Origin of the sequence: Chlorobium sp. (assembly GCF_036528655.1) — a bacterium.
Lineage (GTDB): Bacteria > Bacteroidota > Chlorobiia > Chlorobiales > Chlorobiaceae > Chlorobium.
The window spans coordinates 1-112,959 of sequence record NZ_JAIGND010000003.1; the positions used below are offsets into that span (position 1 = coordinate 1).

Below are 112,959 nucleotides of genomic sequence, written 5' to 3' on the forward strand. Positions count from 1 at the left end.
TTTTCATGATAGCAGAAGATGAATGAAGAAATCTGCTGAAATATACGAATTTCCGGCCTTTTTATGAACGCTAAGTCATTTTATTTATGAAAGATATGTCGCTTTCGAATAAATAGAGATGCCCTTAATACTCTCCCCAAAACAACCCCACCAACAACCATCACCACCGCAACACAAAATGCTGCAAGCGAAACATACCTCCCCTTGTCGAAATCGGAGCGGTCGTAGGTGAAGGTGAGTTGGTGCTCTCCTGCGGGAATGCGGACGCCGCGGATGAGGCCGTTCACTTCGAGGGTGAATGCAGGTCGGCCGTCGAGGATCGCCTGCCAGCGGAGAGGGTAGAAGATTTCGCTTGTGACGAGGAACGCTTCGGAGGGAGCGCTGACTTTCAGGGTCATGCTTTCGGCCGTGCGCTGCATGGCGGTGATGGTGCCTTCGGCGAAGCGTCTGGGGCCCTGCCACTCCGCGCCGTCAACGTACACCGAACGGCAGTTACTGCCGTCCTGAAGCACCTGCGTGAACAGATCGTCGCGGCTGGATAGGCCGGTTACCGTGGTGGCGAACCAGGCTCTCGGGCAGTTTGCTTTCAGGAGGTAGACCCATGCGGGCACGTCGCCGGATACGAGGCGGAGGGTGCCCTGCTTCACCGGTTCGAGGTCCGGATGCTGCACCTCGGCAGGCGAGAGCACGTAGCGGACGTTGAGCATTCTGAGTGCAGCAAGCGAGGAGAGGTTCTCCGTGCGCTGCAGGAACTCCTGGTAATTCCTGAGTTTTGCCGGGTGGTAGCCGCCGACCGACTCGATGCCGGAGAGGGCGAACTTGTTTTCGCCGAAAAGAGGGCCGACGGGGTAAATGCGGAACGGGCCTTTCTGTGAAGCAAGAAAGCTCGTGACGTCGTCAGGCGCAAGTGCGGTTTCAACCTGATGGCGCTGCACGAGTACGGGAGAGCGGAGCGAGGCTTCCGGGGGGCTGATGATCTTCGCGTTGAGAAGCAGCAGGTCGCCGATGGTGAGCACAACGATCACCGAGGCCAGCTTCGAGCCGGAGAGAAACTTCCTCATGCCGGGCCATGCGAGGCCCGCAACGAGCGCCGCAAACAGGCCGGACATCACCACACTGTCCCGGATGCTCTCCCACCGAACCTTGTTTACCATGAAGGCCAGATCGAAGTTTTCCACCGGCGGAGGGGGAAAGATCGAGCGGAAAAAGCCCTCGAACCCTTCGCCGCCGAGCAGGATGAGCACTATCGAAAGGGCGGACACAACGGCAAGCACCTTCAGCGGAATCCGGAGCGACTTTTCGGGCGCGTCGAGCAGCCAGTGCAGGCCGAAACCGGCGAGCAGCGAGAGGTTGAGTTCTGCGACGATGAGCACCATGGAGGGCACCCTGAACCGGCTGAAGAGCGGAGCGAAGTTGTAGAAGAGGTCGAACACCGGGCTGAAGAAACTGCCGAAGGAGATGAGCAGCGCAAGCAGCGTGCTACCGCCGAGAAAGAGCACGAAGGGATCGCGGCGCCGGGCGACGAATCCCGCGAAAGCAAGCAGGAGCACCACGATACCCGCATAGTGCGGGAAGTCGGTGAAGGGCATGAAACCCCAGTAGGTGACGCCCCCGAAACCGTAGAGGCCGGGCACGAAAAAGGTGAGCAGCTCCATCGGGTGCATCGACCACATGGTGGCGTACTCCATTGCGGCTCCGCCTCCTCTGGCCGCTCCCCTGACCGAATATGCGGCATACTCTGATGCGGGCAGATACACTGCAGCCGATATGGCAATGCCTACCACGCAGGCTACTGCGAAAAAACCGGCTTTCTTCAGACTATCTTTCACCGTTTTGTGAGCGGAGACAAGCAGCACCAGGGCAAGCAGCCCTATGAGCAGCCAGGTGTACCAGGCGATCTGCACGTGCGCGCGCTGAAGCTGAAATCCGAGCAGGATCGCAAGCATCCCCGCGTCCAAAAGCTTCGCATGATGAAAAACTCTGAGCGTGCCCCAGAGCACCCACGGCATGTAGGCCGCGGTCATGAGCTGGCTGCCGTGGCCGTGCACGAGCATGGCGGTCATGTAGGGGTTCAGCATGAAGGCCGCGCCGCCGAGAAAGGCCGCGGCATGGTGCAGCCGAAAGGTGCGCAGGAGCGCGTAGCCGCCGAGACCGGCGAAACAGAGGTGCAGGATCTGCGAACCGATATCGCCGAGCGGCAGACGCGAAATGATGAGGTTCGGATAGTAGAGCCCTCCGAGGTAGCTGAACGCTTCGACGGTGGGCATGCCGGCAAAGGTCCATGGCTGCCAGAGCGGATAGTGACCCGATGCGTCGCGCAGACGGTCGAGCGCGATTGAGGAGGCCATCGGCACCAGCGAATCGGGCGCGGAGAGCGTCATCGGCAGGAAGACGAGCTGGTAGTAGAGCGCGAGTGCAAGCAGCAGGTACGCCGCAGCGGCTGCGGCGTAAGGCAGAACCCCGTTCTTCGCGGAGATCCCGCCCAGTGGCGACGCAACCGGCTTTTCCGGCGTTACTCTTTTTGGCTGCTTGGGTTGCTTGGCTGACTTTTCTGGCATTATGATTTGGAACGACGTTAGTACCTATCAATCTACAGGGAACCACTAAAAAGTGTGATGAGCGATCAAAGAATCAAGCTCCATAAAGGAGCGAGAGTATTGAGACGCGGACGGAGTCCCGATAGATCGGGATAAACTACGAAACCGAAGTCCCGAAAGCTTTCGGGATGAGGATTTCGAGCACCGACCAACGCAGCAATTTGTTTGCGCAATAGCTTTTTAGTGCTTCCCTAAAATAAGCTCCCTATCCTCTGCTTCCAACCTGAACAGCAGCGTAAGGGCAAGATAACCGGCAGAAGCGATTACGACGCCGGTGAGCGCCGAAGCCGCCGGACCTAACCCGAGCAGCCACGGCCTGCAAAGCCAGAGCAATATGGCGGTGCCTGCCCCTGCCGCCGCCGGTTTCCAGAGCGCGGCGGAGAAGGAGCTGACGCCGAGCACCCTTGAGACCTGCAGAAGCCTGAGCGCGGAGAGCAACAGCATGGCGCCGAGCGAGGCCGCGGCCGCGCCGGCGGTGCCGTAGAGCGGAATGAGCAGCACGGAGAGCGCTACCTGCACGGCAAGCGCAACGAGCGCGTTCAGAAAGGTGACGCGCCCGTGGCCCGCCATGGAGAGCACGGTTCCGGCGATGCCGCCGAACGACTGAACGAACGCGGCTGCGGCAAGCAGCGCGAGCGCCGGAGCGGAAGCGGAAAATCGGGGCCCGAAAAGCAGCAGCACCGGTTCGGGCAGCACCATCAGAAAGAGCGTGGCGGGAGTGACCAGGAGCACCATCCATCGGGTGACGAGGCGGTAGAGCCGTCCGGTTTCGGCGCTCTCGTCCCCGGCCTGCAGGGCGGCGACGAGCGGGGCGGCGATGCCGGAAAATGCCGGAAGCACGGCCCTGAGCAGCCCCGCGGTGCGCGCGGCGGGCTGGTAGAGGCCGGAGAGCACCGGACCGCCGAGCATGCCGAGCAGAAGAATGTCTAGCCAGTAGGCGATCATGCTCACGAGCGAGACCCCGAGCAGCGGAAAGGCGAAGGCCTTCATCCGGCGATCGGCCGGCGCGCCGAGCACCTCTCTTATGCCGATGCCGGTTTTCAGGCGGAGCTGCCGCCAGATCCAGAGGCAGGAGAGCACGGAGGCCGCCGTATAGGGCACGAGCAGCGCCGGGCCGGGAGCGTCGGCAAATGCGAGCAGCAGCGTGAGGGCGAGCATGGCGACGGGTGCGATGAGCTGCGTGGCCACGATTTTCGGCACGAGGTCGCGGTGCCCCTGCAGCGCATGACCCGCAACCATGGCAACCACGTTGAAGGGTACAGCCACGGCGTAGGAGAGCAGCGCAAAGTGCAGCAGCGTGCCGCCGCCCCCGAGCGGAGCGCTAACGTCAAGCGGAGCGCTGCCAAGCGAAGCGCTACCACCATTAAGCAGCCGGGCGAGCGGTGCGGAGAAGAACATGACGAGCAGAGCCGGAACGAGGCTCATGAAGAGCGCGCTGCGAATGGCGAGCCCCGCTGCGTCCGATGCCTTGCGACCTTCCGCCTGGTAGATGTTGACGTAGCGCACCGCGGCGGCGTCGTAACCCGCCACGCCGAAGGTTTCGACGATCTGCATGACGGCGAGCGCGAGGGCATAGACGCCGAGCGACTCCTCTCCGAGCATGCGGGCGACCGCCAGGTTGAAGGCGAAGCGCACAGCCTGGCCGAAAAGGAATCCGCCGTAGGAGATGCCTGCCTGTCCGGCGATGAGCATGTTCCGGCTTGGGGAGCTGTTCCTGTTCATCCTGCCTCCCTTTCCGATGCGCGAAGCAGCTCGGACTGCATGCGGGCGGCAAGCGCGTCCCAGCTGTGCTCCCTGGCGAAAGCCTGCCGTTCGGCCCTGCGGACGTCGCGGAGCGCTTCGGGCACCATGGCCACGAACTCGCCGGGCGTGCCTGCGATATGGATCACCCCGCGGGCCGCAGCAAGCGCGCTGCAGTAGTCGATGGCCAGCACAGGCACGCCTGCCGCGGCATATTCGTAGAGCTTGTTGGGGTGCGATGCCCTTTTGAGCGGATCGCGGAGCAGCGGCATGAGCGCGAGATCGAACCGCTGCACCCATGCAGGCAGTTCGCGGTAATCAATCCTGCCGAACCAGTGCACGTTCGGCAGTTCAAGAAGCGCCCGGTTCCGATCCTGCCAGGTGCGGTCGTAGGCGGGACCGAGCAGCGCGATCCGGCTGTGCGGGTACGCTGCGGCGGTCTCCTGGAGCAGCTCCGTATCGACCCAGTCCACCGCGCCGGCATAGCCGAGCAGCGGGCCGCCTTCCGCAGCGAACGCGGCAAGCTCGGGCGGCGCATCCGGAAGAGGCGTGGCGAAGTGGTCGTACTCGACGCCGTTGCCGAGTTCGACGCAACGGACGGTTGACGGAATCGGAAGCCTTGCGGTGAGTTCCGGACTGACCGAAAAGACGAGCCCGCACCGTTCAAGGTATCGGGAGAGGTAGTCCGGCAGCCACGAAGGAGAGCCGGGAAAGGCGAGATGGTCGTCGTTGGCGTCGTAGAAGCGAAGAGCGCACGGCATCCGTGCCGCAACCCTTCCCCAGTACACGTTGCTGAGCCCGACGATGCGGTCGCGCGAAGCGAAACCGAGCCTCCGCAGCCAGAAGCGCAGGATGAGCTCCCCCGCTGCGGCAACCGCGTTGCGGAAAAGCGCGACGTCGAGCAGCCGGCCGATGCGGTAGGGAACGGTTTTCAGGAAGGGCACGGTAAGCACGGTGACGTTGCCCCGCGTCACGGGCAGCCAGTGCTCGGGCCTCCCCAGGGCGTACGGTTCGACGAAGAGGATGCGCCAGCGCGACGAAAAACGCTGCAGCAGCCGCTGCTTTCTGGTGGAGAGAAAATCCCACTGGACTTCCGAGAACCAGACGAGGTCTATCTGGTCACGCCTGCCGGAGCTCATGGATCAGCACTTTTTCGTAGAATGCCCGAAGGAACGGTTTAAAACCGGTAAGGTAAAATGGCCACCGGCGAATGCGGAAGATATCGGAACGGATGCTCCTGAACCCGGCCCTCTCGAAGAGAGAATCGAGCTCGGAAGGGCTCATCTCGTGGAAATGGTCAGGGCTTTTAAGCAAGGCGGGTTTGGCCGCCGGCACCGAAACGAAGAGCCGGGCATGGGGCCCTGCAAGCACCCTGCGCACTTCGAGCAGTGCGTGCAGGGGGTTGAAGAGGTGTTCGAGCACCTCGAAGGCGGTCACCACGTCGTAGCTGCCCGAGAGCGGATCGATATCGAGATCGCAACCGGTGCTGGCAAATGGGCAGCCAAAATGCCGTTCGAGGTCGTCGCAGAGCGGGGTGCGGTCGCCGAGATCGAGACCTGACGACACCGCAGTGCTCGCGGGCCGCGAACCTTCGACGAAGCGCAAGGTTTTCTGCCAGCGGATCATGTTCGCTTCGTCGGTGCAGTAGCGCCGGTCGATGATGTTCCTGTACTCTGCCTTCATGATCTGCCGGACGGTTTTCGTGCAAGCGTGTGCAGCAGCGCGCCTGCTGCCTGGGCGACCAGGGCGAACGGGTAGAAAATGAATCCGCTCCACGCCCGGTGCTTTCTCATAAGGTACAGCATTGCCGCGCTTTTCCGCAGAATCTTGCGCGGATGCATGCCGCTGCCGTAGGATGCGGAAACCCGGTGCCACACCCGCGCCGCCGGTTCGCAGACGACAGTGAGGCCGGCTTTCCGAACGCGAAGCGAGAGATCGACATCCTCGGCGTACATGCCGAACCGTTCGTCGAAACCGCCGATCCGCTCAAAATCGAGGCTCCGCATGGCGATGCAGCAGCCGGTGGCGTAGCCGGTCTCTTTGCGGCGGGCGTAAGCCAGGCCGTGCAACTTGCGGATGCCCTCGTGACGCACCAGGCCGAGGCCGAGCCGCACCACTCCGCCTGCGTACCATATCCGGTCGGGATCATCCATATACAATATTTCAGGCACGGCAATGCCTGCTTCGGGATCGTCCCGCAGTACCGCCGTCAGCCTGGCAACGGCGTCCGGCGCGACGACGGTATCGTTGTTGAGGAACACCACGTATTCCGGCCGCCGCTTCATGGCGTGACGGAATCCGGCGTTGTTGCCTCCCGCATAGCCGAAATTGCGGTCGAGCGCGAGCAGCTCCACGCCGGGAAAGCGATCCCTGACCGCGGCGGACGAACCGTCGCTCGAACCGTTATCGACAACAAGCACCCGCAGTTGCTCCGAAAGCAGGGGGTCGAGCGATCCGAGGCAGCGAAGCAGATCGTCCTTGCCGTTCCAGTTCAGGACGATGACCGTGACGAAGAACCGCGCGTTCATGGCTTTGCGACCGACCGGATGAAGTTCGCGGCTTCGCCGGCAAACCGTTCCCACGAGTGGCCTGCTGCGTACTCCCTGACCGATTGCGGCATTGCCGGTCGTCGCGGGTCGCCGAGAAACCCGATCACGGCGGCGGCAAGGGCTTCCGAGGAGATTTCCCCGGCAATCCACCCCGTTCTGCCCTGCTCCACTTCGGCGGCAAGCCCTCCTGCAGATGTGACGATGACCGGCAGGCCGTATCCACAGGCAAGCTGCGCCACCCCGGACTGCGAGGCCTGACGGTAGGGAAGTACCGCGGCGTCGGCTGCGGCGAAGTATCGGGCGGCATCGGCATCGGCAGCATAACCGGGTCTGAAGTCAACGCTCGCGGCTATGCCGAGCTGCCCGATCAGCTCCCTGTAGCCGGATTCGGGTTCGTAGAACTGCCCGGCAACGAGCAGACGGGTATCGGGCCATGCGTCAAGAATGGCTGGCATGGCGCGCAGCAGGAGGTCGAGCCCCTTGTAGCGGCGCACGTAGCCGAAAAAGAGGAGCAGGGGGGCGTCCTGGTCATAACCGAGAAAACGGCGGGCTTCACTTTTTTCAGGCTGTTCAATACCGGAAAACGGAGGATAAACCGGATGGAAGAGCCGGGCGACCGGTTTGGCGTTGCCCGCAGCCGCAAGCGCGCCGGACACTTCGCCGGAAAGCGTGATGTAGCCGTCAGCCGATGCGAAGAGCAGCTTCTGCAGGAATGGCTCGAGCGCGAAGCGTTCATGCGTGGAGAGGTTGTGCAGCAGCACGACAGTCGGAATACCGGAGAGCTTGCGGATGGCGAAAAGCAGCGGGGCGAGCAGGCCGGTCCAGTAGGCGACAAGCAGCACATCGGGGCGTTCGCGCTTGAGGTTGCGAAGCAGGGCGAGCCATGTCAGCGGATTATATAAAACAATAACAGCATCCCCTCCATTTGCAGCACTCCGGTGTTCGGGTACTTCGGGGGAGTGGCCTCGAACGAGAAAGGATGGATAGAGCTTTTTGAAACCGAGAGGTCGTACAGCGTGCCCTTTCGCCTGCAGCTCCCCGGCAAGGAGGCCGCTGAAGCAGGATATCCCACCCTTGAGGGGGAAAAAAGGAGAGATGAAGGCTATACGCAAAATGGAAACGGGATAGAGAAAACCTTACGTGTCCTACTGCTCGCCGAACCCCTGCTCAAAAAAATCCGCAAGCTGGCGCGCTGCCTCTTCGGCATCCTCGCCGTCAAGCTTCAGGGTAAGCTTCGTGCCCTTCGGTGCGGCAAGGCTCATAACGCCGATGATGGACTTCGCGTTGATTTCCACCCCCTGCATTTCAATGAAAAAATCGGACTTGAAACGCGAGGCAAGCTTGACGACGGCTGCCGCCGGCCTGGTATGCAGGCCTGCATTGTTTCTTACGATAACCTCCTGAACGATCACGAATCTCAGCTGTTGAATGGATTATACAATTCCTGTTCTGACCGGCAGTCAGAGTTTTTTGACCATGGCAATCTCATCGCATGCCATGAGTTTCGGACAATGGGTACAGTCGCGCCAGATTTTCTGTGGAAAATACTCTTTTTTAATTTCTGTATATCCAAGACTTCCGAAAAAACCCGGATTCAGCGTCAGAACGAAAACCTCGGCAACTCCTTCCTCCCTGAGGATCTCCTCGGCTTTCTTCACCAGCAGCCGGCCCGTACCTTTACGTTTATGGCGTGCCAGTACCGCCACAGAGCGGATCTCGGCCAACCTTGTATTATAAAAGGCTACAGCGCAGCACCCGATTATTCTGCCCTCGTGTTCGGCGACAAAGAAGTTTCGGATGTTTTCGATCACGTTTTCGGCCGACCGTTCGAGCATGATTCCCTCCCGGGCGTACTCCGCGGTGATCGCCGCAATAGCTCCCGCGTCGGCAAGACGCGCATATCGTACAATAACGGTTTCAGCCTGCGCCACAATCACTCTTCCTCCTCCGCTCTCCTTTCAATATACTTTTTATCGGACTCGTGGGTCGATACCCTCTGCCACAATTCATCCTTCAGCTCTTTGAGACCGCTGCCGGTCACGCTTGATATGGCAAGCACTCTTACGCCCTCTTCGAGCGAAGGCATTGCGAAATCTTCAGGCGCAATGTCCATTTTCGTAATAATGACGATTCGCTGTTTCAGAAGCAGCGCTTCTTCGAACCGTTTCATTTCGCCAAGCAGCGTTTCATATACCGCAACGATATCTTCCGAGTCGGATGCGATCAGGAGCGCGAGCACTTTGGTGCGCTCGATATGGCGGAGGAACTGCAATCCGAGACCCCTCCCTTCGGCGGCGCCCTCGATAATTCCGGGAATATCTGCCATCACGAACGACTTGTAATCCTCGTACCGCACGATGCCGAGGTTCGGCACCAGCGTGGTGAAGGGATAATCGGCGATTTTCGGTTTTGCCGCGCTGAGTACCGATATGAGCGTGGATTTTCCCGCGTTGGGAAACCCGACAAGACCCACGTCGGCCATCAGCTTCAGCTCCATTTCAAGTTCGAGTTCCTCTCCGGTTCCGGGAGGCAGTGCGAACCTCGGCGCCTGGCGCGTGGCCGTAGCGAAATGCTGGTTGCCGCGTCCTCCCCTTCCGCCAGATGCCACAAGCACTTTCTCGTCGTCGACTGTCAGGTCGGCAATGACCTCGCCGGTTGCGGCATTGCGAACAACCGTGCCGCACGGCACGTCGATTACGATATCTTCTCCGTCCTTTCCTGTTTTACGAGCCCCCTGGCCGTGCGCTCCACGGCCTGCCATGTAGTTGCGCTTGTATTTGAAATCAAGCAATGTGGTCAGGTGACTGTTGGTTCTCAGCCATACATGGCCCCCCCTGCCGCCGTCTCCGCCGTCCGGCCCGCCCTTGGGCACAAATTTTTCTCTTCTGAAACTCACGCATCCTTTCCCGCCGTCTCCGGCTTTCACTGAAATGAGCGCGCTGTCAACAAATTTCACTCAATCACCTGCCTTTTTGTAATAATCACAGTCATTCTGTATCGTTACTATGCCCTGATTCGTAACCCAACCATTTCAATCAATGGCAAAAACCGCTGCCGCAGATAAAAACCGGGACAACCTCTCCATCGAAGAGCTGATGTCGCGCCTCGAAGAGATCACCCGGAACATCGAGAATCCGGATACCGGCATCGAACGTTCAATAGCGCTCTATGAGGAGGGACTCGCCATTGCCGGAAAGTGCAGGGATCGGCTGCAGGAAGCCCGGAAGAAAATCGAGGTCATCAACCCCGATATTGCAAAAACCTGGCCGGATAACGCCCGGACAAAGGATCTTTTCGACTCCTGATCTCCTCTCAGGCGTCAAGACGGCTTTTCAGCACATCGTTGACGACCTGCGGATTGGCCTTCCCTTTCATGCGGGCCATGCACTGACCCACAAAAAAGCCGAACAGCTTGGTTTTACCCTCGCGGTAATCGGCGAGCTGCTTCGGGTTTGCTGCAAGGATTTCTTCTACCGTTGCCTCGATGGCCCCGGTATCGGATACCTGGGCAAGTCCTTCCTTCGAAACAATCTCCTCGGCGCTTGCGGCATCGGCCTGCATAAGCTCGAACACCTGCTTGGCAATGGTATTGCTGATAGTCCCCTTTGCGATAAGCGCAATCAGTCCGCCGAGACGCTCCGGGGAAATCGCGAACTCCGAAATATCGAGATACTTTTCCTTGAGGGTTCGCATCACTTCGCCCATCACCCAGTTCGACGCCGTTTTTCCGTCGCCGCATGCGGCAACAGTCCCTTCGAAATAATCGGCCACTTCGCGCTCGACGGTCAGCACTCCGGCATCGTATGCGGGAATGCCATACTCGCTGACAAAGCGCTCCGCACGCACTTCCGGAAACTCCGGCAGTTCCTGACGCATTCTTTCGAGCATCTCCTGATCTACCAGCACCGGCACCAGATCGGGGTCGGGGAAGTATCGGTAGTCGTGCGCGAACTCCTTGCCGCGCATTGACCGGGTCTCGCCCTTGTCGGCATCCCAGAGCCTCGTCTCCTGCACAATCTGTCCTCCGGCTTCGATGACATCGATATGGCGCTGCATTTCGTACTCGATCGCCTTTTCGACGTTCTTGAAGGAGTTCATGTTCTTGATTTCCGTTCGGGTGCCGTACTCCTCGTCTCCGAACAGCCGGACCGAAACGTTGGCGTCGCAGCGAAGGCTGCCTTCCTCCATGTTGCCATCGGAAACGCCGAGATATTTCACGATCTGGCGCAGCTTCTGCAGGTAAGCCGAGGCCTCCTTCGAGGTACGGATATCGGGATAGCTGACGATCTCGAGCAGCGGCACGCCGCAGCGATTGACGTCGATGTAGGTGTCGTCGCCGATGTCGTGGATCGACTTGCCGGCATCCTCTTCGATATGAATGCGGATCAGCCGGATATCGCGGCGCCCTTCGCCGGCATCGATATGCAGCATGCCTTCGGTGCAGATCGGTTCCTCGAACTGCGAAATCTGGTACCCCTTCGGAAGATCGGGGTAGAAATAATTCTTGCGGGCAAGAATCGAGTGCGGCGCAACAGAACAACCCGTTGCAAGGCCAAGTTTTACGGCATCCTCCACCACCCGGCGGTTCAGCACCGGCAAGGCTCCCGGCAGCGCCAGGCAGACCGGGCAGACGTTGCTGTTGGCGGGATTGCCGAAACGAGTCGAACAGCCGCAGAATGCCTTGCTGTTGGTATTGAGCTGACAATGGACCTCCAAGCCCACTACTAATTCGTACTTCATTGCGTCCTGTTCGTCTTTATTTGATAAACCCCGACCTTGCCCGCTTCACGCTGCAATAACGCTGCTCAAAGCGGCTTGTAGCTGAACTTCTGTCCTCCGACGGTGGCTTCCGCCATAACGCCGGCTTTGGGAATGACAAAAATCGCCACGCCGTTTGAGTAATCGGTATTGGTAGCCATACCTGATGTCACCAGTACGGCTGTCGCCTGCGCGTTGAGTTCGTAATTGCCTTTTTTGAAATTGTCAAGGTCGCCCTTGCTCTTGAAAAACACGATCTCCGCAAACGACTGGCCTCCAAGCTGCGGCCCGACGTTCAGCTGGGTTATTTTCGACGTGCCGATGAGCGTATTCAATTCATAGACATATCCGCTGCCGTGAGCTCCCCCGAGCAGGATAAGCCCGCCCTTGTAGACATCGGAAAACACCGCATACCCATATGCGTGCTGGAAAAACCGCTCGAGCTGCGGCGCGTTTCTCCTGAAAAATTCCACAGATTCCCTTGCGTTGTCCTCGATCCTCGGATCCCATCCGGCAAAAGCGCTCTGCATAGCCATTCCGGCAAGCATAAACACAAGCACAACAACCCTCATCATCTTCATAGCGCCACTCCGTTTTTTGTTGCGTTAATAAAATCAAACAATAGAAAACATGCAATGTCATGCAACCTATAATGTATGAATTTCTGCGGAGAAAAGAGAATGGCGGGAGTTGGAGAGAAGAAGAAGAGTTTTGCCCACGGATTGGCACGGATTAACTCGGATTTGCGCCTGCTTTGGTCAGCTTTGCTGCTCAATGCAGGCGCGGTTTTTTGTTGGAAGTGGAAAAGCGCGGTTCCCGCTGATTGAAGCGTGGATTTTCACCGATGGATGACGGGAGTATAGCTCTCTTCAATTTCCTCCGTTTTCGAGCTCGCGCTTCAGGGCTTCGCGCTCGATTTCTAGCCGGCGGATTTCGCGGTTGAGGCGGTCGAGCTCTTCGGGGCTGCTGTCGATTTCGAGCCGAAGACGTGAGGATGCCTCGTCGATCAGGTCGATCGCCTTGTCGGGCAGGAAGCGGTCGGAAATGTAGCGGTTCGAGAGCTCCGCAGCGGCAACCAGGGCGGCGTCCTTGATGCGCACGCCGTGATGGATTTCGTATTTCTCCTTGAGTCCGCGCAGAATGGAAACCGTGTCTTCCACGCTCGGCTGATCGACCAGCACGGTCTGAAAGCGCCGTTCGAGGGCCGCGTCCTTTTCGATATGCTTGCGGTACTCGTCGAGCGTGGTGGCGCCGATACAGCGCAGTTCGCCGCGGGCGAGCGCCGGCTTGAGAATGTTGGCCGCATCCATGGCTCCTTCGGCGGAACCCGCGCCGACAAGCAGATGGATCTCGTCGATGAAAAGAATCACTTCGCCGGCCGCCGACTGCACCTCCTTCACCACGGCCTTGAGGCGCTCCTCGAACTCGCCGCGGAACTTGGCTCCGGCAACGAGCTGGGCAATGTCGAGCGCGGCTATCTGCTTGGTCTTGAGGTTCTCGGGTACATCTCCGGCAACGATCCGCTGTGCGATACCCTCCACCAGCGCGGTTTTGCCGACGCCGGGGTCGCCGATCAGCACCGGATTGTTCTTGGTGCGGCGGCTGAGAATCTGCAGCACCCGCCGGATTTCGTCGTCGCGTCCGATAACCGGATCGAGTTTGCCGCGACGGGCTTCGTCGTTGAGGTTGCGCGAATACTTTTTCAGCGAGTTGTAGGTCTCTTCGGCGGTCTGGCTGGTCACCCTCTGGGAGCCCCTGATGGTGGCAAGCACTTTAAGAATAGCGTCGCGGTTGACGCCTGCGTCCTGCAGCATGCGTGAGACCTTCACGCCGGCTTCGCTCATGGCGATGAAGAGGTGCTCCGAACTGATGTATTCGTCCTTCAGCTTCTCGGCTTCCTTGAGCGCGACGTCGAACACCTTGCCGAGATTCTGCGAAATGTACTGACCCGAAGCCGATGCTCCGGTCACTTTCGGGAGTCGTTCGATTTCCCGGTCGACCGCTGCCGCAAGGTTTTCGAGCGAAGCTTCGAGTTTCTGGGCAATCTGGGCCGCAATGCTGGTACGGTCGCCAAGCATGACGGAGAGAAGATGCTCGGGCTCGATCTGCTGGTGCTGACGGCTTCCTGCAAGGGTTGACGCCGCCTGAAGGGCTTCCTGCGCCTTGACGGTAAATTTATTGGGGTCGAATTGCATGGTTCGTTCCGTTTTTTCTGTTCATCTGCTCAGCTGTTCATTCAGTAAGCTTCGCAGAGCATTTGATTCAATCAGGTAACATCTTTTCTGATAACCGCCTTAAACGGAAAAAAGTTAACGGTTCAGAGCAATCCGGAGAACAAAAGCGTAAAAAAAAACCGCAGGAGTATATGCTACCTGCGGCATAAATTGAGATGTGATTCGCCGTTCATGCCGACGGGGCAGCGCCTGAAGGCGGTTTCGGCAGGTTTTTGATGAAAGCGTTGGCTACAAGCCGCATGATCTCTCCTCCAGTGGCAAGCAGTTCGGCGCTTTTTTCCTGGATATAGCGCTGCGTTGCAACCTGATCCTTGAAATACGCGACGCCGTCGGCATCATAATTCCTGCCGCTCACGTACTCGTCTATCACTTTTTCGGCTTCCGAAAACGGCATATTGAACACCTTGACTCCGAGTTTGGCCCGTTCGATCGGATCAAGGATTTTCTGACCGGTATGCTGCTGCTCCATGGCAATGAGGTTTAGTTATAAACAGATCAAGGCTGCTGTCTGATTCATGAAATGTAAGAAGTTTTTCCAGAAGATACCACATCAGCGAACCATCCTCCTTCCGACCCCGTCCGCCAGCCTCTCTGCGAGAAGCAGAAGCAGGCCGGCGCCGAGCAGATACCGATAGAGAGGAAACCCCTCCACTTGCACCGCTACAGGACGGGATGCTGCAACGATGCTGCTGATTCGTCGGGCAACGTCGTCGCCCTTTGCGTTGCCTTCCGCGATATCGATATAGGTTCCGCCAGAGGTTTCTGCAAGACCCCTGAGGGTTTCGGGGTTAAAGCGGCTTTTCACCACTCCGCCTCCTGCGTCGCGTTTCGCTTCGCCGGGACGACGGAAATCGGGAACAACCGCTTCTCCGGCTCTTCCGACGCCAAGCACAAACAGCCTGATGCCCGAGCGGCCAAGCTGCCGGGCGGCTTCCTCAGCTCCGCCTTCGTGATCCTCGCCGTCGCTCAGGAGCACGATAATCCTCTCTCCGGCGGTTTCCGGCGATCCGGCGCTTCGCTGCGCTCCGGCAAAAAGCTTCGCCGCCTGATCGAAAGCCTTGCCGAACGCGGTACCCTGCTCGTCAACAAGTGCCGGAGAGGCCATATCGACGAGGGCTTCGAAGATTTCGCGATCTGTGGTCAGCGGGCACTGCACCAGAGGCCTGGCGGCAAACAGCAGCAGAGCCTGCCTGCTTTCCGGCAAACGTCCTGAAATTTCAAGCGCGGCCTGTTTTGACCGTTCGAGACGGCTGGGAAAAACGTCTCCGGCCAGCATGCTGTTTGAAACATCGAGCATGAACACCACATCGGCGCTTTTTCGCAATGCCATACGGGTACCGTGGCAGAACCTGGGCCCGGTAAGGGCAAAGAGCAGCAAAGCAATTCCGGCGAACTGCAGTACAAGTCGAGCAAGCTGTCTGCGCCGGTGGCGGCCGCCGTCCGTACGCCCCACGGATAACAGTTCCTGCGCTGCGACACGTCGCATGAACCCGTAACCGAACAGTACGACAAGCGGGATAAGCAGGAGCAGGTAACCGAAATTATCAGGCCAGGCGAAGCACATGGTACGCTGGTGTCAATGTTAAAGCATCTGCAGTCAGGGAATCCTGAGCAGTCTGGTGTTTGCGAGAACTGCCTCTCCGAGCAGCAGCAGGAGTGCAGGAACCAGCAGATACAAAAAAAGCTCCGACTTCCGTTTCGCGATAGGGCTTGAAATCCGGCTTTTTTCCAGCCGGTCTATCTCCCGGAAACTTTCGGACAGCGATGAAAGGCCTCCGGCAAGAAAGTAACGCCCGCCTGATGCACCTGCAACCTGACGAAGCTCCTCCTCGTGAAGTCCTGAAAAGCCCCCTTTCCGGGAACCGGCCCCGACAGTATGAATCGTTATGGCCTGACTTGCGGCAATACCCGCCGCGGTCAGCGGATCGATCGAGCCGGCATTCGATGCTCCGTCGGTCAGCAGGATGATGACCTTCCCGGAGGATTGCGATGCCTTGAGTCTGTTGACGGCAATGAGGATCGCGGTACCTACAGCCGTGCCTTCATCGCGAATGGCTTCGGGCGTAATGGCGTCGAGCAGCATGCCGGCCACCCGGTGGTCGAGCGTCAGGGGACAGAGCGTATAGCCATTTCCTCTGAACACCACAATGCCGATGCGGTCGTTGTTGCGACGAGCTATGAACTCCCTTGCCACCTCTTTCACCGCGTCGAGACGGCTTCTGCCGCCGGCATCCTCCTGCAGCATGGATTCGGATATATCGAGCGCGAGCACCATGTCGATGCCGCTCGATTCGGCAACGCGCTCTTCCACGACAAGGTACGGACCGGTCATGGCGAGTACCCCAAGCAGAAGTGCCCCCCAGCGGAGCCGACTGGTTGCCCGACGCAAAAACAGAGGAATCTCGAAGCCCGCTTCGCGCAGCCGGTCGACGTCGGGAAACAGCAGGGCCGGACTCTTCCCTTTCCGCTCCCGCATGCTGAGCCACCAGGCCGAAAGGGCAAGCGGAGGCAGCAGAAGCAGCCAGAAAAGATCTTCCATCCAGATCCGGGGTATATGCGAAAACCATTCGGACATGTGCGCTGTCTTGCTATATCATATTTGCTGCGTCATTCGGCATCAGGTAAAATGCAAAAAGAATCATTCACACTCCGCCGTTTCCGGGAGAGCGTACGATCTCCCCTGCCTGGCGGATTGAGTTGCGCGACTCTTCCGCCGTGGGGCGGCTGTCGGCGAACTTGACGAGGTCGGCCTGGCGAAGAATACTCATAACGGCCTCGAAGGAAGAGATGCCGAGTTTGCGGAGGTCGCGTTCGATCTCCGGCGTCACGGCTTCGAGGGCCGGGATATGGAAGTGACGTTCGAGGTACTCCCGCATGATGGTGCTGAGTTCTGCATAGCACTCCGAAGGGGGCATGCCGGAGGATAGACGGGCATCAAGCTTGCGGAGCTTCCGGTTGGCGACCTGCGCAGGATCGACCGCTTCGGCGAAGAGACGCACCTTTCGCTTGACGAGAAAGAGCACAAGCAGCACCGCGGCGGCAAAGCCAGGAATGCCGATCAGAACAGAAAGAATAAGCGTAAACGGAAATCCGGGTGCTGTCGGCGGCTTGAGCGGCCGAAGTTCGAGCATATCCTGCGGGGTGAGGGTTTTAACAAAGACTGCGGCCGGACGGAACTCCTGCCGGTCTGAGATCCGGCCCCGGGCGTCAAAAAACACGAGCGTCAATGGGGGAAGCCGCTGCGATCCCGAACCGAAAACAGCAAATTCCAGCTCGATACGCTCTTCGTTTGCCGATGCAGAGAGCGGCTTCGAGCTTTGCTTTCTGCCGATGAGCATGAATGGGCTGAGCGCTGCGGAATCCGGAAGTTCGACGGAAACCGCCGTGCCTGTAAGGTGCTGAACATCTGCGATGCATACAATGCGTTCTCCGGCATAGAGGCTGTCGGCAGAGACCCTCACCGTCACGGTCGGCTGCGCCGCGCGAAGATGCGGCGTAACGACGATCGACAGGAACGCAAGGACGAGCGGAACAATACAGAGCGCAGTGTTCCTCAACCGTTCAATAACGCCTCTCACGGTAGCGGAAAAAGGTGTTGAGTTCGCCGATGAACGAGCGTCCGGTCTCAAGATTGACTGTATCGATTTTCATGCGCATGAGTTTCTGGCGGAGATCGCCTGCCTGGGCGAGCTGCCCGTTGCGAAAGCGCTCAAGCGCATTCGGGCTCCCTGCGTCTATAGTGATGCGGCTGCCGGTTTCGGGGTCTTCGATATCGAGCAGGCCCGTCCGGGGCAGTTCCCGTTCAAGCGGATCGGTGATATGGATAAGAACGAAATCATGGCGCGCGTTGAGCAGTTTCATGCCCCGTTCGTAACCGCTGCCCTGCAGGTCGCTGAGCAGAAAAACGATCGACTGCCGTTTGCGGGTATGAATCACGAAAGAAAGCGCCGCATCGATATCTGTTTTCCGGTGTTGCGGCTGCATCCTGAAAAGAGCTTCGAGTATCTGCAGTACCTGCTGTCGTCCTTTTCCGGGGGGAATGCAGGATTCAACGCGATCGGTGAAGATAACGAGCCCGACCTTGTCGTTGTTCTGGATTGCGCTGAAAGCAAGCACGGCGCCGACCTCGGCAGCCAGGCGCCTTTTGCTTCGGTCTCCGCTGCCGAAAAACATCGAGGCCGAAGCGTCGACGAGAAGCAGCATGCTGCGCTCGCGCTCTTCTGTGAACTGCTTGACGTAGAGGTCGTGCTTCCGGGCAGAGGTATTCCAGTCGATGGTTCGAACATCGTCGCCGTACTGGTATTCGCGAACGCTCTGGAATTCGATGCCCCTGCCTTTGAAAGACGAGTGGTATTCGCCGCTGAAAAGCTCGGAAGCAAGACGCCTCGAGCGGATTTCTACCCGGCGGATGGTTTCCGGAGGTTCGGAATAATCAGGTCGGGTGCGCTGTTTTACCTGCATATCGGCTTATCTGTTTTGGCCGGCGGTTTCTGCCGGAAACCGTACCGGATTGTAACGCGCTCACGGAACCTGCACATGCTGCAGGATATCGCGGATGAAGTCATCGGTACTGATATTATCGGCTTCTGCTTCGTAGCCCGGAATGATCCTGTGACGCAGGGTATCGAAGGCAAGCGATTTGACGTCTTCGGGAGTGATGTAGGCCCGGTGCTGCAGGAACGCATGCGCTTTAGCGGCCAGCAGAAGGAAAATCGACGCCCTTGGCGAAGCTCCGTATTCGATCATGGTCTCAAGTTTCTGAAGCCCGTAAGCGGCGGGGTTTCTCGTGGCGACCACGAGATCGACGATGTAGCGCTGTACCCTCGGATCCACATAGATTCGGTCGATCAGGTTGCGGGCCCTTGCGATGTCGCCGGGCTCCACTACCGGACGGATTTCGGTCAGGGGCAGCGATGACGATGCGAGCTGCATGATTTCGAGCTCCTCTTCGTAACTGGGGTAATCGACAATGACTTTCATCATGAACCGGTCAACCTGCGCTTCGGGAAGGAGATAGGTCCCCTCGTGCTCGATCGGGTTCTGGGTGGCAAGCACCATGAACGGCGAAGGAAGGGGAAATGTAGCGCTGCCGATGGTGACCTGTTTTTCCTGCATGGCTTCAAGCAGCGCCGACTGGACTTTCGCAGGAGAGCGGTTGATCTCGTCGGCAAGAATGACGTTGGCGAACACCGGACCCTGGCGCGGATGGAACTCCATGTCCCCTGGATTGTAAACCATGGTGCCGACGAGGTCTGCCGGAAGCATGTCGGGGGTGAACTGTATGCGGCGGAACTGCAGATTCATGGACGCGGCGAACGATCGGACGATAAGTGTCTTTGCCAGCCCGGGCACGCCTTCGAGCAGAATATGCCCGCCTGCAAGCAACGCGATGAATACCCTGCGGACGACCTCTTTCTGGCCGATGATGCATGAGGATATCTGTTCGGCGGCGCGATCGAGAAATACCGATGACTCCGCTATCTCGCGACCGAGTTCCTCAAGAACTGCTGCATGCTGCATATTCGATCCCCCCTCCCTTTATGATATTGCGGAGCGCCTCTCCCGGTACGGAACCGCTCAGGGCTTTCTGTAAAGCCTCCTGAAACCCAGCACAAGCAGCGCAATGCCCGCAATCAGCGACGGCCATGTGTAGATATCCGGAATGTAGAAACCGCTGTTGAGAATGCCGAATTCGGGCGCCAGAAGAAGAATGAGATCGGCGCCGACGAGGATCATGAGTACACCGGTAAAGCTCACTTTGACCCTCGGTTTGCTATTGTTTGCCGGTTTGTTAGCTTTTGCCATACGTCCAGAGAAAATGGTGCCATGAATATATTAGGTATAGAAACAAGCTGCGATGAAACTTCCGCGGCCGTTCTGCTCGACGGCAGAGTCGGCTCGAATGTCATCAGTTCGCAACGCTGCCACACCGGTTTCGGCGGAGTCGTACCGGAACTCGCCTCAAGGGAGCACGAGCGGATGATCGTCCCCATTGTCGAGAGTGCCGTAACACAAGCCAATATAACGAAAAATGAGCTCGATTGCATAGCGGCGACCGCGGGCCCCGGCCTTATCGGCGCCGTCATGGTTGGCCTGTGTTTCGCCGAAGGAATGGCATTCGCCCTCGGTATTCCGTTCGTGCCGGTCAATCATATCGAGGCCCACATGTTTTCGGCCTTCATACCGGAATCGCCGGTCCATCGCGTACCTGAAGGTCCGTTCATTTCGCTCGTGGTGTCGGGCGGCCATACGCTGCTGTCGCTCGTCCGCGAGGATCTCGGCTACGAGGTGATCGGCAGGACTCTCGACGACGCCGCCGGGGAGGCTTTCGATAAAACCGGCAAGATGCTCGGCCTGGCTTATCCTGCAGGACCGGTTATCGATCGGCTCGCATCAACCGGCGACCCGCACTTTCATGCGTTTCCCAAAGCACTGACATCACAATCACAGACCAGCAAAAGCTACCGGGGCAACTTCGATTTCAGCTTTTCCGGCCTGAAAACATCAGTGCTGACCTGGTTGCAGAAACACCCTGAAGAGTTTGTCGCGGCTCATCTGAACGATGTCGCGGCATCGATCCAGCATGCTATCGTGAGCGTGCTCGTCGAAAAGGCAATCGCCGCCGCACGGCACTTCCAGGTAAGGGCGATTTCCGTGGCCGGCGGCGTAAGCGCAAACTCGGCGCTGAGGCAGGCAATGAAGGAAGCATGCATGCGCCACGGTTTCGATCTCCATATTCCGGGAACCGTCTATTCGACCGACAATGCAGCAATGATCGCTTCGCTTGCCGGACTGATGCTTTCGAAAGGCAAGGTCGGCAATAACCGCTACGATGTCGCGCCTTTTGCAAGCTTTGGCGCCACGACCCGCAAGCCGCATTGAAATAGTCAGCTTAATACCTTACATTACTGTTCGTATATCCATTTTTACACCTTTGACCATCCATTCATGCACGAACTTATTTCAACACTGCTGCTTTTCGCTCCGCCCGCCGGAGGCCAGAATCCAAATCCCTTTATCCAGCTCGTTCCTCTCGTCCTTATTTTCGTCGTTTTCTACTTTTTCATGATCCGTCCACAGCAGAAAAAGCAGAAGGAACGGGAAAAGGTGCTCGACAGTTTAAAAAGAGGCGACCGAATCGTTACCATCGGCGGCATTCATGGTACAGTTGCCGGTATCGATACGGAAAAGAAAACCGTACTCGTGCAGGTAGGCGATAACGTAAAACTGAAGTTCGACCGCACGGCGGTCGCCAATGTAGACAGACAGGAATCGGGAGAGAAACTTACTACTACGAAGGAATAACAAACAAGCATGCAAGAGACAAAGGCTCTACTGGTTTTGGAAAACGGATCCGTCTACAGGGGGACGGCATTCGGCCACATCGGCGAAGCGGCAGGCGAAGTTGTCTTCAATACCTCTCATACAGGCTATCAGGAGATTCTTACCGATCCGTCCTATGCCGGACAGATGGTGGTAATGACCTATCCGCTTATCGGCAATTACGGCATCACCCCCGATGACAACGAATCGTCAAAAGTATGGGCGTCAGCTTTCATCGTGCGCGAAGCCTCGAATATTCACAGCAATTTCGAATCGTCGGGAAGCCTCGACGCTTACCTGAAGCAGGCGAAAGTGATGGGACTCGCCGGTATCGACACCAGAAAGCTGGTTCGGGAAATCCGCGAGAAGGGCGCGATGCGCGGCGTGATCTCGGCGGTTGACCTCAACGAGGAAAACCTGAAAGCGAGAGCTCTTTCCATACCGGAAATGACGGGACAGGATCTGGTGAAAACCGTCACTTCAACTGAAAATTACGTGCTCGACAAACCGGAGGCACGCTATCATGTCGCAGCATTCGACTACGGCATCAAAACCAACATTCTTCGCATCCTTCAAGCCTGCGGGTGCAAGGTTACGGTACTCAATGCCGCGACCCCTGTCGAAGAGGTGCTGAAACTCAATCCGGACGGCGTATTCCTTTCCAACGGTCCCGGCGACCCTTCGGCTGTTGGTTATGCCATCGACACCATCAGGGCGATCGCCGACTATAACCGCACGACAAGGGCGCTTCCGGTCTTCGGCATCTGCCTCGGCCATCAGCTTCTGTCGCTGGCTTTCGGCGCCGAAACCTACAAACTGAAGTTCGGCCACCACGGCAGCAACCACCCTGTCAAGAACATGAAGAGTAAAAGGATAGAAATCACTTCACAGAATCACGGTTTCGCGGTAAAAATGGATTCGCTGCCCGAAGATCTCGAAATGACCCATCTCAACCTTTACGATCATACGGTCGAGGGTGTACGGCACCGTTCGCTGCCCTGCTTCTCGGTGCAGTACCATCCCGAGGCCGCGCCCGGTCCGCACGATTCCCATTACCTCTTCGACCAGTTCACCGAAATGATGGACAAGGCGAAAAACTGAACACAGGAAGTCTTTATAACCAAACAACCTTTCCGAAGAGATGAAAAAAAGACTGTTCACCCCGGGGCCAACCCCTGTGCCTGAAAACGTGATGCTCCGTATGGCTGCGCCCATCATTCATCACAGGAACCCCGAGTTCATGGAAATCCTTACTCGCGTCCATGAGGATCTCAAGTATCTCTTCAGAACGACCCAACCTGTCGTGGTGCTCAGCTGTTCGGGCACCGGGGGCATGGAAGCTGCGGTTTCGAGCGTTTTCAAGCAGGGCGAGAAGGTCATTACCGTCAATGCGGGTAAATTCGGAGAACGCTGGGGACAGCTCGTACGGATTTTTACCGGCAACTGCATCGAGGAAAAGGTGCAGTGGGGCACGGCCATTCAGCCCGAGCGCATGGCCGAGCTTCTGGTGCAGCACCCCGATGCGAGGGGTATCTGTCTTACCCATTCGGAAACATCCACAGGCACGGCCGCAGACATCAGGGCACTTTGCGCGCTTATCCGCGAAAAATCGGATGCGCTGATCCTCGTTGACGGCATCACCGCTATCGGCGCCCATGAGTTCCATTTCGACGACTGGGGCGCGGATATCTGTATCACCGGCTCGCAGAAAGGTCTCATGATGCCTCCGGGCCTCGCGCTTGTCGCCATGTCGGAAAGGGCGCAGGATGTCATCAATGCGCACACCCACAGCCAGCAGTTCTATCTGAGCCTGAAAAAAGCCCTGAAAGCCCATGCCGCCGAAGACACCCCGTTTACTCCTGCGGTATCGCTCGTCATTGGTCTCGACGAGGCACTGCAGATGATCAAGGCTGAAGGCATCGAAAATATCTGGAAACGCCACGAACGCCTTGCTTCGGCATGCCGCCAGGGATGCAGCGCGCTAGGCATGGAACTCTTCAGCAACTCACCATCTTTTGCCGTCACCCCGGTCTGGCTGCCGGAAGGCGTCGACTGGTCGGCGTTCAACAAAGCGCTGAAACAGAAGAACGGCATCACGGTAGCTGCCGGGCAGGACGAGTACAAAGGCAGAATTTTCCGGATATCCCACCTCGGGTTCTACGACGAACTCGACATGCTGACCGTCATCGGTGGTCTGGAACGCGCTCTGAAAGATATCAGCTACCCCTTCGAAACCGGAGCGGGAGTAAGCGCCGTCCAGAAAGCCTTCCTCGGCTGAGAAGGCAAAGCCCTTCTCCCGAAAAAGCCGCCCGAGAGAATGACGGGCGGCTTTTTTATTGCTGCAACTTTTTCCGACTTCGGAATTCCCTCTCTATCTTTCGGTAACGAACCGCCCGGATCATGATGCTACTGTTCCTGCACGTCATCCTGCTTGCATCCGCATGGAACCTGCCCCGTGAGTTCCGGGAGTACCGGACGCTGCAGGAGGCTTACATGCTCTATCGTAACGGCGACTTCTCCGGCGCCGAACAACGCTGCAGGCAAATGCTTGCAGAAACTTCCGGACAAAACGGCAGAAAAAGCTTCGCCATTCGCTTCAATCTTGCAGGAACGCTTGCCATGCAGAAAAAGTATCTTCCTGCCCGCACTATCTACCGGAACCTTGCAATGAACCATCATGCGACCGGAGAGATCCGGAATGCGTCGGTTTACAACGAGGGCAATTGCCTCGCCCAGGAGGCGATCGAAGCTGGAAAGAGCGAACGGAAAAGAGACTTTTTCGAACAGGCCCTTCAGCGATATATCGCCGTACTCCGCGATAAGCCCGGCGATATGGACGCACGCATCAATTATGAAATCGTGCTCAGGATGCTTGAAAAACTGAAAACCGGTTCCGGTAGCGAACAGGAGAACAGTCGAGACCGGACAGAAACAGCTTCAACGGCAAACGGAAGGATGAACACTGCGGAGCGTCTGCTCCGGCAGGCGCAGATGCAGGAGAACCGGACGATGCGCCTGGTTCCTTATGCATCGTCCGGAGGCAAGGAAGAACGGTCAGGCGGTAAAGACTGGTAGAGACTCCCATGAATCAGACGAAAAAAGTCCTGCTGGTCTTTCTCCCATCCGAAAGTGGCGTCGACGGCGCGCGGTCCCTTTACGACGAACCTGAAGCCGGCTCCATCCGACAACGGTTCAACCGCACCGTCAGAAGCCTCATCAAGCAGAGCCAGTTCGCCATTCCGCCCCTTGCACTGATGATCCTCGGCTCGGTCGAAGTTCCGGGAGTCGAACAGCAGCTCTGCGATATGCGGTTCGAAGAGTTCCCTTCCCGAAACGAGTGGGATCTCGTGGGTATAAGTGTACAGACCGGCATGGCGCGCAAGGCGTTCGAACTTGCCGACAAACTCAGAAGTCAAGGCATACCGGTAGCGCTCGGAGGCGCCCATGTCACGCTCTTTCCGGATTCGTGCCGTCCCCACGCCGATCTGCTGGTGCACGGTGAAGCCGACGATCTCTGGAAAACGGTGCTTGAGGATCTCAGGGAGGGATCTCTGAAAACCGATTATCGCGCTGACGGATTTCCGGATCTGTCGCTGCCCCGTCCGGTCAGCAAGCGTATGCTTCAGAGAAATCGATACTTTACGACAAACCTCATCCAGACAGGACGGGGGTGCCCTTACAACTGCGATTTCTGCAATGTCCACGTGCTGAACGGTCGATCGCTGAGAAGACGCGCCATCAGCGACATCGTCGCCGAAGTCGGGCGGTTTCTGCAGGACGACAGACGAATATTCTTTTTCGTCGACGACTCCGTCAATGCAGACCCGTCTTACGCCGAAGAGCTTTTCCGGCGGCTGATCCCTTACCGTATCAGCTGGTTTGGTCAGGCGACCACGACACTCGGCCAGCAGCCACGCCTGCTTGAGGTATTCGCAAAATCGGGGTGCCGCGCGCTGCTCGTCGGCATAGAAAGCGTGGAACCGGCAAGCCGGAACGCCCACCGCAAGACCCAGAACAAGGCCGCGGAACTTGCCGCGGCGATCCGGAACATCCGGAACGCAGGAATCAGTCTCTACGGCAGCTTCATTTACGGCCTCGACGGCGACACGCTCGATACGCCTGCGGCCATTCTCGACTTCGTCTCGCGAACAAAGCTCGATGTGCCAGGCATAAACATCCTCCGCCCTACTCCCGGTACCGGAGTGTTCGATCGGCTCAGAGAAGAAGGCCGCCTGCTTTTCGATCCGGAGGACCCTACGGCATTCCGTTACACGTTCGGCCAGGAGATGCTCTACCGGCCGAAAAGAATTCCACTCGACGCATTCGTCGAGAGCTACTCGATGCTGACCCGGCAGCTTTTCTCGCCCGCGCAATCCATCCGGAGAGGCATCGGCGCGCCAAGCGCAAAAGCGGCCGTTCTCTTTTTCAATCTCTTCTACACCCATCTCTACGAACTATCGAGAAACGATCTGAAAAAACAGCTTGCCTCCCGGTTCGGCTGAAAAAACCATTTTGTCGTACGGCAAATTATTCATAAAATTATAGCCAACGATTTTCAGTACCTGACACAACCACACAATCCATAATAACGGAGAACGCCATGAAACGCTTTTTGCCAGTTTTCGCCGCCGGTATGCTCTGCCTTGGCGCATGCGGCCTCGAAAAACCGCCTGCCAAGCTCGAATTTCCGGAATCCAAGGAAGAAGCAGCAGCTCCGGCTGAAGCCGCAGCGCCCGCCGAAGCTCCCGCAGCTGAAACGCCTGCCGATCCCAAACTTGCCGCCGGTAAAACCATATATGAAACAAAAGGATGCAACGGCTGTCACGATGCCGGCATGATGGGCGCTCCGAAACCGGGCGATAAAGCCGCATGGAAAGACCGCATCGCTCAGGGTGTGGATGTGATGACAAAAAAATCGATTGAAGGATATACCGGATCTGCCGGCATGATGCCCGCCAGAGGCGGCAACCCCGACCTGAGCGACGAAGAGGTAGGCAGTGCCGTAGCATACATGGCCGAAATCTCGAAATAAGCCGCTTAAGGCACCGTTTCGGATCTTAACAGAAAACGGAGCGCGTCTCATCGGCGATGCTCCGTTTTTTTATCCACCGGATAACTCATATATGCATAAAAAATCCACGAACGTTTGGAAGGCTGGTTTTTTAATGCTAAAATATCCAGCTTGAGGTTTTTTTGCACAACCGGCACACGACCAAACATCAAAAATCTTTAATTCTTGCAAGGGAGAATTCTATGTCTCGTTTCGTATCTGCTGCTTTCTGCGCGCTGTTTATGATCTCTTTCAGCCTGACCGATGCCAACGCCGCTACCGGCAAAGCTGTTTATGACGCCAACTGCGCCTCATGCCACAAGGACGGCATCATGGGCGCCCCGAAAACCGGCAACAAGCCGGCCTGGACCGCCCGCATCGCCCAGGGAATGAACGTATTGGTCGATAAATCCATCAAGGGTTACCAGGGCAAAAAAGGCATGATGCCACCTAAAGGCGGCAACACGAAACTCTCCAACGCTGACGTGAAACTCGCCGTCGAGTACATGGTCAACCTGAGCAAATAAGCTCTTATCGCTCGCATTGCAGCAAAAGGCGGGAGCACTATCTCCCGCCTTTTGCGTTTAGTCCGCTGCACTCAATACTTTTTATACCGGTATTTCGGAAGGGACTCTTCGCTTCGTATATTCGCCTTCGCACCTCAAGCCAATCATGGAGAACGGATGAACTATTACTCAAGCGAGATGCTCGGTTTCGCTGCCGGCATCATCACCACGCTCGCGCTCCTGCCTCAGGCATTGAAGATCGTCGCAACCCGCCAGACTCGGGACATAAGCCTCGTATGGGCCCTCAGCATGAATATCGGAATCGTGCTCTGGCTCCTCTACGGCCTGTCGAAAAATGACCTGCCGATGATCGCCGCCAACAGCGTTTCGCTCGCCCTGCTCTTCGTCATTCTCCTCTTCAAACTTCGCTACCGGTAGAAGAAACCGCTGCCTCCTGCTGGAAATAGCTGCGAAAAAACGTACATATCGTTACAACCAGTCACCAACAATTCCAGATTTAACGATGAACAGACTCCACACCGGCTTTATCGGCACCGGCAGAATCGCCCGGGCGCTGATCGCAGGACTTGCTGCAAAAGAGAACATGCGGTTATATGGTTTCGATACACTGCCGGCGGCTATCGAAAGCATAACGGCAGCGTACCCCGTCGAAGCCTGTTCTTCCGTCGAAACGCTTGCCGGCAAAGCCGGAGTGATCGTTCTTTCGGTGAAGCCTTACCAGATAGAGGGCGTGCTTGCCGGACTGAAACCGTTTCTTACCGACCGACATCTGCTTCTGAGCGTTGCTGCGGGCATTTCGTCGGAATTCATCAGCCGCCACACCGGCAACAAGGTGAAGGTCATCCGGGTTATGCCCAACACGCCTGCGTTCGCGGGCGAAGGGATGACCGCCCTCTGCAGGGGAACTGCCGCGACTGACGGGGATATAGTTCTTGCCGAAGAGCTGTTCCGGGCTATCGGGAGAACCGTGGTGCTCGATGACGAACGTCTCATGGATGCGGCTACAGCTGTCTCGGGCAGCGGTCCGGCCTACATGTTCCATATCATCTCTTCGCTCGCGGAAGGGGGAGTGCAATGGGGCCTTTCGCGCGAAGATGCCTTGCTCCTCAGTGCGCAGACCATGCTCGGCGCGGCAAAAATGGTACTCTCGGGCAGCAAAAGCCCTGAAGAGCTGATCAGCGATGTCACAACACCCGGCGGCACGACCGAAGCCGGGCTGAAGGTGATGCAGGAGCGGAATATCCGGGAAATCCTTGTCGATACGGTAGCCGCAGCGGCAACCCGCTCGCGGGAACTGATGAAATAGCAATCTGTCGAACCCATGCGGAACCTCCTCCGGCCATTTCCGAGTGTCCTGCTCTTCGTCGCAGCGACGCTCCTGCCTGCCGCAATCCTGGCGGAGACCGTTCGGGAGCCATTTATCCGCGCTGAGGCGACGGCACACAACCCTTTTGCCGGTGAGGAGATCCTGCTTACCTATACCCTCTTTTTCACCGGCGAGGGACCGCAGGTTTCTGATGCGTCGAATCCTTCCCTGAAAGGGTTGTGGTCAGAGGAACTCGACCCGGGGCGATTCGTCAGAAGCCGGAAGGTTACCGTTTCAGGAGCAGTCTGGCGCAGCGCGATCATCAGGCAGTTCAAGCTTTCCGCCATCCGACCCGGACGCTATGTGATCGACGGCTATCGACTGAACTGCCTGATGCCGGCAACTCCGTCGGTTCAGGGAGGCAGAACCCTTACGCTTTCCGCTCCTGCCGTTGTCCTGCAGGCGAGAAAACTGCCGGAACCGGTTCCGGACGGGTTCAGCGGAGCTGTGGGAACCTTTTCCTTTACCCTCAGCGCCGAACCGGCAATCATTAGAGAAGGAGAACCGGTAACGCTGACGGCAAGCGTAAACGGCACAGGAAACCTCCCCTCCCTCATGGCACCCTTGCCGGAAATTTCCCCATCCGTGAGCCGGAGCGTGACATCGACATATCTGTCTCTCGACACTCAGAGAGCCCTCTCTTCCGGCACCCACAAAACGACACTCACCCTCTATCCTGAAGAGGCGGGCACGCTCGACATTGCGTCGGCGCGATTCATCTACTTCGATCCCGCAGCTTGCCGGTACCGGACGGCAGCGTCCGGCCCGATAAAAGTAAGGGTGCTTCCTGTAAGGCGAAAGGAATATTCCGTCTCCGAAACGGAACAGCAATCCGGAATAACGAAAAGTCCGGCAGAAGAGGGTACGCGTATTTTACCATTCGCCGTTTCGCTTGCCGCACTCATGCTCGCTCTGGGAGCGCTCTACACCGCAGGCAGAAAGCGCTCTGAAAACAGACGATCGAAAACCGTAAGCGGCCGGGGAAACCCTGCAACCGGCAGCGAAAGTCCCGACCTGCTCAGGAGCCGCATCTATGCCGCAGTATCCGAACGGGGGGTTGCCAGACCTGAAAGCCTTACGAAAACACAGCTTGCCGACGCTCTCTACAGAACGGGAATCTCAGCAAATACCGCCGAAAGAGTAAAACGGTTGCTCGATCTGATCGACAGGTCGCTGTACAGTCCTTTGAGGCTGAGCGAAGACGAGCTGGTCGGGCTGCAGCGGGAAACCGCCGCAGTCACAAACGAGCTGCGGCAGCCGAAAAGTCCTGCCGGGGAAGAAGGGTACAGGTAACCGGCGTTCCGGGCAGGAGCGGCTCCGTAGAGGGCGGGGAGCCGATAATGGCATTCGCTCCGGTAAGCGAGGTGATCATGTGCGACTCCACTTTTCCGCTCACCCTGCACAGAAGTTTTCCTCCCTCCTCCCGCACCGTTCCGGGAAGAAACCGGTGGCGCTTCCTGTCCGCAGGAAAGGGCTCTTCGAGCTCGGCAGTGACTGCTGCCGGAACCTTCCGACCCTGCATGAGGCAGAGCGCCGGGACCACATATTCGATAAAGCAGGTGATCGCCGAAACCGGATTGCCCGGAAGCGCGAACACCGGACGGCCATCGCCTGTCAGGCCGAAGTAGAGCGGTTTTCCCGGTTTCTGCGCTACCGTCCAGAATCGGGGGGTCACTCCTGCTTCGCGAAGCAGTTCCTGCACATAGTCGTATTCGCCCGTCGATATTCCCCCCGCGGTAACGAGCATATCGCTGCCGGCAAGGGCACGAAAGAGTGTGCCCCGCAGCGCGTCACGATCATCGGGAGCATGCAGCGTCATCGCAGGCTCGATTCCCCATGCGCGAGAGAGCGCTTCCATCATGCTGCGGTTGCAGTTATAGATTTCGGCATCTCCTTCGAGGAGTTCTCCGGGAAGCCTGAGTTCGCTGCCTACCGTGACCAGGGAGATTTTCGGCAGATCGTACGCCATTGTCCCGCCGATACCGAATGCTGCGAGCACGGCAATCGCTCCCGGCGTCAGCACGGTGCCTCTCGGCAGCAGGGATGCCCCCCGGGCAATCTCTTCTCCTGCATACCGAATATTTGCGCCTTTTTTCGGCATGGAAAAGATCGAGACCTCGCTGGTGCCGAATCCGCTGGTCTGTTCGAACGGAATGACCGTATCGGCCCCATCCGGCATAGGCGCTCCGGTCATGATCTGCGCGCAGGTGCCCTGACGCACCCGTTCAACAGGTACTGCCCCGGCGGCAACTTCGGCTATTACCTGCAGGATTACCGGCGTTTCGGACGAGGCCGCTGCAATATCGGCATGACGCAGCGCGAATCCGTCCATTGCGGCATTGGTGAAACGCGGCATCGGAAATGGTGCGGTCAGTTCCTCTGCAAGCACCCTGCCCTGAAGAAGGGAAAGTGGCTGGTAGTGAGCCGGCAGCACGGAAACCGATTCCCTGATGATCATGCGGGCATCTGCTACGGAAATCATCATGCGTGGCCCTCCCCTTTCAGCATGGAAAATGCATGGAACACCGCCGGAACCAGCACTTCGAGCGCATCCGCAGCAGCCCCCGGACTTCCGGGAAGACAAACGAGCAGCGAGTCGCCGATCGTACCTGCGGCAAGCCGCGAAAGCATGGCCGTTTTCGTTTTCCCCTGACCCCAGTTGAAAAGTGCCTGTTCGATCCCGGGAAGCTTTCGGGTGAATTTAGGCTGCAGAGCTTCGACAGTCACATCGCGAGGCCCGAGACCGGTTCCTCCTGACGTTACGATCAGTTCCACGCCTCCGGCGACCCACTCGTCAATGACCGCCTCGATCTCCTCCCTGCAATCAGGAACGATCCGCAGTTCTTCGACCGGGCATCCTGCAGCTTCGAACCCTTCGCGCAGCAGCATCCCCGAACGGTCAAGCCCTTTACCTGCAGCAATGGAGTCGGAAAGCACGAGAATCGAGGTTCTCGGCCTGTACTCCGCGGCATGCTGCTTTTTTCCGCCGGTCTTGGCATCGAGCCTTATGGCGCCAATCTCCATGGTGGTATCGACGGCTTTGCACATATCGTAGATCGTCAGCGCAGCAACGGAAACCGCCGTTAGCGCCTCCATCTCGACTCCGGTGGCCTCCCTCGTTTTCACTGCGGCCATTATGGCAATCCGATCGTCGTGCATGGTAAAGGATATCTCCACCCAGGAAAGGTTGAGCTGGTGACAGAGCGGAATGAGATGCGCGGTCTGCTTTGCCGCCTGGATGCCGGCGAGCTTCGCGGCCGTAAGCACATTGCCTTTGGGAAGGGAGTCCTCACGAAGAAGGCTCAGCGTTTCAGGCCGCATGGAGATGCATCCCGACGCAGATGCGGTGCGCATGGTGCCGGGTTTACGGGAAACGTCGACCATGGCGATATTGCCTCGCTCGTCGAGATGGCTGAATTCCATATTATTGTTCTTTTCGGGTGGCCAGAGTTTATGCGTTCAGCCCGGGAAGCCTCAGCGCCAGTTCGGGATGATCGGTGATGATACCGTCAGCCCCCATACACTTCATGGCGAGCATATCTTCGACGCGGTTGACCGTCCAGGGAATCACGAGCGATCCCTTTGCGTGCAGGGCATCGACCAGTTCAGGGCTCAGAAGTTGAAAATACGGATTCACATAGGCCGGAACAAAACCGGGCTCCCATGGGAAGGGATCGAAATGCGAAAAATCTTCTGCAAGAAGTCCGAAAACGAGATCGTTAGAGCGCCTCCAGACCTCTGTAAGCAGCCTCCTGTCAAAAGACTGTACCCGAACTCTCGATGCCGCCGCACAGTGAGCGATCAGCTCCGAGAAGATATCCGCATAGGGCCCGGGAGCGGGATGCAGCCGTCCGTCGCCTTCAGACCATGATTTGAGTTCGATATTGAATATAACCGGCTGGAATTCGTCAGCATGCCTGCCGGCATCGATTTGCTGCAGGACGTCGGAGAGCAGCGGCCTGACGGCAGGAACCGTCCTCTGTAACGGAAACGACGGATCCGCCATGCCACATTCGAACTGCGCGATCTCGTCATAGTCCATCCGGTAGATCAGGCGCCGCTCTTTTTCAGAGCACCCGAGCGGTTTGCCGTCGGAACCCGCGCACAATGGCCCGCCTATCCAGGGATCATGAGAAACGACAAGACGATGATCCCGGGAAACGACAACATCGAGTTCGATAACCCTGATGCCGAGATCGACCGCTCCCCGGAAAGCAGGAATGGTGTTTTCCGGAAAAAAAGCCCGCGCTCCCCTGTGAGCCTGTATTTCAAACTGCATTGGGTATTTAATAGTGTTTCAGGCCTGGAGAGCAAAAGCCGGCCGGAAGACCGTAATGATCGAGCCTCAGGAACCGCGTTTGCCGGGAGTAAATCTTGCGGGCTTGGACGGCGGCTTTCCTGTCGATTTTCTTTTCTGGACTTTGTTGCCTCGCGAAGCTTTTGGCGTGACAGGCGATTGAAGACTGTTGTAGCCGGGAGAATCGGATGTTTTCTTGCTGCGGTTCTTGTTGAACCTGTTTTTACGATACTTTTTTTCCAGGTCTGCGTAAGGACTTGGCGGATCGGGTGAGGTATTGGGGTTATTAAAATTCGGCTCGTCGATCACCTCATCAACATCATCCAAAACCACGTCGGGATGAACTGTTTTATGCAAAATAATTCAATTTATGTTCAGAAAACCGGGAGTAAGCAATTGTTACCACCCAGGAACGCTTCGAAGGGGACTCTAATTTAAAACTTTATCGATAAAAAACAACAGACTCCTTAAAGAAGCCGACCTTGGCGGTTTTCGTTGGTTGTTGTCGGGAGAAGTCGTAAATTTCAAAGAGTTTACCATTGAATACAAATTCAGGGAACCTCGATTGACCGGCCACGCAAAGCCTTCATGAAAGAAACCCTCTCAAATCGGAGCCCGTTATGGACATTCGTCGCTGGATTCTTGCATTCATCCTTCCCCCCGCAGCCGTCATGAACAAAGAGGCCGGAACCATCATGCTTACCGGTATTCTTACCCTTCTGGGATGGGTACCGGGCGTTGCCGCGGCCGTAATCATGCTCGTACAGGAAAAGATGCAGGCAAGAGTCTGAGATCGGAACCGGTTAAGATAATCCGAATCCGGATAACCCTGCAAAACGTTCCCCGGTGTCTCAAAAGAGATCAGCAGTTCGGCTTTAATACCAGCTCATGCTTTTTCATCCATATGAAATAGCGTTTTCCGGCTTTTCCGGAACCGGAAAAACGACGCTGGCCGCAGCTGTCGTAAAACATCTTTCTGAACGTTTTGCCGTAGGCTGCTACAAGCACGGATGTCACCGTTTCGATTTGGATCGGGAAGGCAAGGACTCGTTCATATTCCGGGATGCCGGCGCTGAAACCGTCATGATTTCCGATCCGGTAAAAAAAGCCGTCATTTCCGGATCGGCGTGGGACGAAATTTCGGAGAGCCGGATATTCCGCTCATGCGACCTGCTCATCGTAGAAGGTCTCAAGGAGCTGCCGCTTCCGAAACTGCTTATGGTAGACAGGGAAAGAAAAATCCTTGACCTGCTCGAAACGGGCGGCATATCCGGGGTCGTCGCACTCGTGGAAACCGGAGATGAACCGAAGGAACTCGAAAAGCGGTTTGACCTGCCGGTTTTTCAGCGCGACGACGTTGCAACCATTACCGCATTCATCGAATCCCGCTTCGGAGCAGAAGTTGCGGCGACTCCTCTCTCAGGACTTATTCTTGCCGGCGGCAGAAGTGCGAGAATGGGTACCGACAAGGCGCTTCTCTGCTACCACGACGAAAATCAGCTCATGCATACCGCAACCCTGCTTCGGCGCCGATGTAAAGAGGTCTTCATATCCTGCCGTCCCGATCAGGAGTCCCGGTATGCCGATCTCGGATTGCCGGTAATCACCGACCGGTATCTCGAAACAGGCCCTCTCGGCGGCCTGCTCTCGGCGCAGCGCCTGTATCCGGAGCGGGCATGGCTGATCGCTGCATGCGACATGCCGTTTATCGATACCGGTCTGCTCGACACCCTCGTCGATAACCGGATGCCTCTGCGCTTCGCAACAGCCTTCCGTCATGCTGAAACCCTGCGTTACGAACCGCTCCTGGCCTGCTACGAGCCGAAATCGCGACAGGAACTTCTCGCGCGACATGCTGAAGGAAACGACTCTCTGAACTCCTTTCTTGCCGGATCGCGAACAGGCGATATTATGCTGCCGGACATCAGCTCGCTCAGAAATATCAACGATCCCGCGGCAGCAGGGGAAGCTCGCAACGCTTGCCGTATTTCCACGAAAGAACCGACATGAACATTCTTGCCGCAATTGATTTTTCCGGCGTCACGGACGATGTCGTCCAGAAGACGCTTACGCTTGCCTCCGCGCTTCAGGCAAAAGTGTTTCTGCTTCACGCCATAGCTCCGGCGACACCGATTTTCGATATTGAAGCGAACATCGATGCCTGGACGCCGGTAGCGAAAATTGCGGAATCCGACCGTCCCGAACTTCCCGCATATGAGCGCCTGCTTGAAATCGCCAGAGCGCTGCAGAACGCCAACCTTGACGTATCGGTAAGCATAGCCCATAACAATGAGGTCGATGCGATTATCGAGGCAGCAGAAACATCCTGCGCCGGCCTCATCGTACTCGGTTCTCACGGCCATGGCGCGTTGTATCACCTGCTTGTCGGCAGCGTCTCCGAAGGAGTGGTACGAAAAGCCTCATGCCCTGTCGTCATCGTCCCCGCACGGAAGCAATGACGAATCTCGCCGTATGGACAAGCAGAAAGGCTGACCCGGCAAGCACGATAATTGCAGCGCCCGAAGCAAGATCGAGCTGGTAGGAAACCCAGAGGCCTGCAAGACTGAAAAGCGCCGAAAGCATCGTGGCAAGCAGCATCATTGCGCCGAGGCTTCGGCAGAATAACCTTGCTATAGCAGCAGGAATGGTCAGCAGCGCGATAACGAGCACAATCCCGACAACCCTCATCAGAATAACGACCGTCAGCGCGATAAGGCAGAGCAGGAGAAGATAGAACAGAGTGGTTTTCACTCCCGAAACCTCTGCATATTCCTCATCGAAGGAAATAGCAAGAAACTCCTTGCTGAAGAGCCAGGTCAAAGCGGCAATGCAAAAATCGAGGATAACGATCATCCAGAGATCATCCGCCGGCACCGTCAGGATATTGCCGAACAGGTAGCTGAAAAGATTAGGAGCATAACCCGGCGTAAGGCCGATAAGAATGACGCCTGCTGCCATGCCGACAGCCCAGAATGCTCCGATCGCGGTATCTTCGGCTACCCTTGCTTTTCGGCTGAGCAGGCCGATGGCGACCGCCGCGAACAGGCTGAAGGGAATCACGCCGAAAAGAGGATTGATGCCGAGATAGTAGCCGAGCCCTATGCCGCCGAAGGCCGTATGGGCGATGCCTCCGCTGATGAATCCGATTTTTTTTACCACCACGTAGCTGCCGATGATGCCGCAGGCTATGCTGGCGAGCAGCGACGCGAACACCGCATTGCGCAAAAACTCGTAAGCGAAGAGGTCTGCGGTCATGGCATCATGGTTTTGAGGTTGGCTGCAGGCCCCTGTCGGCATGGTGCACGAGCAGATCGACCGGATAGGGATAAACCTGTTCGACAGCTCGGCCGCCAGGGAATGAGGATGGAGCCTCTCGCTGGACCATGCTGCAGTTAAGGCAGAGTACACGGCTGACGAAACGGCTGACCGTCCCGGTATCGTGCGTTACCAACAGGATGGTCATGCTTTTGCGCAGACGATCGAGCAGGTCGTAGATGGTGGTTTTCATCTCCGGATCGACGCTTGCCGTCGGTTCATCGAGCAGCAGCAGTTCGGGCTCTCCGGCAAGCGCCCGGGCAATAAGGGTTCTCTGCAACTCGCCTCCCGACAGAGCGCCTATCCTTCGGTTCGCAAGCGAAGAGAGTCCGACGGTACGCAGCGCTTCTGCTGCGGCTTCCCGATCGGCCTTGCTGTAACGCTGAAACGGCGTTTTCAGCGCAATACGCCCCATCAGCACGGCATCCATCACGCTGAGAGGAAAATCGCGGTCGAAAAACAGCCGCTGCGGCACATATCCTGTTCTGCCAGGAGTATTCCCCGGTTCGGCACCAAATACGCTGACGCTGCCGGATGAAGGCTTCTGCAAACCAAGCAGCACCCTCAGCAGGGTGGTTTTTCCCCCGCCGTTCGGGCCGACAACAGCAAGAAAATCACCTTCATCTACCGAAAAGGAGAGATCTCTCAGCACGGCGACCCCACCAAGCTCGACACAAAGACCTTCGCAGCGGATTACTTCATGGTTCATCGCAAAGCCCCGGAAAAAGCATCGGTCGCCTTACGCAGATTGTCCATATAGTCATGGGCGAGCGGATCGACCATCCCTGTCGTACCGCCGATATCCCTTGCGATCGCCTCTGCCTGAACGGTACTGAACTGTGGAGAAACGAAAACCACCCGGATATCGGCTGCTCTGGCTTGTTCGATGACCTGCTGCAGCTGACGCGGGGTAAGCGTTTTACCCTCCTCTTCGGCGGCAATCTGTTTCAGTCCGAATTCGGCAGCATAGTACCCCCAGGCAGGATGAAAGACAAGAAAGCTGCGGTTCCTGACAGAAGCGAGCCGGTTGCGAATCTCGATACGCAGTGCTTCGAGGTCGGAAACAAGTTCATCTGCGTTGGCTGCATATTGTTCCCTGTTGTCAGGATCGGCCTGAATCAGGGCTTTTTCGATATTGCGTGCGATAAGAATGCCGTTTTCAGGAGAAAGCCAGTAGTGAGGATCGAAACGGCCGTGGTGATGATGATCGGCATCTTTACGGAGATCTTCCGCATGGGTGCGTTTTTCATGCGCATGATCTTCATGGTTCACGGCAATAAGCCTCACCCCTTCCGATGCATCGCAGATCTGAAGTTCCGGATTGAGCGAAAGAATGCGAGGTACCCAGTCAAGTTCGAATTCCACCCCGGAACCGGCTTTGACGAACATTGAAGCCCCGGACAATGCCGACATCTGCCTCGGGGTCGGTTCATAGCTGTGCGGATTGCCTCCCGGAGGCACCATGGCCATTACTGCTACCCGGTCGCCGCCGATTCTTTCGACGAAATATGCAAAAGGTACAATGGAGGTGACGACCTGCAGCTGCCGGTTTTCCGGAGTGGTGACGCAGCCGTTCTGGAGCAACAGAAGAATCAGCATAGCCAGAAGGGCAACCGTTCGGTGGATCATGATCGGGTATGGTTCGTTTGCGAAAGACAGGATCCGCAGATCCCTTCGAACTGCATGGCATGGGAAAGCAGCCGATATCCGCCGACCATCATACCATCATGATAGCGGCACTCCTCGATCTCGGAGATACGGCCGCAGGAGATGCAGATGATATGGTGCTGGTGAGGGTTATCAGGATTCGGACAAAGGGCGTAACGGCGCTCCCGTCCGAATCCGGGGATACGGAAAAGAATCCCGCTTTCGGCCAGAGCTTCGAGATTCCGATAAACTCCCGGAAGACCGTTTCTGCCGAACTTCTCCATGAGATGGTCATGTACATCCCTGGGAGAGAGCGGTCTGACGCTGTCTGAAAGAAGCCTCAGAATGGCCAGACGGACCGGCGTTACTTTCAATCCGGCTTTCCTGATTATTTCCGGAGCGTTCCGCATATTTTAAATGGAAATCATTTCCATTTAAAATACAAAAAACATGGAGAAAAAAGCAGACCGGAGGGTGACGACGCTCCGGCCTGCGGAACCGCTTACGGAAGGCGGTTCAGCGAACTGACAATCGCCTTGATGGACGCAAGGCTGATATTCGAATCGATCCCGGCGCCAAAAGAAACCCTGCCATCTGGACACCCTATTCGAATGTATGCCACAGCAAGCGCGCCGGCGCTGTGACCGATCGCATGTTCCGCATAATTCTCGATGGTGAATTCCAGACCGCTGACCTCGACAAACCCTTTCACAAAGGCATCGACCGGACCATTGCCCCTGGCATCCACATGAAACTCCCGGTCTTTCATCTGCACCGTGCATGTGATAATGGTCGCCTCTTCATCGTTACGGTCGGGGTCCTCGTCATCCCAGCTTATATGGCATTTCTTCAGCACGAACGGCTCCTTGAGTTTCACGTACTCCTGGTGAAAGAGATCGTGTATGCGTTCCGGGGAAAGTTCCTCTCCCGTACGGTCGGCAACCGCCTGTACCGCCTCCGCAAAGTCGGGCTGCATCCATTTGGGAATCTGAATACCGTAGTCCTGCTCAAGCACATAAGCCACTCCGCCCTTGCCGGACTGACTGTTGATGCGAACGATCGCCTCATAGTTGCATCCGACGTCCTGCGGATCTATCGGCAGGTAGGGTACGTCCCACGTGCCGTCAGAAGATCCCTTGTGCGCTTTCATCCCCTTGCTGATGGCATCCTGATGTGAACCTGAAAATGCCGTATAGACAAGATCTCCCGCATAGGGATGTCGAGGGTGAACGTCCATGCGGGTGCATTTGTGATAAATTTCGCGAATCTTCGGAAGGTCGGAAAAGTCCAGCTCGGGATCAACGCCTTGAGTAAACAGGTTAAGCGCCATGGTGACGATATCCATGTTGCCGCAACGCTCGCCGTTGCCGAACAGCGCGCCTTCGACACGATCCGCTCCGGCCATAACGGCAAATTCGGCCGTAGCCACGGCGGTACCGCGATCGTTATGAGCATGAACACTGATCAGTACAGCGTCGCGATCCTTTATATGCCGGCAGAACCATTCGATCCGGTCGGCATAGATGTTCGGCCTGGACATTTCGACGGTCGATGGCAGATTGAGTATAATCCTGTTGTCGGCAGATGCCCCCCAGGCATCCATTACGGCATGGCAGACATCGAGAGCATAGTCGAGTTCCGTACCGGTAAAGCTTTCAGGACTGTACTCGAAACGGATACCCGGATTGCCGCTCTCCTCTTTCAGCTTCCTAACGAGTCTGGTGCCCTCCACGGCAATGGCCCTGATCTCATCCTTGTTCTTGCGGAACACGACATCCCGCTGCTGTCTCGATGTCGAATTGTAGAGGTGCACGATCACGCGGCCCGCTCCCTTTACCGATTCGAAAGTCCTGCGGATCAGGTGCTCCCGCGCCTGGGTCAGCACCTGTATGGTCACATCCTCGGGAATGAGATTCTGCTCGACAAGCCGTCGTACGAATGCGAACTCGGTAGCCGATGCCGACGGAAAACCTATCTCTATCTCCTTGAACCCGATGGAAACCAGCAACTGAAACATGGCCACCTTTTCATCGACGCTCATCGGCACCGGAAGAGCCTGATTGCCGTCTCTCAGATCTACGCTGCACCATACCGGCGCTTTGGTGATGGTGTTATCCGGCCACGTTCTGCCGGCAATCTCCACTGCGGGATACGCAGTGTATTTCCGGTAATTCATCCCGTTCTTTTTCATTGGTGCTTTTCCTCTTATTGTGATTATGGTCATATAAACAAAAAAAGCCACCGTCCCCTGAAGGGCGGCGGCTTAAAATCTGTTCCTTTCCAGCGGAAAACGAACTAAAACGCACCTCCTCCAAGAGCCCCCGAGCTCTGAAGTAGCAGGCATAGGCCTATTGTAAGGCTGTTCATGTTCGCTGTAAACATTTTTTCCGATGAAAACGGTTTTCGACGCGATTATTTAATGGACGTAATATAAAAAAATCAACCTGTCAACGCAATTATCAGTATAGAGAACCTGCCATGTTGCTCCACGGTTCCCCGGCAGTTCTCTCAAGCATCCACGCTGACGATTCAGCGATCACCTCGCTGCAACAAGCTCCATGACCGTTCTTCCCCGGTTATCGAACAGGATGAGGCGCCGTCCGGATATATCATAGGATGCTGTAATGCGAAGGGCATCGAGAAAACGCCGCTCCTGTTCCATGATACGCGGCGAACAGGCCATGCGCGTCGTCCCGATCGAACCGAAAGAGAGTCTGCCTCTAAGGCTCGTATAGCTTCCGTTAAGATTGTTGCAGCCGGTCGAACCGCTCACTCGGCCATAGCTGTTAAGAATGATATGAGCATCCATTTTCTGGCCGGGATAGAATGATGCCTTTCTGCCCATAATCTCGACCGCACGCCATGTGGTATTGAATAGACGCGGGCTTTCATCAGGGCGAACTCCGCCCGGCCTGTCGGGCCTTGCGTATTGCACCGTGCATCCCGTCACGGCGAAAAGAAGAATAAGCAACGTTGAATAGAGCGGAAGAATGGCGGCCCTTACGGAAACGTTACGGTTCATGGTCTTTACTGTTCTGGTTTCGGAAATACTCTCTTCTATGGCAAGCGGCACGATTCTATTACCGCCTCACGTCCCATAAAGTTCATCCGGCATTATCCGATCCAGTGTCTGCTGATGCTGCGAAGGCTGACCGCAAAAAGGAGGACACAGAAACCTGCGAGAACGGCGAGGTCGATCTGTACCGGCAGAAGCTGTTCTCCGCCCATGGCATGGCGCAGGATATCGACTCCGTAGGTCAGCGGAAGAAGATACGAAAGGAATTGAAGCGGATCCGGCAGGGAGCTGACCGAAAAAAAAAGGCCGCAGAGAAAAATCATGGGAAATCGTACGAAGTTGGACAGCGTCTGCACCTCGAACACTTCCGTTGCCAATATGGCAAGCAACAGGCTCAGGTAGGTCGAAACGAGCGCCGTCAAGAGGACTGCCGCAGCAACCAGACTCCATGAAACTCCCGAAAGGGAGGAAAAGATTGAACCGAGAGCAACAGGCACCAGCGCATTGAACAAGCCGAAAACAACAGCCCCTGAGGTTTTTGCAAGCATGAGCATCCAGAGCGGTATCGGTGCAAGCAGCAGCCTCTCGAAAGCTTTTGCCTTTTTTTCGAAAGTAACCGCAACGGCAAGCATGGAACTGGTTCCGAAGAGCACGGACAGGGCAATCATACCGGGCAATACCGAAACAAGTGAATGAACGCCCTGACCCGAACGGACGAGGAACATGCCGGTCCAGGCGAACGGGAAAAGCAGTCCCCAGCTCACATTGGGCGGCTTGAGATAGTATGCCTTCATATCTTTGAGTACGATGTTCCAGCAGGCTATCCATCGCTTCATCGGCGTGCCCTCCCCTCTTTTTCCCCCGTCATGGAGCCGGATCCGATACCGGTAACCTCGACAAAAACATCCTCGAGCGACAGTTGCCGTTTCCTGGCTTCGAGTACCTCGACTCCCCGGTCTTCGAGATAGCGCACCACCGATCCGGCTTTAAGCGGTTCGTATGACTCTATCCTGAGTTCGTTTTCTCCCGTCTCGTGAAAATCGAGTCCGGAAAATGCAGCCCGCAGGTCGGCATATGGGACGACAGCGTTGCCGGACACGGTAACCGTCATCGCATGACGGCCCTGCACAGGCTGCAGCAGCCGTTCGAGCCTGTCGGTGCGAACAATTCGTCCGTTGACGATAAATGCGATCCGATCGCACAACCGTTCGGCTTCATCGATGTAATGGGTCGTCAGGAATATCGTGGTTCCTTTACGATTGAGCGCCGCAAGCAAGGAACGGATCATTCGCGAGCTTTCCACATCGATGCCCGAGGTAGGCTCGTCGAGAAAAAGCAGGAGAGGTTCGTGCATGATGGCTGCTGCGATGACAAGACGCCGTTTCATGCCTTTTGAATAACCGGAAAATTTCCGTTCCGCCGATCCGTCGAGTCCGAAAAGATCAAGCAGTTCGTATGCCCTTCTCTGGCGGACATGCTTGCGAAGACCGTAGAGAGCTCCCGAAAAACAGAGATTTTCGAAACCTGTCAGTTCGGGATAGAGGTTGCTCTCATCCGGCACAACGCCGATCAGATGCTGTGCGGCTTTAGGATTCCGGCTGCAGTCGATGCCACCGATCCGGATAGATCCGGCATCCGGACGGGAAAGCCCGGTGAGCATGGAGATGGTGGTTGTCTTTCCTGCGCCGTTCGGACCCAGAAAGCCGAAAAAACCTCCTTCAGCAACATCGACGTCAATGCAGTCAACCGCCCGGACATTCCCGAACAGCTTTACCAGACCATGAGCCCGGATAGCCGATTGAGCCGAAAATTCCATCTCCAGTTACGATTCATCCTTTCTTCGGAACCGTACCCGTTGCCATTGCTCCCGCTTTTTCCCTGATCGTGCGGAACTGCTCGCTGACTGCTTCGATTCTCGACTCCCATACCGGATCGGGTGCGGTCCGTTCGGCTTCGTCGAGAAATGTCAGCAGGGTCGATGTGCAGGCAACAGGATCGAACAGTATCCACTTGGCCGCAATACCGAGAAACAGTGCAAGTATGAAGAGCGCGAACTTGCCGAATGCCCATGACTGAGGCAGAAACAGCGCTACAGCGCCGAAAGGCACCATAAAAAGAACGGTAGTGAGGATGACAAAAATATAGCTTAGGAGGGTCAGGGCGACAGCATTCTTCAACAGGGGTTTCCAGGATTGACAGTAGATGATGATGCCGGATTTTGCCGCATCAAAAACGTTCGGGTTTTTCGTACGGAAGGTCCAGGCAATCACGGACTCGTCGATATAGGTGAGACTGAAGGTCACGATCCGCTGCACGACCGATGCGAGTCCTTCAAGCGCCGGAATGGGCAAAGCCTGCATGATGTTGAACAGGGTGCGGTTGAGCGATACAAGCACTCCTTTTACCAGCTGATCGACAAGTGCGAGCACGCTGACCTCCTTGAAATAACCCATGACCCGTTCTTTGGCCCATGCCGTCTGGGAGATGCCCTGCGGCAACGCGCCATTTTCAACAATTTCCGTAATCAGGGCGATATGCCCTGCCTGCAGCAGATAGAGTACATACTCACGTATGAACCTGAAACCGAATCCACCGGCAAAGAGAGCAAGAAAAAAAAGAACTGCAGCCGCTCCGCCGCCGAAAACGCTGCCGATAAGCGCAAGAATCCCAAGAAAAACGGCAACCGCGCCAACAAGCGCGCCGTAGACCATCGCCCGGTAGAAAAGATACGCGCTGGTACGCATGACGATACCCGCTGCTTTGCCAAGCTGAAGAGCCATAATTGATATCCGCTTTAAGGGTTTGAAGTTCCGGAACCCGCATCATCGTCTGCGCCTTCGGGGTTACCGACGACAGGCTGGCCATTTTCTTCTGGAGGAGGATTCTGTTCGGCCGCTCCGGACGCTGTGCTGTCAGACGATGCAGCCTGTCTGATAAGATAATCGGGCACCCCTGTTACGACCGAATCCACCGCTGTGGTATCGGGAGAGATGGTCATTACCTCTTTGTAGTCGGGGAGCACGACGCCCCTTCTTATCATGATGGCATAGATCCGCCTTGCCCGGTTCCGGACATATCGCGATGGGTTGACCGGAGAATATTTGAGGGGATTGGGGAGAACGGCAGCAAGACGGGCTGCCTGCTGCGGGGAAATACCGGCAGCGCTCACGCCGTAATAGGTACGCGCAGCCTGCTCGATACCGAAAATACCGTCGCCCCATTCCGCCACGTTCACGTAGAGTTCGAGGATCCTGCGTTTCGAAAGCGTTTTCTCGATTCTCCAGGTAAGAATAGCCTCCTTGATCTTGCGGACGGGATTCCTGGAGGGAGAAAGATAAAGATTCTTGGCAAGCTGCTGGCTGATGGTGCTGGCTCCCGACTTGAACTCCCTTGCTTCGATGTTTTTTTCGATGGCCATTTCGATAGCTTCATAATCAAATCCCCGATGCTGCCAGAACTTGTTGTCCTCGGCAATGAGCACCGCCTTGACGAGGTTCGACGAGACCCTGTCGAGCGGTACCCAGCGCTGGCGTACCCGTTTGTCGTCAAGCCCCTCCTGCTTCCACTGTGCCTCGCGATACTCCATAAACGCCGTCATGGAAGGATTTTCGACCGACAGGCGTCCGATATCCGGGTAAAAAAAGTACCGTCCGACATCGACGGCAAAGAACAGCAGGACAATTGCGATAATGTTTCTCAGAAGCTTCATCGCCTGGCGATTAAAAAGGTTAAGCGTACTCTGCCAAACAAGATACCAAATATCCGAAAGATGACACGAGAGAGAGGAAAAATTGTACCGCCTCGAAAAAAAACTTTACCTTTGAACCACTGACAAATTGGTGATGGACTCTGCAAACTTAACGACCCGACCGCAATGAAACGTATTACGATCATAATCATCGCTGTACTTCTCGCTCCTGCGTCAGCTGAAAGCGCATCAACGATTCCGGATGGAAAAGCCGTATTCGAAAGAAACTGCAGCGTCTGCCACTCGGTCAACCCTCCACCCAAAAGCGCTCCGCCCATCGTGCCGATTGCGTCGAGCTATCACCGGCAGTTCGCCTCGAAAACTGCGGGCATCAACCATATGGTGGCGTTCATGAGGTCGCCCACGAAAACCGCTTCGAAAGTTGACCCGGAAGCCATCGCGCGGTTCGGGCTCATGCCAGCGATGAGCCTCGACGAAGGGGAACTCCATGCCGTCGCAGGATGGGTATGGGATCAGTACAGCCCGAATATAAACAAAGGAAAAGGCATGGGAGCGGGCTCCGGAAATGGCAGCGGCAACTGCAAGTAAAAAAACAGCGATACCGAACGCAAAACAAAAAAACAGGGAAGCTTCCCTGTTTTTTTGTTTTGCGGAGAGTCTGACCGGAATTTACCCTGTACCCTTGGGCAGACTCGAACTGCCGACCCACAGTTTAGGAAACTGTTGCTCTATCCACTGAGCTACAAGGGTATGAGCCGTCAATGTAATTTTTTTCGGACAAACATGCAACAAGATGACGTCATGTACGCCCGAACATCCGGTCGAGCTGGTCGAGCATGAGCTTGACGATAACCGGCCTGCCATGTGGGCAGGAGTAAGGTACCCGAGTAGCGAAAAGATTGTCTATGAGAGATCGCATCTCCTCCAGACTGAGTTTCTGGCCTGCCATGATTGCGTTACGGCACGAATAGGATTTGGCAAGATTGTCCCTCTTTTCAAGCCTGAGCTTCGAAGCGTTCTCCTGATAACCGGCGATCATGTCCTGCAGGATGGTAACCTCTGTCCCTGATCGTACGTCCTGCGGAATCCCTTCGATCATGACGGTTCTCGATCCGAAATCGCGAAGATTGAACCCGAGCCGGTAGAGGTCGTCACGGATCTCCTCGAACACCTCGTACTCCCACTGGCGAAGCTCCACCTTCTGAGGAAAAAGCAGCTGCTGCGAATTCGGCACGTTCTGCTCCATGACGTCGAGCGCGCGTTCATAGAGTACCCGTTCATGGGCCACATGCTGATCGATGATCATCATGCCGTTCTTGATCTGGCAGATGATATACTTGTTATGAAGCTGCCAGATTTTCGGCTCGGCAGTAACCGGTTCCGCGGAGCCCTCGTCATCATGAAAACGCGACTGAAGCATTGTGGGCGGCACATCGTCGCCCTGAATCGCCTCCGGCGCTCTGCTCCATTTTTCTTCCGGCTCCCGAAGCGGAAACATTTCAGCCTGGCGCGGTTCCATAGGGTCGCTTCTGCGGTTATCTGAGGGAAGGGAGTTTTCACGGAACCCGCTGTAAAGATCTTGCGTGGTGCCCGCACGGCCTGCCGGTTCATGGTACATGAGCCTCCTGTATAATGCCTCATCGTCCGCACCGGAACTCTCCCCCTGCCGGACCGTCGGGGAAACGAACGCTGCGTCAGGAGAAAAATCGTGGAGCTGGATAGCCCGCCTGATGACCGGATAGAACATGTTTCGCACGTTGCGCTCATCCTCGAACTTCACTTCGAGTTTTGCCGGATGCACATTAACATCGACACGGGAAGGCTCGATGCCGAGAAAGAGCATGGCAAATGGGGCCTGACGTTCCTCGAGCAACTCGCCATAAGCTTGCTGCAATGCCTGAATGAGCATCCTGTTCTGTATGATCCGCCGGTTGATATAAAACAGCTGGTCGAATTTCTGGCGCTTCATCATGCCCGGCTTTCCGATGAATCCGTTGATGGAGAGATAGTCGTTCTCTTCGGTAATGGGTATAAGCCCCTCGGAAAAGCCTTTTCCGAAAAAGTAGTCCAGACGTTCGAAAATATCGGGGCTCCTGAAATGGAACAGTTCTTCGTCGTCGCTGAACATGCGCCACTCGATCTCAGCATAGGCAAGCGACAGTGCCCTGACGGTTTCGAAAATATGACGGAATTCCGTAGCGTTGGATTTCAGGAACTTACGACGGGCCGGAACATTGCAGAAAAGATTCCTTACACTGACTGATGTGCCCACTTCCCCTGCTGTTTCGTTTTCCTCTACGAGAAGACCGCCTTCGTAACGAAATCTGATGGCAAGCGGGTCGGACTCCTGACGTGTCCTGAGTTCGAAATGCGACACCGAGGAAATGCTTGCAAGCGCCTCGCCCCTGAAACCCAGACTCATGAGCGTTTCGAGATCCCGAACATCCGAGAGTTTGCTGGTGGCAAACCTCTCGACGCAAAGCAGCGCGTCCTGGCGGTTCATCCCCGAACCGTTATCGATAATCCTGATCAGTTCCTTTCCGGCGTCCCTGATCATGACGGTTATTTTCGATGCTCCTGCATCTATTGAATTTTCCAGGAGCTCCTTGACAACCGAAGCCGGACGCTGCACGACTTCGCCTGCCGATATTTTATTGGCAACAGAGTCAGGTAATCGTGAAATTTTTGCCATTGAAACTACATTGTAAGAACGTTCTTCTATCGTAAAGGGCCCGGGCCATACCAACCCGGCGCCATTATGCCTGCGGTTCAATCACCGTCGCCGGTCAGGCTCTTCCAGATTTCCCGCAAAGCAGCTTCTGCGAATCGCTGCTTGCACTGCAATCTTGTCCCGTACAAACGAAAAGTGTGCGTTCGCGCAACCACCCCGCCATCCGGCATTTTTCTTGCCAGACCTATACAGAGCGTTCCCGCTGGTTTTTCCGCAGAACCTCCTGAAGGTCCGGCTATACCAGTGGTGGAAACCGCCACATCGGCCCCGCTTCCCCGGAGAGCGCCGAGAACCATCGCTTCGGCTACGGGTTCGCTGACCGCACCGTGCGCTTCGATTATTGAACGGGAAACGCCGAGCAAAGAGATTTTTGCCTCATTGCTGTAGGCCACCATACCTTGAAGGAAATAGGCTGAAGATCCCGGAATATCGGTCAGGCGGCTTGCGATGAGCCCGCCTGTACAGGATTCTGCGGTTGCGATGGTCAGACCTTTTGCGGCAAGCAGACCGCCTATCGTCTCTTCGAGCGATGTTTCGCCGATCGCATAGATATAGCGCCCTGCACGGGCGGCAATGGCTTCGATAACCATTCGGTTATCCTGCTCGACGGCATCCTGCATCGCGCCGGTCGTGCTGACCATGAGATCAACGCCGGCAACATGCGGAAGATAGGCAAGAGTCGTGCCTTCGGGCAGACGGTCTTCGACCGCGGCAAGCAGTTCCGCAAGCAGCGACTCACCTATTCCGACGGTTTTTACCGGAGTATGCAGCATGAAGGAAGTACTACCGGCAGAAAAAAAAGGAAGCACCGTTTCACGCATCATGGCCTGCATCTCCAGAGGCACACCCGGCATCAGCACCAGATATCGGTTGCCGAAACGCTCTCCGCAGGAAAGAATCATGCCTGCTGCAGTCCCGACTGGATTTGGCACAAGAATCGATCCCTCGACCACCGCGGCCTGGTCGCGCAGGTTATCCGGTAACGACCGTCCTCGCGAAGCAAACCATGAAACGAGCATTTCGTATGCCTGCGGATTCTCTTCAATGCCTCTGTTGAGCAGCCTCGCGGCGGCTTTTTTTGTACGGTCGTCTCGGGTCGGCCCAAGCCCACCGGTGGCAAGCACGATATCGGCTCTTGAAAGAGATTCGGAAAACGCTGCGGTGATGGCATCCTCATCGTCGGCGCAAGCGACTATCCTCCGGACAGGAACACCTATTCCTCCAAGTCCGGCGGCTATGTATGCGGCATTCGTATTGACCTTGCCGCCTTTGAGCAGTTCGTCTCCGATGGATACGATTTCAGCAGTCATCATAGGGTTATACAAGATAACTTGCGACCCTCAGTATATCGGCAAAAACGCCGCCTGCCGTAACCTCTGCTCCGGCACCCGGACCACGCACGACGAGCGGCGTATCGAAATACCTGTCGGTAGTGAACACCACCATATTCTCGGAACCGCTAAGACCCGCAAGCGGACTGGCAAGTGGCACATGCTTCACGCCGATGCTGGCCTTGCCGTTTCGGATCTCGCCGGCATAGGAAATGGTCATGCCGTTTTCGCCCGCTTCGCCAATACGTTCGGCATAGAGGTCGTCAACCATCCCGAGACGATCGAGAAACTCACCGACCGGCATATCGCCCCGAAGCTCTTCGGGCACGAGGCTCTCGCATTGTACATCGGTGTACTCCATTGAGTAGCCGAGCTCACGGCCCAATATCAGCACTTTTCGAGCAAAATCCGCACCGGAAAGATCGTCCCTCGGATCGGGTTCCGTATACCCTGCTTCTTTGGCCTTTCTGACGATATCGCTGAAACGTCCTCCCTTGCGAAGTTCGTTGAAAATGTAACTCAGGGTTCCGGACAGCACCCCCTGGATACTGATGATGTTGTCTCCGCTGTTTTTCAGGTCGTTGAGCGTGTTGATGATCGGAAGGCCGGCCCCAACGTTGGTTTCATAGAGAAACCGTGCATTGCTGCCCTTCTGGGCCATCCTGATGCTTTCATAAAGTTCCGCAGGACCAGCCATGCCGAGTTTGTTGGCTGTCACGACGGAAATGTTTGCCTGAAGCAGTTGCGGATAGCACTCGGCAACGGCTCCGCTCGCCGTACAGTCAACGAACACCGTGTTATGCAGGTTTCGCTCCATGAGAAGCCTGATATATCCCTCGATTCCCGCAGATGCGGGAGTACGGGCTTCGAGCGAGATTTCCCAGTGTTCAAGATCGATTCCTCCGTCACACACGGCAATCATCCCGGTGTTGGCAAGCCCGCAGACCAATACGTCAAGATCTTTTTCCTGCCTGAGGTTTAATCGATGCTTTTCTATCTGCCGTATCAGGCTTTTTGCTATCGTTCCGGTACCGGCTATAAAAACATGAATCTTGCGCTGAGAGAGAAAGAACGACTCATGAATGCAGTTAAGCGCCTTGTCTTCGTCCCGGTTGTCGATCACCACGGAAATATTCATTTCGTTGGCACCCTGCGCTACAGCTATCACATTGATGCCGTTTTTGCCGAGCGTCTCGAACAACTGGGCCGATACTCCCGGATGACCCGTCATGTTGTTGCCGACAACGGCGACCATGGCAAGATTGCGTCTGAGCACAAGCGGATCGATCAAACGAGCTGCAGTCTCGGAGGCGAACTCTTCTTCCAGAGCTTTCTTCGCTTTAGCGGCCTGCTGCGGATCGATGGCAAGACTGATCGACTGCTCGGACGAAGCCTGGGATATAAAGATCACGTTGACGGAGCTCCTGGCAAGACAGCTGAAAAGACGCGAGGCGATACCCGGCACTCCTACCATACCGCTCCCGGACAGATTGAGCAATACAACCCTGTTAATTGAACTGAGACCGGTAACCGGATGTTGTTGCGCCTGCTGCCGCTGAACCTCGCGCTCGATTCTGGTGCCCGGAGCATCGGGATTGAACGAATTTTTTATCAGTACAGGAATGGACGCCTTCATTGCCGGTTGAATGGCGTACGGATGAAGTATCTTGGCTCCCGCATGCGACAACTCCATGGCTTCGGCGTAACTGATGAACGGAAGAACCCTCGCATCCCTGACCCGTCTTGGATCTGCGCTGAAAAACCCGTCGACATCGGTCCAGATCAGTATCTCTTCGGCGCCGAGAGCCGCGCCGATCAGCGAAGCCGTATAATCTGATCCGCCCCGGCCCAGCGTTGTTGTCGTGCCGTCAGGCGCCGCGGCAATATAGCCCGTGACAACGGGAATCGCTCCGTCTGCTCCCATCCGCTCCCTTACCTTCAGGGATGTTTCCCCAGTATTGACTTTCGCGTTGCAATAGTTCGTATCGGTTACGATCAACTCGCGTGCGTCGATATAAACGGCAGGCATACCCTGCGTATTCAGGTAACCTGCAACAATACGGGCAGAGAGCCGCTCCCCGAAACTGAGCAGGAGGGCTGTGCTTTTTTCAGACAGCTCCCTCAAAAGAAAAACTCCGTGCACGAGGTCGTACAGTTCTATAAGATCCTTGCCAGTAAGAGTCGAAATACCTCCGTCGTTGCCGCCCGGAAACAGGTCCATGAAAACACGTTCATGCATCTGACGGATGTCGTCGAGAATCTGACGGTAGTTCTCGCGCCCGGCACTTGCAGCTGCTGCGGCTTCAAGCAAAAGGTCAGTTACCCGGTAGATAGCCGATACGACGACTACCGGCGGACGATCCTCTGCCGATGCGTCAGCAATGATTCCGGCAACTTTTCTGATCCTTGCGGCGGAGCCCAGAGAGCTGCCCCCGAACTTGTATATCTTCATGCTGGAGTTAACGCATTAATAAAAGACTTTCTGCTTCACGATGGACTTATGAAATAAACATCATTTCCCTGTAGAGGTCAACACCCCCTGCGCGAAAAACCATCCGCCTGTAAAAAAAAAGCGCCCGTTCGGGCGCTTTGAATCGACATATGCTGAAAACCGTCAAGGGAATCAGCTCTTGAGAGCGTCGGCGCCGGCGACGATTTCACTCAACTCTTTGGTAATCGCGGCCTGACGGGCACGATTATAACTGATATTGAGTGTGCGCAACAACTCTTTGGCGTTCTCTGTCGCAGAATCCATCGCAGACATCCGGGCTGCCTGCTCGGCGGCATTGGATTCGAGCATCACCCGCCAAACCTGAGTGTTGAGGTGCTTCGGCACAAGTTCGTCAATGATTGCCGATGGAGAAGGTTCATAAATGTAATCGCTGCTGCTCTCCTTGCCAGCGCCCGTTGCGGCGGCGATGGGAAGCAGTTCTTCTGCCTTGAGCACAGGAGCGAGCACGCTCTTGAACTCGTTGTACACCACAACCACCCGATCAACCTCGCCTTTCAGGTACATGGCCGACGCCGTCTCGGCGATTTCCTTTGCAATGCTGAAATCGAGATTCTGGAAAATGCCGGGGTAACCTTTGACGATGTTGAATCCTCTTTTCCGGAAGTAATCGAAACCCCGCGTCCCTGCACAGATCATGCAGACTCCGCCGTTCCTGTACTGAGCCGCATAATCCTCGGTTGCGATCTTCTGCGCAAGTTTGATGATGTTGGTGTTGAACGCGCCGCATAGCCCCCTGTCGGCCGTAATGAGCACCACCAGCACTTTTTTCACCTCCGGACGGCCCGACAGCAGGGGATTGAGCGATGTATCAACCTTGGCCGAAAGCGATGCAAGCATCTCCTTAAGCTTGCCGGCGTAAGGCCTGGCCATGATAGCCCTGTCCTGAGCCCTGCGAAGCTTGGCGGCCGCAACCATTTTCATGGCCTTGGTTACCTGCTGCGTGGATTTCACCCCCTTGATTCGTACACGTATATCCTTTAATGTAGGCATGTATTAGGGTCTGTTAATAAATTAAGCCTTGACTTTCTGATTGAAAGAGCTGACGAACTTCTCGGCGGCGTCTTTCAGCTTTTTGGCCGTATCGGCTTCGAGCGTACCGGTTTCGGCGATGGTTTTCAGGATTTCGGGCTGTTTGATCTCGAGCATGCTGAGGAACTCCTCCTCGAAACGGCGGATGTTCGAAACCTCGACGGCATCGAGCAGACCCTGGGTACCAAGGAAGATAATGGCAACCTGTTTCTCGACCTGCATCGGCACATACTGGCCCTGCTTGAGAATCTCAACGAGACGGGCGCCTCTGTCGAGCTGCGCTTTTGTGGTCTTGTCAAGATCGGAACCGAACTTCGAGAAAGCCTCGAGTTCGCGGAACTGGGCAAGGTCGAGCCGAAGGGTCCCGGCTACTTTTTTCATGGCCTTGATCTGTGCGGCGCCGCCAACGCGGGAAACAGAAATACCGACGTTGATTGCAGGCCTCTGACCCGAGTTGAAGAGGTTCGACTCAAGAAAGATCTGACCGTCGGTGATGGAAATGACATTGGTCGGAATGTATGCCGAAACGTCACCGGCCTGGGTCTCGATAACCGGCAGTGCGGTAAGGCTGCCTCCGCCTTTGACCATCGATCTGAGTGCATCGGGAAGATCGTTCATCTTCCTGGCGACTTCTATATCGTCGGTGATTTTTGCGGCTCTTTCAAGCAGACGGGAGTGCAGATAGAATACGTCTCCAGGATATGCCTCGCGTCCAGGGGGACGGCGGAGCAGCAGGGAAAGCTGACGGTAAGCGACAGCCTGTTTTGAAAGGTCATCGTAGACGACCAGCGCATGGCGTCCGGTATCGCGGAAATATTCGCCGAGAGCGGCACCTGCGAACGGAGCGATGAACTGAAGCGGCGCAGGATCGGAAGCTGTTGCGGAGATGACTGTCGTATACTCCATTGCGCCGTATTTCTCAAGCGTATTGACGACCTGGGCCACCGTGGAGCCTTTCAGGCCGACGGCCACGTAAATGCAGTAGACACCTTTGCCTTTCTGGTTGATGATGGTATCGAGCGCAACGGCGGTCTTGCCAGTCTGGCGGTCGCCGATGATCAGCTCGCGCTGGCCGCGGCCGATCGGAATCATGGAATCGATAGCTTTAAGACCTGTCTGCAGCGGTTCATGAACCGATTTCCGGAAAATGACGCCAGGCGCCCTGCGTTCGAGGGGAAGACGGATATCCGTATCGATCGACCCTTTCCCGTCAATCGGCTCGCCGAGCGGATTGATGACCCTTCCGAGCATAGCTTCACCGACAGGAATCGAAGCGAGAATTCCCGTTCTTTTGACCGTATCGCCTTCCTTCACCGTGTTGGACTCACCGAACAATACACAGCCGACGTTGTCTTCCTCAAGGTTGAGCGCCATGCCCGTCACCTTGTTTGGAAAATCGAGAAGTTCACCTGCTGCAACCTGCGATAAACCGTACACGCGAGCAATACCGTCACCAACCTGCAGCACTGTTCCCACATCATAGACTTCCGCCTCGGACTCAAAACCGGCAAGCTGCTTGCGAAGTATGGATGAAACCTCATCAGGCCTGACTGTTGTAGACATATCTTATTCGCTTGGTTATTTGTTTTTTAAGAAAAGAGAAAGATTCTGCTTACCTTCTTTAGAAATCAGACTTGGCCGTTTACCTTTCAAAAAATAAAAGCCAAATTTAACGAAAAGCTTTTAGTTATTCAAATTCTCTATATAATTTGATGGTACTGCTTGCAGAGGCATATGCGATTCTGCCGGGTACGGCCGCGCTACGCAGGGATCAACAAGACAAAGAGAAAGCACAGCACACGGTATGAAAACGGTCAGGGGATTCGCTTCGGCAACAGTCGGCAACGTTGCCTGCGGTTTTGATGTACTTGGATTTGCCATAACCGAACCCGGCGACGAGGTTACACTTACCCTTTCAGACGAAAAGCGGTCTCACTGCCCCGTTTCGATCACCGGCATTTCGGGAGACGGCGGCGCGCTGCCTCTCGATCCGAGAAAGAACACGTCGAGTTTCGTGGTGCTGAAGTTTCTCGAACATATCCGCGCACACAAAGGTATCGACTTTTCAGGCCATATCGAGCTCGAGCTTAAAAAGAACCTTCCCCTCAGCAGCGGCATGGGCAGCAGCGCGGCAAGCGGTGCGGCCGCGCTTGTTGCGGCAAACGAACTTCTGGGCCACCCCTGCTCGAAAATGGAGCTTGTGCATTTCGCAATCGAGGGCGAACGGGTCGCATGCGGATCCGCACATGCTGACAATGCCGCCCCGTCAATCCTCGGCAATTTTGTCCTGATCCGCAGCTATACGCCACTCGACCTCATTACCATTCCGCCGCCGAAAGATCTCTACTGCACGCTTGTGCATCCTCACACCGAGCTTCGCACATCATTTGCACGCTCGGTTCTGCCTCAGGCTATCCCTCTGAAAACTGCCATACAGCAATGGGGAAACGTAGGGGCCCTGGTCGCAGGCCTGCTCACCTCGGACTACGACCTCATCGGAAGATCCCTCGTCGATGTTGTTGCTGAACCGAAACGCGCACCGCTCATTCCCGGATTTTTCGAGGTCAAGCGTGCGGCTATCGACGCAGGCGCTCTCGGGTGCAGCATCGCGGGTTCCGGTCCGTCCCTGTTTGCATTCTCGTCTTCGGAAAAAACCGCAAGGGAAGCAGGCAACGCCATGCGGCACGCATTCCTCTCGTCGCCGGCCAAACTCGCATCCGATATGTGGGTATCCCCTATCTGCAGCGAAGGCGCGAAGATTCTGTCATAACTTCATCCTCCACACCGTTCTTATGATCTATTTCAGCACCAATAAATCCTCAACACCGGTTACCATAAAAAAAGCCACGCTCGAAGGCCTTGCCCCTGACGGAGGGCTTTACGTGCCATCGGAAATCCCCCGATTCTCCGCGCCGGAAATGCAGCTGCTCGAAGAGGGAGATTTCAGCGATATCGCTTTCGCCATCGCAAAAAAATTCATAGGCGCGGAAATGCCTCTCGACTGTCTTGGCGACATGATCGACAGTTGCTATCCGTTCGACACCCCTCTGGTGAGGCTTTCGGAGAATACCTTCATCGAAGAGCTGTTTTCGGGACCGACCCTTGCGTTCAAGGACTACGGGGCGAGATTTCTTGCCCGCCTGACCGGATACTTCGCCTCGGAGGATAACAGACTCATCACGGTACTTGTTGCCACATCCGGAGATACGGGCAGCGCGGTAGCCTGCGGTTTCCAGGGCATCCCCAATACGAGAGTGGTGCTGCTCTACCCTTCCGGAAAGGTAAGCCGCCTTCAGGAACAGCAGCTCACCACCGCCGGCGGCAATGTACATGCCCTCGAGGTTCGGGGCGATTTCGACGACTGCCAGAGGCTTGTCAAGCAGGCTTTCGTCGATCCGGACCTGAAAGAGCGGCTCACGCTGACCTCGGCCAACTCGATCAATATCTCGCGACTGATTCCGCAGTCTTTCTATTACGCCTGGGCATCTTTACGCCTGAAATCGGCATACGGCATAGAAAACCCTGTATTCTCGGTGCCGAGCGGCAACTACGGTAACCTGACGGCAGGCATCCTCGCCCGGCTTATGGGGTTCCCGATCGGCCACTTTATAGCCGCCTCGAACGCCAACGACAGCGTCACGCGGTACCTCGAGGAAGGTCGTTACGAACCCAGACCGACCGTGACGACGCTGTCTACAGCCATGGATGTCGGCAACCCGAGCAATTTTGCGCGACTTCGCCACCTTTACAACAACGACTGCCATGCCATGGCCGGCGACATCACCGGCATCTCCGTCTCCGACGAAGCCACGAAGGAGACGATCCGGAACGTGTTCAGGCAGTACGGTTATGTTCTCGACCCGCATACGGCCGTCGGCTTCAGGGCGCTTGAAACCTATCGCGCCGCAGGCGGAAACAAGGCCGCAGGCATCGTGCTGTCCACCGCCCATCCCGCAAAGTTCCTCGAGGTCATCGAAGATGTTCTCGACATGAAGGTCGATATACCCGAACGGCTTTCCGCCGTGCTTGAAAAAGAGAAGCGGGCTACCCTGATCGGCGCCGAATACGATGATCTTGCGGATTTCCTGAAACATATCGACCGGTAACGAAAAGAATCTCTCAATGAGCCCGCGTACGCTGCTTTTTTTTCTGGTTATCATACCCGTCATGCTCGTCGGTATGTCGATTGCGCTCGTAGTGAGTTTTTTCGAGCATTCAGGCGATTTTTTCTCACGGATGGCATCATGGTGGGGACGTTTCTCGGCAAGGATCTTCGGCATCGACATCGAAGTGACCGGCGAGGACAACTACCGTGCCGGCGATAGCTATCTGGTGGTCAGCAACCATGCAGGCATGGCTGACATTCCGCTGCTTCTGGGCGCCATGAAGCTGAACCTCCGGTTCGTAGCAAAAGAGGAACTCGGCAGGATACCGGTATTCGGATGGACGCTGAAACGCTCCGGTTACGTCATGATCAAGCGCGGCCAGAACCGCGAAGCGCTGAAAAGCCTGCTTGCCGCGGCCGATGTGCTTAAAAGCGGCCGGTCGGTGCACATTTTCCCCGAAGGAACCCGGTCGGAAACCGGAAAACTGCTCCCCTTCAAGCGAGGAGCCTTCCTGGTGGCAATGAAAGGGGGGGTCCCGCTGCTGCCGGTCACCATTATCGGCAGCAACCGCATAACGCCGAAAAAAAGTCTCCGGATACAGAGGGGAGCCGTACGCATAGTCATCGGCAAGCCACTCGAACCATCCCGGTTCCCGAATGCCGAAACGCTTCTGGAGGCATCGTACCGCGAGATTGCCTCTAATCTCGAACGATACGGCGGAACTCAGAACTGACGATAGAGATTTACCATTTCCATAGCCGTCATTGCCGCATCGAATCCTTTGTTGCCGGCTTTCGTACCTGCCCTTTCGATCGCCTGCTCAAGATTTTCCGTTGTCAGTACGCCGAACGATACGGGAACCATGGTATCGAGCGATACCTGGGCGATGCCTTTTGTTGCTTCGGCCGCAATCACATCGAAATGAGGAGTGGAACCCCTGATGATAACGCCGAGAGCAATAACCGCATCGGCGGTGCCGCTGATCGCTACTTTTTTCGACACCATAGGCAGTTCGAATGCGCCGGGGCAGCGGTAAATCGTGATATCCTCCTGACGTCCTCCATGACGCAGAATACAGTCCACCGCTCCATCAACGAGCTTCTGGCCGATGAAATCGTTAAAACGCGAAACGACCAGCGCGAAGCGGATTCCTGCAGCGCTGAGGGCACCTTCAATCTGTTTTATCTGCATAATTACGTTATAAATAAGTTAAAGCGTCATTTGTTGGGCGTGCGATACCCGAGCAGCCGTTCTACAAGATCGATAATAACATGGCCTATGGTGATGTGGCACTCCTGTACCCTGTCAGCCGATCCGGAATGTTGAACGATAATCGAAAGATCGGCCGCATCCTTCATTATTCCTCCGTCTCCTCCAAGCAGGGCGAGGGTTTTCATTCCGTTTTCCCTGGCAAACTGCAACGCATGAAGCACGCTGCGACTATTGCCGCTCGTCGAAAGGCCGAGAATCGCATCGCCATCATTGCCGTAGGCCTCGACGAGCCGACGAAACACCTCGTCATAACCGAGATCGTTAGCCCCGGCAGTCAGGGCCGTGGTGTCGGCATTGAGCGCGATGGCCGGCAGTGCCGGGCGTTCGACGCCGCTCATGTAGCGGATGGTCAGCTCGGTAGCCAGATGCTGCGCATCGGCGGCGCTGCCGCCGTTGCCGCACAGCAACAGCTTTCCGCCCTCTTCGAAGGTCGTTGCGATCAGGCGGGCCATAGCCACGATAACGGCACTGTTCTGCCTGGCCACATTCTCTTTGAGCCTTGCGCTGTAAAGCATGGTATCGAGCACGACCTCCTCATACGGAGTGCGGTCGGCGAGTCCGGACGAGCATCTGCATTTGCGTATCATAGCAGACAGTTTAACAAATCAGTGAGTTCAAAAGCAAACAATAAAGCGAAAAAACGAAGCCCGGAAACTGTGCCGCGGATGCAACCCGGCCGGATTAACGGAACTTTTTCCGTCTTGAACCTTTTTAAAAGATCAGGGGAAAAGTTCCTTCAATCGATCGCCACCGTACCGGCATGCTCTGATTCATGCGGAAATCCGGCAGGCAAGAGAAGCACATGAAGCATCTGCGAGTGAACATGAAAAAGATTCTTGTATCTACAGACTTTTCGCCCCATGCTCTCGCGGCTTTCGATGCCGCAGTCTCATTATCGCGAAGAACAGGGGCATCCGTTCATCTCTGTCATGTCGTAGAGGTTCCGGATTCCGCCGGCATGCAGAACAGCCTCTCACGCCATAAGACTTACGGCTCCGAAACCCTGGTTTCAGCAGACGAAAGGCTGAGAAACCTCGTAAAAAGCGAATCCTACAGTGATACCGGCGCTACCTGCTCCATCGATTTCGGCATTCCCTTCAAATGCGTCTGCGAAAAAGCCGAAAAGGAATCGTACGATCTTATCGTAACGGGAAGTCGCGGCATGGGCCGACTTGAAACGATCGTATTCGGCTCGACAGTGCAGAAGATTGTCAGCCATGCCCACTGTCCGGTACTGATCATTCATGAAAACACCACCAGTTTCGCACCATCGCATATCGTATTCGGAACATGCGCTCCGGCCCTGCAGGTATGCGGCGAAGAGACGCTTCGACTGTTCGCTTCAGTATATAACGCAATGGTACACTTCGTCCGGGTTTCAACGAAAACTCATTTCGAAACGTCACGACAATCGAAGGCCCTGATGGCTGCCCTGGCCGAAACCATCGGATTGCAGCAATACACCGTCAGTTGCTACAACGACGAAAGCATAGAGGAGGGCTTGCTGCATTTCGCAGAAGACTCCGGCGCAGAGCTGATCTTCATGCCCACGCATGGCAGAACCGGGCTTCGGCATCTCCTGAGAAAAAACGTAGCCGGAACGGTAGCGAAGAGATCGGACATTCCGGTACTGACCTGCAGGATAGCGGACGGGTGAGTGTTGCCCGCCTAACGAGGGCTGCTGACAAGCAGTCCGCCGCAGTACCGGCAATAGATCGAATCGTCGTCATGCCGGGCAATAGGGCAGTTCGGGCAGAATTTTTTCTGACCCCGCTTTTTCTGCATTGAGGTCATTTCAGCTGAAACGATTCCGGTAGGAACGGCGATAATGCTGTAACCAACGATCATCAGGATCGCTGCAAGGAATCGACCCAAAACCGTCTGCGGCGAGATATCGCCGTAACCTACGGTAGTCACGGTCACGATTGCCCAGTAAATGCCCTCGGGAATGCTGCGGAAGCCGTTTTCCGGACCTTCTATCATGTACATGAGGGAACCCACGATACATACCATCACCAGCACAAAGAACAGGAACACCATGATTTTCCGGCCCGAAGCCCGTATGGAAGCCGTCACGAAATCGGCTTCCTTCACAAAGGTCACAAGCTTGAGGAGCCTGAAAATCCTCAACACCCGGAAAAACCGCATGACCAGGAAGTACTGGGCGCCCGGCATGAACACACTGAAATAGGTCGGCAGTATGGACAGCAGGTCGATGATCCCGAAAAAGCTTCGGGCATAACGCAATCGGGACGAGGCAACGTAAAGGCGGAGCAGATACTCGACGGTAAAAATCAGCGTGAATCCCCATTCAAGCATGAGGAGTTCTCTCCCGTAAGCTCGATGAAGCGGCTCGACGCTGTCGAGCATGACAACCAGCACACTCAGCGTAATCGCTCCTATCAATCCAAGATCGAAGAGTTTTGACGGGACGGTATTGCTGTCGAAAATGATATGCCGGGCGATATCTCTGAACGTTCTTTTTTCCGCCATAATCCTCGCATCCGTTATGATTTGGCAAACCGGCGCTGACTGGCAGCCTTTGTTTCCTGAACATAAACAAAAAACTCCGCCTGACGAGCAGCATCAGACGGAGTTCAGTAAAGATGAAAACAGAAGCGGTACTTAGTGATATTTTGCGCTCTCTTCCTTGACGAATTCTACAAGCAGCTTCAGGTTCGCCGGATCGACGTCAGGAAGGATGCCGTGTCCAAGATTGAAGACGTGGCCCGAGGTCGCGGTATGCTGACCGAACTGCTTCAGGATTTTTGCAGCTTCGGATCTTATTTTTTCCGGGGTTCCGTAGAGCACCGTAGGATCCATATTGCCCTGCAGGGCAACGCGGTCGTTCAGCTCCTTGCGAGCCTTTGCGATATCGATGCCCCAGCCGAGCCCCATGGCGTCGCAGCCGGTATCGGCAATATCGGAGAGCATGGTATTGCAGTCCTTGGAGAAAACGATGACCGGAATATCCGGATACTTGGCCTTGACTGCCTGCACATTCTCCTTGATGTACGGCAGCGCGAACTCACGGTAATCGTCCTCGGAAAGCGCGCTTGCCCATGAATCGAAAATCTGGATCGCATCCGCACCTGCTTCGACCTGCTTCAGAAGATAGGCACTGATCGTTTCAGTGATCTTTCTGAGAAGCTGATGGGCCATCTGAGGCTCGCGATACATCATTTTTTTGGCAAAAGCGTAGTTCTTTGAACCCCCGCCTTCCACGGCATAGGTGAAAAGCGTCCATGCGGCACCGGAAAAACCGATGAGCGGCACGCGGTTGTCGAGCTCCTTCTTGGTGAGACGCAGCGCATCCATGACATAACCGAGCTTTTCGTCGATATCGGGAACGATAAGCTTGTCGATATCTGCCTGACTGCGGATAACCGGTGAAAGTTTGATGCCTTTCGTCTCGATTATCTCGACGTTCATGCCCATGGCTTCGTTGATCACAAGAATGTCGGAAAAGATGATCGCAGCATCGACACCCATCAGGTCAACGGGCTGAATGGTTACTTCGGCAGCCAGCTCAGGAGTTTTGCACAGTGTGAGAAAGTCGGTTTTTTCCCTGACAGCCCGGTACTCCGGCAGATAGCGACCTGCCTGTCTCATCACCCAGATTGGCGTACGCGAACATGGCTGACGCTTCAATGCCCGAAGAAAAAGATCATTTTTGAGCATGCAATGCAATAGTTGAAAGGTTATAAAAACAGATGTATCCGCTCAAGCAACCGGAACTGCCTGCCTCGGTCGTTTTTTTCAAAGTGCAAAGCTACATTTTTTTAGCCTTATTTGAAAACGGTAGTGATAAACCGCATAGCCGGCACGGATCAAAAACACCACCGCTCCGCTCAGCTCACAATGTGTCTCTTGATGCCAAGCTGTTTTTCTGAATAGCCGAGGGCCAGTCCCACCATTTCCGACAGATGAAAAACAGGAATCGAGCTGCGGACGCTGGCCTGCCGGAGGGCTTTGGCCTGATAACCGTCAAGCACGGTATGGCAGAGCGGGCATGGTGTGACGATGAAATCCGCCTTGATATCGATAGCCTCTTTAAGCGCTTCGGCGGCCACATTGAGCGACTCTTCTTCGGCAACCAGCAGCGTATGGAATCCGCAGCAGCGGTTTTTATGTTCATATGGCATGGCTGTACCTCCGAGCGCTTCGATCAGCATGTCAAGCGTACTTGGTTCAAGCGGATCGTCTTTTCCGAGCACGGTCGATGGACGGAGAATATGGCAACCGTAGAACGGTGCTATCCGGTAATTTTTCAGCGGCACCCTGACTTTCTCCCTGATGGCTTCGAATCCCACGTCATCGGCAAGCACCCAGAGCAGATGGCGCACATTCGACGTACCCTTGTACTCGAGACCATCCTTCTTCAGAATATCGTTGACTTCGCTGCGCAACTCCGGAGATTCGTCGAGTTTTTTCTTCGCAGTGCGAATGGTCATCAGGCAGGTGTTGCAGGATACGATCAGGTCGAGACCGAGCTTTTCGGCCAGAGCGATATTGCGTGCATTGACCAGCGCAAAATGCTTCGGACTGACATAATCAAGGTTGCTGCCGCCGCAACAGGTGCTTTCATGGAGCTTCACCATCTCGATGTCGAGATCCTTCTGCCAGAGATCGATGGAACGGTCCACCTCTTTGGTCATGGACTCGTTGATACAGCTCAGGTAATAGGCATACCTCTTCATACTGCGATTCTCCACGGTTATTTTTTATGAGACTTCTGTTCCGCCCTGACATGCTCCGTCATCTCCCTGAACATCTCCCTGAATTTTTTAATGCCTTTTGCCGGCTTGACAAGAGGGGGGGGAGGCGGCGTCCTGCGCTTCATGATCATCTTCATAGCCATGGGCAGCAGATTCTGCAATGTCCAGGCCATACCGTTCGTACGGATGGGCAACGTTGCCTCGACAAGCTTGCCTTTCTTCTCGATATCCGCCATGAATGCCTCAGCATGCTTGGCTCCGCTGGAGTCCTTGACGCCCCGGACTTCGAGAGCGTCCTCCCTGATGCCGTGAATGGCGTCCATGATGGGAATATGCTTCACGCAGGTCTCCTGACAGCGGTAGCAGTGCGTGCAGTCCCATACGCCATGATCTTTCACCAGCTCGCCAAGTCGGGTATCATGAATGGAGTCGCGGCTGTCGACGTTCATCCGATAGGATTTGAGCAGTATGGCCGGAGATACGTACTCCTTGTGGGCACGAAGGATCGTACATTCCGAAACGCAGGAAGCGCAGAGAATACAGTCCGTAGCCTTGTCGTATTTCTGGAACTCCTCTTCCGAAACCAGGAACTCCTTGATGCCCATCCGGGATTCGGGCATGCTTGAAACGACCCAGTTCGAGTAATGTTTCATTTTGTCTACCAGAGGATCCATATCGACTATGAGATCCTTGATGAGCGGCATATTGCGCAGCGGCTCGATCCTGATTACGCCCGACTCCTTGCACCTGTCAAGCTCATCCCATACCTGGGTTGTGCAGGCCAGTTTCGAAATTCCGTTGATGCGCATTCCGCATGAACCGCAGATGCCTGCCTGGCAGAATGCCCTGAAACTCACCGAAGCATCGACATGCTCCTTGATGTAGTTGAGAGCACGCAGTACCGTGATACCTTTTTCAACCTGTATGGTATAGTCGTCAAAGTACGGTTTGCCGTCCACCTGCGGATTGAAACGGTGCACCCTGAGGGTAATATCTCTTTTCTGTTCAGTATGCGTTTCTTTATCTCCTGTCATATCGGGTAGTTGTTAATAGGTTCTTTCCTGCAGTTCATACCTGCCCATGGTCACCGGCTTCTCACCCAGCTTCACGCGATCGCCGTCTATGGTAGCTACGGTATGCTTGTGCCACTTCTCATCGTCCCTCTGCGGAAAATCGGTGCGCGTATGCGATCCGCGACTCTCCTCCCGCGCAAGAGCTCCCGCCGCGACCGTTTCGGCAAGATCGAGCATATTTTTAAGTTCGAGCACCTGCATGAGATTGGTATTGAACACGTCGCTCATATCGTTTACGCGAACATGCCTGAAACGCTCCTGAAGCTCCCGGAGATCGGCGACGCCTTTTCTGATCTTCGACGCTTCGCGGTAGATGCCGACATTCTGCCCAAGCGTCTGTCCAAGCTCCTCGCGCAGAATTCCGTAGCGTTCGAAATGGCCGGAAGGCTGCATGTAGCTGCGCAACCGCGCTTCAGTATCAGCTATCTCGTCGGCAGTAATCGGCGACGGTTCGAATTTTCCCGCCTCTTCCGCAGCCGTATGTCCGGCAATGCGGCCGAACACGAGAATATCGAGCAGCGAATTGCCGCCGAGCCTGTTGGCTCCGTGCACGGACACGCAGGCACATTCGCCTGCCGCATAGACACCATCCATGACGGTTCTGCCATAGTTGTCGGTATCGATGCCACCCATCGAATAGTGTGCGGTGGGCCTGACGGGAATGGGCTCATCGATCGGATCGACGCCTTCGAAGTACATCGACATCTCACGGATCTGCGGAAGCCTCGACCTGATGAGGTCTGCGCCGAGATGGGTAAGATCGAGATGCACATATTTGCCTGCCGGACTGTCGAATCCGCGCCCCTGAAGAATCTCCGTCTCTATGGAACGTGATACGAGGTCCCGGGGCCCAAGCTCCATCTTTTCAGGCGCATACCTCGACATGAACCGTTCACCGAGCGCATTGATGAGATAGCCCCCCTCTCCGCGCGCGCCTTCGGTAACGAGAAGCCCGCTCTTGCGCAGCCCTGTAGGGTGAAACTGCACGAACTCCATATCTTTCAGAGGAATTCCGGCCCGGTACGCGATTGCCTGACCGTCGCCGGTGTTTCCGGCGGCATTACTTGACCGGTTCCAGTACATCTTGGCGTATCCACCAGTTGCGAAAAGCACCGTCCGTGCAGGAAAAGCCTCTATCTTGCCGGTTTTCATGTTCATGGCGATCAGACCCTTCATGCGGCTGTCATGAAGAGAGAGCTGGAGCGCAAAATATTCGTTGAAGAAAAAAACGCCTTTTTTGAGGCACTGTTCGTAGAGCGTCTGGAGGATGGTATGGCCGGTCTTGTCGGCACAGTAACAGCAGCGGGGACGTCCCGCGCCGCCGAAAGGCCGCTGGGCGATCGTATTGTCCTCGAGCCTCGACCACGGCGTACCGATATTGTCAAGTTCCCGGATGATCTTCGGGGCTTCGGAACAGAGTATATCCACTGCATCCTGATCGGCAAGGTAGTCGCTGCCCTTGATCGTATCGAATATGTGCAGTTCAACCGTGTCGTCCTTGGCCTTATTTGCAAGAGCGGCATTGGCTCCCCCCTGGGCTGCCGATGTATGCGATCGGTTCGGGTAGACTTTCGATAGCACGGCAATATTGAGCGCCGGATTGGTTTTCATGGCCTCCATCGCCGCATACAATCCGGCGCCTCCGCCTCCGACGATAACAATATCAAATGGTTTCATACGTTCTTATCGCGTTATGAAGCTGTAAAACAGATTCAGTGAATGTAAGAAGGGCAGCAAACGGCAGTACCCTGCAGATTGAATGGGTGTCTCTTGAATAAAAGAGGAGAGACTGATCGATGAACGGGCGCTTACAACGCTATATGGTCGTCGTGGACGGGAAGTTCTTCGACTGCCTGAAGCACATCGGTCATGTTCAGTACGCCGATAACCTTGTTGTTTTCCATAACGGTAAGACGCCGGACATTGGTACGCTTCATAAGCCGGAGAGCGTACTTGACCCGGAGAGCGGGATTTATGCTGATGATAGGCTTGCTCATAATATGGAACACCGGAGTATTCCAGGGGTCGCGGTGCACGTCTTCGCCCGGATCGATCACTTTTTCGAGAATATCCTTCTCGGTGACGATACCGTAACAGTCGTCTTCGTTACGGGGCTCGACAACCAGGCCGCTTTGCTGGGTACGCTTCATGATCTGCAAGGCTTCGGCAACCGTACAGCTGCCCTTGATCGTCTGAAAATCCTTCTGCATCAAGGATGATACCGGTAGAGTCCGAAGTGTTATAAGCTGATCCATAGCAAATTCCTCTGATTTGAAAAAAGGACAAAGCGCCCACTGTTATTGGAAAAAAGGCAACTCACGATGAGTGCCCCTACTATATCTGAAAAGTCTGAAAAAGGAAGGATGGCCCTGCGCAATCGAAAGCGCAAAAAAAGCAACTTATGAATATAAAAATCGTCCGGAATGAACCAAAAATTATTTTATGCCGTGCGCTTTTTTGTAGTCCGCCCAGTTGCGTTTGAGCGAGAGGAACGAAATGAAGTCCGGCTGAAGCAGAAAGGGATTCGAAGAAGCTTCTGCGGCAAGCGTCGAAAACTGCTTCAACCCGTAGTCGTGCCCGGGATAAACAATGGTATCCGGCGGAAGTTCGCGCAGAAGACGATGCAGGGCATCATATTCCAGACGGGCTGCGTCATCGGAAACCGTACCTCCTACCTTGCCAATGAAAAGCGTGTCGCCGGTGAACAGCGCATTCCCGGAAAAAAGACAGATGGAGTCGGGCGTATGGCCGGGAGTATGGATGATATGAAGAGAGGATGCGCCAACAGGAAAAACCGCGCCGTCCTCGACCCTGATGCCCGTGACCGGGCAGATATCTCCGAAAAGCAGAGGTCTGATGCCTGTCAGGCGGCTGATTTCCGCGTTGCCGTTTATATGATCCTCATGGCCATGCGTGCAGAATATGTAGCGGATGACCCCACCTTCGGCCTCGGCATGACGGACGATCGAGGCGGGATCATAGGATGGATCGACGACGAACGCATCCCTTGTCGCTGCATCAACGGCAAGGTAGCAGAAATTTCGGTCGCCTCCTGTACGGAACTGTGTAACCTGCATGGATCCCTCAGATGATTTTTTCCACGTTCATGACAAAGGCCCTTGCCGGAAAACCGGGTTCAATGGCAATGGGATTGGTTTCAAGCTCCCGGATGATAGCATCAGCCTTGCCGTCATCGAGTATGGCAAAACAAAGCGAAGAATATGAGCCGACCCCCTTGTCGGAAGGCCACCACGACTGAGGAGTCACCCCCTTGTCGCAATAGCATCCCTTTATGGACATATTGCTGAACATCAGCACCTCGAATTTCCTGAAAAGCTCCCTTACCTGCGGACGAGTCTCTTCATGCCCCATTATCGCCAGAAACTTCATGGTTACCCTCCGGATTACTGTTGCTTGATGGTCTTTTTTTCGTAACTCTTTCTTTCTATCATATAATAGGTCAGAGGAACGACGCCAAGCGTAAGAATCGTCGACAGTAACGCTCCCCACATCAGCGATATGGCAAGTCCCTGGAAAATCGGATCGAAAAGAATGACGATCGCCCCTATCACAACGGTGCCTGCCGTAAGAATAATGGGCCTGGTTCGTACCGCAACGGATTCGACCACCGCCTGCTTGAGTTCCACCCCTTCCTGAATCCTCAGCTGGATGAAATCAATGAGCAGCACCGAGTTTCGCACCATGATGCCGGCAAGGGCGATCATGCCGATCATACTGGTGGCCGTGAAGAATGCCCCGTGAATGAAATGGCCGGGAACGATACCGACAAGACTCAGAGGTATGGCTATCATCATGACGATGGGAGTCCTGAACGACTGGAACCATCCCACAATCAGAAGATAGATGATAACAAGTACTATGGCAAACGCCGTACCGAGATCCCTGAACACTTCGAAGGTTATCTGCCATTCGCCGTCCCACTTGAGGGCAAGTTGATCCTCCGAGTCAGGAATTGACGTATAGAGCGGCGTGATCGAATAGCCGCCGGGCGTCTTCAGTTGCATGATCTTCTTGTCGAGTTCGAGCATGGCATAAACCGGGCTTTCGGTAATGCCCGCAACGTCAGCCGTTACATAGACGACCCTATGGAGGTCCTTTCGGTAGACGCTCTTGTCCTGAACCTTTTCCTTTATGGTCACAAGTTCGGAAAGAGGAATCATCTGTCCGGCACGAAGCCTCGATGTCAGACTGCCCATGCCCTGCGACTGGACGAATATTCCTGAAAGATCCTTCAGTGAAGTTCTGTCGGCGCGCGGCAGACGCAATTGTATCGAAACAGGTTCGCGGGCTTCTTCGTCATGCAGAAGGCCGACCTCAACCCCATCGAGCGACATGCGCAGTGTCTGAACGATCTGTTCGGTGGTAACACCTCTGAATGCCGCCCGCTGTTTATCGACAACGAGGTCGTAAACCTGCTGGTCTTCCTCTACGAGCCAGTCCACATCAACAACTCCGGGTGTTTCGCCGAAAATTTTCTTCACTTCTTCAGCCAGAGCGATCTGCTCTTTCAGCGAAGGGCCATAAATTTCGGCCACGAGAGTCGACAGAACCGGAGGTCCCGGAGGAATTTCGACAACTTTGGCGTTGGCCCCGTGCCGGGCGGCAATCTTCTGCACTTCGGGCCGAACTCGCTTGGCGATATCATGGCTCTGCAGCTTGCGCTGCTCTTTGGGGACGAGGTTCACCTGGATATCCGCCATATTCGGGCTCTGGCGCAGGTAGTAGTGCCTGACAAGGCCGTTGAAATTGATCGGAGCGTTCGTGCCGGCATAGTACTGGTAGTTCTCCACTTCAGGAACGGTACTGAGGTATGCGCTTATCTCCTTGGCAACCATTGCCGTCTTCTCGAGCGCACTGCCCTCTGGCATATCGATGATCACCTGGAACTCGCTCTTGTTGTCGAACGGAAGCATTTTCAGCTGAACCATTTTGAGCGGAATCATCAGTATGGAACCGGCAAGCAGAAGACCGACAAACAGAAAGGCACCCCACGCCATCAGCCTGTTGTTGAGAAACGGCATCAGAATTTTTTCATAGAACCGGAAATACAGGGACTTCCTGATATCGTACTCCTCCCCTGCGTGCCCGTCTTCGGCTTTAAGCAGACGGTAAGACAGCCAGGGCGTTGCTATGAGCGCGACGAAAAGCGAAAAAATCATGGCCAGCGAGGCCCCGATAGGCATCGGACTCATATACGGCCCCATCAGGCCCGACACAAAAACCATGGGCAGCACCGAAGCGATAACGGTCAGCGTCGCGAGGATGGTCGGATTGCCGACCTCGCTGATAGCAGCAAGCGAAGCCTGGAGTTTCGGCATCCTGCGCATCGAAAGATGACGGTGAATATTCTCGGCTATGATGATGGAGTCGTCGACAACGATACCTGTAACGAAAATAAGAGCGAACAAAGTCACCCTGTTCAGGGTATAGTCGAAAAGATAATAGACCAGAAGAGTGAGGGCAAAGGTTATCGGCACCGAGGCGAAGACAACCAGACCGCCTCTCCATCCGAGGAAAAGGGCGACAACAACCGTAACGGCAACCACTGCACCTATGAGATGTTCGAGCAGGGTGAAGACTTTCTCCGAAGCCGTCTCTCCGTAATTTCTGGTTTCGGTAACGGTCACTGTGGCAGGAATCACCGAGCCCTTCATTCCCTCCAGGCGAGCAATGACCTTTTCGGCAAGTGCAGTTGCATCAGTGCCTTTCCGTTTTGCAACGGTCAGGGTAACGGCAGGATACTCGCCGGACTCGTTCTCTGCAGATGCAGCCCCCCAGCCGAAAAACGTATAGTTGCCGACCTCTTCAGGCCCATCGGTAATGGAGGCTACATCCCGAAGGTAGACCGGCGAAGCTCCGTAAACGCCGACAACGATGCTGCCGACATCTTCGGCGCTATCGAGGAAGCGTCCCGACCTGACGATGATCTCCTCATTCATCTGCCTGAAATCTCCTGCGGTCAGCTGGACGTTAGCCGCCTGTACCTGCCTGGCGATCTGGAGAGGAGTGACATTGTACCGGGAAAGCCTCTCTTTGTCGAGCAGCACGCGTATCTGCCTTTTCTGGCCTCCCTTTATCTCGACATCGCCGATATTTTCGACTTTTTTGATCTGTTCTGCAGCATGCAGAGCAATACGCCTGAGCTCGTACGGATCTTTGCTCCTGCTCCAGAAGGTGAGGTTCAGCACAGGAACGTCATCGATCGCCACCTTTTTCATCAACGGCATCTGAACGCCCTGCGGCATCCTGTCCATATTTTTCATAAGTGCGGTCCAGAGCTTGACCATACTCTCTTCCGTATCGGCGCCGACGTCGTAACGAACCGTAACGAGCGACATATCAGTCATCGAGGTGGAATAAACATAATCCACGCCGGGTATTTCCGTAAGCGAACGCTCGAACGTCTTGGACACCCGCTCTTCCACCTCCCCGGGCTGCGCTCCCGGGTAAGGGATAAAGATATCGACCATAGGAACCACGATCTGCGGCTCCTCCTCCCTTGGCGTCATGAAAGTCGCGATGATGCCGACCATAAGTGCCGCCACCATCAGAAGCGGCGTAATCTTCGAATTGATGAACTGCCTGGCGAGCCTGCCTGCTATACCTTCATTCATTGGTCTGAACCTTCTTTGTTTCTTGAAACTGCTATTCTACGATCATACCTTCCCGAAGCTCCGGGCGGTAGCGCCCGACAACCTTTTCGCCTTCATCAAGACCGCTGATAACAACCAGCGATCCGTTACTTGCATGACCCGTGGCGATCCATCGTTCAGAAATCCTGCCGCTGGCGTCGACTACATAGACGCCGGTGAGCGGCCCTTTGCTGAAAACAGCCTCCTTCGGCACAATCAGCACAGCGCCTGAAGCATCCGAACCTTTCTCGATGCTTACGATGCTCTGAACCGCAACCGGAGTCGGCGATGGTGCGCTGCCGGCAGCAGGCTTCGGATCCTCTCTGCCGCACCCGGTGAGCAGGCCTGGAACCAGGGCTATAATAAAAAGAATGGTCGGTCTGATGCCCATACTGGAAAATCTCCATCTGGTAAGTTGACTGGATGCCTGACAGGCGGTTACCTGCCCGAGAAATAATCGAGTTCACTCCTTGCTATGCAGTAATCGTGCCTGGCCTGGTTGAGGCGAAGCTTTGCATAGGTATAGGCGCCCTCGCGCATCAGCAGTTCGAAGGTCATGGCCATACCGGTTTTGAACTGCTCATTGATATAATCGAGACTGACTCTGGCCTCGGTGAGCGCCTGCTGCGCAACGGCGATTCTCGCTTTGGCAGTTTTCATTTCGCGAGCGGCTTTCCTGATTTCCGCAAGGCTTCCGTTTTTAGCCGCTTCGTAAGAGTACCTCGCTTCAAGTTCCATAGCTTTGGCTTCCCGGATCTTTCCTTCAGAAGCCATACCATCGAATATATCCCACTGCACGTTTACTCCCATTGCCCAGCTTGAACCTCCACTGAAAATATTGTCGCTGTGCAGATCGGTACGGAAAAACCCGTTCACCCGCGGAAGCCGCGATGCGCGCGCCATATCCTCCTGCTGCTCTGCGACTTCCCGGAAAGCCTGCATGGCCATGAGGTCTCCCCGGCTCTCGGGAACACGCGCTTCATCGACATCGGGAGCACCCTTGCCGATCACGAAATCCCCGGTCGGAATGACCGCAACATCCTGTTCAAGGTTAAGCATCGCCCGCAACGCATCTGTAGCATTCCGCGCCGCATCATGCAGCATAAGCTTCTGCTCGTTGAGTTCCGCAAGCCTGACCTCGGTCGAGAGCTTGTCGGATTTCGGCAGAAGACCAACATTGTATGCCTTGCCAGCCTCCCGGCTGTGCGCCTGCATGGCAACGATCGACTGCTCTATGGACTCGATATTCTTCCTTGCAAGGATAAGCCCGTAATAAACCTTGCTGACCTGCAGCGCAATCGACTCTTCAGTCCTCGAAGCCATGAACTCCTGCGCCTTTTTCGCCGTCGAGGCAACCTTGCGCCCTATTGCCGCATCTGCATTGTAGATCGGCTGCATCACCTGAAGCGAGGTATTGAAATCGTTTATCGTTGACGCGTCATTGAGTTTTGCAGCGTCGAAATCGGTATTCAGTATGCTGTTCTGCTGCAGCTTGAACACCAGCGCCGCGCCGGGATCGTTCGTCACCACTGCGGTTTCCGAAAGCGTCACTTTCGGCAGGTACGACTGGCGGGTCTGCATGATCTTCGCATCAGCCTGATCTACCCTGCTGCGGGCAGCCTTGATGGTATAATTATTCTCTCGGGCCATGTGCAAAGCCTCGTCGAGCGAAAGCCTGACGGTCCTGTTGCCGGCAACCGCGCCGGCCGGAGCGGAGAGCGCTCCGAAAAGGCAGATACCGGCCAATGCCTGGTATAGCTTCATGGTATTCTACTGTTTTGAAATGAGTTTGAGAATCTTCCCCACGTTTTCCGACTCGTTATGACTCATGCACTCCTTGAGGCTTCTTTCGAGCACAAGCGAATAGGTCTTGTCAAGCGCGGCTTTCGCTGCCTGGAACTGAATAATGACCTTATCGCAACCCTCCCCTCCGTCGATCATCCTGACAAGTGCCTCGACCTGTCCGGCAACCTTCTTGAGTCTCAGAATCACATCATCCATATGCATCCGGGATTTAGAAATAATAACGATTTCGCCCCGACCTTTCTGATACCTATACGGGGTTGGGGTATAGAAGGTATACAAAAAAAGGAAAAAAGCAAAATCCGGAATCGTTCAGCGCTTTCCGCCCTGTACGGCAAGTTCGGCATCCGAGCAGCAGAGATCGGCCTGTACCTGGCAGAGCATGCTTTCGGTAGCCTGCTGCATGATCTGCGACATGATGGCTTCGCTCATGAATTTCAGGATGCCCTCGGGCATCATGTTGAGCGGGAAGGTGAGAGTAAAATCGAGAGCTATATCGGTTTCAAAATGCACTTCGGTTTTCCCTTCTTCAAGATGGTAGAGACAGATCCGGGTATTGGCCTTTCCGACGAAGGTATGATTGTTATCTATATCGAGCTGCGGAACCTCTTTCGCATTGACCCATCTGATGCATCTGGCCGCTGCGGCAGAATAGCCTTGTGCGCCATGAAGCGCAGGTGAAGGAGAGTGATGATCGAGCGGCTCTTCATGCTGTTCGACAAAAAATATGGCGGTAATAGGATTGTTTCTCGGGTCCTTCACCTGAAAAACCCACTGGAACAGACCAAGCTCCTTAAGATGAAGAACATTGGTGCAATACGGATTGCACCTGATGATTTTGGTATGATCTCCGAAATATAACGTGGACTCATGCAGACATGACTCCAGAATCACCTTTGCCTTGCTTTTTCCAACAACCTCCATAACTGATCAATCGGATAAAATGACGGATAAGAATTTCCTGTTTTGAAACAGTAACGCTATTTCAAGAGTTCCCAACGAAATGCCGAAAACATGGGGACGGTATCGGTCGATGCGTCATGCCCTTTCGATTTACAGGATTTTTGTTATAATTCACTCAATTCCAGCAGCCGCAGGCCGCCTTCATCCGAATCACGCAACTAATTATCATGCAGGAATCATTCAACTACACAACAATCGTGGCTCCCGTTGCATTTTTCATCAGCGGCATTTTTTTAGTGCTGCTCCTGAACAGGTTCATCGGAAAAAATTCGGGCCCGAAAAATGCGGGATAGGCCGCATCAAACGCCGCGACCTGATCATCCGCAAAGCCACGCCGTTTACCGACGTTCTAACCCATTGATCTTTCAAGGTTTCCTGCCTTTTTTTTATTTGCTCATCATTGGAAAATTAATTAGTTTCAGGGAAACGTAACAGGGCGATGTCGTTTACGGATATTTTCCCTTAAAACATTTTCCAAAACACAAACCATACAACATCATGTCAAACGGATCAAACATCGATGTGCAGGGCGCCGTCAACAACCTTGTTGAAACCGCCGGCAAGCTTTTTCAGCTGCAGCTCGACCTCATGAACAACAGCCTGAAAGTGATCACCAACGTTGCAGAGCCTCTCGCTAAAACCGCAACCGACCTGATCGGCAACCTTGCCAACACTGCCACACAGGTGCTGCAGAGCGTTTCCTCGGCTATCGCACCGAAGAAATAAGCAAGCGCTTAACACTTGAAGCACCTTATTCCATATCGGGATAAGGTGCTTTTTTTTTGTCATGAATGGCCGCCCGGATTGAGGCGATACTGCTGATCGGTCACGGCTTGACGCTTTATTGACAATGTTCATTATGGACGTCACTATAGAAGAGAACATCCGCAGCTTTTTCAAACCCGAAGAACGGCTGCAGCTCGCGATAACACCGGTACAGGGTGACGCATCAACGCGCCGCTACTACCGAATCCTCCGGCAGGAAGGCAGCATGATCGCCTGTCATGATCCGCTGCTTAAGGAATGCGCCGGCATTTCAGAGTACCCGTTTCTTGTTATGCACGATCTCCTTGCCGCGCATAACCTGCCCGTTCCGGCAGTGCTTGCCGTCGATGCACGAAAAAGCCTGCTCCTGCTCGAAGATTGCGGAACGATCCAGCTTCAGGATCTGGCAGACGTTTCGGGCCGAGAAGCTGTTGCCGATCTCTATCGCGATATTATCGACGCTCTCGTCCGCATCCAGTCGATTACGGGAGAGGCTGGAAAAGTACCGTTCAATCTTGCTTTCGACAGGGAAAAGCTGATGCTGGAATTCGATTTTTTCATCGAGCACGCCCTGCTGAATTATTTTTCCGGGTCATTCGACCGCAACGATGCGAGCCTGCTTCGCATCGAGTTCGAATCGATTACGGACATACTTGTCAAACCGGAACAGTTCGTGCTCAATCATCGCGATTTTCACAGCCGTAACATCATGATCCGGGACGGCAGACCGGTCATCATAGATTTTCAGGATGCCAGGATGGGTCTGGCGCAATACGATGCGGTTTCCCTTATCCGCGATTCATACGTCACCCTGGACAGGGTGCTTTCCGAAGAGTTGAAAACTCTCCACTACCGCGCACTTGCGGACAGGAATTGCATTACAACGAGCTTCGACGAGTATCTCTACCTGTTCGACCTTATGGCCTTCCAGAGAAACATCAAAGCCATCGGCACCTTCTGCTACCAGACCGCCGTATTGAATAAAACGCAGTACGAACACTCTATTGCTCCGACACTGGCCTATCTTCCCGATTATATCGCACAAAGAGCTGAACTGAAAAAAGCAGGCAAGCTCCTCATGCCGCTTATAGACGCACGACAGATCCGATGAAAGCATTCGTCCTTGCCGCCGGCTTCGGTACCAGGCTCAGCCCCTTCACTCTCCATCTGCCCAAACCGCTGATGCCGTTGCTGAACGTACCGGCCATTCTGTACACATTCGCGCTGCTCAAAGAAGCCGGCATTACCGAGATCATCTGTAACATCCACCATCATGCCTCGGAAATCCGCAGCAGCATGGAATCGTTCGCACTCGAAGGGCTCGCCGTATCATTTTCGGAAGAAAAAACCATACTCGGCACAGGCGGAGGCCTAAAAAAATGCGAACGACTGCTCGATGAGGGAGATTTTCTCCTTATAAACAGCGATATCGTCACCAATATCGACTTTGCATCGTTCATAAACCGCCACCGGGAATCTGGTCTGTCAGGCACTCTCGCTCTCTATGAAACGCCCGAGGCCGCGACTATAGGCAACGTGGGGGTCAAAAACGGCCAGGTCATGGATTTTCGGAACATGCGCAACACCGGTCTCGACTCTTCCCTTATCTACACCGGAACGGCCATCCTGAGTCCGGAAATATTCCGTCACCTGAAAGAAGAGTTTTCAAGCATCGTCGATACGGGATTTACCGGACTGATCGAGCACGGCGGACTCGGCGCCTTCAGACATACCGGTTCGTGGATTGACATCGGAACACCCTGGAACTATCTCAATGCCAACACCGGCCTGAATATGCTTCCGGAAAGGCTTTCTCCAGGAATACGCGACATCATCGGTATCGAACCACATCGCATTTCCGCGGATGCGTCGATCTCGCCTTCTGCAACTGTCGTCAGATCGGTAGCAGGACCCGGCTGCATTATCGGCAAGGGCGCTGTCGTTGTAAACACGGTTCTGCTTCCCGGTGCGCTGGTCGAGGAAGGAGAACTCCTCAGCAACTGCATCCGGGACCGGCATCACAGCGTCTTTCTCCCGCAATAACAGGAAAACCGGCTTTCACCATGGTAGCAACAGGCCTCGATATACTCCTCGATAACATCGATCGTTTCCGGAATCGGGCTGTCGGCATGATCGTCAACCAGACATCGGTCACCCCGGACCTCCGGTACTCATGGGACGTGCTCCGCAAAAAAGGGTTGAACATAAGGAAAATCTTCTCTCCCGAACACGGTCTCTTCGCAACTGAACAGGACCAGATCGCCGTCGGGCATCAGCCGATACCGGATATCGAACTGGTAAGCCTCTACGGCAATTCCTCCGATACCCTCATCCCCGACAGCACTGCACTCGACGATCTCGACCTGATACTTTTCGATATCCAGGACGTCGGTTCCCGATATTATACCTATGTCAATACGCTTGCCCTTTTCATGGAAGCGGCAGTCGGCAGGGATCTTGAAATCATGGTGCTCGACCGCCCGAACCCGCTTGGAGGCTCGACCGTGGAGGGGCCGATGCTCGATATGGAGTATCGCTCCTTCGTCGGGATCTTTCCCGTTCCGGTGCGACACGGCATGACTCCCGGCGAACTTGCGCTGCTTTACCGCGACTGGAAAAAGCTCGATATCAGACTCACCGTCCTTTCGATGCAGGGATGGAACCGCTCCATGCTTTTTCCTGAAACCGGACTTCCCTGGGTGCTGCCATCGCCGAACATGCCGACTGTTGAAACTGCCGCAGTCTATCCCGGCATGTGCCTCTTCGAAGGACTGAACGTATCGGAGGGACGGGGATCAACCACGCCGTTCCAGCTCTTCGGAGCACCGTTCATCAACCCGTACCATCTGCTTGAAGCGTGCATGGCGACGGAATTCAAAGGACTTTATCTACGGCCAACATGGTTCAAACCCACATTCCATAAATTTCGGGGAGAGACGATCGGAGGCCTCTGGCTGCATATAGCCGACCATGGACAATTCCGTCCGTTTGCAGCCGCAGTCGCACTGACCGTTGCGCTCCGTCATCTCTATCCCGGCGATCTGCAGTTTCTCGGAGGGGTCTACGAATTCAACGACACCATACCGGCATTCGACCTGCTTGCCGGAAACGGCGCTATCCGCCAGGCGATAGTCGACGGTCAAGAAGCATCCTCAATCATCGCTTCCTGGCAGCAGGACGAAACGGCGTTCCTGACCTCCAAAGAACAGTATCATCTCTACCGCTAACGGCATCAACCGAGATTATCCATGCAGGCACCCGACATTGCGATCATCGTCTTATTCCTGGCCGCCAACATTATTTTTGGGCTCTGGCAGGCCAGAAGCAACAGAAACACCGGGGACTACTTCCTCGGCGGCCAAAAGCTGCCATGGATCGTAGCCATGCTCTCGATCGTCGCCACGGAAACCTCGGTACTTACCTTCGTCAGCGTGCCTGGCCTTGCCTACCGGGGAGACTGGACGTTCCTGCAGCTCCCGCTCGGCTACATTTTCGGAAGATTGCTTGTGAGCATCCTGCTCCTGCCGGTTTATTTCAAACAGGGCGTCACCTCTATCTATGAAGTGATCGGCACCAGGTTCGGCACCGGTATGCAGAAACTCGCATCGGTTATTTTTCTCGTCACAAGAATCCTTGGCGACGGAGTACGCTTCCTCGCCACAGGGGTTGTCGTTCAGGTCGTTACAGGATGGTCATTGCCTCTCTCGGTCATGATCATCGGCATCGTCACGCTGGTCTACACCATCTCCGGAGGACTGAAAACCGTAGTCTGGCTCGACAGCATCCAGTTCGGACTCTATCTTCTTGGCGGATTCGTCACCATTATCTTTATTCTTCTGCACCTCGAGTCCGGCATGCCGGAAATCCTTGCTGCGCTTGCCGAATCCGGAAAGCTCACCATGCTCGACACCGGGGGAAACATCTTCTTCAACCCCATGAGCTTCGGCAGCGCATTCATCGGCGGCATATTCCTGTCGTTTGCCTCTCACGGCATCGACTACATGATGGTGCAACGGGCGCTTGGCTGCGGCGATCTCTGTTCAGCGCGAAAGGCTCTGATCGGCAGCGGATTATTCGTTTTTTTTCAGTTCATGATTTTTCTGCTTGCAGGTTCGCTGATCTACCTGTTCATGCAGGAAGTTCCGCAGGAAAAAGACCGCGAATTCGCGAACTTCATCGTCAATTACCTGCCTTCCGGACTTAAGGGTATCCTGCTTGCCGGCATACTCTCTGCAGCCATGTCGACGATCTCCTCATCGATCAACTCACTTGCGGCATCTACAGTCACCGACCTGCTTGGAGGCAAGGCGTCGCTCGGTATGTCGAAAATCATCAGCGCAGGCTGGGCGGTTGTGCTCATCTGCATCGCACTCATGTTCGACGAAAGCGACAACGCCATCATCATGATGGGACTGGAAATCGCATCGTTCACTTACGGCGGGCTGCTGGGACTTTTCCTGCTTTCCAGAACAAAACGAAACTATCATCCGGCGAGCCTTGCCTTCGGACTGCTTGCAAGCATGGCCATCGTATTCGTGCTCAAGCTCTACGGCATTGCATGGACATGGTATATTCTCATAGCAGTCTTGATCAACATCCTTGCGACGCTTGCTGCCGATCTTCTGACTATCAGAATAAAGAGCGGCAAGGCATGACGAAAAAACCCTTTGACCTGGCTGATTATTTTCATACCTTCCTTTAAATGCACAGAAACGCCTTACCAAATCATTTGAAAGAAAGAAACCATGGCTAACTATTCAGGAGCATTTGTTCAGGGCGCAGAAGCATATGGAAGATTTCTGGAAGTATTCATCGACGGACACTGGTGGGTGGTTGGCGACGCCCTTGAAAATATCGGAAAAACAACCAAACGTCTCGGCGCCAATGCCTATCCACATCTCTATGGGGGAGGAACATCCGCGGGTCTTCGCGGATCGTCTCCCGATGTATCCGGATACGCGGTGCCTCAAAAGGAAATAACGAGCCGCTTCGACGACTGAAAATCTCACTGTATGTGAGTTCCTTGCCATCATCTTAACAAAGCCCTCCTGAAAACAGGAGGGCTTTTCTTATTTTCTTCAGCCTGCAAGTTTCTCATAATAACCTTCAAGGCTTTCCTGAGGCTCTTCCTCCTCATTGATCACCTCGAAGGTCTTGTTTTTCGCTTTCCGGTTCCAGAGAGAAAGCACAAGCAACTCCGCTACATCGGCGCGGTTTGTCGACCCGTTCCACAGCCTGTCGCCCTGCTCGACATGAAGCCTGAACTTCAGAGGATCGCCATCTTTCAATCCTCCTGGACGTACGATGGTGTAACTCCTTCCCTCTTTCGCAAAAACCTCCCTTACATGCTCTTCGCCGGCATACTTCATTGAAAGCACTCCCGCAAAAAGATTGAGCGGGTGATACCACTTCGTTACGGCAATGGAACTGACAAGTCCGAAATGCCTGACACCTGCTTTTGCCGCCTCGTCCGCAAGACGTATCACGCCGTCTCTATCGACTTCCGAAGGAGAGGCCTCTCCTGAAACAGAGCTTGAACCAAGAGCGGATATAACCGCATCACATCCGTTTACGGCAGCCGCCACTTCTTCAGTGTTCTGCACATGGCCGGTAACAACCTCAACCGAATCGCCGAACCGGGCCGCCTTTTCTGCCGATCTTACGAGAACCCGAACCGGAATACCGTAATGCTGAAGACGCTTTACCACCCATTGCCCTGTTTTTCCTGTCGCACCGGCAACAAGGACTTTTCCTGTATATAACGACTCTTTTTTCATGATCAGCAACTCCGGATATACTTTCACATTCTTTTATTTTAAATATGTATAAATAATGAACCTGCTCATGACGAAGAAAGTTTCCCTTATTAAAGGCATTTTCATTACTTTTCACATAAAGCTCGCTCTTATGTCTGCGGTTTATCCTTTTCATCACCTCGCAGCCTGCCCTTGAGTGCCCGGCACACGGAACGGCCTGCAACAATCGCATGTCCCGGAATGAACAAGTACCGATCGGTTTTAAGCATCTTCCTGCTCGCAGCAAGCTGCGGCAGCGCATCAACAGGCTACGCGGCCGACCCCGAGGCGCTACGGATGCTCATGAACAAGCGCGGCGAATGGGTAGCGCTTCGGCAGTCGAATCCATCGCTTTTCGTTGACCTGAAAAAAGCGAAACTTGACGACGCGAACCTCAAGGGAGCGAACCTGAGCAATGTATCGCTCGTACGAGCGGAACTGAGCGGAGCAAACCTCGACAAGGCGAATCTGCAACGCTCTGATCTGTCCATGGCATTCATAAAAAAAGCCGACCTGAAAGAAACTGATCTCGACGAATCGACGCTCGTCAAGGCCAATCTGAAAAACTCCTTCATGAAAGGAGCATCCTTACGGAAAGCAAATCTTCAGGGCGCGAACCTGCGATGGGCCATTCTGGAAAATGCCGACCTCTCCCAGGCAAATCTTTCGGGCACAGTACTGTTCGAAACCAGTCTGCAGAACGCCAATCTGAAAGGCTCGAACTTCAAGGGGGCCACCTTTCTCGATAAGGCCGACCTGAACGGAGCCCTTGTATCGAACAATACCATAACTCCGTCCGGAGAAAAAGCCTCCGGAAGCTGGGCATCGATTCGCAATGCACGCTTCGTACGCGAACCCGAATCGGCGCCTCCCGTCTATGCCGTGCATCCCGAACCTGTTTTTCTGACGGCGCCTGCACCTCAAAACCCCGAACAAACTGTAAAGCCCGCAAGTCAGAATCGGGCAAAACAGCAGGAACTGCTGGTAGCAGATGTGGAATCCTGGAACGACATGCGGCAACAGAACCCGGAAATGCCTGTTGTCCTTAAAGCAGAGAAGCTTGAAGATGCTGAACTCAAAGGGGTAAATCTCAAAAAGGCCGCAATGGCAGGATCTGACTTCGAGGATGCCAACCTTGACGATGCGGTTATGGAGGATGGCGACTTCAGCGGATCGAATTTCCAGAAAGCCGATATGAAGGGGGCGAAACTGCACGGCGCAAAGCTGCATAAAGCGAACTTCGACCGGGCCTTTCTGAAAGGAGCTGATCTCAGCGGCACGGATCTGACAGGGGCAAACCTTTATGGCGCAATGCTCTCAGAGGCAAATCTGCGGGGAGCGAACCTTACCGGAGCGTCGCTTTTCGATGCGGACCTTGAAGAAGCCGACCTCTCGGGCGCGGTGCTCAAAGATACCTCCATGATGGACGCCAATCTGAACAATGCCGTGATCACCCCGGAAACCGTTCTGCCGTCCGGAAAAACGGCTACTGCCGACTGGGCGGTTCAGAGAGGAGCGATTTTCAGAAAACCCTGATACACGCAAAGCGGCTCGAAAGAGAACCTGGTATCGATATCCGGAACTCTCATGCCGCCTACCGAAACAGGCAAACACGGTACAGTATGGCAAACATCCTCGTTTCGAGTTACTACAGCAGATGGGACCTGGCCGAACACGAAGGCCGCATAGCCTTCTACGACTCCGATAACCAGTTGATCGACAACCGGGTATTCAGGGAGCCGGCGGAATTTCAGGTTGTTATCAGCATGCTTCGCCACGACACCCCTCTCTGGTATGACACGCAGGCCTGCCATCTTCGAGCGGGAACAGAACCCGCAGGAGAGAGTGACGAGAACTGATGACGGGTTCAGTTAACGTTGTCTTTCCGTATCCGGAAGCTGCGGAAACCGCTTGCGATATACAAAATGCTGGAATATATCAGCTTTCCGGATATTGGGGTCGGAAGCCTCGAGAAGATGTTTTTTTCCTGTACGCGTCGTAACTTCGATCTTTCCGTCGCTATGCACCCGTATCACTTTCCAGAACTTATCAACCACGTAATGGTACTCCTCGCCATGCGCAAGAGGATATACCTGCTTCGCCCTCGGTCCAGGGCAAAAAGAACTTTTCGGTTTATGGTAAACGATGGCATCGCCGACCCTGAACTGCAGCATCTCGACCTCCTTCCGGTGTAATAACCGGGTTCTGAAATTGAACGGCTAAACGCTCAATTTACAATTAACAATTGCAAATTGAAAAACTTTTTTTTCTCGGAATAAGACCGAAAATGAATCCTGCCTCGCACAGAACGTCACTGCCGCTCCTCAAATCGTATCAACAGCCTGTCGCCATCGATTTCCGCCCCGGCGGTCTGAAGGGTTGCAAGCACCTGCGGAAGCACCAGATTTCTTCGGTGATTGCCTATCCGGATACTGAGCTCATCACCGCTTTTGCTCAGATGTATCTGCTCTCCGGGAATTCCCGGCAGGTAGAGTTCAAGTGAGAATCCTTTCGGAACAGGCTTGACCTCGAAGGTTGCGTGCCTGTAGTACACCTGCGCAGGGTCTTCGTCATTGTAGAGATATTTTTTCAGTTTTTCGAGTGTTTCAAGACCGCATATTTCGCGGGAGTAAAGGGGAACCTCCTTAACCGGCAACGGGCTGAAATTATCGATGATTTCCCGGCGGTAGATCTGCTGACTCTCTTTCCAGAAGGTGAAATACGGATCGGTGACCTCAGGCGGAATGATTCTGTTTGCGATCACGAGATCGACGGAAATATTATACAGGCTCAGGTAGGCATAAGCACGAAGAGATTCCTTGATCACCATTTTTTCCGGATTGGTTACCAGCCTCACCGATGTCACCGTATTGTCGGTAAGTATCCTGCCAAGGGCCTCAATTTTTTCGTAGAACTCGTATGGCACATTCATAAGCTCCCTGTCGGGTAGAGAAAAACCTGCAAGCGGTCTGAAGAGCGGCTCGACCAGGGGACGAAGAAAGAGCGCAACTTTTTCCATAGGCTTGTACAACCTGCGCATATACCAGCCACTCACCTCCGGAATGCTTAAAAGCCGCAATGCGGTTCCCGTAGGAGCGGAATCGATGATGAGTACATCGTAATTTCCTTCACGGTGATGGCGAAAAACCCGTACCAGCCCGAAAATCTCATCCATACCCGGCAGGATTGCAAGTTCTTCTGCCTGAACGGCATCGAGCCCCCTTGCCTGAAGCACTTCGGTAATATACCGCTTTACAGTCCCCCAGTTCTGTTCGAGCTCCTGCAACACATCGAGTTCGGCGCCATACAGTTTATCGCAAACCGGTTTTGCTTCATGCCCGAGAGGCATATCGAAACTGTCTGCGAGGGAATGGGCGGGATCGGTGCTCAGCACAAGCGTTTTATAACCGAGCTCGGCACAACGAAGGCCGGTTGCCGCAGCCATCGAAGTCTTTCCGACCCCTCCTTTGCCGGTCATGAGAATAAGCCTCATAAATACCCCTGAAACCATTTAAGTTCATGCAGGATGCCTTGTGGAGTTATAACCGGAGGGCTCGTTTACGTCCGCCCCCGCTCCTCCTTGCCGCTCATAGGACATAACATCGAAAGCTATGGCCGCTATGGAGCCGTCTCCTGAAGAATTTTCACGGAAAGAGAATCGCCGAGATCTGCTGCCCTCTTAAAATCCTCTTTTGCTCCGGCACCGTCTCCCAGTTTTTTTTTGGCTATGCCCCGATTGTAATATGCTTCTGCATTATCCGGCAGAACGGAAATAACGCTGGTCATATCCGCGACGGCACCACTGAAATCCCCAAGAGCTGCCCTGGCGTAGGCCCGGTTGTTATATGCCTCAACCAGTCCTGCATTCAGAATCAATGCTTTATCGTAATCTGCTATTGCTCCCCTGAAATCGCCGGAGACAACCAGAGCATTGCCCCGATTGTACCATGCCGCATCATATCGCTGGTCACGCTCGAGCGCAAGCGAATAATCCCTGATTGCACCTTGCAGGTCGCCGGCCATACTTCTGGCAAGCCCCCTGTTGTTGTAGGCGCCGGCAAGTCGGGGATTGAGTTCGATTGCCCGGGTATAATCGGCAATAGCTCCGTTGTAATCACCAAGCCCTGATCTGGCTGTCCCTCGATTGTTATAGAATTCGGGAACCGTCGGATCAAGCGATATGGCCAACGAAATATCCTCGACCGCACCCTTGAAATCCCCAAGCGCCGCACGCGCGAATCCCCTGTTGTTGTAAGCGCCCAGCAGGGAAGGATCGATTTTGATAGCCCTTGAGTAATCGTTTATCGCACCCGCGATATCGCCTCCGAGAGACTTTGCCAATCCCCTGTTATAATACGCCCCGGCATTACCCGGATCAAGCATTAGAGCCTTGCTGAAATCATCGATCGCCTCTTTTACTCGTCCCTGGCTACCCTGTTCGATACCGGACTCTATATAATCCTGTACCGTCTGGGCATATCCCGTCGCAACACCGAACAATGCAAGCAGAACGGCGAAAACGGCTCCCTTCTGAATAATATTCATTCTATATTAATATTAACCCTGAGCAATTCCGCCACACATACTTCGGCATAGTAACGAACCGTGAAGAAGAAACATACGCCTTTCTCATCGAAAAGCTGTTCCGCATAGCCGGAAAGCAATGCAATAAGCGGACTTAGCGCATTATTTGCATATTTAATAAATTATTCCCTATCTTTAACGTTGTAGAGTCACCGGATAACTAATGAATTTTTATTCAACACACCTGTTCTTCCTTGTCGAAGTTGTTTAAGGGACAGTGTTCTAAACCTTAGCATTATGAGACATAAAAATCGTTTTTTCTCACTTTCACTCCTGACTGCGCTGACCGGGTTCATATTCTCAGCCTGCCTGACAATCATGCCCGCCTCAGTTCTAACAAAACTTACTGACGCAACGTTTCTCCCGGTAGCACTTGCTTCCTCCGGAAACGAAACAAATGCCCCCGACAGCTTCATGCTCGTCTCCGAAGGCAAAGCATCATATTATGCGAGCCAGTTTCACGGAAGGAAAACGGCAAACGGCGAAACATTCAACATGAACGAACTGACCGCCGCACATCGTACGCTGCCTTTCGGAACATGGGTAAGAGTCACCAACATGCGAAACGGAAAAGATGTTATCGTGCGCATCAACGATCGCGGGCCATTCATCAAAGGACGCGTCATCGATTTATCCAAACAGGCGGCTAAGGAGCTCGGCATGATGAAAGCCGGAACCGCCAATGTACGTGTAGAAGCTATCGACCCTTCGTCAGAAGAGCACCCGGGCTGATCGTTCATTATCAGTCTTTCCTCTCGCTTTACGGAAAGCCGGAGCTGCGCAAACAGGAACAACCCCTGAAGTGCGCGGCATCCGGCAGCCTGACGCAGAACAGCAATCAGAATCGATCATGAAGTTCTCCGGACTTGCAGTATCAGCACTGATTACAGCAATCTTTATTGCCTGTGGAAATTCCGTTAATGCAACAGCCGCTGAAAGCGCGGCCTCAGGAACAGTATTTCACGCCGATGAAGGCCGGGCGTCGTATTATGCCGACAGCTTCCACGGAAAAAGAACGGCAAACGGAGAAACATTCCGCCTGCAGGAATACACTGCGGCCCACCGCTCTCTCCCTTTCGGAACAGCCGTCAGGGTAACCAATCTTGACAACGGCAGAAATGTAATGGTTCGGATCAACGACCGAGGGCCGCATCTGAAAAACCGGATCATCGATCTCTCTCCTGCCGCAGCCAGGGAAATCGGCATTTTCGGCAAGGGGACGGCACGCGTACGCATCGAGTCGCTGAACTGAATCACCCGTTTTTTCTGAAAACCATCACCAACGCAGAGGAATCTTCAGGATTGAACGCCCTTCCGTCGAATCCGCCGCTGACGCGTTCTGAAGTAAAACCCGCATCTTCGTAAAGCCGGCAATATTGGGCGGAAGTCGCCGGATAAAGCGGAAATTGTTCGATGAAAAGCGTCGAATCCCCTTTCACGAGCGAAAACCCGAACAATACCTGCTCTCCTGATATGGCGGAGTATCGGCGATGAAAGGTTGTCTGGCCGTCATCGAGTACTTTTACAGGAAACACGAACTCTTCTCGTCCGACAATGGCCTCCCGGTTCACCACCTGAAACACCCAGCAACCGCCCGGAGAAAGAAGCGCGTACACTGACGCCGCAAACCGTGAACGCTTATCCGGAAGCAGATGCGAAAGCACGTTGCCTATGGAATAAACCATCATGAACGGCCCTTCCAGACTCCCGACTTCTGCCATATCCATGCAGCGAAACGACGCATCGGGACAGGACGACGAGGCCACTTCGATCATACGGCTGTCGAGGTCGAGCCCACAGGCGGCATACCCCTGGCGCGCAAACCGGCAGCAGTAATGCCCCGGACCGCAACCGATATCGAGCACCGCACTGCCTCGCTGCCCGGCATACCCCTTCAGAAAGGAAAACACATCTTCCCTGAAAGGAAAAACCTGTTCGTAACATGTGGCGAATTCAGAGTAGAACGACATAACACGGTTCCGGCTGACGGTTAAATGATAATGCCGACTTGCATCAACGTTGCGGCAAACATGTACATGAAAGAAAGATCGGCTGAGTAAAAAAGAAGGTTCTGAAGCAGGAAATTATATGCAGATAACCGGAAAAGAGCCCGCGTTCACCCCATTACTTATTTTGAAAAGCGGGCTCCCGTTACCGGAATCGTCGCTATTGCTCTGACTTGATCATTTCAATATCGAGAACAATGTCCACCTCGTTGCCGATCGTCACACCGCCAGCATCGAGAGCCTTGTTCCATGTAATGCCGAAATCCTGCCTGTTGATCCGGGCTGTCGCCGTGGTACCTCGCCTTGTCTTGCCCCAGGCGTCACGGATTTCCCGGGAAAACGGATCGACATTCAGCACGACATCCCTGGTCGTTCCATGCATGGTCAGGTTACCCGTTACTTTCAGCCTGCCGTCGGCAGTCCTGCTCCATTTCTTCGAAACGAACGTGATGTTCGGATATTTTGCAACATCGAAAAAATCCGCTCCGCGCAGATGGTCGTCGCGCTTCTGCACATTCGTATTGATCGACGAAGCGTCGATTGTCGCCGAAACCCTGGAAGCCGTGATATCCCGGTCGTCGAGATCGACCATTCCGCTGAAGCGCGCAAAACTGCCCTTGACGTTGGAAACCATCAGGTGCTTCACCGAAAACCCGACGTTCGAATGGTCCTGATCGATCTTCCAGGTCGAAGCCAGGGCAAAATCCGGTATCATAAGCGCGATACCGAGCGCGCAAATCCTCACCAACCTTTTCATAGTGCTGCATGTTTTGATTATCGGGACATCTGTTTTTCCGGAGAGGATCCGGAAAGGGTAGAATATTGTTAACGATAGTTAATAATCAGAGAAACCCCAAGGGAAAAAAGGAATGTCAATCAGGGACATAAAGGAAAAAAATATCTCTATTGGAGAATCTTAAGCTCTTTTGGTCTTTTTGGTCCATTTTTGTCCCTTACCCATTACTTTCCGATGCAGAACCGATCGAAAATCATGTTGAGCACCTCCTCGCTGACCACCTTGCCGGTGATCTCGCCGACGTAGTCGAGGGCCGAGCGGAGTTCGAAGGCGATGAGTTCGATGCCGGCGTAGGCACCGAGCAGTTCGAGGGCGTTCTGGATAGAATCGCCTGCGTTGCGAAGCGTGACGTAGTGGCGGAGGCTGGTGACGAGAACGCTGGCCTCGTGCAGCTTGTCGAGCCCTTCGACCATGCTGCTCATCTGTTTCAGAAGAGTTTCTATTCCCTCTCCCTGCTTCGCCGAGAGGCCCGTGACGTCGCAGCCGGTCTCTTCCTGAATCATGCGGATGCGCGCTTCGGCATCCGGGTCAAGATCGGTCTTGTTGGCGATGACTATAAGTTTAGCCTGTCCGTAGGTGTCGCGGAATTCGCGCACAACCTCCGCTTCCTGCAGATAATCAGGCTTGCTCAGGTCGAGCATGTAGAGAATCAGGTCTGCCTCGCTGATCTTTCTGTAACTCCTGCCGATGCCTTCCCGTTCGATCTCTTCGTCCGATTCCCGCAGCCCTGCGGTGTCGGTGAGGCGGAACATGGTCTTTTCGTGCACGAAACACTCTTCGATGTAGTCGCGGGTTGTGCCGGGCATGTGGCTCACGATGGCCCGCTCCTCGCCGAGCAGGGTATTGAGCAGGGTGGATTTTCCGGCGTTTGGCTTGCCGACGATCACGGTGGCGACCCCTTCGCTGAGGAGGCGTCCGTGCTGGTAGGAGTCCACGAGTTTCTGCACCTCCTCCTGAAGCTGCAGAAGCTGTTCTTTAAGCTCTCCGCGGCTCTGGAATTCCACATCTTCCTCGCTGAAGTCGAGTTCGAGTTCGAGCAGGGCGCAGGATTCGAGCAACCTCTGGCGCAACTGGTCGAGCTTGAGTGAGAGGTTGCCCCGCATCTGGTTAACTGCCGTACGGTAGGCGGATTCGGATCGCGCATGGATCATCTCCCCGATCGCCTCGGCCTGCAGCAGATCGATGCGTCCGTTCAGGAATGCCCTGCGGGTGAACTCGCCCGGTTCCGCCGGTCGGCATCCCGCTTCGTAGAGCGCCTGCAGCAGGTGGCGCACGACTACCGGCCCTCCGTGGCAGCTGAACTCCACCATATCTTCGCGCGTAAAGGAGCCGGGCGATCGGAAAACCAGCGCGACCACCTCGTCGACCAGCCCGTCGCGATCGTAGACCCTGCCGAAATGCGCAACGAAGCCTTTGGAATCACCGAACCGGAAATCGGGGTCTCCGGCTTTCCTGAACACCTTTCCGGCAATATCGAGCGCCCCCCGGCCGCTCACGCGGATAACGGCAAGCGCGCCTATACCTACAGGGGTTGCTATGGCCGCTATCGGATCTTCCTGGATGACGGGTTGCTGATGCTGGTCTGGCATGGCGCTATGGTGGTGGGTGGTGAAAAAAGTTACAACGGGCGAACGACGATCTGATCGACAAGAATGTCGTCGGACAATTCGACAGTCTGGACGATGATCCTTGCGATCTGGTTCGGGTCCATGCGTTTCGGTGACGATATGCCTGCTCGGTCGAAAAAGGCGGTATCGGTGGAGCCGGGATTGATTGCACATACGCGGATGCCGTACTCGCGAAGCTCCTCCATGAGTGCCTCGGAAAAGCCGTTCAGACCGAATTTCGAGGCGCAGTAAGCCGTTCCGCCCTTGAATCCCCGCTTGCCTGCGACGGAAGAGACGTTCACGATAGTGCCGGAACGCTGCAGCTTCATCTGCGGTACGACCTCGCGAGTACAGAGAAAGGCTGCGGTCAGGTTGACGCCGATAACCGCTGCCCATGCTTCCGTCGTGAGCGTATCGATGTTGCCAAAAAGACCTGAGCCGGCATTGTTCACAAGCAGATCGATCTGCGAGGCTCCCTCCCGGATGGAGCGGAATGCATGCGAAATATCGCCGACAAGGGAGAGATCGGTCCGGATCCAGCGGAAGCTCTCATGCGAAAGCGTCGGCTCCCTGCGGCAGAGACCGTAGACTACTGCGCCTTTTTCAAGCAGAGTTTCGGAGATGCAGAGGCCGATTCCGGAACTCGCTCCGGTAACAACTGCGATACGGTTCTGGAGGTTCATGCCGGAATATGGTTGAATGTGACGGAAATCCGCTCTGACAATACAGCAGAAATATAGAGAAGAAATGGTAACTTTGGCACACAACTGACGGCAAATGACTGACCAGAGCAAAACCATGACCCAATCCATCGAATCGCTGAAAGCATCCATCCTGAATCCCGAATGCCGCGACCTCTGCGACCGTTTCCGGCGCGTGGTCAACCTGGTCAAGGTTTTACGCAGTGAGTGTCCATGGGACCGAAAACAGACAAAAGAGTCGCTGGCTCACCTGCTTCTGGAGGAGAGCTACGAACTGATTCACGCCATCGACGAAGGCGACGAAAGCGAACTGAAAAAAGAGCTTGGCGACCTTTTTCTGCACATCTGTTTCCAGGTTGTGCTTGCCGAAGAAGCGAACTCGTTCAAGTTCGAAGAGGTGTTCGACGCACTGTGCGAAAAGCTCATCAGCCGCCATCCCCACGTGTTCGGCAAAACCGTGGCTGAAACCGAACAGGCTGTGCTGAAGAACTGGGAGACGCTGAAAATGAAGGAAGGTCGTAAAAGCCTGCTCGACGGCGTTCCGAAAGCGATGTCGGAACTGCTTCGCGCTTACCGGGTGCAGAAAAAAGTTGCCGGAGTCGGCTTCGACTGGAAAACAGGCGACGAGGTGCTCGACAAACTTGCTGAAGAGATCGCCGAGCTGAAGAACGCAAAAACGTCAGAAGAGCGCGAGGACGAGTTCGGCGACCTGCTCTTCACCATCGTCAACTACAGCCGCTTCATCGGCGTGAACCCCGAGGATTCGCTCCGAAAGGCTACCGGCAAGTTCATGTCGCGTTTTGCCGTCCTGGAGCATGAGGTGCAGGCCTCGGGCCGCCCCTGGGAGGAATACAGTTCGGCAGATCTCGACGAGCTGTGGAACAAGGCGAAGAACGCTGATCGCTGAACTGCCCCAGAAACTCCCCCGCTCGCCGGAAATACTCCTCGTTTGCGCCGTGGCTGCCGGTGAAGGTAACGGCGCGACATGGCACTCCGGCATCGGCGAGCCTCGAAACATCACGCATGAATGCCGCTTCGGCAAAAAGCGGATCGCGTCTGCCGCGTGCGAAATGAACAAGTCCCATCCTGCCGAGCCCATCAAGTTCAGGTGGAATATCGCCGCCGAGCAGCATCACTGCGCAGACAGCGTGACGACCGAGTACGGCAGCGCGACTGGCCATGGCGGCCCCCTGGGAAAAGCCGTGCAGCACGAGCGGACCCGACGATCCGCAATGCCGCATCGCTTCGTCGAGGACCGCATCGACATAAGCCGCGTTCTCGACGATGCGCAGATCCCTCTGGTGTGAGGTCATCCAGCTTGCGCCGGACGCCCCTTTGGCGTTACGGAAACGATGGAGCGCTTCTATGGAGCAGAGAGACCAACCGGATGAACCGGCAATGGAGACAAGCCTCGTCATTTCGTCTTCAGCAGTTTCGCCGTATCCGTGGAACCCTGCAAACAGTGGCGCTGTAGCGGTTCCACTTGACGGACGGAACAGGTAACGCCCGTGAACGGCGGTTTGAAGAAGATGTATGGAAACATCGTTCATGGCGGAAGGTAAAAATCGTCGTCTGAGCGACAGACTGCGCGCACAGCCGCTCAGACGACGGTATAGCCGTGTTACGACTCGATAAGCTTCAGAATGCCGCGCATGGGAATGGCTGCCCAGTCGGGCCTGTTGTTCAGTTCGTAGTTCAACTCGTACACCGCCTTGTTCATGAGATACCCTCGCAACAGATGCTCGCGCTGCGCGGCCTCTTCGGGGATGATCTCATACCCTTTGGCCGCGCTGAAGTACGCGTCCACGAAATGCTGACCCACATAGTAGCTCCACCGTTCGGCCCACGGCTGAAGACGCAATACGTCCTCCTGCCGGATAACCGGATTGTTCTGCATGAGCACATTGAACGCCGCGTAATCGAACGAACGCATCATGCCGGCAACGTCGCGGAAAACCGAACGCTTGATCTTGCGCTCTGAGAGCGGCCGGGCCGGCTCGCCTTCAAAGTCTATGATCACGAAATCGTTGCCTGTATAGAGCACCTGACCGAGGTGATAATCGCCGTGAATGCGCACCTTGAGCGTATCAATCTTCTCTTCCCTGATAGGATCGAACTGCTGCAGAATCTTCTTCTGACCGGCAATGAGCTGTATGGCCAATTCAGCGCTCTCCCCGGTCATCGAACCCACTATCTCCTTCAGAAGAATCATGGCCCGCTTCACCTGCTCGCACATCGCCTGGTAGATGGAACGCTGGTAGAGGGTGGTGAATGGTTCGGGAGCAAACTCGAACTGATCGGTGATCGATGCAAGGGCGATATGCATCCCTGCCGTACGTTCGGCAAGCGTTTCAACCATGCCGAGCCATGTGCCGCCTATCAGCTCCTGCATGGCAGGCGGAATTGCAACCGGATTGCCGCTGAGCCCGGGAAGAGGGGGCAGCTCCATGCCGCACTGCATTTTCGAAAGTACATCTTCGTAATATCGCTGCACATAATCGAGCGACAGTTTCCATGCGTCCCCTTCATTGCGGACATAGTTCTGAAGGATACCGATGGAGTAACGGTTAGTCCGGTTCTGGACGTAGTCGAGCGTGCCGAGATAGTCGGGAAGATGCCTGAAAGTCGTTTTCTCCGTCAGAGCACGGCACATTTCAACTTCCGGGGAGATCCCCGTTTCGATTTTCCTGTAGAGTTTAAGACAGAGATCGTTCCGGTAGCGGACAGATGTATTGCTCTGTTCGTTGCCAAGCAGCTTCGGCTCGGACAAGGACGGCTCATCGAAACAGAACGCGTCGAACGCCTTGCCTTTAACGCCGCTGACGTTGCCGAGCTTGCCTTTCCATTCCGCGCAGCCTGTAACAAGATGGAAGAGATGTCCGAGAAAGCTCTGTTCATAAGTAGCGTCGCACAGGTACCCCTCTTCCTCGCCGATAGCGATTCTGGCGATCACACGCTTGTAGAAGTTATCGTCGCTCCGGCTTACCGAGGCTTCGGGCACGAAACAGACCGGCAGCTGGTAGCGTTCGTTCTCGCCGCTGGAGTAACTCACTTCCGTTATCAGCAGCTTGGCCCGATCCATACCCTCGACCGGAATGGTATCGACAATCGCGATGCGGATGATGGTTCTGGCCTTGCCGCCGAACCAGCGGCTGCAGGCGAAATAGTCGGGCAGTATGCGGGCTTCGAGATTCTCGCGGTTCTTTCCCGTGAAAAGACTCTGCCAGCGGGCAGGTTTGGCAAACGGCCTGTCGAGATAGTGCCGGCCTTCCGCTTCGCTGCTCTCCCGCACAAGCCTGAGCCAGAAGTAACCATAAGCTCCGAGCGCCACCATATACGGAGTCTGGCGGATTTTAGGAAACCGGTTAAGGCTGAACACCTCTTCAGGCACACATCCCTGATACTTCGACAGATCTATCGTCACAGCCTGTGCGTTTCGCGAAAGGTTGATGACGGCAAGCATGGTTTCGTCTTCGAAGGTGCGGGTAAAAATAAGCACTTTCGGGTTACTGACTTCGAGGAATTCGATGTTACCCCGGCTGAGCGATTTGTAGCGGCGCGCCGTCGATATGACATGGCGCATCCACCAGAGCAGCGAGTTCACGTTGCTCTCCTGCACCTCGACGTTCACCGCCTCGTAATGGTATTCGGGATCGATGATGACGGGCAGGAGAAGCTGCTGGGGATTGGCGCGCGAAAAGCCCGCGTTACGGTCCGAGTTCCACTGCATGGGAGTACGGACGCCGTCGCGGTCGCCAAGGTAGTAGTTGTCGCCCATGCCGATCTCGTCGCCGTAATAGAGCACGGGCGTTCCGGGAAGCGAAAGCAGCATGATATTCATCAGCTCGATGCGCCTCCGGTCGTTGGACATGAGCGGGGCAAGCCTGCGGCGGATGCCGAGGTTGATGCGGGCCTTCGGGTCGTTGGCATAAACGCGGCGCATGTAATCGCGCTCCTCGTCGGTCACCATCTCGAGCGTCAGCTCGTCGTGGTTGCGCAGAAAGGATGCCCACTGACAGCTTTCTGGAATTTCAGGGGTCTGGTCAAGAATGTCGAGAATCGGAAAGCGATCCTCGGTCGCAAGCGCCATATACATCCTCGGCATGAGCGGAAAATGGAAGTTCATATGGCACATGTCGCCCTTGCCCAGGTAAGCCGCGGAATCCTCCGGCCACTGGTTCGCTTCGGCAAGCAGCATCCGGTTGGGATACTTCTCATCCACATGCCTGCGCAGCTTGCGCAGGAACTCGAAGGTCTGCGGCAGGTTCTCGCAGTTGGTGCCTTCGGCCTCGTACAGGTAGGGCACGGCATCGAGGCGCAGACCATCGACGCCCATGCCGAGCCAGAAGTCGAGCACATCGAAGAGCGCCTTGTGTACCGCCGGGTTCTCGAAGTTCAGGTCTGGCTGGTGATGGAAGAACCGGTGCCAGAAATACTGTCCGGCAACCGGATCGTAGGTCCAGTTCGATGCCTCGAAATCCTGGAAAATAATGCGGGTTTCGCCGTACTTGTCCGGAGTATCGTTCCAGACGTAAAAATCACGTTCCGGAGAACCTTTCGGGGCGCGACGCGCCCGCTGGAACCATGAGTGCTGGTCGGAAGTGTGGTTCACCACCAGCTCGGTGATCACCTTGAGGCCCCGCTGATGGGCTTCGTCGAGAAACTCCCTGAAATCGGCGATCGTGCCGTAATCGGGGTTGACGGTCATATAATCGGCGATATCGTAGCCGTCGTCGCGGAGAGGAGAAGGGTAGAACGGAAGCAGCCAGATGGCGGTTACTCCAAGGCTTTCAAGATAGCCGAGCTTCTGGCGCAGGCCCTGGAAATCGCCGATGCCGTCGTTGTTGCTGTCGGCAAAAGTCTTGACATGCGCTTCGTAAATGATGGCGTCTTTGTACCAGAGCGGTTCGGGTTGATACATGGTTGATTCGTTAAAATCTGAAAATTTGATAATTGAAGAAATAACAAGTTCTCTCGTCACGACGTGAAACTCACCCTGAATATATGGGCAGGCATCACCGCCGGGTTCAGTTCGACGTAGTTCCACTCGCCGTGCCAATCGTAGCTCCTGCCGCCGAGCAGTTCTTCCACCCTGTAGTTGCTGTCGGAGGCGATACCGAACCGTTCGAGAGGAAAACGCAGCCATCCGCCCTGCGTGTTGGAATGATCGAGATTGACCACGCAGAGAATGATGTTCCGTTCATCCACGGAATGCTTGACGTACCCGATAAGCCAGTCGTGCTCGTGGTTAGCCGACGAATCGATGCGCACGAAAGTTATGTTCGAGGTCTGCTGCAATGCCGGATTCTCTTTTCTGATGCGGTTGACAAGCGCGATTTCCGCCCTGATGTTGCCGGGCCTGTCGAGATCCCAGCGTTTGATTTCGTACTTCTCCGAATCGAGGTACTCTTCCTTGCCCGGTGCGACGGGCAAATGCTCGCACAACTCGAAAGCCGGCCCGTACATGCCGTAGTTGGACGACATCGTAGCGGCAAGCACAAGACGAATGATGAATTTCGAGCGCCCTCCGGTCTGCAGCTCCTCATGCAGGATGTCAGGAGTGTTCGGCCAGAAGTTCGGACGCATGTAATACTTCAGCGGTGCCGAACTCAGCTCCCCGAGATACTCCTGCAGCTCCCATTTTGTATTGCGCCAGGTGAAATAGCTGTACGACTGCGTAAACCCTGTTTTCGCAAGCCGCTCCATCAGACGGGGACGGGTAAACGCTTCGGCAAGAAAGACGGTTTCGGGATGCTCTGCCTGAATGGTCGCAATGACCCATTCCCAGAAAGGAAATGCCTTGGTATGCGGGTTGTCCACTCTGAAAATGGTAACGCCGCTTTCGATCCAGAAAAGAAAAATGCTCCGCAGCTCTATCCAGAGATTCCGCCAGTCGGGCGTCTCGAAATCGATCGGCAGGATATCCTCGTACCGTTTCGGCGGGTTCTCGGCGAACTGCACGGTTCCGTCCGGCCGCCATTTGAACCACTGCGGATGCTCCCTTACATACGGATGGTCCGGCGAACACTGGAACGCGATGTCGAGCGCCACGGAAATGCCGTGACGTTCCGCCTCGGCAACGAAAGCGCGAAAATCCCCGATGGTGCCGAGTTCCGGATGCACCGATTTATGTCCGCCCTCCGGACTTCCGATAGCCCAGCAGCTGCCAGGTTCTTCGGGCGCCGCAACAAGCGCGTTGTTCTTTCCTTTCCGTTTTGTGACCCCTATCGGATGGATGGGGGGCAGATAGATGACATCGAAGCCCATGCCGGCAATGCGCGGCAGAAGATCCATGCACTCAAGGAAGGTTCCGTGAACTCCCGGCTCGCGCCCCCATGAACGGGGAAAAAATTCGTACCAGGTGCTGAATCCGGCTTTCGGGGTTTCGACCACATACCCGAGAACCCGGTCATACATGGTAGCGCAGGACTTGTCGGGATAACGGGCCATAAGTGTATCGAGTCCAGGCTCCATGGCCGCCTCGACTGCCGCATCCTGCTCCCCGGCAATCACCCGTTCCGCATATGCAGCAAGAAAACGCGCGTCATCGCCTTCAGCCCGTCCTGCGGCTTTCTCAATAAAGGCGGCTCCGATTCGCAGATCGAGCGAAACGTCCTGACCGGCTTCGACCTTTTTGACAAGCCCTTTCTTCCAGGTAAGGAAATGGTCGACCCAGGCTTCGATGGTATACTCGTACCGACCCGGTTTTCCGACCGTAAAAGAACCTTCCCAGCGGTCGTTGGCTTTGGGAAGCATAGGAAACCGCTTCCAGTCCGCATCTCCCTGCGACCTGCGGCAAAGCTCGGCGGAAACGGTATCGGCCCCATCGACAAAAATCGTCGCCTCGACCCTCAGCAACTCGCCTTCCACGCATTTGACCGGATATATTCCCCCATCGAGTTCGGGAGAGACCTGTTCGACGATAACCCTCTGTCGGCCGTCAAAAACAGCGGGAAGCAGATGCGGAAGCGCATGGCGGAATGTGTTGTTCATAATCGGATACTCAGGTTGGCAGACCGGATGGTACGGAACAGGCGGATTATGCCCCGTTTCCGGCAGCATTGTTCCAGCCTGATAGTTTTGAATGGAAAATATGAAGTTTTCGGCAGTATCGATAACAGTTTGCTCTATAGCCGCTGTTTGATTTCTCCGAAAAATAAATTTCCTTAGTTTTGCATTGTGATATGGGCACTTCGGAACACTCCGCAAGGCATATCACCGGAAAACCGACAGCATAACAGTAACCACGGATAAATAACGAACCATGTTCGAACCGCAAAAAGAACGACTGCAGGCCATACTGGAACGCCTGGAACAGTTACGGGGGTATCTTTGACGTCGATGAACGCAAGGAAAAAATCGACGATCTCGAAAAAATAACCGCCGATCCGGCATTCTGGAACGACCAGCAGCAAGCCAATAAAATCCTCAGGGAACTCAACGGGCACAAATCCTGGACCGAAGCGTACGACAAGCTTGACGCCGAAGCGAAAACATGCGCGGAGGAGCTTGAAATCGCCACGGAACTTGAGGATGATTCCTTTGCGGACGAACTCGCCGGCATCATAGCGAAACTCGACGAGGAGATCGGCAGACTCGAGTTCAGAAACATGCTCTCCAGCAAGGACGATCCCGGCAACGCCATGATCATCATCCACGCAGGCGCGGGTGGAACCGAAGCCCAGGACTGGGCAGAAATGCTCTACCGCATGTACATGCGCTGGGCCGAACGCAAAGGGTTCAAGGTGTTCACCGACGACTACCAGGAAGGGGACGGAGCAGGCATCAAAACCGCAACGCTTGAAATCATAGGCCCTTATGCCTACGGTTACATGAAAGCGGAAAACGGCGTTCACCGCCTCGTCAGGGTATCGCCTTACGACTCGAACGCACGGCGCCACACATCCTTCGCCAGCGTCTTCACCTACCCGGAAGCCCCGCCAGACGTCGAAATCGAGGTCAGAAAGGAGGATCTCGAACTATCGACCTTCCGCAGCGGCGGCAAAGGAGGACAGAACGTCAACAAGGTTGAAACCGCCGTACGCATCAAGCACGTACCCTCGGGCATCGTGGTCTCATGCCAGGAGGAGCGTTCGCAGTTCCAGAATCGCGAACGCGCCATGAAAATGCTCATGGCCCAGCTCTACCAGCGGCAGCGCGAAGAAGAAGAATCGAAGAAACGCGAGATCGAAGGCAAGAAAAAGAAAATCGAATGGGGCAGCCAGATCCGCAGCTACGTGCTTGACGACCGCCGCATCAAGGATCATCGCACCAACTACGAGCGCTTCGATGTAGAAACCGTGCTTGATGGCGACCTTGACGATTTCATGGAAAAATACCTTTCGGAATTCAGCGACTGAGCCGCAGGAATATACCCATGCGAATCGGCCTCATCAGCGACATCCATTTCGGCCTTGAAGAAGAACCCGCGGCAGCCTCCCCTGCCGCCGCGGAACTTCGTTCCTGCTTGAGCCATTTCAACCGTTGCCGGCCCGATTTCGTGCTGCAGCTCGGAGACCTCATCAACGGCAGCGACAACGCGGCTGCTGACGAACTTCGGCTTGCCTGCAGGATATTTGACACCTGCAAAGGCACTATCCGGCATGTGATCGGCAACCACGATCTTGCCGTACCGCGCGACGAACTGCTCCTGACGCTCGGTCTGCAATGCGCATACTACCGGTTCACTGCCGGTTCATACAGATTCATCGTTCTCGACGGTATGGATATATCTGTACATAACGAACCGGAAACCCCCTCCGACTGGGATATATTCGACAAAGCGCTTGCCGAACCATCCATGCACGACTATTGCGGAGCAGTGGGAGAACGGCAGAGGGAGTGGCTCTGCAGCTCCCTGCAGGCGGCGTCGGATAACGGCGAACCGGTCATTGTGGTCTGCCACTTTCCCCTGCACCCGGCAACGACCGACCCGAAACATGGCCTGCTCTGGAACCACAGGGAAATCAGGGAGATTCTTGCCGCATACCCGGCGGTCAAGGCCTCTCTCGGAGGCCACTTCCATCATGGCGGCCATACACTGGAGAATGGCATGCACTACATAGTGCTTCCGGCATTCATCAACCGCACGGAGCACCCGGGATACGCCTGTGCAGTCGCCGAGCTTCACCCCGACCGTCTGGTCATCAGCGGAAACGACAACGCTGTCCTGTACAATCTTGCATTAACCTGAACGCTTTCTGCCATGCGCGCGATCAGCTTACTCCTTTTAATCCTTGTCACCATAACCTTGCGGCATCCCGAAGCGCAAGCGTACGAGGAACCCTTGCAGGTCGATGTCCGGGAATCCGAAAGACAACAGGGGCAGTTTTTCACGGTCAGCGTAACCGGCAGTTCCGGCCAGCCGACGCTCTGGTTCATGGAACGGAGCTTCGCCATGTTCCGTCAGCCGGACAGCTCCTGGCGGGCGCTGGTGCCGGTCGAAAATCTCACCAACCCCGGAAGCTACGCACTTCTGGTGCGAACCGCATCCTTCGAGAGGAATATCCCCGTCCGGGTGACACCAAACAACCGTAAAATCCAGCATATCAGGCTCAATCCGACCAAAAAGGGAATAAGGGCCACCGAAACCGAAAAAACAAGGGTAAAAGCCGCGCTGCAGATCCAGACCACCGAAAAGCTCCACTCGGGAGTATTTCTGCGCCCTGCTCCAGGAAGAGTAAGCAGTCTCTTCGGACTGAAACGTTCCTATAACGGAGGACCGGTTACGAGCTATCATAAAGGCATCGACATCTCGGCGCCCCAGGGCACGCCCGTCAGAAGCACGGCTGCTGGCAGGGTTGTACTCGCTGGAACGGTCGCCGAAGGATTCCATCTGCACGGCAACACGGTCGTCATCGACCATGGCCAGGGGCTCACCGCCATTTACATGCACCTCCACACCATAGCCGTCAAAGAGGAACAAATCATCGACAAAGGAGCAGTGATCGGCACTGTCGGCCATACCGGCATATCAACCGCCCCCCATCTCCACTGGGGCACCTACCTTTACGGCACCAGCGTCGATCCGCTGCTGTTCCTTGACCATGAATACTGAACCGACGCTTTTCGGCATCAGCCGGATCCGGCCATAAACCCGTCCTATGACCACCTGAAAAAGATGGCATTGAAACGTCAGAAAATCAGGTTACATTGGAGATACGAACGCATACAACCCTGAAGTCGCACTTCATCAGCAGGGAGAGGCTTTGCCATGGGCACAGGCAACGACCGGCAACGTATCGGAAAACATGGCGCCCCGGCCCTCCCGGCCAACAGGCGCGCCAGAATATGCAAGACAGATCTTACACCCCGCCTTCATTTCCGGTTACATAACGTCATAACAACAGGAGGATAGCAATCATGGCATTGAATCTGCTGGAACTCGTCACCACCGGCCTCATGGGTGAACACGCCGGAAAAATCGCATCACTTCTCGGAGAAGAACGTTCAACGGTTACAGGCAGCCTCGGCGCAGTATCCGCATCTGTCCTTGCCGGCATCATCAACAAAGCGTCGACAACCGGCGGCGGACTTGACCTGTTGACGAAAATCAGGACAGGCAATCTTGACGACAGTTTCCTCAACACATTCGGCTCGAAGCTTTCCGGCGGAAAACGCACGGAAGACCTCCTGAAAACCGGCAGCGCACTGGTACCATTCCTCTTCGGCAGCAAACAGGAGCAGCTCTGCAAAGTCCTCGCTGCATCGACCGGCCTTGCAAAAACCTCGATACCCTCCCTGACGGGCATGATCGCTCTGTTCGTCATGAGCATCATCGGCAAACAGGCCGCATCGGACAACCTCGATTCCGAAGGCCTCGTACATATGCTGAACGCCCAGATATTCTCCGTGCAGCAGGCGGCACCTGCAGCACTCGCGCCAGTGCTCGGCCTGGTCAGCCTCTCGCAGCTTGGAGGCATGCCGCCATCCTTACCGACCGGCATTCCGGGCAATCCCGCCTCGTTCGCTAAAAGTCTCTGGCCTTTTCTTCTCGGCATAATCGCACTCGGCCTTTTCATGAAAACCTGCAGCCACCCTCAGGTAAAGGAGACTCCTCCTCCGGCAGCGGAGGTTGCTCCGGATACCGCAGCGGCAGCTCCGGATACCGCGACTGTCGCGCCTGACTCCGCCGCTGTCGCGGCAGACTCGCTCGGCGCCTTCGGCGAGTATGAACTGCCGAACGGCGTGAAGCTGAACATTCCGGAATTCGGCATAGAAAGGAAGCTGATTGCCTTCATCGAGGATGCGACGAAACCGGTCGGCAAAGAAACCTGGTACTCGTTCGATCGGCTCCTCTTCGATACCGGCAAGGCAACCCTGAAACCCGAATCGCAGGAACAGCTCGGCAATCTCAACGAAATCCTCAAGGCATTCCCCAATGTAGCGCTGAAATTCGGAGGCTACACGGATAATATCGGCGATCCTCAGGCAAACCTCGCGCTTTCAAAGGAACGCGCAGAAGCGGTGATGGCCGAAATCGTCAAGCTCGGCATCGACAACTCAAGACTCGAAGCCGAGGGTTACGGCGACCAGTTCCCGATTGCCGACAATGCAACGGAAGAAGGAAGACAGAAAAACAGGAGGGTCGATTGCAGGGTCACGAAAAAATGACCGAAATCATGTAATGAACAAGAGGCTCTCTCGGAAGCAAAACCAGGACAGCCTCTTGTTTCCGATCAACAATCTTTTCCGAAAAAAGAAACCCGGAAAACAGCCATTTCCCTTATAATAGAGTCCATCCTGAACGAAGAGCGGATTTTCCAGCCCGCCATTCAATAGCAAATTCAGGCATAATCAAGAATTTCTGCAGTCAATACGATTGACCGCCTGTTTATTCTGTCGGTCACATAATCCGGTCGAGCACGTCTACGATGCGCGCGGCGGCGGCTCCGTCCCATTTTTCCGGAATTTTCGAGCGTCCTGGCATGTGGGCGTGATCATCAACATGCAGGATGTCGTGGACACGGGAGAGAATTTCTTCCTCGTCCTCGCCGACAAGCACGTTGGTTCCTGTTTCGATGGTGGATGGACGGCTGCTCGATTCCGACATGGTGAGGCAAGGCACGTTCATGACCGTCGCTTCGGATTGCAGTTCGTCGGCATCGGTAATAAGCAGCGAAGAGTCTTTCAGAAGACGCAGTTGAGCGGTATAGCCCTGGGGATCCACCATCCGAAGGCCGGAGAGCGCTGCAAACGCTTCGTAGAGACCGAATCGCTTCATCGCGGCTTCCATGCTTTGAGTGAGCGGCATGAGCACAACGATCTGGCCGGTTATTTCCGCAAGCAGACGCAGCAGCATATCGAGGTACTGCTTCTCGATACACTGCTCGTGACGGTTAAGCAGAAGAAGGGCATATTTTTTCGGTTCAACGCCGAGATCGGAAGTAACGGTAAGCCTGTTGGCATCCTGCATAAGACCCACAAGGCTGTCGATGGTGAGGTTTCCTGCAAAGTGGAGCTGCTCTTCGGCGATGCCTTCGTTGATGAGGTTATACTCGCCACTGTGTTCGCTCACGAAATGGAAATCCGCAACGGTATCGATCAGCATACGATTAATTTCGGCATACTCCCTGCGGTCGTAACTGCGAAGACCGGCATCGACAGGAGCTACGGCTATACCGAGCTTTGCCGCAGTAACGGCAGCGGCCATCGCGGCGCTGTCGCTGCCGCAGATCATGACGAGATCAGGAGCTTCGGTCACGATGATTTTTTCAAGCCCGGTCATCGCCGATGCGGTTTCCTCCGCAGCGGTTCCCTCGGACAGGGATAGGCTCTGCAGATCGGACTCCAAACCGAAAGCGCCGGCAACGCCGTCCATAAGCAACCGTACTCCTGACTCGAGAACCGCAACGGGAACCGGACGGTAGCCTCCTCGCTTTTTGAGTTCCTGGTAGAGCGGAGCGAGCATCAGGGAACCTTGCCGTCCGCCTGCTATGAGAAGTATGGTTTTCATCGCTGAAAAGCTTTAGTACATTATAGAGCTGAAGTGCAGGTTCGAATTACGGAACGACCATCCGACAATATCCATGACAAAGGCCTTTCGATCCGTTTCCCTCTTCGCCGCCTTGCTGCTGCTCCTGACGGCGATGTCCTTTCCGGTTCATAATACATTGCAGGCGGAAAAAAAGAAAATTATTCTCCTGAACGCCGACGCCATCGAGGGAGGCGAAACAGTATCGGGCGATGCTCGACAGTCCTACCGTTCGGCAGTCGGCAACGTACGTTTCCTGCACGGAACGGTTACGCTCTCCTGCGACCGCGCAACGGAGTTCGAATCAGAAAATAAAGTCGTGCTTTCGGGAAACATCGTCATCACAGACAATGACATTGAAATCCGCGCAGACAATGGCGTCTATTTCCCCGAAAACGAGCAGGGAGAACTGACCGGCAACGTACGAGGCCGGATGCGCGACGGCGGTATTATGGCAAGAGCCCGGAAAGCCGTGCTGGAAAACAGGGAAAACCGGCTATGGCTCTATGACGAAGCCATCGCGTGGGGAAAAAACGAGCAGCTCAGCGGCGACATCATCATGGTTCACACAAAAAAACGGACAGGAAAAGAGAGCCGGTACGTTGACGAGGTACAGGTTCACCGGAACGCGCTGCTTGCCGCACGCGACACGCTTTCGACATCCCCCGTACTCTATAACCAGCTGAGCGGCAATCGTATGGTCATCACGATGGACGACAGGGCGAAACTCTCGGACGTAACCGTGACCGGGCAGGCAGAGAGCCTCTACCATCTCTACGATGAGGAAGGCCGGCCTTCCGGCATCAATTACTCCAGCGGAAACTCGATCCGGATGTTCTTCGTGGAGGGCAAGCTCGACAGGGCTAAAGTAACGGGTAATGTGGAGGGCCGGCAATATCCCGAAGGGTACCGGGGAAACCCGAAGGTCAATCTGCAGAGATTTGTGTGGAGAGAACGGGAGCGGCCTTTTTGACGATGTGCCGGAAAAAAGCCCCCCATCCGGGCTGAAGGGAGGCTCAACTGATATTTATCCGGAAAAGAGCTTATTTCGCGAAAGGACAGGTACCTGTTGAACAGCCTCCGGCTGGAGCGGAAGAGGAGGATGTCGGGGCCTTGCTGCCGCAATAGTCTGTACCGTAGAAACCCGATCCCTTGAGTACGAATCCGCCAGATGCGCTGATAACCCGTTCAAGGGTCTCCTTTTCGCATTTCGGGCAGGTTGTAAGGGCGTTCTCGGTCATTTTCTGGAACACTTCAAGTTCGTTTCCGCAGCTCGAACAACGGTATTGGTAGGTTGGCATATCTTGTTCTCCTTATATGGTATATATCGTTCATCCGGAAAACCGGCAGAAGCAACTATGCGTTTCATGATTAAAAGGAAACTGCTGCTTCACCTGTTTTACGTCTGCATCACTGATTAATTGGGAATTCTGCCGTAAGCGGCAGAGGCTTCCGTATATAACTATATTTCCAGAATTATAAAAGTTCCTGCCGTGATTGTAAAAACACGCGCCGTAGTGCTCAGGGAGACAAAATTCAGAGATCAATCGAAAATCTGCACGCTCTTCACCCGCGACTTCGGCAGGGTGCCGGTTATCCTGAAAGGTGCGAGAAATCCAAAAAGCCGTCTTTCAGGAAAGTTCAGTCCCGGCAGCGTACTCGATATCGTGCTCTACAGGAAAACCAATCGGGAGGTGCAGCTGGTAAGCGACGGCAGCGTGGTGCACAGCCCGCTTGCCACCGAACCGAATCTGGAACGGTTCGCTACGATGTACCGTATGGTGGATCTCGTCGCCTATGCGGTCGATGGCGAGGAGAAAAACCTGCCGCTGTTTTCGCTGCTCGAAACAGCGCTGGAAAAGCTCTACAGGACGGAAAGGCGCTTCGAACTTCTCCTCGCATGGTTCCTGCTGCGGTTTGTCTCTCTTCTGGGATTCGAACCATCGATAACAAGATGCGTCTGCAGCGGAGAGGAAATCGCTCCGGCAATCAGGGCAATGAACCTTCAGGAACTGGTGTTCGTGATGAACCCCGGCGGCATCGCCATTCCCGCTGCCGCAACCGGACGGACCCAACAGGAACGAAGAATTCCGTCAGATGCATTCCGCCTGCTCCTGGCCATTGCCGACACCCCGCTGCAGCAACTGGACAGCGTACAGGCAGACGAAGACCAGACCGCAATGCTTGCCTCGATGCTCCAGGAATACTGTGCCCTGCATCTGGAACGCGCCCCCCGTACAAGAAATCTTGACGTCGTCACACAAATGCTCTCTAAATAACGCCATTACTACCAGCCTGTTTTTATATCTCACAGAGGATTTCTATCTTGCGGAATAATTATTTTTTGCCGCACCATGCGTCTGTTTCCGTTCGTCCTGTTTCATCAAATCCAAAATCCAATTGCCCGACATGCCTCAGCTAACCAGATCAGCAGAGCTCTTTGAGCTTGCCAAGAAGTTTATTCCCGGCGGCGTGAATTCCCCGGTACGTGCATTCAAGTCCGTCGGCGGCACGCCGATATACATGGCAAAAGGCGAAGGTGCCTACATGACCGACGTGGACGGCAACACCTATCTGGATTATGTAGGATCCTGGGGGCCGTTCATCCTCGGCAGCATGCATCCCCGGCTGACCGCCGCTATCGAATACACCCTGCGCAACATCGGAACCAGTTTCGGCACCCCGATTGAGATGGAAATCGAGATTGCAGAACTGCTGTGCAAGATCGTTCCGTCGCTCGAGATGGTCCGCATGGTGAACAGCGGCACCGAAGCCACCATGTCGGCTGTTCGCCTTGCCCGCGGATATACCGGCAAGGATAAAATCATCAAGTTCGAAGGATGCTACCACGGCCACGGTGACAGCTTCCTCATCAAGGCAGGCTCCGGTGTCCTGACGCTCGGCGCTCCCGACAGCCCAGGCGTCACCAAAGGCACGGCAAACGACACGCTCAACGCCACCTACAACGACATCGAATCGGTCAAAGTGCTCGTCAACGAGAACAAAGGCCAGGTCGCAGCAATCATCATCGAGCCGGTCGCAGGCAACACCGGCGTCATCCCGGCAAAGAAAGAATTCCTCGTTGCTCTGCGCGAGCTTTGCGACCAGGAAGGCATCGTCCTGATCTTCGACGAGGTGATGTGCGGCTTCCGCGTAGCACTCGGCGGCGCACAGGAGCTGTATGGCGTAACTCCCGACCTCACAACCATGGGAAAAATTATCGGCGGCGGCCTCCCTGTAGGAGCGTTCGGCGGCAAGCGCCAGATCATGGAAAACGTCGCCCCGCTCGGCGCGGTCTACCAGGCAGGCACCCTGTCGGGCAACCCGCTTGCCCTGACTGCCGGGCTCGAAACCCTGAAAATCCTCATCGAAGAGAATCCATACCCGGAACTCGAAAGGAAAGCGGCATTCCTCGAAGCCGGTTTCAGGGACAACATGCAGAAACTCGGCCTGAACTACGTGCAGAACCGCGTAGGCTCGATGGCCTGCCTCTTCTTCACCGAAACCCCTGTTGTTGATTACAAGAGCGCCATCACCGCAGACTCTGCAAAATACGGCAAGTACTTCCACTCCATGCTCGACCAGGGCATTTACCTCGCCCCGTCGCAGTTCGAGGCCATGTTCACCAGTTACGTGCATTCGGACGAGGATCTGGAAAAGACCGTCAAGGCGAACTACAACGCACTCGTCGCCGCACACCAGTAAGCTGCGAGAAAACTGAAACGCACAAAGGGCTGCCGAAATGGCGGCCCTTTTTATTATACCCGTTCAGGGATAAGCCAGCTACACGTTCGATCAAGGACTCTACGCCGTACAATTCGAGGCTCTAAAGGCCATAGATGAAAGATTACAAATCAACAAGGCCCGGTATCATATCCGCTCAAATCGCAGTCGAGCGACCAGATTAATATCTTTGCGGTGTGCACATTGTGCCGCAGGCCGAAGGAAAGATAGCCGCGAAAAACGGTCGCTCCGGCCATGCCTCGTTCAAGGGCTTCGCTGACCATCAGCTCGAAAAGGGGGCGATGGTGCAGCTTTTCCTGCTCGCCGACAAAGACACGTAACAGTTCCGATTCGATGAAGTGCATCATGACCAGAGTTTAGCTGTTGCCATACCGGTGTAGAGCGCAAGAAACCCTCCGGCAACGCTCCCGGCAAGATAGAGAGCCATGTAGAGCACCTGTCCATCCTGGATCAGGGCACTGTTCTCGTACATGAAGGAAGAAAATGTTGTAAATCCACCGCAGAAACCCGTTGCAAGTAAAAGTCGCATCTCCGGAGAAACAAGCGTGGTGGAGACTGCAAGCTCGCTCAATAACCCGATGAGAAAGCTGCCGAGCAGATTGACCGTAAAGGTTGCAAAAGGAAAACCCGTACCGGAAAACGGTACCGCAAGCGCCACGATATAACGGACCACAGAACCAACGAATCCCCCGGCACCGACCAGCAACAGGTTTCGAACCGACATGTTACCGGTCATGACCGCAGGTCTGCCGCTCCTCGATGCGCTTGTGCGCGCAGCACATTTCGTCGAGAATTCCGAGCAGGGTGTTGAAAATGCCGAGACAGATGATGGTCGGCGCCCAGAGCCCGATAAAAATGGCAATCAGTTCATGGTTCGGCGATGTGCCGAAAATGAAAATATAGATCGAGAGCAGAATGGAAAATCCTGCGCCAATGAAGTAATAGAGTGATTTCATAGAAACATCCGCTAATGGTTAGTAGTCAAATGTACTGATTCGCCTGTCAAGAAAAAAACCGCGACACCTGCCGAAAAGAGTCTGTCCTTCTCCTTCCGATACGCTCTCACGGCCTGCCGATGCCGAAAAAAACATCAAAACATATAAAAGGATATAACAATCGTTATTCGCAAGAAAACGTATAAAAAAACACAAGAGCGATAACAATTGTTATCGCTCATATATAACAAAACAATAATAACCCGGCACAGAAACAATATCTCCATATCAATACAAGGTCATTGATCTTATAAACCATATACTCATAAAGCAATATCTATAAAACCAATAAGCTATTTAAAAAAAACAACATACAAACACAGCAAGAGAAATATTTTTACATTGCATGATGTTGTTCGAACAATTATATTTATGCTTCATATAACATCATTTAATCTCCGCAAGCCGTCTCGGCCACAAAGGTTTCCATTCGGAAAACCATTACTTTTCAGGCACGGGAAACTGTATTGCCGAAGCCTTACAGGTAAGGCATTTACGTTGCTTGTCCGATGCAGCACTCACTGAAATCGCCATTGCAATTCCAAGTCGGGCACAAATCCGCAAAATAATTTCTACGCGGCGGAGTGAGGCTGGTTATACCAACTTGCAGTTCCAGTATTTCGTCAACCATCAGTAAGGAGCCCATCATATGAGCCATGGCCAGAACTTCAGCCGCCGGGACTTCATAAAGATATCTTCTATTTTCCTTGCAGGATCCGCCGCTGTGACAACCGCCACCGGACATGCGTTCTCCGGTGCGGACGATCAGGTCGGCGATGAGGGCAGCAGAGTGGTTTATTCGTTTTGCGAACACTGTTTCTGGCGGTGCGGCATTGCCGCTCATGTCCGGGACGGAAAGGTTTACAAGATCACCGGTTCGGAACATCATCCTCTCAGTCAGGGCAAGCTCTGCCCGAGAGGTACCGGAGGAACGGGTCTGCTCTACGATCCTGACCGCCTTGCTCACCCGCTTATCCGCGAAACGAAAGGAGGGCGGCAGTTTTATCGCAAGGCTTCGTGGGAAGAAGCCATTTCCCTTGTAGCCGAAAAACTATGGAACATCAAGGAAGAGCACGGCCCGGGAGCGCTTGCCATGCTGCATCACGGATACGGCGTCTCGTTCTTCAAGAACATGTTCTCGCAGATCGGCGTGAACAAGTATGCGAAACCTTCATACGACCTCTGCTGCGGCCCTGCCCGGCAGGCCTCGGTACTGACCTACGGCTATCCGAGCGATACGCCCGAAGGATTCGATATGAAGAATAGCAAGTACATGATATTCTTCGGCACCCACTTCGGCGAGAACATGCACAATACCGCAGTTCAGGAAATATCCGACGGCATCCGCAACGGCGCGAAGATCGTTGTGTTCGATCCCCGATTCTCCACCCTTGCAGGAAAGGCCGAGCACTGGCTACCCATCAAGCCGGGAACCGATATCGCCATGATGCAGGGGCTCATGCATGTGCTTATCAGCGAAAACCTTTACGACAAGGCGTTCGTCGAAGCTCATACGGTAGGCTTCGACGAGCTCCGGGATTCAGTAATGGAGATGACCCCTGAAAAAGTTGCGGAAATCACAGAAATTCCTGCAGATGCCATCCGCACGATAGCCAGAGAATATGCCTTTCATGCCCCTGCGGCCTTCGTGCACAGCGGAAGGCGCACCAACTGGTACGGAGACGCGCTGCAACGGATCAGAGCCATCCATATCCTCAACGCGCTGGTTGGCAACTTCTGGATGCCTGGAGGCGTCGTCGCATTCAAGAAGTTCCCGCTCGTTCAGCCGCCGGCCGCACATGAACATCCGGCCTATGAAAAAGAGGCTTACAGCAAATATCCGTTTTTCCCGCAGGACGAACCGTCCAATACCATCACTTCGCACGAAATCATCGAGGATACCATCGCCGGCAATATCAAGGGTCTGCTGATCTACGGCGTAAACCTGCCGGAGACCATGACCCTCGGACGGGACAAGGCCATCGAAGCTATGAAGAAAGCCGAATTCGTGGTCGCCGTCGATGTGCTGCCGGCAGAAGTGACCGGCTATGCCGACGTGGTGCTTCCCGAGTGCACCTATCTCGAGAGGTACGACGACCTCGACAACGGCCGAGCCTTCCGTACCCCGTTCGTGGCGCTGCGGCAGCCTGCGGTCGCCCCTATGTACGATTCCAAACCGGGCAATGAAATCGCAAAAATGATAACCGAAAAATGGGGCATTCATGGAGCCTTCCCGCCGAGCGTTGAAAAGGGTCTCGACAGGAAACTCAAACTGGTCGGCAGTTCCCTTGCGGAGATCAGAAAAAAAGGCGTGCTGGTGATGCCGGAAACCGATCTCTACCGGAAACCTGGCGAATCGCTGAACCTGAAAACTCCGAGCGGCAAGGTCGAACTGGCTTCGGCCCAGCTCAAGGCAGCAGGGTTCGACGCCGTACCGAAATACGTACCCCAGCCGGAAGCTCCGGCAGGATTCTACCGGATGCTGACGGGACGCAAGCCGATGCTTACCTTCGGGCGTACGGCGAACAACCGATTCCTCGGGGATCTCGCAACAGCAAAAGAGAACGAAGTCTGGGTCAACAACCGGATTGCAGAAAAGCACAGCCTGCAGAACGGCGAATATGTGCACCTCAAGAACCAGAACGGCGTGGTTTCGGAATTCCCGGTGAAGGTGAAGGTCACCCAGCGGATCCGTACCGATGCGGTATACATGGTGCACGGTTTCGGCCACACTTCGGCAAAACTCACCTGGGCCTATAAACGAGGCGCTTCACATAATCAGCTCATATCGAGAACCGATATCGATCCAGCTATGGGTGGCGTCGGGTTCCAGAACAATTTCGTGACATTCATAAAGGAGGCATAACGCGTGAGTAACAAGAAAAACTATGGAATGGTCATCGACACCAGGGTCTGTGTCGGCTGTTCAGCCTGTGTCTATGCCTGCAAGCAGGAGAACCATGTGCCGGAAGGATACTGCCGCGACTGGGTTGTGCAGGAGACTGGAGGTGAGTACCCGAAACTTACCATGGAGAACCGTTCGGAGCGCTGCCAGCATTGCGACAACGCCCCCTGCGTCACCTACTGCCCGACCAGGGCGTCCCACTATGCCGAAGACGGTACGGTCCAGGTCAACAGGTCGCTCTGTACCGGTTGCAAAGCATGCATGGCTGCCTGCCCCTATGATGCCCGCTTCGTACACCCTGAAGGATTCGTGGACAAGTGCTCGCTCTGCCAGCACCGTATCGAACAGGGCATGGAAACCGCCTGCGTTTCCATCTGCCCGACCGGCAGCCTGAATCTGGTCGATTTCAACAATATGGACCAGAAAGCAAAACAGTTATTGAGCGGTAAGGTCGTTTACCGCCAGAAAGAACATGCAGGAACGGAACCGAGCCTGCACTGGATTTCCGCAAGCAATAAACCCGGAGCGTAACTATGTTGGCAACTGCAGTAAACGAGATCGTCTCGACGAAACTCAATCCGAATGTGGTACCCCATCTGCACATCTGGGAGTGGCACATACCTCTCTACCTCTTTCTCGGCGGCATTGCCGGCGGGCTGCTCGTGATCACCTCGATCATGATCGTCCTTAAGCGCAAGTTCGGCATCGGACCCCGTGACGAGGGCAACGGATGTCCCTGCCTTGCCGTGAGGATCGGTTCGATTCTCTCGCCGACCCTGCTTGGCATCGGCATGCTCTTTCTCTTTCTCGACCTTGCCCATCCGCTCTATGTATGGGCATTCTACACCACCGTCCAGCCCACTTCGCCCATGTCGGCCGGAAGCTGGATTCTCATCGCGTTTTTCCCGCTCGCCATTCTGCAGGCAATGCTCGTGAACAAACGTCAGCTTCGCGATTTCAATATCGAGATCGTCAACAAGGTGATCGACTGGACGGAAAATCACATGACCATGGTAGCGCTGGTAAACGCCCATATCGGAGTAGGAATCGGCATCTATACCGGCATCCTGCTTTCGTTCTTCTCTGCCCGCCCCCTCTGGTCGAGCTCGATCCTCGGCATGCTGTTTCTCGTATCTGGTATTTCCGCTGCAGCCGCGCTCATGCTGCTGCTTGCCCCCAAAGATGAAAAACCGGTCTACAGCATGATCGACGCAAACGCCATCTGGATAGAGATCATGACGGTAGGCCTCTTCGTACTCGGCGGCCTTACCGGTTCTGCCAACAGCCACGGTGCCATGATGCACCTGATCACCGGCGACGTCAACCTTGCCGGAATGTCCTATATGTTCTGGTTCTGGGGGATTTTCGTGGCAGCTGGCCTCGTTGTTCCGCTTCTGCTCGAGTTCCTCGAAGCGGCAGGCGTACATATCAGGTTTCCAAACGTCGCGCCGGTCATGGTGCTTCTCGGAGGTCTGGTGTTACGGTTTCTGATCGTCTTTGCAGGCCAGACCTACCATACCTTCGTTTAGGATTTCCTTTACTGTAACGAAAAAGAGCCCCTGAAACCGGGGCTCTTTTTCGTTACAGTGCAGCCATAAACCGCATTCGATCATACAATTCACCAATTAATTCTTAACCGGTACGGAGCGGCACCTCCCCTCGGATCGTAGATCCGAACTATTGCCGTATAATTGTTGGAACTTCTCGGCTGCTGACGCACATATGCGCTGCCCCGCCCTCTGATCTTTTCCAGTCGAACATACTCTGTCCGCCTCGGAAGCCGGCCGTCGAAATCGTAACGCTGATTCTCCACGCGCCGTCCGGAAACAACCCTCGCTCTGACTGAACGTCCCTGAATATAGAGATCGACTTTATCGTCTACACGGCCTCTCCATACGAGAGAACCTCGCCAGTCATCCTGATTATCCCATCTGGCTTCTGCCGGCGCGCTCAGGAAAAGTGTTCCCGCCGCCAGAATAACACCAGGCAATAAACGAACAAGTGATTTCATGTTGGTCGTAAGAGTTTGTGGATTATGAGAATAAATGGATAAGCCGAAACTCGATATTTCCGTCAACACACAACATCAACAATACGCGGTTTCTATCGCAGATGAAGTATAAAAAAAATGCCTGAATTCCCATAGGGGGAAAACAGGCATTACAGAAACACAAATAATAGCGGAATACTGACGAAACACAGAATATTCAGGACGTTTTTTCGTGGTGAACGGCTTTGAGAATCTTGATGTTCAGCACGACAAAGCGCCAGAGCTGGTAGATCCTGCAGCGCATCAGAAATTTGTCAAACGATGTTGGCCTCATGGTTATCGCATTTTGTCATTGATTGAATTCGTTTCTTAACCGGTCATTCAGGTATGAACTGCCAGCCGATACGGCCTCTGAACTTGTGCATGAAGGTGGTTTCCACCATCTGCTTGAGCCATGCGCCTGAAATACCGCGCTCCACCTTTGTGACGAACATATCTCGCCCCTCCTTGTTATCGTAGCGCGAATGGTCGGGTACGATAGGATAAATGATCATCACGATAGCCGAACCGTTCCAGAGAGATTTTCCATTCGAGGCAATACAGACTGCAAGCATTTCGGACATGCGTTCGCGGTGGGTCATGCGGCCGGTCCTGATCATATCGATCACGTTGAATGCTACTACCCTGCCGATTACTCCGGAGATCATGCCGGTTCTCGGCGCTCCCGGAGTAATGACCGTGCCATTTCTGGTCGTATGAGGCGCAGAAATCGGACCTGGAGGCGCAAAAGCGATACCGGCAGAAAAGATGTTTTTGTATGTCGGATTGTAGTACTGGGCCGGCCATGCGTTTGCGTTTTTAACAAGATCTTCATATGGCAGACCGTAGATACCGTCGGCAAAAACAAACCCGCCAGGATTGCACACTTTCGAGGAAATATCCTGCCCGTCTTTATCGAAAAACTTGAAAGTAACGCCGCGCGACTGGGGAATAAGCATGGCGAAATCGTAATCGGTCTCCCCGTAGTTCCCTTCGAAATCCTCCCAGTAGACTTTCTTTGCATCGACCTCTTTAACGCCTCTGCGTACCGCTTTTCCGATACCGAACTCATCCATCGCGTCCTCGATGAGATCGCCTCCCTTTGCAATTCTGCCTCCTTTTGTAACGACGTTTATGCCGCCCACGCCGAAATCGCCGATTTCAGGCTCGTTGGTAAGGTAGACAAGTTCGGCCTTGTCCCTTATACCCCTTTCGGAAAGATCGTGATGAATATTGGTGATATACTCGAAGGCCGCGCCCTGGCATGCCGCAAGCGGATGGCCGGTTCCGATCACAAGTTTCTGGCGCTCTCCGCGCTTCATGCGCTCCACCGACTGCAGATAGGCATCACGCGCCTGAATGGCGGTATCGTAATGGCAGATAGACTGGGTGAATTTTTTCGGTCCGAGGCCCGGCGTTGCATCGTAATTCATATGCGCACCGGTCGCGATGATCAGGTAGTCGTATTCGAGGCTTGCCGGACCGGCATTGTTTGCCTGATCGAGGACAATGTAGTTCTCATCGGGATGCACCGCAGTTACCGACCCCTGAACGAAGTTCACATTGAATTTGTCGTAGATCGGCTTTAACTTGAAGATAGTGTGTTCCGGCTTCACGGCATCTATGCCGAGCCAGACCCATGAAGGCACGAAGCCGAAATAATCGAATTTGTGGACAACCGTTATTTCGTGTTCCCGACCTATCGCATCGCCAAGGTACATCGCCGCAGTATGGCCCGCG

The 112,959-nt window shown here is 54.9% G+C and carries 113 protein-coding genes and 1 tRNA gene (1 of these 114 only partly in view); 42 read left to right on the forward strand and 72 right to left on the reverse strand.

The window, feature by feature from the left end:
* Positions 1–80: 80 nt before the first annotated feature.
* The 9 genes from K4305_RS00075 to obgE form a co-directional block, all read right to left on the reverse strand.
* Positions 81–2,558, reverse strand: coding sequence for a hypothetical protein (locus K4305_RS00075; protein ID WP_331560278.1), 2,478 nt, complete (start codon positions 2,556–2,558; stop codon positions 81–83).
* 219 nt (positions 2,559–2,777) lie between these two features.
* Positions 2,778–4,319, reverse strand: a complete 1,542-nt coding sequence (locus tag K4305_RS00080) for an oligosaccharide flippase family protein (protein ID WP_331560279.1) — start codon at positions 4,317–4,319, stop codon at positions 2,778–2,780.
* A complete protein-coding gene (locus tag K4305_RS00085) occupies positions 4,316–5,476 on the reverse strand; it encodes a glycosyltransferase (protein WP_331560280.1) in 1,161 nt (386 codons plus the stop codon). Before K4305_RS00085 ends, K4305_RS00080 begins: the two co-directional genes overlap by 4 nt.
* On the reverse strand, positions 5,457–6,020 hold the full coding sequence (locus K4305_RS00090; RefSeq protein ID WP_331560281.1) for a methyltransferase domain-containing protein: 564 nt from the start codon (positions 6,018–6,020) through the stop codon (positions 5,457–5,459). Before K4305_RS00090 ends, K4305_RS00085 begins: the two co-directional genes overlap by 20 nt.
* The gene (locus K4305_RS00095) at positions 6,017–6,865 is read right to left on the reverse strand and encodes a glycosyltransferase family 2 protein (protein WP_331560282.1); all 849 of its coding nucleotides are present in this window, start codon (positions 6,863–6,865) and stop codon (positions 6,017–6,019) included. The genes K4305_RS00090 and K4305_RS00095 overlap by 4 nt, the downstream gene beginning before the upstream one ends.
* Entirely contained in the window at positions 6,862–7,998 is a 1,137-nt protein-coding gene (locus K4305_RS00100) for a glycosyltransferase family 4 protein (RefSeq protein WP_331560283.1), read from the reverse strand. The genes K4305_RS00095 and K4305_RS00100 overlap by 4 nt, the downstream gene beginning before the upstream one ends.
* A gap of 33 nt (positions 7,999–8,031) precedes the next feature.
* Complete coding sequence (locus K4305_RS00105) at positions 8,032–8,298, reverse strand: HPr family phosphocarrier protein (protein WP_331560284.1); 267 nt, start codon at positions 8,296–8,298, stop codon at positions 8,032–8,034.
* A gap of 48 nt (positions 8,299–8,346) precedes the next feature.
* Positions 8,347–8,817: an N-acetyltransferase gene (locus K4305_RS00110; RefSeq protein WP_331560285.1), complete on the reverse strand. Its 471-nt coding sequence runs from the start codon at positions 8,815–8,817 to the stop codon at positions 8,347–8,349.
* 2 nt (positions 8,818–8,819) lie between these two features.
* Positions 8,820–9,842 carry a GTPase ObgE gene (gene obgE / locus K4305_RS00115; RefSeq protein WP_331560286.1) on the reverse strand — a complete coding sequence of 341 codons (1,023 nt, stop codon included), beginning with the start codon at positions 9,840–9,842 and terminating at the stop codon, positions 8,820–8,822.
* Between the two features lie 82 nt (positions 9,843–9,924).
* Between obgE and xseB the strand changes: the two genes are divergently transcribed.
* Positions 9,925–10,191 (forward strand): exodeoxyribonuclease VII small subunit, encoded by a 267-nt coding sequence (xseB, locus tag K4305_RS00120; RefSeq protein ID WP_331560287.1) that lies wholly within the window; start codon positions 9,925–9,927, stop codon positions 10,189–10,191.
* Positions 10,192–10,198: 7 nt separating this feature from the next.
* On the opposite strand, the gene gatB is transcribed toward xseB, so the two are convergent.
* From gatB to K4305_RS00170, 10 genes are all read right to left on the reverse strand, one after another.
* Positions 10,199–11,626: an Asp-tRNA(Asn)/Glu-tRNA(Gln) amidotransferase subunit GatB gene (gene gatB, locus K4305_RS00125; RefSeq protein WP_331560288.1), complete on the reverse strand. Its 1,428-nt coding sequence runs from the start codon at positions 11,624–11,626 to the stop codon at positions 10,199–10,201.
* A gap of 65 nt (positions 11,627–11,691) precedes the next feature.
* Positions 11,692–12,225: a lipid-binding SYLF domain-containing protein gene (locus tag K4305_RS00130; RefSeq protein ID WP_331560289.1), complete on the reverse strand. Its 534-nt coding sequence runs from the start codon at positions 12,223–12,225 to the stop codon at positions 11,692–11,694.
* Between the two features lie 288 nt (positions 12,226–12,513).
* A complete protein-coding gene (locus K4305_RS00135; RefSeq protein ID WP_331560290.1) occupies positions 12,514–13,839 on the reverse strand; it encodes a Clp protease N-terminal domain-containing protein in 1,326 nt (441 codons plus the stop codon).
* A 208-nt stretch (positions 13,840–14,047) separates the two neighbouring features.
* A complete protein-coding gene (locus K4305_RS00140) occupies positions 14,048–14,347 on the reverse strand; it encodes a hypothetical protein (protein ID WP_331560291.1) in 300 nt (99 codons plus the stop codon).
* Positions 14,348–14,428: 81 nt separating this feature from the next.
* On the reverse strand, positions 14,429–15,442 hold the full coding sequence (locus K4305_RS00145; protein ID WP_331560292.1) for a VWA domain-containing protein: 1,014 nt from the start codon (positions 15,440–15,442) through the stop codon (positions 14,429–14,431).
* Between the two features lie 33 nt (positions 15,443–15,475).
* Positions 15,476–16,453 (reverse strand): VWA domain-containing protein, encoded by a 978-nt coding sequence (locus K4305_RS00150; protein WP_331560293.1) that lies wholly within the window; start codon positions 16,451–16,453, stop codon positions 15,476–15,478.
* A 67-nt stretch (positions 16,454–16,520) separates the two neighbouring features.
* The gene (locus tag K4305_RS00155) at positions 16,521–17,456 is read right to left on the reverse strand and encodes a hypothetical protein (RefSeq protein WP_331560294.1); all 936 of its coding nucleotides are present in this window, start codon (positions 17,454–17,456) and stop codon (positions 16,521–16,523) included.
* Positions 17,440–18,339, reverse strand: a complete 900-nt coding sequence (locus K4305_RS00160) for a DUF58 domain-containing protein (protein WP_331560295.1) — start codon at positions 18,337–18,339, stop codon at positions 17,440–17,442. Before K4305_RS00160 ends, K4305_RS00155 begins: the two co-directional genes overlap by 17 nt.
* A gap of 60 nt (positions 18,340–18,399) precedes the next feature.
* Positions 18,400–19,398, reverse strand: a complete 999-nt coding sequence (locus K4305_RS00165; RefSeq protein ID WP_331560296.1) for an AAA family ATPase — start codon at positions 19,396–19,398, stop codon at positions 18,400–18,402.
* A gap of 57 nt (positions 19,399–19,455) precedes the next feature.
* Complete coding sequence (locus tag K4305_RS00170) at positions 19,456–19,683, reverse strand: hypothetical protein (RefSeq protein WP_331560297.1); 228 nt, start codon at positions 19,681–19,683, stop codon at positions 19,456–19,458.
* Between the two features lie 21 nt (positions 19,684–19,704).
* Here K4305_RS00170 and tsaD point away from each other — a divergent pair, with 21 nt between their 5' ends.
* From tsaD to K4305_RS00225, 11 genes are all read left to right on the forward strand, one after another.
* Entirely contained in the window at positions 19,705–20,760 is a 1,056-nt protein-coding gene (tsaD, locus tag K4305_RS00175) for a tRNA (adenosine(37)-N6)-threonylcarbamoyltransferase complex transferase subunit TsaD (RefSeq protein ID WP_331560298.1), read from the forward strand.
* Between the two features lie 66 nt (positions 20,761–20,826).
* Positions 20,827–21,183, forward strand: coding sequence for a preprotein translocase subunit YajC (yajC, locus tag K4305_RS00180; RefSeq protein WP_331560299.1), 357 nt, complete (start codon positions 20,827–20,829; stop codon positions 21,181–21,183).
* A 9-nt stretch (positions 21,184–21,192) separates the two neighbouring features.
* The gene (gene carA / locus K4305_RS00185) at positions 21,193–22,302 is read left to right on the forward strand and encodes a glutamine-hydrolyzing carbamoyl-phosphate synthase small subunit (protein WP_331560300.1); all 1,110 of its coding nucleotides are present in this window, start codon (positions 21,193–21,195) and stop codon (positions 22,300–22,302) included.
* 40 nt (positions 22,303–22,342) lie between these two features.
* The gene (locus K4305_RS00190) at positions 22,343–23,479 is read left to right on the forward strand and encodes a pyridoxal-phosphate-dependent aminotransferase family protein (protein WP_331560301.1); all 1,137 of its coding nucleotides are present in this window, start codon (positions 22,343–22,345) and stop codon (positions 23,477–23,479) included.
* Positions 23,480–23,601: 122 nt separating this feature from the next.
* Positions 23,602–24,276, forward strand: coding sequence for a hypothetical protein (locus K4305_RS00195; protein ID WP_331560302.1), 675 nt, complete (start codon positions 23,602–23,604; stop codon positions 24,274–24,276).
* An 8-nt stretch (positions 24,277–24,284) separates the two neighbouring features.
* The gene (locus K4305_RS00200; RefSeq protein ID WP_331560303.1) at positions 24,285–25,703 is read left to right on the forward strand and encodes a B12-binding domain-containing radical SAM protein; all 1,419 of its coding nucleotides are present in this window, start codon (positions 24,285–24,287) and stop codon (positions 25,701–25,703) included.
* Positions 25,704–25,801: 98 nt separating this feature from the next.
* A complete protein-coding gene (locus K4305_RS00205; RefSeq protein ID WP_331560304.1) occupies positions 25,802–26,233 on the forward strand; it encodes a c-type cytochrome in 432 nt (143 codons plus the stop codon).
* A 221-nt stretch (positions 26,234–26,454) separates the two neighbouring features.
* A complete protein-coding gene (locus tag K4305_RS00210) occupies positions 26,455–26,778 on the forward strand; it encodes a c-type cytochrome (protein WP_331560305.1) in 324 nt (107 codons plus the stop codon).
* A 156-nt stretch (positions 26,779–26,934) separates the two neighbouring features.
* The gene (locus tag K4305_RS00215; protein ID WP_331560306.1) at positions 26,935–27,195 is read left to right on the forward strand and encodes a SemiSWEET transporter; all 261 of its coding nucleotides are present in this window, start codon (positions 26,935–26,937) and stop codon (positions 27,193–27,195) included.
* A gap of 85 nt (positions 27,196–27,280) precedes the next feature.
* Positions 27,281–28,084, forward strand: a complete 804-nt coding sequence (gene proC, locus K4305_RS00220) for a pyrroline-5-carboxylate reductase (RefSeq protein WP_331560307.1) — start codon at positions 27,281–27,283, stop codon at positions 28,082–28,084.
* A 15-nt stretch (positions 28,085–28,099) separates the two neighbouring features.
* Complete coding sequence (locus K4305_RS00225; protein WP_331560308.1) at positions 28,100–29,437, forward strand: BatD family protein; 1,338 nt, start codon at positions 28,100–28,102, stop codon at positions 29,435–29,437.
* On the opposite strand, the gene K4305_RS00230 is transcribed toward K4305_RS00225, so the two are convergent.
* The 4 genes from K4305_RS00230 to K4305_RS00245 all read right to left on the reverse strand — a co-directional run bounded on the left by K4305_RS00230 (position 29,382) and on the right by K4305_RS00245 (position 32,774).
* Positions 29,382–30,629, reverse strand: a complete 1,248-nt coding sequence (locus K4305_RS00230; RefSeq protein WP_331560309.1) for a molybdopterin molybdotransferase MoeA — start codon at positions 30,627–30,629, stop codon at positions 29,382–29,384. The two genes, K4305_RS00225 and K4305_RS00230, sit on opposite strands and share 56 nt — an antisense overlap.
* Positions 30,626–31,567, reverse strand: a complete 942-nt coding sequence (gene moaCB / locus K4305_RS00235) for a bifunctional molybdenum cofactor biosynthesis protein MoaC/MoaB (protein ID WP_331560310.1) — start codon at positions 31,565–31,567, stop codon at positions 30,626–30,628. The genes K4305_RS00230 and moaCB overlap by 4 nt, the downstream gene beginning before the upstream one ends.
* A gap of 28 nt (positions 31,568–31,595) precedes the next feature.
* A complete protein-coding gene (locus K4305_RS00240; RefSeq protein WP_331560311.1) occupies positions 31,596–32,423 on the reverse strand; it encodes a glycerophosphodiester phosphodiesterase family protein in 828 nt (275 codons plus the stop codon).
* A gap of 66 nt (positions 32,424–32,489) precedes the next feature.
* On the reverse strand, positions 32,490–32,774 hold the full coding sequence (locus tag K4305_RS00245) for a hypothetical protein (RefSeq protein ID WP_442880406.1): 285 nt from the start codon (positions 32,772–32,774) through the stop codon (positions 32,490–32,492).
* A gap of 287 nt (positions 32,775–33,061) precedes the next feature.
* Between K4305_RS00245 and K4305_RS00250 the strand changes: the two genes are divergently transcribed.
* From K4305_RS00250 to K4305_RS00260, 3 genes are all read left to right on the forward strand, one after another.
* The gene (locus K4305_RS00250; RefSeq protein WP_331560313.1) at positions 33,062–33,232 is read left to right on the forward strand and encodes a YqaE/Pmp3 family membrane protein; all 171 of its coding nucleotides are present in this window, start codon (positions 33,062–33,064) and stop codon (positions 33,230–33,232) included.
* 97 nt (positions 33,233–33,329) lie between these two features.
* A complete protein-coding gene (gene mobAB / locus K4305_RS00255) occupies positions 33,330–34,451 on the forward strand; it encodes a bifunctional molybdenum cofactor guanylyltransferase MobA/molybdopterin-guanine dinucleotide biosynthesis adaptor protein MobB (protein ID WP_331560314.1) in 1,122 nt (373 codons plus the stop codon).
* Entirely contained in the window at positions 34,448–34,900 is a 453-nt protein-coding gene (locus K4305_RS00260) for a universal stress protein (protein ID WP_331560315.1), read from the forward strand. The genes mobAB and K4305_RS00260 overlap by 4 nt, the downstream gene beginning before the upstream one ends.
* Here K4305_RS00260 and K4305_RS00265 read toward each other — a convergent pair.
* From K4305_RS00265 to mtgA, 10 genes are all read right to left on the reverse strand, one after another.
* Complete coding sequence (locus tag K4305_RS00265) at positions 34,875–35,696, reverse strand: metal ABC transporter permease (RefSeq protein ID WP_331560316.1); 822 nt, start codon at positions 35,694–35,696, stop codon at positions 34,875–34,877. The two genes, K4305_RS00260 and K4305_RS00265, sit on opposite strands and share 26 nt — an antisense overlap.
* Before the next feature lie 4 nt (positions 35,697–35,700).
* Positions 35,701–36,465, reverse strand: coding sequence for a metal ABC transporter ATP-binding protein (locus tag K4305_RS00270; protein WP_331560317.1), 765 nt, complete (start codon positions 36,463–36,465; stop codon positions 35,701–35,703).
* Positions 36,462–37,385 (reverse strand): metal ABC transporter solute-binding protein, Zn/Mn family, encoded by a 924-nt coding sequence (locus K4305_RS00275; protein WP_331560318.1) that lies wholly within the window; start codon positions 37,383–37,385, stop codon positions 36,462–36,464. Before K4305_RS00275 ends, K4305_RS00270 begins: the two co-directional genes overlap by 4 nt.
* Entirely contained in the window at positions 37,382–37,813 is a 432-nt protein-coding gene (locus K4305_RS00280) for a Fur family transcriptional regulator (RefSeq protein WP_331560319.1), read from the reverse strand. The genes K4305_RS00275 and K4305_RS00280 overlap by 4 nt, the downstream gene beginning before the upstream one ends.
* Positions 37,814–37,905: 92 nt before the next feature.
* Entirely contained in the window at positions 37,906–39,594 is a 1,689-nt protein-coding gene (gene leuA, locus K4305_RS00285) for a 2-isopropylmalate synthase (RefSeq protein WP_331560320.1), read from the reverse strand.
* Positions 39,595–39,939: 345 nt separating this feature from the next.
* Positions 39,940–40,476, reverse strand: a complete 537-nt coding sequence (locus K4305_RS00290) for an META domain-containing protein (RefSeq protein WP_331560321.1) — start codon at positions 40,474–40,476, stop codon at positions 39,940–39,942.
* 41 nt (positions 40,477–40,517) lie between these two features.
* Entirely contained in the window at positions 40,518–41,255 is a 738-nt protein-coding gene (locus tag K4305_RS00295) for an ABC transporter permease (protein WP_331560322.1), read from the reverse strand.
* Positions 41,252–42,235: an ABC transporter ATP-binding protein gene (locus K4305_RS00300; protein WP_331560323.1), complete on the reverse strand. Its 984-nt coding sequence runs from the start codon at positions 42,233–42,235 to the stop codon at positions 41,252–41,254. Before K4305_RS00300 ends, K4305_RS00295 begins: the two co-directional genes overlap by 4 nt.
* A 13-nt stretch (positions 42,236–42,248) precedes the next feature.
* Positions 42,249–43,199, reverse strand: a complete 951-nt coding sequence (locus K4305_RS00305; RefSeq protein WP_331560324.1) for a hypothetical protein — start codon at positions 43,197–43,199, stop codon at positions 42,249–42,251.
* Between the two features lie 14 nt (positions 43,200–43,213).
* Positions 43,214–44,128: a monofunctional biosynthetic peptidoglycan transglycosylase gene (gene mtgA / locus K4305_RS00310; protein ID WP_331560325.1), complete on the reverse strand. Its 915-nt coding sequence runs from the start codon at positions 44,126–44,128 to the stop codon at positions 43,214–43,216.
* Positions 44,129–44,293: 165 nt separating this feature from the next.
* Here mtgA and K4305_RS00315 point away from each other — a divergent pair, with 165 nt between their 5' ends.
* The gene (locus K4305_RS00315) at positions 44,294–44,716 is read left to right on the forward strand and encodes a c-type cytochrome (RefSeq protein WP_331560326.1); all 423 of its coding nucleotides are present in this window, start codon (positions 44,294–44,296) and stop codon (positions 44,714–44,716) included.
* An 89-nt stretch (positions 44,717–44,805) separates the two neighbouring features.
* Here K4305_RS00315 and K4305_RS00320 read toward each other — a convergent pair.
* The 6 genes from K4305_RS00320 to atpA all read right to left on the reverse strand — a co-directional run bounded on the left by K4305_RS00320 (position 44,806) and on the right by atpA (position 53,294).
* Positions 44,806–44,878 (reverse strand) — tRNA-Arg (locus K4305_RS00320).
* A gap of 49 nt (positions 44,879–44,927) precedes the next feature.
* Positions 44,928–46,820 (reverse strand): DNA mismatch repair endonuclease MutL, encoded by a 1,893-nt coding sequence (mutL, locus tag K4305_RS00325; protein WP_331560327.1) that lies wholly within the window; start codon positions 46,818–46,820, stop codon positions 44,928–44,930.
* A gap of 77 nt (positions 46,821–46,897) precedes the next feature.
* A complete protein-coding gene (locus tag K4305_RS00330; protein ID WP_331560575.1) occupies positions 46,898–48,169 on the reverse strand; it encodes a CinA family nicotinamide mononucleotide deamidase-related protein in 1,272 nt (423 codons plus the stop codon).
* Positions 48,170–48,176: 7 nt separating this feature from the next.
* Entirely contained in the window at positions 48,177–50,642 is a 2,466-nt protein-coding gene (gene thrA / locus K4305_RS00335) for a bifunctional aspartate kinase/homoserine dehydrogenase I (protein ID WP_331560328.1), read from the reverse strand.
* A gap of 171 nt (positions 50,643–50,813) precedes the next feature.
* Positions 50,814–51,692 (reverse strand): F0F1 ATP synthase subunit gamma, encoded by an 879-nt coding sequence (locus K4305_RS00340; protein WP_331560329.1) that lies wholly within the window; start codon positions 51,690–51,692, stop codon positions 50,814–50,816.
* A 21-nt stretch (positions 51,693–51,713) separates the two neighbouring features.
* The gene (gene atpA, locus K4305_RS00345) at positions 51,714–53,294 is read right to left on the reverse strand and encodes a F0F1 ATP synthase subunit alpha (protein ID WP_331560330.1); all 1,581 of its coding nucleotides are present in this window, start codon (positions 53,292–53,294) and stop codon (positions 51,714–51,716) included.
* A gap of 241 nt (positions 53,295–53,535) precedes the next feature.
* Between atpA and K4305_RS00350 the strand changes: the two genes are divergently transcribed.
* From K4305_RS00350 to K4305_RS00360, 3 genes are read left to right on the forward strand one after another with little or no spacing between them, the layout of a single operon-like run.
* Positions 53,536–54,501 (forward strand): homoserine kinase, encoded by a 966-nt coding sequence (locus tag K4305_RS00350; protein WP_331560331.1) that lies wholly within the window; start codon positions 53,536–53,538, stop codon positions 54,499–54,501.
* 22 nt (positions 54,502–54,523) lie between these two features.
* On the forward strand, positions 54,524–55,837 hold the full coding sequence (thrC, locus tag K4305_RS00355; protein WP_331560332.1) for a threonine synthase: 1,314 nt from the start codon (positions 54,524–54,526) through the stop codon (positions 55,835–55,837).
* A 16-nt stretch (positions 55,838–55,853) separates the two neighbouring features.
* A complete protein-coding gene (locus K4305_RS00360; RefSeq protein ID WP_331560333.1) occupies positions 55,854–56,570 on the forward strand; it encodes a lysophospholipid acyltransferase family protein in 717 nt (238 codons plus the stop codon).
* Here K4305_RS00360 and ribH read toward each other — a convergent pair.
* Together ribH and K4305_RS00370 are read right to left on the reverse strand one after the other, a co-directional pair.
* Positions 56,561–57,028, reverse strand: coding sequence for a 6,7-dimethyl-8-ribityllumazine synthase (ribH, locus tag K4305_RS00365; RefSeq protein WP_331560334.1), 468 nt, complete (start codon positions 57,026–57,028; stop codon positions 56,561–56,563). The two genes, K4305_RS00360 and ribH, sit on opposite strands and share 10 nt — an antisense overlap.
* 26 nt (positions 57,029–57,054) lie before the next feature.
* On the reverse strand, positions 57,055–57,696 hold the full coding sequence (locus K4305_RS00370) for a D-sedoheptulose-7-phosphate isomerase (protein ID WP_331560335.1): 642 nt from the start codon (positions 57,694–57,696) through the stop codon (positions 57,055–57,057).
* Between the two features lie 215 nt (positions 57,697–57,911).
* Here K4305_RS00370 and K4305_RS00375 point away from each other — a divergent pair, with 215 nt between their 5' ends.
* On the forward strand, positions 57,912–58,766 hold the full coding sequence (locus K4305_RS00375; RefSeq protein WP_331560336.1) for a universal stress protein: 855 nt from the start codon (positions 57,912–57,914) through the stop codon (positions 58,764–58,766).
* An 11-nt stretch (positions 58,767–58,777) separates the two neighbouring features.
* On the opposite strand, the gene K4305_RS00380 is transcribed toward K4305_RS00375, so the two are convergent.
* The 13 genes from K4305_RS00380 to K4305_RS00440 all read right to left on the reverse strand — a co-directional run bounded on the left by K4305_RS00380 (position 58,778) and on the right by K4305_RS00440 (position 72,280).
* Complete coding sequence (locus K4305_RS00380; RefSeq protein WP_331560337.1) at positions 58,778–59,602, reverse strand: ion transporter; 825 nt, start codon at positions 59,600–59,602, stop codon at positions 58,778–58,780.
* 132 nt (positions 59,603–59,734) lie between these two features.
* Positions 59,735–60,790 carry a uroporphyrinogen decarboxylase gene (hemE, locus tag K4305_RS00385; RefSeq protein ID WP_331560338.1) on the reverse strand — a complete coding sequence of 352 codons (1,056 nt, stop codon included), beginning with the start codon at positions 60,788–60,790 and terminating at the stop codon, positions 59,735–59,737.
* Positions 60,791–60,960: 170 nt separating this feature from the next.
* Complete coding sequence (locus tag K4305_RS00390; RefSeq protein WP_331560339.1) at positions 60,961–61,809, reverse strand: CoB--CoM heterodisulfide reductase iron-sulfur subunit B family protein; 849 nt, start codon at positions 61,807–61,809, stop codon at positions 60,961–60,963.
* Positions 61,810–61,826: 17 nt separating this feature from the next.
* Positions 61,827–62,861 (reverse strand): succinate dehydrogenase/fumarate reductase iron-sulfur subunit, encoded by a 1,035-nt coding sequence (locus K4305_RS00395; protein ID WP_331560340.1) that lies wholly within the window; start codon positions 62,859–62,861, stop codon positions 61,827–61,829.
* A gap of 12 nt (positions 62,862–62,873) precedes the next feature.
* The gene (locus tag K4305_RS00400; protein ID WP_331560341.1) at positions 62,874–64,577 is read right to left on the reverse strand and encodes an FAD-binding protein; all 1,704 of its coding nucleotides are present in this window, start codon (positions 64,575–64,577) and stop codon (positions 62,874–62,876) included.
* Between the two features lie 131 nt (positions 64,578–64,708).
* A complete protein-coding gene (locus K4305_RS00405) occupies positions 64,709–65,155 on the reverse strand; it encodes a CBS domain-containing protein (RefSeq protein ID WP_331560342.1) in 447 nt (148 codons plus the stop codon).
* Between the two features lie 180 nt (positions 65,156–65,335).
* Complete coding sequence (locus K4305_RS00410; RefSeq protein WP_331560343.1) at positions 65,336–65,977, reverse strand: hydroxyacylglutathione hydrolase family protein; 642 nt, start codon at positions 65,975–65,977, stop codon at positions 65,336–65,338.
* Positions 65,978–65,984: 7 nt separating this feature from the next.
* Positions 65,985–66,290 (reverse strand): hypothetical protein, encoded by a 306-nt coding sequence (locus K4305_RS00415; RefSeq protein ID WP_331560344.1) that lies wholly within the window; start codon positions 66,288–66,290, stop codon positions 65,985–65,987.
* 14 nt (positions 66,291–66,304) lie between these two features.
* Positions 66,305–69,535 (reverse strand): efflux RND transporter permease subunit, encoded by a 3,231-nt coding sequence (locus K4305_RS00420; protein WP_331560345.1) that lies wholly within the window; start codon positions 69,533–69,535, stop codon positions 66,305–66,307.
* A gap of 31 nt (positions 69,536–69,566) precedes the next feature.
* Positions 69,567–69,944 (reverse strand): hypothetical protein, encoded by a 378-nt coding sequence (locus K4305_RS00425; RefSeq protein ID WP_331560346.1) that lies wholly within the window; start codon positions 69,942–69,944, stop codon positions 69,567–69,569.
* Positions 69,945–69,991: 47 nt separating this feature from the next.
* Positions 69,992–71,317: a TolC family protein gene (locus tag K4305_RS00430; protein ID WP_331560347.1), complete on the reverse strand. Its 1,326-nt coding sequence runs from the start codon at positions 71,315–71,317 to the stop codon at positions 69,992–69,994.
* 6 nt (positions 71,318–71,323) lie between these two features.
* On the reverse strand, positions 71,324–71,554 hold the full coding sequence (locus K4305_RS00435; RefSeq protein ID WP_331560348.1) for a metal-sensitive transcriptional regulator: 231 nt from the start codon (positions 71,552–71,554) through the stop codon (positions 71,324–71,326).
* 114 nt (positions 71,555–71,668) lie between these two features.
* Positions 71,669–72,280, reverse strand: coding sequence for a DUF1997 domain-containing protein (locus K4305_RS00440; protein WP_331560349.1), 612 nt, complete (start codon positions 72,278–72,280; stop codon positions 71,669–71,671).
* A 79-nt stretch (positions 72,281–72,359) separates the two neighbouring features.
* Between K4305_RS00440 and K4305_RS00445 the strand changes: the two genes are divergently transcribed.
* From K4305_RS00445 to K4305_RS00475, 7 genes are all read left to right on the forward strand, one after another.
* On the forward strand, positions 72,360–72,680 hold the full coding sequence (locus tag K4305_RS00445) for a hypothetical protein (protein WP_331560350.1): 321 nt from the start codon (positions 72,360–72,362) through the stop codon (positions 72,678–72,680).
* Between the two features lie 137 nt (positions 72,681–72,817).
* On the forward strand, positions 72,818–73,045 hold the full coding sequence (locus K4305_RS00450; protein WP_331560351.1) for a chlorosome envelope protein B: 228 nt from the start codon (positions 72,818–72,820) through the stop codon (positions 73,043–73,045).
* Between the two features lie 133 nt (positions 73,046–73,178).
* Positions 73,179–74,195 (forward strand): aminoglycoside phosphotransferase family protein, encoded by a 1,017-nt coding sequence (locus tag K4305_RS00455; RefSeq protein ID WP_331560352.1) that lies wholly within the window; start codon positions 73,179–73,181, stop codon positions 74,193–74,195.
* Entirely contained in the window at positions 74,192–75,127 is a 936-nt protein-coding gene (locus K4305_RS00460; protein WP_331560353.1) for a sugar phosphate nucleotidyltransferase, read from the forward strand. The genes K4305_RS00455 and K4305_RS00460 overlap by 4 nt, the downstream gene beginning before the upstream one ends.
* Before the next feature lie 20 nt (positions 75,128–75,147).
* Positions 75,148–76,311 carry an exo-beta-N-acetylmuramidase NamZ family protein gene (locus K4305_RS00465; protein WP_331560354.1) on the forward strand — a complete coding sequence of 388 codons (1,164 nt, stop codon included), beginning with the start codon at positions 75,148–75,150 and terminating at the stop codon, positions 76,309–76,311.
* A 21-nt stretch (positions 76,312–76,332) separates the two neighbouring features.
* Positions 76,333–77,739, forward strand: coding sequence for a sodium:solute symporter (locus tag K4305_RS00470; protein ID WP_331560355.1), 1,407 nt, complete (start codon positions 76,333–76,335; stop codon positions 77,737–77,739).
* A 90-nt stretch (positions 77,740–77,829) separates the two neighbouring features.
* On the forward strand, positions 77,830–78,084 hold the full coding sequence (locus K4305_RS00475; protein WP_331560356.1) for a bacteriochlorophyll c-binding family protein: 255 nt from the start codon (positions 77,830–77,832) through the stop codon (positions 78,082–78,084).
* A gap of 78 nt (positions 78,085–78,162) precedes the next feature.
* On the opposite strand, the gene K4305_RS00480 is transcribed toward K4305_RS00475, so the two are convergent.
* Entirely contained in the window at positions 78,163–78,861 is a 699-nt protein-coding gene (locus tag K4305_RS00480; RefSeq protein WP_331560357.1) for an SDR family oxidoreductase, read from the reverse strand.
* A 219-nt stretch (positions 78,862–79,080) separates the two neighbouring features.
* On the opposite strand from K4305_RS00480, the gene K4305_RS00485 reads away from it, so the two are divergent.
* Together K4305_RS00485 and K4305_RS00490 are read left to right on the forward strand one after the other, a co-directional pair.
* Positions 79,081–80,415, forward strand: coding sequence for a pentapeptide repeat-containing protein (locus K4305_RS00485; RefSeq protein ID WP_331560358.1), 1,335 nt, complete (start codon positions 79,081–79,083; stop codon positions 80,413–80,415).
* Positions 80,416–80,501: 86 nt separating this feature from the next.
* Positions 80,502–80,738: a hypothetical protein gene (locus tag K4305_RS00490; RefSeq protein ID WP_331560359.1), complete on the forward strand. Its 237-nt coding sequence runs from the start codon at positions 80,502–80,504 to the stop codon at positions 80,736–80,738.
* Between the two features lie 12 nt (positions 80,739–80,750).
* Here K4305_RS00490 and K4305_RS00495 read toward each other — a convergent pair whose 3' ends face one another.
* The 3 genes from K4305_RS00495 to K4305_RS00505 form a co-directional block, all read right to left on the reverse strand.
* The gene (locus tag K4305_RS00495; RefSeq protein WP_331560360.1) at positions 80,751–81,053 is read right to left on the reverse strand and encodes a hypothetical protein; all 303 of its coding nucleotides are present in this window, start codon (positions 81,051–81,053) and stop codon (positions 80,751–80,753) included.
* A 137-nt stretch (positions 81,054–81,190) separates the two neighbouring features.
* Positions 81,191–82,372, reverse strand: a complete 1,182-nt coding sequence (locus tag K4305_RS00500; RefSeq protein WP_331560361.1) for a TRC40/GET3/ArsA family transport-energizing ATPase — start codon at positions 82,370–82,372, stop codon at positions 81,191–81,193.
* Between the two features lie 125 nt (positions 82,373–82,497).
* On the reverse strand, positions 82,498–83,424 hold the full coding sequence (locus K4305_RS00505) for a tetratricopeptide repeat protein (RefSeq protein ID WP_331560362.1): 927 nt from the start codon (positions 83,422–83,424) through the stop codon (positions 82,498–82,500).
* 276 nt (positions 83,425–83,700) lie between these two features.
* Here K4305_RS00505 and K4305_RS00510 point away from each other — a divergent pair, with 276 nt between their 5' ends.
* Positions 83,701–84,195 (forward strand): septal ring lytic transglycosylase RlpA family protein, encoded by a 495-nt coding sequence (locus K4305_RS00510; protein ID WP_331560363.1) that lies wholly within the window; start codon positions 83,701–83,703, stop codon positions 84,193–84,195.
* Positions 84,196–84,313: 118 nt separating this feature from the next.
* A complete protein-coding gene (locus K4305_RS00515) occupies positions 84,314–84,715 on the forward strand; it encodes a septal ring lytic transglycosylase RlpA family protein (protein WP_331560364.1) in 402 nt (133 codons plus the stop codon).
* 1 nt (position 84,716) lies between these two features.
* Here K4305_RS00515 and K4305_RS00520 read toward each other — a convergent pair whose 3' ends face one another.
* The 4 genes from K4305_RS00520 to K4305_RS00535 all read right to left on the reverse strand — a co-directional run bounded on the left by K4305_RS00520 (position 84,717) and on the right by K4305_RS00535 (position 88,555).
* Entirely contained in the window at positions 84,717–85,433 is a 717-nt protein-coding gene (locus tag K4305_RS00520; RefSeq protein WP_331560365.1) for a class I SAM-dependent methyltransferase, read from the reverse strand.
* A gap of 196 nt (positions 85,434–85,629) precedes the next feature.
* Positions 85,630–86,226 carry a YceI family protein gene (locus tag K4305_RS00525; RefSeq protein ID WP_331560366.1) on the reverse strand — a complete coding sequence of 199 codons (597 nt, stop codon included), beginning with the start codon at positions 86,224–86,226 and terminating at the stop codon, positions 85,630–85,632.
* 203 nt (positions 86,227–86,429) lie between these two features.
* Positions 86,430–87,854, reverse strand: a complete 1,425-nt coding sequence (gene mnmE / locus K4305_RS00530) for a tRNA uridine-5-carboxymethylaminomethyl(34) synthesis GTPase MnmE (RefSeq protein ID WP_331560367.1) — start codon at positions 87,852–87,854, stop codon at positions 86,430–86,432.
* Positions 87,855–87,883: 29 nt separating this feature from the next.
* Positions 87,884–88,555, reverse strand: a complete 672-nt coding sequence (locus tag K4305_RS00535; RefSeq protein ID WP_331560368.1) for an SDR family oxidoreductase — start codon at positions 88,553–88,555, stop codon at positions 87,884–87,886.
* A gap of 94 nt (positions 88,556–88,649) precedes the next feature.
* Between K4305_RS00535 and mazG the strand changes: the two genes are divergently transcribed.
* A complete protein-coding gene (gene mazG, locus K4305_RS00540; RefSeq protein ID WP_331560369.1) occupies positions 88,650–89,480 on the forward strand; it encodes a nucleoside triphosphate pyrophosphohydrolase in 831 nt (276 codons plus the stop codon).
* On the opposite strand, the gene K4305_RS00545 is transcribed toward mazG, so the two are convergent.
* The 3 genes from K4305_RS00545 to K4305_RS00555 all read right to left on the reverse strand — a co-directional run bounded on the left by K4305_RS00545 (position 89,362) and on the right by K4305_RS00555 (position 95,566).
* A complete protein-coding gene (locus K4305_RS00545) occupies positions 89,362–90,123 on the reverse strand; it encodes an alpha/beta hydrolase (protein ID WP_331560370.1) in 762 nt (253 codons plus the stop codon). The two genes, mazG and K4305_RS00545, sit on opposite strands and share 119 nt — an antisense overlap.
* A 71-nt stretch (positions 90,124–90,194) precedes the next feature.
* Positions 90,195–93,494 carry a maltose alpha-D-glucosyltransferase gene (treS, locus tag K4305_RS00550; RefSeq protein WP_331560371.1) on the reverse strand — a complete coding sequence of 1,100 codons (3,300 nt, stop codon included), beginning with the start codon at positions 93,492–93,494 and terminating at the stop codon, positions 90,195–90,197.
* A gap of 56 nt (positions 93,495–93,550) precedes the next feature.
* A complete protein-coding gene (locus K4305_RS00555; RefSeq protein ID WP_331560372.1) occupies positions 93,551–95,566 on the reverse strand; it encodes an alpha-1,4-glucan--maltose-1-phosphate maltosyltransferase in 2,016 nt (671 codons plus the stop codon).
* A 271-nt stretch (positions 95,567–95,837) separates the two neighbouring features.
* Between K4305_RS00555 and prfB the strand changes: the two genes are divergently transcribed.
* The 4 genes from prfB to K4305_RS00575 all read left to right on the forward strand — a co-directional run bounded on the left by prfB (position 95,838) and on the right by K4305_RS00575 (position 100,186).
* A protein-coding gene (gene prfB / locus K4305_RS00560; protein WP_331560373.1) for a peptide chain release factor 2 occupies positions 95,838–96,933 on the forward strand; the annotation gives its coding sequence in 2 pieces (ribosomal slippage) (positions 95,838–95,906 and positions 95,908–96,933; 1,095 coding nt in all).
* A 17-nt stretch (positions 96,934–96,950) separates the two neighbouring features.
* Positions 96,951–97,766, forward strand: coding sequence for a metallophosphoesterase (locus K4305_RS00565; protein WP_331560374.1), 816 nt, complete (start codon positions 96,951–96,953; stop codon positions 97,764–97,766).
* A 12-nt stretch (positions 97,767–97,778) separates the two neighbouring features.
* Positions 97,779–98,630 carry a M23 family metallopeptidase gene (locus K4305_RS00570; protein ID WP_331560375.1) on the forward strand — a complete coding sequence of 284 codons (852 nt, stop codon included), beginning with the start codon at positions 97,779–97,781 and terminating at the stop codon, positions 98,628–98,630.
* Between the two features lie 305 nt (positions 98,631–98,935).
* Positions 98,936–100,186 carry an OmpA family protein gene (locus K4305_RS00575; RefSeq protein ID WP_331560376.1) on the forward strand — a complete coding sequence of 417 codons (1,251 nt, stop codon included), beginning with the start codon at positions 98,936–98,938 and terminating at the stop codon, positions 100,184–100,186.
* Positions 100,187–100,418: 232 nt separating this feature from the next.
* On the opposite strand, the gene K4305_RS00580 is transcribed toward K4305_RS00575, so the two are convergent.
* Positions 100,419–101,528 (reverse strand): UDP-N-acetyl glucosamine 2-epimerase, encoded by a 1,110-nt coding sequence (locus tag K4305_RS00580; protein ID WP_331560377.1) that lies wholly within the window; start codon positions 101,526–101,528, stop codon positions 100,419–100,421.
* Between the two features lie 73 nt (positions 101,529–101,601).
* Between K4305_RS00580 and K4305_RS00585 the strand changes: the two genes are divergently transcribed.
* Entirely contained in the window at positions 101,602–102,519 is a 918-nt protein-coding gene (locus K4305_RS00585; protein WP_331560378.1) for an LptA/OstA family protein, read from the forward strand.
* A gap of 70 nt (positions 102,520–102,589) precedes the next feature.
* Here the strand turns inward: K4305_RS00585 and K4305_RS00590 are convergent, their stop codons facing one another.
* Positions 102,590–102,847: an FmdB family zinc ribbon protein gene (locus tag K4305_RS00590; protein ID WP_331560379.1), complete on the reverse strand. Its 258-nt coding sequence runs from the start codon at positions 102,845–102,847 to the stop codon at positions 102,590–102,592.
* Positions 102,848–103,039: 192 nt separating this feature from the next.
* On the opposite strand from K4305_RS00590, the gene recO reads away from it, so the two are divergent.
* Both recO and hemL read left to right on the forward strand, forming a co-directional pair.
* Positions 103,040–103,825 (forward strand): DNA repair protein RecO, encoded by a 786-nt coding sequence (gene recO, locus K4305_RS00595; protein WP_331560380.1) that lies wholly within the window; start codon positions 103,040–103,042, stop codon positions 103,823–103,825.
* A gap of 130 nt (positions 103,826–103,955) precedes the next feature.
* Positions 103,956–105,251 carry a glutamate-1-semialdehyde 2,1-aminomutase gene (hemL, locus tag K4305_RS00600; protein WP_331560381.1) on the forward strand — a complete coding sequence of 432 codons (1,296 nt, stop codon included), beginning with the start codon at positions 103,956–103,958 and terminating at the stop codon, positions 105,249–105,251.
* 149 nt (positions 105,252–105,400) lie between these two features.
* On the opposite strand, the gene K4305_RS00605 is transcribed toward hemL, so the two are convergent.
* The 3 genes from K4305_RS00605 to K4305_RS00615 are packed head-to-tail and all read right to left on the reverse strand — an operon-like array spanning position 105,401 to position 106,246.
* Positions 105,401–105,637 (reverse strand): DUF190 domain-containing protein, encoded by a 237-nt coding sequence (locus K4305_RS00605; protein WP_331560382.1) that lies wholly within the window; start codon positions 105,635–105,637, stop codon positions 105,401–105,403.
* A complete protein-coding gene (gene crcB, locus K4305_RS00610; RefSeq protein ID WP_331560383.1) occupies positions 105,634–106,014 on the reverse strand; it encodes a fluoride efflux transporter CrcB in 381 nt (126 codons plus the stop codon). The genes K4305_RS00605 and crcB overlap by 4 nt, the downstream gene beginning before the upstream one ends.
* A 1-nt stretch (position 106,015) precedes the next feature.
* Entirely contained in the window at positions 106,016–106,246 is a 231-nt protein-coding gene (locus K4305_RS00615; protein ID WP_331560384.1) for a hypothetical protein, read from the reverse strand.
* A 688-nt stretch (positions 106,247–106,934) separates the two neighbouring features.
* Here K4305_RS00615 and K4305_RS00620 point away from each other — a divergent pair.
* From K4305_RS00620 to nrfD, 3 genes are read left to right on the forward strand one after another with little or no spacing between them, the layout of a single operon-like run.
* Positions 106,935–109,151: a molybdopterin-containing oxidoreductase family protein gene (locus K4305_RS00620; protein WP_331560385.1), complete on the forward strand. Its 2,217-nt coding sequence runs from the start codon at positions 106,935–106,937 to the stop codon at positions 109,149–109,151.
* Between the two features lie 3 nt (positions 109,152–109,154).
* Entirely contained in the window at positions 109,155–109,721 is a 567-nt protein-coding gene (locus K4305_RS00625; RefSeq protein ID WP_331560386.1) for a 4Fe-4S dicluster domain-containing protein, read from the forward strand.
* Positions 109,722–109,723: 2 nt separating this feature from the next.
* Entirely contained in the window at positions 109,724–110,719 is a 996-nt protein-coding gene (nrfD, locus tag K4305_RS00630) for an NrfD/PsrC family molybdoenzyme membrane anchor subunit (RefSeq protein ID WP_331560387.1), read from the forward strand.
* An 89-nt stretch (positions 110,720–110,808) separates the two neighbouring features.
* On the opposite strand, the gene K4305_RS00635 is transcribed toward nrfD, so the two are convergent.
* Both K4305_RS00635 and K4305_RS00640 read right to left on the reverse strand, forming a co-directional pair.
* Positions 110,809–111,201 (reverse strand): hypothetical protein, encoded by a 393-nt coding sequence (locus K4305_RS00635; protein ID WP_331560388.1) that lies wholly within the window; start codon positions 111,199–111,201, stop codon positions 110,809–110,811.
* 356 nt (positions 111,202–111,557) lie between these two features.
* Positions 111,558–112,959: the 3' portion of an NAD(P)/FAD-dependent oxidoreductase gene (locus K4305_RS00640; RefSeq protein WP_331560389.1), read on the reverse strand. The gene runs 32 nt beyond the window's last position; 1,402 of the gene's 1,434 nt are visible here — the last part of the coding sequence; its start codon lies off the right edge, out of view; its stop codon occupies positions 111,558–111,560.

What these genes read in the sequence shown, in the direction of transcription:
- K4305_RS00075 (WP_331560278.1), bottom strand. Translation starts at nt 2,558, where the DNA reads ATGCCAGAAAAGTCAGCCAAGCAACCCAAGCAGCCAAAAAGAGTAACG.
- K4305_RS00080 (WP_331560279.1), bottom strand. Translation starts at nt 4,319, where the DNA reads ATGAACAGGAACAGCTCCCCAAGCCGGAACATGCTCATCGCCGGACAG.
- K4305_RS00085 (WP_331560280.1), bottom strand. Translation starts at nt 5,476, where the DNA reads ATGAGCTCCGGCAGGCGTGACCAGATAGACCTCGTCTGGTTCTCGGAA.
- K4305_RS00090 (WP_331560281.1), bottom strand. Translation starts at nt 6,020, where the DNA reads ATGAAGGCAGAGTACAGGAACATCATCGACCGGCGCTACTGCACCGAC.
- K4305_RS00095 (WP_331560282.1), bottom strand. Translation starts at nt 6,865, where the DNA reads ATGAACGCGCGGTTCTTCGTCACGGTCATCGTCCTGAACTGGAACGGC.
- xseB (WP_331560287.1), top strand. Translation starts at nt 9,925, where the DNA reads ATGGCAAAAACCGCTGCCGCAGATAAAAACCGGGACAACCTCTCCATC.
- gatB (WP_331560288.1), bottom strand. Translation starts at nt 11,626, where the DNA reads ATGAAGTACGAATTAGTAGTGGGCTTGGAGGTCCATTGTCAGCTCAAT.
- K4305_RS00130 (WP_331560289.1), bottom strand. Translation starts at nt 12,225, where the DNA reads ATGAAGATGATGAGGGTTGTTGTGCTTGTGTTTATGCTTGCCGGAATG.
- K4305_RS00135 (WP_331560290.1), bottom strand. Translation starts at nt 13,839, where the DNA reads ATGCAATTCGACCCCAATAAATTTACCGTCAAGGCGCAGGAAGCCCTT.
- K4305_RS00140 (WP_331560291.1), bottom strand. Translation starts at nt 14,347, where the DNA reads ATGGAGCAGCAGCATACCGGTCAGAAAATCCTTGATCCGATCGAACGG.
- K4305_RS00145 (WP_331560292.1), bottom strand. Translation starts at nt 15,442, where the DNA reads ATGTGCTTCGCCTGGCCTGATAATTTCGGTTACCTGCTCCTGCTTATC.
- K4305_RS00150 (WP_331560293.1), bottom strand. Translation starts at nt 16,453, where the DNA reads ATGTCCGAATGGTTTTCGCATATACCCCGGATCTGGATGGAAGATCTT.
- K4305_RS00160 (WP_331560295.1), bottom strand. Translation starts at nt 18,339, where the DNA reads ATGCAGGTAAAACAGCGCACCCGACCTGATTATTCCGAACCTCCGGAA.
- K4305_RS00165 (WP_331560296.1), bottom strand. Translation starts at nt 19,398, where the DNA reads ATGCAGCATGCAGCAGTTCTTGAGGAACTCGGTCGCGAGATAGCGGAG.
- K4305_RS00170 (WP_331560297.1), bottom strand. Translation starts at nt 19,683, where the DNA reads ATGGCAAAAGCTAACAAACCGGCAAACAATAGCAAACCGAGGGTCAAA.
- tsaD (WP_331560298.1), top strand. Translation starts at nt 19,705, where the DNA reads ATGAATATATTAGGTATAGAAACAAGCTGCGATGAAACTTCCGCGGCC.
- yajC (WP_331560299.1), top strand. Translation starts at nt 20,827, where the DNA reads ATGCACGAACTTATTTCAACACTGCTGCTTTTCGCTCCGCCCGCCGGA.
- carA (WP_331560300.1), top strand. Translation starts at nt 21,193, where the DNA reads ATGCAAGAGACAAAGGCTCTACTGGTTTTGGAAAACGGATCCGTCTAC.
- K4305_RS00190 (WP_331560301.1), top strand. Translation starts at nt 22,343, where the DNA reads ATGAAAAAAAGACTGTTCACCCCGGGGCCAACCCCTGTGCCTGAAAAC.
- K4305_RS00195 (WP_331560302.1), top strand. Translation starts at nt 23,602, where the DNA reads ATGATGCTACTGTTCCTGCACGTCATCCTGCTTGCATCCGCATGGAAC.
- K4305_RS00200 (WP_331560303.1), top strand. Translation starts at nt 24,285, where the DNA reads ATGAATCAGACGAAAAAAGTCCTGCTGGTCTTTCTCCCATCCGAAAGT.
- K4305_RS00205 (WP_331560304.1), top strand. Translation starts at nt 25,802, where the DNA reads ATGAAACGCTTTTTGCCAGTTTTCGCCGCCGGTATGCTCTGCCTTGGC.
- K4305_RS00210 (WP_331560305.1), top strand. Translation starts at nt 26,455, where the DNA reads ATGTCTCGTTTCGTATCTGCTGCTTTCTGCGCGCTGTTTATGATCTCT.
- K4305_RS00215 (WP_331560306.1), top strand. Translation starts at nt 26,935, where the DNA reads ATGAACTATTACTCAAGCGAGATGCTCGGTTTCGCTGCCGGCATCATC.
- proC (WP_331560307.1), top strand. Translation starts at nt 27,281, where the DNA reads ATGAACAGACTCCACACCGGCTTTATCGGCACCGGCAGAATCGCCCGG.
- K4305_RS00225 (WP_331560308.1), top strand. Translation starts at nt 28,100, where the DNA reads ATGCGGAACCTCCTCCGGCCATTTCCGAGTGTCCTGCTCTTCGTCGCA.
- K4305_RS00230 (WP_331560309.1), bottom strand. Translation starts at nt 30,629, where the DNA reads ATGATGATTTCCGTAGCAGATGCCCGCATGATCATCAGGGAATCGGTT.
- moaCB (WP_331560310.1), bottom strand. Translation starts at nt 31,567, where the DNA reads ATGGAATTCAGCCATCTCGACGAGCGAGGCAATATCGCCATGGTCGAC.
- K4305_RS00240 (WP_331560311.1), bottom strand. Translation starts at nt 32,423, where the DNA reads ATGCAGTTTGAAATACAGGCTCACAGGGGAGCGCGGGCTTTTTTTCCG.
- K4305_RS00250 (WP_331560313.1), top strand. Translation starts at nt 33,062, where the DNA reads ATGGACATTCGTCGCTGGATTCTTGCATTCATCCTTCCCCCCGCAGCC.
- mobAB (WP_331560314.1), top strand. Translation starts at nt 33,330, where the DNA reads ATGCTTTTTCATCCATATGAAATAGCGTTTTCCGGCTTTTCCGGAACC.
- K4305_RS00260 (WP_331560315.1), top strand. Translation starts at nt 34,448, where the DNA reads ATGAACATTCTTGCCGCAATTGATTTTTCCGGCGTCACGGACGATGTC.
- K4305_RS00265 (WP_331560316.1), bottom strand. Translation starts at nt 35,696, where the DNA reads ATGACCGCAGACCTCTTCGCTTACGAGTTTTTGCGCAATGCGGTGTTC.
- K4305_RS00270 (WP_331560317.1), bottom strand. Translation starts at nt 36,465, where the DNA reads ATGAACCATGAAGTAATCCGCTGCGAAGGTCTTTGTGTCGAGCTTGGT.
- K4305_RS00275 (WP_331560318.1), bottom strand. Translation starts at nt 37,385, where the DNA reads ATGATCCACCGAACGGTTGCCCTTCTGGCTATGCTGATTCTTCTGTTG.
- K4305_RS00280 (WP_331560319.1), bottom strand. Translation starts at nt 37,813, where the DNA reads ATGCGGAACGCTCCGGAAATAATCAGGAAAGCCGGATTGAAAGTAACG.
- leuA (WP_331560320.1), bottom strand. Translation starts at nt 39,594, where the DNA reads ATGAAAAAGAACGGGATGAATTACCGGAAATACACTGCGTATCCCGCA.
- K4305_RS00295 (WP_331560322.1), bottom strand. Translation starts at nt 41,255, where the DNA reads ATGAAGCGATGGATAGCCTGCTGGAACATCGTACTCAAAGATATGAAG.
- K4305_RS00300 (WP_331560323.1), bottom strand. Translation starts at nt 42,235, where the DNA reads ATGGAATTTTCGGCTCAATCGGCTATCCGGGCTCATGGTCTGGTAAAG.
- K4305_RS00305 (WP_331560324.1), bottom strand. Translation starts at nt 43,199, where the DNA reads ATGGCTCTTCAGCTTGGCAAAGCAGCGGGTATCGTCATGCGTACCAGC.
- mtgA (WP_331560325.1), bottom strand. Translation starts at nt 44,128, where the DNA reads ATGAAGCTTCTGAGAAACATTATCGCAATTGTCCTGCTGTTCTTTGCC.
- K4305_RS00315 (WP_331560326.1), top strand. Translation starts at nt 44,294, where the DNA reads ATGAAACGTATTACGATCATAATCATCGCTGTACTTCTCGCTCCTGCG.
- mutL (WP_331560327.1), bottom strand. Translation starts at nt 46,820, where the DNA reads ATGGCAAAAATTTCACGATTACCTGACTCTGTTGCCAATAAAATATCG.
- K4305_RS00330 (WP_331560575.1), bottom strand. Translation starts at nt 48,169, where the DNA reads ATGACTGCTGAAATCGTATCCATCGGAGACGAACTGCTCAAAGGCGGC.
- thrA (WP_331560328.1), bottom strand. Translation starts at nt 50,642, where the DNA reads ATGAAGATATACAAGTTCGGGGGCAGCTCTCTGGGCTCCGCCGCAAGG.
- K4305_RS00340 (WP_331560329.1), bottom strand. Translation starts at nt 51,692, where the DNA reads ATGCCTACATTAAAGGATATACGTGTACGAATCAAGGGGGTGAAATCC.
- atpA (WP_331560330.1), bottom strand. Translation starts at nt 53,294, where the DNA reads ATGTCTACAACAGTCAGGCCTGATGAGGTTTCATCCATACTTCGCAAG.
- K4305_RS00350 (WP_331560331.1), top strand. Translation starts at nt 53,536, where the DNA reads ATGAAAACGGTCAGGGGATTCGCTTCGGCAACAGTCGGCAACGTTGCC.
- thrC (WP_331560332.1), top strand. Translation starts at nt 54,524, where the DNA reads ATGATCTATTTCAGCACCAATAAATCCTCAACACCGGTTACCATAAAA.
- K4305_RS00360 (WP_331560333.1), top strand. Translation starts at nt 55,854, where the DNA reads ATGAGCCCGCGTACGCTGCTTTTTTTTCTGGTTATCATACCCGTCATG.
- ribH (WP_331560334.1), bottom strand. Translation starts at nt 57,028, where the DNA reads ATGCAGATAAAACAGATTGAAGGTGCCCTCAGCGCTGCAGGAATCCGC.
- K4305_RS00370 (WP_331560335.1), bottom strand. Translation starts at nt 57,696, where the DNA reads ATGATACGCAAATGCAGATGCTCGTCCGGACTCGCCGACCGCACTCCG.
- K4305_RS00375 (WP_331560336.1), top strand. Translation starts at nt 57,912, where the DNA reads ATGAAGCATCTGCGAGTGAACATGAAAAAGATTCTTGTATCTACAGAC.
- K4305_RS00380 (WP_331560337.1), bottom strand. Translation starts at nt 59,602, where the DNA reads ATGGCGGAAAAAAGAACGTTCAGAGATATCGCCCGGCATATCATTTTC.
- hemE (WP_331560338.1), bottom strand. Translation starts at nt 60,790, where the DNA reads ATGCTCAAAAATGATCTTTTTCTTCGGGCATTGAAGCGTCAGCCATGT.
- K4305_RS00390 (WP_331560339.1), bottom strand. Translation starts at nt 61,809, where the DNA reads ATGAAGAGGTATGCCTATTACCTGAGCTGTATCAACGAGTCCATGACC.
- K4305_RS00395 (WP_331560340.1), bottom strand. Translation starts at nt 62,861, where the DNA reads ATGACAGGAGATAAAGAAACGCATACTGAACAGAAAAGAGATATTACC.
- K4305_RS00400 (WP_331560341.1), bottom strand. Translation starts at nt 64,577, where the DNA reads ATGAAACCATTTGATATTGTTATCGTCGGAGGCGGAGGCGCCGGATTG.
- K4305_RS00405 (WP_331560342.1), bottom strand. Translation starts at nt 65,155, where the DNA reads ATGGATCAGCTTATAACACTTCGGACTCTACCGGTATCATCCTTGATG.
- K4305_RS00410 (WP_331560343.1), bottom strand. Translation starts at nt 65,977, where the DNA reads ATGCAGGTTACACAGTTCCGTACAGGAGGCGACCGAAATTTCTGCTAC.
- K4305_RS00415 (WP_331560344.1), bottom strand. Translation starts at nt 66,290, where the DNA reads ATGAAGTTTCTGGCGATAATGGGGCATGAAGAGACTCGTCCGCAGGTA.
- K4305_RS00420 (WP_331560345.1), bottom strand. Translation starts at nt 69,535, where the DNA reads ATGAATGAAGGTATAGCAGGCAGGCTCGCCAGGCAGTTCATCAATTCG.
- K4305_RS00425 (WP_331560346.1), bottom strand. Translation starts at nt 69,944, where the DNA reads ATGGGCATCAGACCGACCATTCTTTTTATTATAGCCCTGGTTCCAGGC.
- K4305_RS00430 (WP_331560347.1), bottom strand. Translation starts at nt 71,317, where the DNA reads ATGAAGCTATACCAGGCATTGGCCGGTATCTGCCTTTTCGGAGCGCTC.
- K4305_RS00435 (WP_331560348.1), bottom strand. Translation starts at nt 71,554, where the DNA reads ATGGATGATGTGATTCTGAGACTCAAGAAGGTTGCCGGACAGGTCGAG.
- K4305_RS00440 (WP_331560349.1), bottom strand. Translation starts at nt 72,280, where the DNA reads ATGGAGGTTGTTGGAAAAAGCAAGGCAAAGGTGATTCTGGAGTCATGT.
- K4305_RS00445 (WP_331560350.1), top strand. Translation starts at nt 72,360, where the DNA reads ATGCCGAAAACATGGGGACGGTATCGGTCGATGCGTCATGCCCTTTCG.
- K4305_RS00450 (WP_331560351.1), top strand. Translation starts at nt 72,818, where the DNA reads ATGTCAAACGGATCAAACATCGATGTGCAGGGCGCCGTCAACAACCTT.
- K4305_RS00455 (WP_331560352.1), top strand. Translation starts at nt 73,179, where the DNA reads ATGGACGTCACTATAGAAGAGAACATCCGCAGCTTTTTCAAACCCGAA.
- K4305_RS00460 (WP_331560353.1), top strand. Translation starts at nt 74,192, where the DNA reads ATGAAAGCATTCGTCCTTGCCGCCGGCTTCGGTACCAGGCTCAGCCCC.
- K4305_RS00465 (WP_331560354.1), top strand. Translation starts at nt 75,148, where the DNA reads ATGGTAGCAACAGGCCTCGATATACTCCTCGATAACATCGATCGTTTC.
- K4305_RS00470 (WP_331560355.1), top strand. Translation starts at nt 76,333, where the DNA reads ATGCAGGCACCCGACATTGCGATCATCGTCTTATTCCTGGCCGCCAAC.
- K4305_RS00475 (WP_331560356.1), top strand. Translation starts at nt 77,830, where the DNA reads ATGGCTAACTATTCAGGAGCATTTGTTCAGGGCGCAGAAGCATATGGA.
- K4305_RS00480 (WP_331560357.1), bottom strand. Translation starts at nt 78,861, where the DNA reads ATGAAAAAAGAGTCGTTATATACAGGAAAAGTCCTTGTTGCCGGTGCG.
- K4305_RS00485 (WP_331560358.1), top strand. Translation starts at nt 79,081, where the DNA reads ATGAACAAGTACCGATCGGTTTTAAGCATCTTCCTGCTCGCAGCAAGC.
- K4305_RS00490 (WP_331560359.1), top strand. Translation starts at nt 80,502, where the DNA reads ATGGCAAACATCCTCGTTTCGAGTTACTACAGCAGATGGGACCTGGCC.
- K4305_RS00495 (WP_331560360.1), bottom strand. Translation starts at nt 81,053, where the DNA reads ATGCTGCAGTTCAGGGTCGGCGATGCCATCGTTTACCATAAACCGAAA.
- K4305_RS00500 (WP_331560361.1), bottom strand. Translation starts at nt 82,372, where the DNA reads ATGAGGCTTATTCTCATGACCGGCAAAGGAGGGGTCGGAAAGACTTCG.
- K4305_RS00505 (WP_331560362.1), bottom strand. Translation starts at nt 83,424, where the DNA reads ATGAATATTATTCAGAAGGGAGCCGTTTTCGCCGTTCTGCTTGCATTG.
- K4305_RS00510 (WP_331560363.1), top strand. Translation starts at nt 83,701, where the DNA reads ATGAGACATAAAAATCGTTTTTTCTCACTTTCACTCCTGACTGCGCTG.
- K4305_RS00515 (WP_331560364.1), top strand. Translation starts at nt 84,314, where the DNA reads ATGAAGTTCTCCGGACTTGCAGTATCAGCACTGATTACAGCAATCTTT.
- K4305_RS00520 (WP_331560365.1), bottom strand. Translation starts at nt 85,433, where the DNA reads ATGTCGTTCTACTCTGAATTCGCCACATGTTACGAACAGGTTTTTCCT.
- K4305_RS00525 (WP_331560366.1), bottom strand. Translation starts at nt 86,226, where the DNA reads ATGAAAAGGTTGGTGAGGATTTGCGCGCTCGGTATCGCGCTTATGATA.
- mnmE (WP_331560367.1), bottom strand. Translation starts at nt 87,854, where the DNA reads ATGCCAGACCAGCATCAGCAACCCGTCATCCAGGAAGATCCGATAGCG.
- K4305_RS00535 (WP_331560368.1), bottom strand. Translation starts at nt 88,555, where the DNA reads ATGAACCTCCAGAACCGTATCGCAGTTGTTACCGGAGCGAGTTCCGGA.
- mazG (WP_331560369.1), top strand. Translation starts at nt 88,650, where the DNA reads ATGACTGACCAGAGCAAAACCATGACCCAATCCATCGAATCGCTGAAA.
- K4305_RS00545 (WP_331560370.1), bottom strand. Translation starts at nt 90,123, where the DNA reads ATGAACGATGTTTCCATACATCTTCTTCAAACCGCCGTTCACGGGCGT.
- treS (WP_331560371.1), bottom strand. Translation starts at nt 93,494, where the DNA reads ATGTATCAACCCGAACCGCTCTGGTACAAAGACGCCATCATTTACGAA.
- K4305_RS00555 (WP_331560372.1), bottom strand. Translation starts at nt 95,566, where the DNA reads ATGAACAACACATTCCGCCATGCGCTTCCGCATCTGCTTCCCGCTGTT.
- K4305_RS00565 (WP_331560374.1), top strand. Translation starts at nt 96,951, where the DNA reads ATGCGAATCGGCCTCATCAGCGACATCCATTTCGGCCTTGAAGAAGAA.
- K4305_RS00570 (WP_331560375.1), top strand. Translation starts at nt 97,779, where the DNA reads ATGCGCGCGATCAGCTTACTCCTTTTAATCCTTGTCACCATAACCTTG.
- K4305_RS00575 (WP_331560376.1), top strand. Translation starts at nt 98,936, where the DNA reads ATGGCATTGAATCTGCTGGAACTCGTCACCACCGGCCTCATGGGTGAA.
- K4305_RS00580 (WP_331560377.1), bottom strand. Translation starts at nt 101,528, where the DNA reads ATGAAAACCATACTTCTCATAGCAGGCGGACGGCAAGGTTCCCTGATG.
- K4305_RS00585 (WP_331560378.1), top strand. Translation starts at nt 101,602, where the DNA reads ATGACAAAGGCCTTTCGATCCGTTTCCCTCTTCGCCGCCTTGCTGCTG.
- K4305_RS00590 (WP_331560379.1), bottom strand. Translation starts at nt 102,847, where the DNA reads ATGCCAACCTACCAATACCGTTGTTCGAGCTGCGGAAACGAACTTGAA.
- hemL (WP_331560381.1), top strand. Translation starts at nt 103,956, where the DNA reads ATGCCTCAGCTAACCAGATCAGCAGAGCTCTTTGAGCTTGCCAAGAAG.
- K4305_RS00605 (WP_331560382.1), bottom strand. Translation starts at nt 105,637, where the DNA reads ATGATGCACTTCATCGAATCGGAACTGTTACGTGTCTTTGTCGGCGAG.
- crcB (WP_331560383.1), bottom strand. Translation starts at nt 106,014, where the DNA reads ATGTCGGTTCGAAACCTGTTGCTGGTCGGTGCCGGGGGATTCGTTGGT.
- K4305_RS00615 (WP_331560384.1), bottom strand. Translation starts at nt 106,246, where the DNA reads ATGAAATCACTCTATTACTTCATTGGCGCAGGATTTTCCATTCTGCTC.
- K4305_RS00620 (WP_331560385.1), top strand. Translation starts at nt 106,935, where the DNA reads ATGAGCCATGGCCAGAACTTCAGCCGCCGGGACTTCATAAAGATATCT.
- nrfD (WP_331560387.1), top strand. Translation starts at nt 109,724, where the DNA reads ATGTTGGCAACTGCAGTAAACGAGATCGTCTCGACGAAACTCAATCCG.
- K4305_RS00635 (WP_331560388.1), bottom strand. Translation starts at nt 111,201, where the DNA reads ATGAAATCACTTGTTCGTTTATTGCCTGGTGTTATTCTGGCGGCGGGA.